The sequence below is a fragment of the Pseudophaeobacter sp. TrK17 genome (assembly GCF_042192375.1).
Classification (GTDB): Bacteria; Pseudomonadota; Alphaproteobacteria; order Rhodobacterales; family Rhodobacteraceae; genus Pseudophaeobacter.
The window spans coordinates 2,288,396-2,402,249 of sequence record NZ_CP071700.1 but is presented as its reverse complement, the minus strand read 5'-3'; the positions used below and the strand labels follow the sequence as shown (position 1 = coordinate 2,402,249).

Annotated in this window: 99 protein-coding genes, 2 tRNA genes and 3 pseudogenes (1 of these 104 only partly in view); 51 read left to right on the top strand and 53 right to left on the bottom strand. The window is 58.9% G+C overall.

Annotation, left to right across the window (positions count from 1 at the left end; all coding sequences use genetic code 11):
* Positions 1-216: 216 nt before the first annotated feature.
* Positions 217-1,473 carry a tyrosine--tRNA ligase gene (gene tyrS / locus JZI28_RS11255; protein WP_375697656.1) on the bottom strand — a complete coding sequence of 419 codons (1,257 nt, stop codon included), beginning with the start codon at positions 1,471-1,473 and terminating at the stop codon, positions 217-219.
* A gap of 197 nt (positions 1,474-1,670) precedes the next feature.
* On the opposite strand from tyrS, the gene JZI28_RS11250 reads away from it, so the two are divergent.
* Positions 1,671-2,783 carry an anhydro-N-acetylmuramic acid kinase gene (locus JZI28_RS11250; protein ID WP_375697655.1) on the top strand — a complete coding sequence of 371 codons (1,113 nt, stop codon included), beginning with the start codon at positions 1,671-1,673 and terminating at the stop codon, positions 2,781-2,783.
* 461 nt (positions 2,784-3,244) lie between these two features.
* Here JZI28_RS11250 and JZI28_RS11245 read toward each other — a convergent pair whose 3' ends face one another.
* A complete protein-coding gene (locus JZI28_RS11245; RefSeq protein WP_375700094.1) occupies positions 3,245-3,664 on the bottom strand; it encodes a cupin domain-containing protein in 420 nt (139 codons plus the stop codon).
* 53 nt (positions 3,665-3,717) lie between these two features.
* On the opposite strand from JZI28_RS11245, the gene JZI28_RS11240 reads away from it, so the two are divergent.
* On the top strand, positions 3,718-5,136 hold the full coding sequence (locus tag JZI28_RS11240) for a YdiU family protein (protein WP_375697654.1): 1,419 nt from the start codon (positions 3,718-3,720) through the stop codon (positions 5,134-5,136).
* Between the two features lie 403 nt (positions 5,137-5,539).
* Here the strand turns inward: JZI28_RS11240 and JZI28_RS11235 are convergent, their stop codons facing one another.
* Positions 5,540-6,865, bottom strand: a complete 1,326-nt coding sequence (locus JZI28_RS11235) for a DEAD/DEAH box helicase (protein WP_375697653.1) — start codon at positions 6,863-6,865, stop codon at positions 5,540-5,542.
* Between the two features lie 360 nt (positions 6,866-7,225).
* Here JZI28_RS11235 and JZI28_RS11230 point away from each other — a divergent pair, with 360 nt between their 5' ends.
* From JZI28_RS11230 to eno, 3 genes are all read left to right on the top strand, one after another.
* Entirely contained in the window at positions 7,226-7,645 is a 420-nt protein-coding gene (locus JZI28_RS11230) for a Fur family transcriptional regulator (protein WP_348151097.1), read from the top strand.
* Positions 7,646-7,882: 237 nt separating this feature from the next.
* Positions 7,883-8,821 (top strand): DMT family transporter, encoded by a 939-nt coding sequence (locus JZI28_RS11225; protein ID WP_375697652.1) that lies wholly within the window; start codon positions 7,883-7,885, stop codon positions 8,819-8,821.
* A gap of 181 nt (positions 8,822-9,002) precedes the next feature.
* Positions 9,003-10,280 (top strand): phosphopyruvate hydratase, encoded by a 1,278-nt coding sequence (eno, locus tag JZI28_RS11220; RefSeq protein ID WP_297341458.1) that lies wholly within the window; start codon positions 9,003-9,005, stop codon positions 10,278-10,280.
* Positions 10,281-10,384: 104 nt separating this feature from the next.
* On the opposite strand, the gene JZI28_RS11215 is transcribed toward eno, so the two are convergent.
* The 4 genes from JZI28_RS11215 to mazG all read right to left on the bottom strand — a co-directional run bounded on the left by JZI28_RS11215 (position 10,385) and on the right by mazG (position 13,284).
* The gene (locus JZI28_RS11215) at positions 10,385-10,648 is read right to left on the bottom strand and encodes a DUF2798 domain-containing protein (protein ID WP_295454478.1); all 264 of its coding nucleotides are present in this window, start codon (positions 10,646-10,648) and stop codon (positions 10,385-10,387) included.
* A 291-nt stretch (positions 10,649-10,939) separates the two neighbouring features.
* Entirely contained in the window at positions 10,940-11,389 is a 450-nt protein-coding gene (locus tag JZI28_RS11210; RefSeq protein WP_375697651.1) for a GNAT family N-acetyltransferase, read from the bottom strand.
* Positions 11,386-12,327: a nucleoside hydrolase gene (locus JZI28_RS11205; protein WP_375697650.1), complete on the bottom strand. Its 942-nt coding sequence runs from the start codon at positions 12,325-12,327 to the stop codon at positions 11,386-11,388. Before JZI28_RS11205 ends, JZI28_RS11210 begins: the two co-directional genes overlap by 4 nt.
* Positions 12,328-12,438: 111 nt before the next feature.
* Positions 12,439-13,284, bottom strand: a complete 846-nt coding sequence (gene mazG / locus JZI28_RS11200; RefSeq protein WP_375697649.1) for a nucleoside triphosphate pyrophosphohydrolase — start codon at positions 13,282-13,284, stop codon at positions 12,439-12,441.
* A 63-nt stretch (positions 13,285-13,347) separates the two neighbouring features.
* Here mazG and JZI28_RS11195 point away from each other — a divergent pair, with 63 nt between their 5' ends.
* From JZI28_RS11195 to JZI28_RS11180, 4 genes are all read left to right on the top strand, one after another.
* Positions 13,348-14,523 carry a M20 aminoacylase family protein gene (locus JZI28_RS11195; RefSeq protein WP_295454485.1) on the top strand — a complete coding sequence of 392 codons (1,176 nt, stop codon included), beginning with the start codon at positions 13,348-13,350 and terminating at the stop codon, positions 14,521-14,523.
* A 189-nt stretch (positions 14,524-14,712) separates the two neighbouring features.
* Positions 14,713-15,681 (top strand): agmatinase, encoded by a 969-nt coding sequence (gene speB / locus JZI28_RS11190; protein ID WP_375697647.1) that lies wholly within the window; start codon positions 14,713-14,715, stop codon positions 15,679-15,681.
* Positions 15,674-16,621: an agmatinase gene (gene speB / locus JZI28_RS11185; protein WP_295454489.1), complete on the top strand. Its 948-nt coding sequence runs from the start codon at positions 15,674-15,676 to the stop codon at positions 16,619-16,621. The genes speB (JZI28_RS11190) and speB (JZI28_RS11185) overlap by 8 nt, the downstream gene beginning before the upstream one ends.
* A 59-nt stretch (positions 16,622-16,680) precedes the next feature.
* Entirely contained in the window at positions 16,681-17,103 is a 423-nt protein-coding gene (locus JZI28_RS11180) for a DUF1499 domain-containing protein (RefSeq protein WP_375697645.1), read from the top strand.
* Between the two features lie 66 nt (positions 17,104-17,169).
* Here the strand turns inward: JZI28_RS11180 and JZI28_RS11175 are convergent, their stop codons facing one another.
* Positions 17,170-17,490 carry a hypothetical protein gene (locus tag JZI28_RS11175; RefSeq protein WP_375697644.1) on the bottom strand — a complete coding sequence of 107 codons (321 nt, stop codon included), beginning with the start codon at positions 17,488-17,490 and terminating at the stop codon, positions 17,170-17,172.
* 73 nt (positions 17,491-17,563) lie between these two features.
* Between JZI28_RS11175 and prfA the strand changes: the two genes are divergently transcribed.
* From prfA to JZI28_RS11160, 3 genes are all read left to right on the top strand, one after another.
* A complete protein-coding gene (gene prfA / locus JZI28_RS11170; protein ID WP_295454494.1) occupies positions 17,564-18,619 on the top strand; it encodes a peptide chain release factor 1 in 1,056 nt (351 codons plus the stop codon).
* 17 nt (positions 18,620-18,636) lie between these two features.
* Positions 18,637-19,488 (top strand): peptide chain release factor N(5)-glutamine methyltransferase, encoded by an 852-nt coding sequence (gene prmC / locus JZI28_RS11165; RefSeq protein ID WP_375697642.1) that lies wholly within the window; start codon positions 18,637-18,639, stop codon positions 19,486-19,488.
* A gap of 226 nt (positions 19,489-19,714) precedes the next feature.
* Positions 19,715-20,518: a DUF4167 domain-containing protein gene (locus JZI28_RS11160; protein WP_375697640.1), complete on the top strand. Its 804-nt coding sequence runs from the start codon at positions 19,715-19,717 to the stop codon at positions 20,516-20,518.
* A gap of 121 nt (positions 20,519-20,639) precedes the next feature.
* Here the strand turns inward: JZI28_RS11160 and rsmA are convergent, their stop codons facing one another.
* The 6 genes from rsmA to lptF form a co-directional block, all read right to left on the bottom strand.
* The gene (gene rsmA, locus JZI28_RS11155) at positions 20,640-21,485 is read right to left on the bottom strand and encodes a 16S rRNA (adenine(1518)-N(6)/adenine(1519)-N(6))-dimethyltransferase RsmA (RefSeq protein ID WP_295454499.1); all 846 of its coding nucleotides are present in this window, start codon (positions 21,483-21,485) and stop codon (positions 20,640-20,642) included.
* A gap of 103 nt (positions 21,486-21,588) precedes the next feature.
* Entirely contained in the window at positions 21,589-22,584 is a 996-nt protein-coding gene (gene pdxA / locus JZI28_RS11150; RefSeq protein ID WP_375697638.1) for a 4-hydroxythreonine-4-phosphate dehydrogenase PdxA, read from the bottom strand.
* Positions 22,581-23,840, bottom strand: coding sequence for a peptidylprolyl isomerase (locus JZI28_RS11145; RefSeq protein ID WP_375697637.1), 1,260 nt, complete (start codon positions 23,838-23,840; stop codon positions 22,581-22,583). Before JZI28_RS11145 ends, pdxA begins: the two co-directional genes overlap by 4 nt.
* The gene (locus JZI28_RS11140; RefSeq protein WP_375697635.1) at positions 23,825-25,987 is read right to left on the bottom strand and encodes an LPS-assembly protein LptD; all 2,163 of its coding nucleotides are present in this window, start codon (positions 25,985-25,987) and stop codon (positions 23,825-23,827) included. Before JZI28_RS11140 ends, JZI28_RS11145 begins: the two co-directional genes overlap by 16 nt.
* A 1-nt stretch (position 25,988) precedes the next feature.
* Entirely contained in the window at positions 25,989-27,092 is a 1,104-nt protein-coding gene (gene lptG / locus JZI28_RS11135) for an LPS export ABC transporter permease LptG (protein ID WP_348151053.1), read from the bottom strand.
* Positions 27,089-28,249: an LPS export ABC transporter permease LptF gene (lptF, locus tag JZI28_RS11130; RefSeq protein WP_375697634.1), complete on the bottom strand. Its 1,161-nt coding sequence runs from the start codon at positions 28,247-28,249 to the stop codon at positions 27,089-27,091. The genes lptG and lptF overlap by 4 nt, the downstream gene beginning before the upstream one ends.
* Before the next feature lie 246 nt (positions 28,250-28,495).
* Between lptF and JZI28_RS11125 the strand changes: the two genes are divergently transcribed.
* Both JZI28_RS11125 and JZI28_RS11120 read left to right on the top strand, forming a co-directional pair.
* Positions 28,496-29,971 carry a leucyl aminopeptidase gene (locus JZI28_RS11125; RefSeq protein WP_375697633.1) on the top strand — a complete coding sequence of 492 codons (1,476 nt, stop codon included), beginning with the start codon at positions 28,496-28,498 and terminating at the stop codon, positions 29,969-29,971.
* Between the two features lie 7 nt (positions 29,972-29,978).
* Complete coding sequence (locus tag JZI28_RS11120; protein WP_375697632.1) at positions 29,979-30,437, top strand: DNA polymerase III subunit chi; 459 nt, start codon at positions 29,979-29,981, stop codon at positions 30,435-30,437.
* Positions 30,438-30,467: 30 nt separating this feature from the next.
* Here the strand turns inward: JZI28_RS11120 and JZI28_RS11115 are convergent, their stop codons facing one another.
* Genes JZI28_RS11115 through JZI28_RS11105 form a run of 3 tightly spaced genes read right to left on the bottom strand, consistent with a single transcriptional unit; the run spans position 30,468 to position 33,571 of the window.
* Positions 30,468-31,049 (bottom strand): TIGR02281 family clan AA aspartic protease, encoded by a 582-nt coding sequence (locus JZI28_RS11115; RefSeq protein WP_295454513.1) that lies wholly within the window; start codon positions 31,047-31,049, stop codon positions 30,468-30,470.
* A 39-nt stretch (positions 31,050-31,088) separates the two neighbouring features.
* Entirely contained in the window at positions 31,089-31,712 is a 624-nt protein-coding gene (locus JZI28_RS11110; protein ID WP_295454515.1) for a MarC family protein, read from the bottom strand.
* Positions 31,709-33,571, bottom strand: coding sequence for an ABC-F family ATP-binding cassette domain-containing protein (locus JZI28_RS11105; RefSeq protein WP_375697631.1), 1,863 nt, complete (start codon positions 33,569-33,571; stop codon positions 31,709-31,711). The genes JZI28_RS11110 and JZI28_RS11105 overlap by 4 nt, the downstream gene beginning before the upstream one ends.
* A 270-nt stretch (positions 33,572-33,841) precedes the next feature.
* Between JZI28_RS11105 and JZI28_RS11100 the strand changes: the two genes are divergently transcribed.
* Both JZI28_RS11100 and ndk read left to right on the top strand, forming a co-directional pair.
* Complete coding sequence (locus tag JZI28_RS11100) at positions 33,842-35,044, top strand: multidrug effflux MFS transporter (RefSeq protein WP_375697629.1); 1,203 nt, start codon at positions 33,842-33,844, stop codon at positions 35,042-35,044.
* Positions 35,045-35,168: 124 nt separating this feature from the next.
* On the top strand, positions 35,169-35,591 hold the full coding sequence (gene ndk / locus JZI28_RS11095) for a nucleoside-diphosphate kinase (protein WP_009812004.1): 423 nt from the start codon (positions 35,169-35,171) through the stop codon (positions 35,589-35,591).
* A gap of 119 nt (positions 35,592-35,710) precedes the next feature.
* Here ndk and JZI28_RS11090 read toward each other — a convergent pair whose 3' ends face one another.
* Positions 35,711-36,049 carry a TfoX/Sxy family protein gene (locus JZI28_RS11090; protein ID WP_375697628.1) on the bottom strand — a complete coding sequence of 113 codons (339 nt, stop codon included), beginning with the start codon at positions 36,047-36,049 and terminating at the stop codon, positions 35,711-35,713.
* 161 nt (positions 36,050-36,210) lie between these two features.
* Here JZI28_RS11090 and JZI28_RS11085 point away from each other — a divergent pair, with 161 nt between their 5' ends.
* On the top strand, positions 36,211-37,428 hold the full coding sequence (locus JZI28_RS11085) for a cytochrome P450 (RefSeq protein WP_375697627.1): 1,218 nt from the start codon (positions 36,211-36,213) through the stop codon (positions 37,426-37,428).
* 76 nt (positions 37,429-37,504) lie between these two features.
* On the opposite strand, the gene JZI28_RS11080 is transcribed toward JZI28_RS11085, so the two are convergent.
* Entirely contained in the window at positions 37,505-38,119 is a 615-nt protein-coding gene (locus JZI28_RS11080) for a response regulator transcription factor (protein WP_295454522.1), read from the bottom strand.
* Between the two features lie 427 nt (positions 38,120-38,546).
* Here JZI28_RS11080 and JZI28_RS11075 point away from each other — a divergent pair, with 427 nt between their 5' ends.
* Together JZI28_RS11075 and JZI28_RS11070 are read left to right on the top strand one after the other, a co-directional pair.
* Positions 38,547-39,122 (top strand): molybdopterin-dependent oxidoreductase, encoded by a 576-nt coding sequence (locus JZI28_RS11075; RefSeq protein ID WP_375697625.1) that lies wholly within the window; start codon positions 38,547-38,549, stop codon positions 39,120-39,122.
* A gap of 116 nt (positions 39,123-39,238) precedes the next feature.
* Positions 39,239-39,700, top strand: coding sequence for a hypothetical protein (locus tag JZI28_RS11070; protein WP_375697623.1), 462 nt, complete (start codon positions 39,239-39,241; stop codon positions 39,698-39,700).
* Here JZI28_RS11070 and JZI28_RS11065 read toward each other — a convergent pair.
* Positions 39,590-40,975, bottom strand: a complete 1,386-nt coding sequence (locus tag JZI28_RS11065) for an IS1182 family transposase (RefSeq protein WP_375697622.1) — start codon at positions 40,973-40,975, stop codon at positions 39,590-39,592. The genes JZI28_RS11070 and JZI28_RS11065 overlap by 111 nt on opposite strands.
* A gap of 121 nt (positions 40,976-41,096) precedes the next feature.
* On the opposite strand from JZI28_RS11065, the gene JZI28_RS11060 reads away from it, so the two are divergent.
* Positions 41,097-43,256, top strand: coding sequence for an ATP-binding protein (locus JZI28_RS11060; protein WP_375697621.1), 2,160 nt, complete (start codon positions 41,097-41,099; stop codon positions 43,254-43,256).
* Between the two features lie 104 nt (positions 43,257-43,360).
* On the opposite strand, the gene JZI28_RS11055 is transcribed toward JZI28_RS11060, so the two are convergent.
* Positions 43,361-44,017 carry a GntR family transcriptional regulator gene (locus JZI28_RS11055; protein ID WP_375697620.1) on the bottom strand — a complete coding sequence of 219 codons (657 nt, stop codon included), beginning with the start codon at positions 44,015-44,017 and terminating at the stop codon, positions 43,361-43,363.
* A 139-nt stretch (positions 44,018-44,156) separates the two neighbouring features.
* On the opposite strand from JZI28_RS11055, the gene dctP reads away from it, so the two are divergent.
* The 5 genes from dctP (at position 44,157) to JZI28_RS11030 (ending at position 49,857) form a co-directional block, all read left to right on the top strand.
* Positions 44,157-45,143, top strand: coding sequence for a TRAP transporter substrate-binding protein DctP (dctP, locus tag JZI28_RS11050; protein ID WP_348151021.1), 987 nt, complete (start codon positions 44,157-44,159; stop codon positions 45,141-45,143).
* A gap of 74 nt (positions 45,144-45,217) precedes the next feature.
* The gene (locus JZI28_RS11045) at positions 45,218-45,766 is read left to right on the top strand and encodes a TRAP transporter small permease (protein ID WP_353400043.1); all 549 of its coding nucleotides are present in this window, start codon (positions 45,218-45,220) and stop codon (positions 45,764-45,766) included.
* The gene (locus JZI28_RS11040) at positions 45,766-47,082 is read left to right on the top strand and encodes a TRAP transporter large permease (protein WP_375697619.1); all 1,317 of its coding nucleotides are present in this window, start codon (positions 45,766-45,768) and stop codon (positions 47,080-47,082) included. Before JZI28_RS11045 ends, JZI28_RS11040 begins: the two co-directional genes overlap by 1 nt.
* A complete protein-coding gene (locus tag JZI28_RS11035; RefSeq protein ID WP_375697618.1) occupies positions 47,079-48,338 on the top strand; it encodes a malonyl-CoA decarboxylase in 1,260 nt (419 codons plus the stop codon). Before JZI28_RS11040 ends, JZI28_RS11035 begins: the two co-directional genes overlap by 4 nt.
* 4 nt (positions 48,339-48,342) lie before the next feature.
* Positions 48,343-49,857 (top strand): malonyl-CoA synthase, encoded by a 1,515-nt coding sequence (locus tag JZI28_RS11030; RefSeq protein ID WP_375697617.1) that lies wholly within the window; start codon positions 48,343-48,345, stop codon positions 49,855-49,857.
* Positions 49,858-50,075: 218 nt separating this feature from the next.
* Here the strand turns inward: JZI28_RS11030 and JZI28_RS11025 are convergent, their stop codons facing one another.
* Positions 50,076-50,354 (bottom strand): hypothetical protein, encoded by a 279-nt coding sequence (locus JZI28_RS11025; RefSeq protein WP_375697616.1) that lies wholly within the window; start codon positions 50,352-50,354, stop codon positions 50,076-50,078.
* Positions 50,351-50,587, bottom strand: coding sequence for a hypothetical protein (locus tag JZI28_RS11020; RefSeq protein WP_375697615.1), 237 nt, complete (start codon positions 50,585-50,587; stop codon positions 50,351-50,353). The genes JZI28_RS11025 and JZI28_RS11020 overlap by 4 nt, the downstream gene beginning before the upstream one ends.
* Positions 50,588-51,566: 979 nt before the next feature.
* On the opposite strand from JZI28_RS11020, the gene JZI28_RS11015 reads away from it, so the two are divergent.
* The 3 genes from JZI28_RS11015 to JZI28_RS11005 all read left to right on the top strand — a co-directional run bounded on the left by JZI28_RS11015 (position 51,567) and on the right by JZI28_RS11005 (position 56,738).
* Complete coding sequence (locus JZI28_RS11015) at positions 51,567-53,906, top strand: ATP-dependent RecD-like DNA helicase (protein ID WP_375697614.1); 2,340 nt, start codon at positions 51,567-51,569, stop codon at positions 53,904-53,906.
* Positions 53,903-55,804 (top strand): DUF7017 domain-containing protein, encoded by a 1,902-nt coding sequence (locus JZI28_RS11010; protein ID WP_375697613.1) that lies wholly within the window; start codon positions 53,903-53,905, stop codon positions 55,802-55,804. The genes JZI28_RS11015 and JZI28_RS11010 overlap by 4 nt, the downstream gene beginning before the upstream one ends.
* Before the next feature lie 310 nt (positions 55,805-56,114).
* A complete protein-coding gene (locus JZI28_RS11005; protein ID WP_375697612.1) occupies positions 56,115-56,738 on the top strand; it encodes a hypothetical protein in 624 nt (207 codons plus the stop codon).
* 703 nt (positions 56,739-57,441) lie between these two features.
* Here the strand turns inward: JZI28_RS11005 and istB are convergent.
* The 14 genes and pseudogenes from istB to JZI28_RS10935 all read right to left on the bottom strand — a co-directional run bounded on the left by istB (position 57,442) and on the right by JZI28_RS10935 (position 69,760).
* Positions 57,442-58,206 (bottom strand): IS21-like element helper ATPase IstB, encoded by a 765-nt coding sequence (istB, locus tag JZI28_RS11000; protein ID WP_375697611.1) that lies wholly within the window; start codon positions 58,204-58,206, stop codon positions 57,442-57,444.
* Positions 58,203-59,648, bottom strand: a complete 1,446-nt coding sequence (gene istA, locus JZI28_RS10995; protein WP_375700093.1) for an IS21 family transposase — start codon at positions 59,646-59,648, stop codon at positions 58,203-58,205. Before istA ends, istB begins: the two co-directional genes overlap by 4 nt.
* Positions 59,649-59,961: 313 nt before the next feature.
* Positions 59,962-60,627, bottom strand: coding sequence for an RES family NAD+ phosphorylase (locus tag JZI28_RS10990; protein WP_375697610.1), 666 nt, complete (start codon positions 60,625-60,627; stop codon positions 59,962-59,964).
* Complete coding sequence (locus tag JZI28_RS10985) at positions 60,624-61,133, bottom strand: MbcA/ParS/Xre antitoxin family protein (RefSeq protein WP_375697609.1); 510 nt, start codon at positions 61,131-61,133, stop codon at positions 60,624-60,626. Before JZI28_RS10985 ends, JZI28_RS10990 begins: the two co-directional genes overlap by 4 nt.
* Positions 61,134-61,327: 194 nt before the next feature.
* Positions 61,328-61,942 (bottom strand): hypothetical protein, encoded by a 615-nt coding sequence (locus tag JZI28_RS10980; RefSeq protein ID WP_375697608.1) that lies wholly within the window; start codon positions 61,940-61,942, stop codon positions 61,328-61,330.
* Positions 61,943-62,082: 140 nt separating this feature from the next.
* Positions 62,083-62,406 carry a hypothetical protein gene (locus tag JZI28_RS10975; protein ID WP_375697607.1) on the bottom strand — a complete coding sequence of 108 codons (324 nt, stop codon included), beginning with the start codon at positions 62,404-62,406 and terminating at the stop codon, positions 62,083-62,085.
* An 858-nt stretch (positions 62,407-63,264) separates the two neighbouring features.
* Positions 63,265-63,600, bottom strand: a complete 336-nt coding sequence (locus JZI28_RS10970) for a hypothetical protein (protein WP_375697606.1) — start codon at positions 63,598-63,600, stop codon at positions 63,265-63,267.
* An 821-nt stretch (positions 63,601-64,421) separates the two neighbouring features.
* On the bottom strand, positions 64,422-65,174 hold the full coding sequence (locus JZI28_RS10965) for a M48 family metallopeptidase (RefSeq protein ID WP_375697605.1): 753 nt from the start codon (positions 65,172-65,174) through the stop codon (positions 64,422-64,424).
* Positions 65,164-66,624: a hypothetical protein gene (locus tag JZI28_RS10960; protein ID WP_375700092.1), complete on the bottom strand. Its 1,461-nt coding sequence runs from the start codon at positions 66,622-66,624 to the stop codon at positions 65,164-65,166. Before JZI28_RS10960 ends, JZI28_RS10965 begins: the two co-directional genes overlap by 11 nt.
* Positions 66,596-67,102: pseudogene (locus tag JZI28_RS10955) on the bottom strand (IS21 family transposase); the annotation flags it as partial. The pseudogene JZI28_RS10955 and the gene JZI28_RS10960, both read right to left, overlap by 29 nt.
* A gap of 78 nt (positions 67,103-67,180) precedes the next feature.
* Positions 67,181-67,708, bottom strand: a complete 528-nt coding sequence (locus tag JZI28_RS10950; RefSeq protein ID WP_375697604.1) for a hypothetical protein — start codon at positions 67,706-67,708, stop codon at positions 67,181-67,183.
* Positions 67,709-67,711: 3 nt separating this feature from the next.
* Positions 67,712-67,909: a hypothetical protein gene (locus JZI28_RS10945; protein ID WP_375697603.1), complete on the bottom strand. Its 198-nt coding sequence runs from the start codon at positions 67,907-67,909 to the stop codon at positions 67,712-67,714.
* Positions 67,903-68,130, bottom strand: a complete 228-nt coding sequence (locus tag JZI28_RS10940) for a hypothetical protein (protein ID WP_375697602.1) — start codon at positions 68,128-68,130, stop codon at positions 67,903-67,905. Before JZI28_RS10940 ends, JZI28_RS10945 begins: the two co-directional genes overlap by 7 nt.
* A gap of 61 nt (positions 68,131-68,191) precedes the next feature.
* A complete protein-coding gene (locus JZI28_RS10935) occupies positions 68,192-69,760 on the bottom strand; it encodes an ADP-ribosylglycohydrolase family protein (RefSeq protein ID WP_375697601.1) in 1,569 nt (522 codons plus the stop codon).
* A 249-nt stretch (positions 69,761-70,009) separates the two neighbouring features.
* On the opposite strand from JZI28_RS10935, the gene JZI28_RS10930 reads away from it, so the two are divergent.
* Genes JZI28_RS10930 through JZI28_RS10920 form a run of 3 tightly spaced genes read left to right on the top strand, consistent with a single transcriptional unit; the run spans position 70,010 to position 76,859 of the window.
* Positions 70,010-72,691 (top strand): PD-(D/E)XK nuclease family protein, encoded by a 2,682-nt coding sequence (locus JZI28_RS10930; protein ID WP_375697600.1) that lies wholly within the window; start codon positions 70,010-70,012, stop codon positions 72,689-72,691.
* Positions 72,684-75,848 carry a UvrD-helicase domain-containing protein gene (locus tag JZI28_RS10925; RefSeq protein ID WP_375697599.1) on the top strand — a complete coding sequence of 1,055 codons (3,165 nt, stop codon included), beginning with the start codon at positions 72,684-72,686 and terminating at the stop codon, positions 75,846-75,848. Before JZI28_RS10930 ends, JZI28_RS10925 begins: the two co-directional genes overlap by 8 nt.
* A 42-nt stretch (positions 75,849-75,890) precedes the next feature.
* On the top strand, positions 75,891-76,859 hold the full coding sequence (locus JZI28_RS10920; protein ID WP_375697598.1) for a metallophosphoesterase: 969 nt from the start codon (positions 75,891-75,893) through the stop codon (positions 76,857-76,859).
* 53 nt (positions 76,860-76,912) lie between these two features.
* On the opposite strand, the gene JZI28_RS10915 is transcribed toward JZI28_RS10920, so the two are convergent.
* Positions 76,913-77,902: a helix-turn-helix transcriptional regulator gene (locus JZI28_RS10915; RefSeq protein WP_375697597.1), complete on the bottom strand. Its 990-nt coding sequence runs from the start codon at positions 77,900-77,902 to the stop codon at positions 76,913-76,915.
* 100 nt (positions 77,903-78,002) lie between these two features.
* Positions 78,003-80,039, bottom strand: a complete 2,037-nt coding sequence (locus JZI28_RS10910; protein WP_375697596.1) for an AAA family ATPase — start codon at positions 80,037-80,039, stop codon at positions 78,003-78,005.
* 118 nt (positions 80,040-80,157) lie between these two features.
* Here JZI28_RS10910 and JZI28_RS10905 point away from each other — a divergent pair, with 118 nt between their 5' ends.
* Genes JZI28_RS10905 through JZI28_RS10895 form a run of 3 tightly spaced genes read left to right on the top strand, consistent with a single transcriptional unit; the run spans position 80,158 to position 82,677 of the window.
* On the top strand, positions 80,158-81,564 hold the full coding sequence (locus JZI28_RS10905; RefSeq protein WP_375697595.1) for an exonuclease domain-containing protein: 1,407 nt from the start codon (positions 80,158-80,160) through the stop codon (positions 81,562-81,564).
* Complete coding sequence (locus JZI28_RS10900) at positions 81,548-82,003, top strand: hypothetical protein (protein WP_375697594.1); 456 nt, start codon at positions 81,548-81,550, stop codon at positions 82,001-82,003. The genes JZI28_RS10905 and JZI28_RS10900 overlap by 17 nt, the downstream gene beginning before the upstream one ends.
* A gap of 5 nt (positions 82,004-82,008) precedes the next feature.
* Entirely contained in the window at positions 82,009-82,677 is a 669-nt protein-coding gene (locus JZI28_RS10895) for a hypothetical protein (protein ID WP_375697593.1), read from the top strand.
* 569 nt (positions 82,678-83,246) lie between these two features.
* Here the strand turns inward: JZI28_RS10895 and JZI28_RS10890 are convergent.
* From JZI28_RS10890 to JZI28_RS10875, 4 genes are all read right to left on the bottom strand, one after another.
* The gene (locus tag JZI28_RS10890; RefSeq protein ID WP_375697592.1) at positions 83,247-85,304 is read right to left on the bottom strand and encodes a DUF262 domain-containing protein; all 2,058 of its coding nucleotides are present in this window, start codon (positions 85,302-85,304) and stop codon (positions 83,247-83,249) included.
* Between the two features lie 493 nt (positions 85,305-85,797).
* Positions 85,798-87,537, bottom strand: coding sequence for a hypothetical protein (locus JZI28_RS10885; protein ID WP_375697591.1), 1,740 nt, complete (start codon positions 87,535-87,537; stop codon positions 85,798-85,800).
* A gap of 288 nt (positions 87,538-87,825) precedes the next feature.
* Positions 87,826-87,900, bottom strand: a tRNA-Asn gene (locus JZI28_RS10880).
* A gap of 69 nt (positions 87,901-87,969) precedes the next feature.
* Positions 87,970-88,884 carry an MBL fold metallo-hydrolase gene (locus tag JZI28_RS10875; protein ID WP_375697590.1) on the bottom strand — a complete coding sequence of 305 codons (915 nt, stop codon included), beginning with the start codon at positions 88,882-88,884 and terminating at the stop codon, positions 87,970-87,972.
* 127 nt (positions 88,885-89,011) lie between these two features.
* Here JZI28_RS10875 and JZI28_RS10870 point away from each other — a divergent pair, with 127 nt between their 5' ends.
* Positions 89,012-90,331 carry an ATP-binding protein gene (locus JZI28_RS10870; protein ID WP_375697589.1) on the top strand — a complete coding sequence of 440 codons (1,320 nt, stop codon included), beginning with the start codon at positions 89,012-89,014 and terminating at the stop codon, positions 90,329-90,331.
* A 38-nt stretch (positions 90,332-90,369) separates the two neighbouring features.
* Here the strand turns inward: JZI28_RS10870 and speB (JZI28_RS10865) are convergent, their stop codons facing one another.
* A complete protein-coding gene (gene speB, locus JZI28_RS10865) occupies positions 90,370-91,353 on the bottom strand; it encodes an agmatinase (protein ID WP_375697588.1) in 984 nt (327 codons plus the stop codon).
* A 308-nt stretch (positions 91,354-91,661) separates the two neighbouring features.
* On the opposite strand from speB (JZI28_RS10865), the gene JZI28_RS10860 reads away from it, so the two are divergent.
* The 5 genes and pseudogenes from JZI28_RS10860 (at position 91,662) to JZI28_RS10840 (ending at position 96,479) form a co-directional block, all read left to right on the top strand.
* Positions 91,662-92,099: an ester cyclase gene (locus JZI28_RS10860; protein WP_297339695.1), complete on the top strand. Its 438-nt coding sequence runs from the start codon at positions 91,662-91,664 to the stop codon at positions 92,097-92,099.
* Positions 92,100-92,367: 268 nt separating this feature from the next.
* The gene (locus tag JZI28_RS10855; protein WP_375697587.1) at positions 92,368-93,186 is read left to right on the top strand and encodes a PstS family phosphate ABC transporter substrate-binding protein; all 819 of its coding nucleotides are present in this window, start codon (positions 92,368-92,370) and stop codon (positions 93,184-93,186) included.
* Between the two features lie 40 nt (positions 93,187-93,226).
* Entirely contained in the window at positions 93,227-94,483 is a 1,257-nt protein-coding gene (locus JZI28_RS10850) for a putative bifunctional diguanylate cyclase/phosphodiesterase (protein WP_375697586.1), read from the top strand.
* Between the two features lie 23 nt (positions 94,484-94,506).
* Positions 94,507-95,819, top strand: a pseudogene (locus tag JZI28_RS10845) (IS256 family transposase); the annotation flags it as partial.
* A gap of 33 nt (positions 95,820-95,852) precedes the next feature.
* Positions 95,853-96,479, top strand: coding sequence for an EAL domain-containing protein (locus JZI28_RS10840; protein ID WP_375697585.1), 627 nt, complete (start codon positions 95,853-95,855; stop codon positions 96,477-96,479).
* Between the two features lie 99 nt (positions 96,480-96,578).
* On the opposite strand, the gene JZI28_RS10835 is transcribed toward JZI28_RS10840, so the two are convergent.
* A tRNA-Ile gene (locus JZI28_RS10835) sits at positions 96,579-96,654 on the bottom strand.
* 36 nt (positions 96,655-96,690) lie between these two features.
* Positions 96,691-97,626 carry a LysR family transcriptional regulator gene (locus JZI28_RS10830; RefSeq protein ID WP_375697584.1) on the bottom strand — a complete coding sequence of 312 codons (936 nt, stop codon included), beginning with the start codon at positions 97,624-97,626 and terminating at the stop codon, positions 96,691-96,693.
* A gap of 117 nt (positions 97,627-97,743) precedes the next feature.
* Between JZI28_RS10830 and JZI28_RS10825 the strand changes: the two genes are divergently transcribed.
* From JZI28_RS10825 to rnd, 4 genes are all read left to right on the top strand, one after another.
* Complete coding sequence (locus JZI28_RS10825; protein WP_375697583.1) at positions 97,744-98,739, top strand: MBL fold metallo-hydrolase; 996 nt, start codon at positions 97,744-97,746, stop codon at positions 98,737-98,739.
* Between the two features lie 117 nt (positions 98,740-98,856).
* Positions 98,857-99,918, top strand: a complete 1,062-nt coding sequence (purM, locus tag JZI28_RS10820; RefSeq protein WP_375697582.1) for a phosphoribosylformylglycinamidine cyclo-ligase — start codon at positions 98,857-98,859, stop codon at positions 99,916-99,918.
* Between the two features lie 47 nt (positions 99,919-99,965).
* Positions 99,966-100,517: a phosphoribosylglycinamide formyltransferase gene (gene purN / locus JZI28_RS10815; RefSeq protein ID WP_375700091.1), complete on the top strand. Its 552-nt coding sequence runs from the start codon at positions 99,966-99,968 to the stop codon at positions 100,515-100,517.
* A gap of 82 nt (positions 100,518-100,599) precedes the next feature.
* Entirely contained in the window at positions 100,600-101,757 is a 1,158-nt protein-coding gene (rnd, locus tag JZI28_RS10810; RefSeq protein WP_348150621.1) for a ribonuclease D, read from the top strand.
* Between the two features lie 184 nt (positions 101,758-101,941).
* Here rnd and JZI28_RS10805 read toward each other — a convergent pair whose 3' ends face one another.
* Complete coding sequence (locus JZI28_RS10805) at positions 101,942-102,460, bottom strand: hypothetical protein (RefSeq protein WP_375697581.1); 519 nt, start codon at positions 102,458-102,460, stop codon at positions 101,942-101,944.
* 138 nt (positions 102,461-102,598) lie between these two features.
* Between JZI28_RS10805 and JZI28_RS10800 the strand changes: the two genes are divergently transcribed.
* A complete protein-coding gene (locus tag JZI28_RS10800) occupies positions 102,599-103,009 on the top strand; it encodes a SufE family protein (protein ID WP_353401038.1) in 411 nt (136 codons plus the stop codon).
* Here the strand turns inward: JZI28_RS10800 and JZI28_RS10795 are convergent.
* Positions 103,006-103,740, bottom strand: coding sequence for a YafY family protein (locus tag JZI28_RS10795; protein WP_348150612.1), 735 nt, complete (start codon positions 103,738-103,740; stop codon positions 103,006-103,008). The genes JZI28_RS10800 and JZI28_RS10795 overlap by 4 nt on opposite strands.
* Positions 103,741-103,898: 158 nt before the next feature.
* Between JZI28_RS10795 and JZI28_RS10790 the strand changes: the two genes are divergently transcribed.
* Positions 103,899-104,465 (top strand): glutathione S-transferase family protein, encoded by a 567-nt coding sequence (locus JZI28_RS10790; protein WP_375697580.1) that lies wholly within the window; start codon positions 103,899-103,901, stop codon positions 104,463-104,465.
* 97 nt (positions 104,466-104,562) lie between these two features.
* On the opposite strand, the gene JZI28_RS10785 is transcribed toward JZI28_RS10790, so the two are convergent.
* Both JZI28_RS10785 and JZI28_RS10780 read right to left on the bottom strand, forming a co-directional pair.
* Positions 104,563-105,282: a DUF1638 domain-containing protein gene (locus JZI28_RS10785; protein WP_375697579.1), complete on the bottom strand. Its 720-nt coding sequence runs from the start codon at positions 105,280-105,282 to the stop codon at positions 104,563-104,565.
* A gap of 1 nt (position 105,283) precedes the next feature.
* A complete protein-coding gene (locus JZI28_RS10780) occupies positions 105,284-105,982 on the bottom strand; it encodes a corrinoid protein (protein ID WP_295451662.1) in 699 nt (232 codons plus the stop codon).
* A gap of 223 nt (positions 105,983-106,205) precedes the next feature.
* On the opposite strand from JZI28_RS10780, the gene JZI28_RS10775 reads away from it, so the two are divergent.
* On the top strand, positions 106,206-107,285 hold the full coding sequence (locus tag JZI28_RS10775; protein ID WP_375697578.1) for a PA0069 family radical SAM protein: 1,080 nt from the start codon (positions 106,206-106,208) through the stop codon (positions 107,283-107,285).
* Between the two features lie 101 nt (positions 107,286-107,386).
* Here JZI28_RS10775 and JZI28_RS10770 read toward each other — a convergent pair.
* From JZI28_RS10770 to JZI28_RS10760, 3 genes and pseudogenes are all read right to left on the bottom strand, one after another.
* Positions 107,387-107,641 (bottom strand): annotated as a pseudogene (locus tag JZI28_RS10770) (IS5/IS1182 family transposase); the annotation flags it as partial.
* Between the two features lie 417 nt (positions 107,642-108,058).
* Positions 108,059-109,084 carry a betaine--homocysteine S-methyltransferase gene (gene bmt / locus JZI28_RS10765; RefSeq protein ID WP_295451657.1) on the bottom strand — a complete coding sequence of 342 codons (1,026 nt, stop codon included), beginning with the start codon at positions 109,082-109,084 and terminating at the stop codon, positions 108,059-108,061.
* 167 nt (positions 109,085-109,251) lie between these two features.
* Positions 109,252-111,201: a phosphatidylglycerol lysyltransferase domain-containing protein gene (locus JZI28_RS10760; RefSeq protein ID WP_375697577.1), complete on the bottom strand. Its 1,950-nt coding sequence runs from the start codon at positions 111,199-111,201 to the stop codon at positions 109,252-109,254.
* A gap of 386 nt (positions 111,202-111,587) precedes the next feature.
* Between JZI28_RS10760 and purC the strand changes: the two genes are divergently transcribed.
* The 4 genes from purC to JZI28_RS10740 all read left to right on the top strand — a co-directional run.
* Positions 111,588-112,349, top strand: coding sequence for a phosphoribosylaminoimidazolesuccinocarboxamide synthase (gene purC / locus JZI28_RS10755; RefSeq protein ID WP_027240575.1), 762 nt, complete (start codon positions 111,588-111,590; stop codon positions 112,347-112,349).
* Between the two features lie 111 nt (positions 112,350-112,460).
* Entirely contained in the window at positions 112,461-112,691 is a 231-nt protein-coding gene (gene purS / locus JZI28_RS10750; RefSeq protein WP_027240574.1) for a phosphoribosylformylglycinamidine synthase subunit PurS, read from the top strand.
* Positions 112,691-113,359 (top strand): phosphoribosylformylglycinamidine synthase subunit PurQ, encoded by a 669-nt coding sequence (gene purQ / locus JZI28_RS10745; protein WP_295451648.1) that lies wholly within the window; start codon positions 112,691-112,693, stop codon positions 113,357-113,359. The genes purS and purQ overlap by 1 nt, the downstream gene beginning before the upstream one ends.
* A gap of 36 nt (positions 113,360-113,395) precedes the next feature.
* Positions 113,396-113,854, top strand: the 5' portion of a protein-coding gene (locus JZI28_RS10740; protein ID WP_297340534.1) for an ATP-binding protein. Its footprint extends 1,314 nt past the window's final position; only the first 459 of its 1,773 coding nucleotides appear in the window; it begins with the start codon at positions 113,396-113,398; its stop codon lies off the right edge, out of view.

Sequence of the window (113,854 nt, the reverse complement as noted above, 5' to 3'; positions counted from 1 at the left end):
ACCGGGCCAGTTTCAACGGGCGGGTATAAATCAGGTTTTTTTCGTGAGGCTCTGCCTCACACTCCGAGGTATTTCTGGAAAGATGAAAAGAGGTCGGCTGGGAGTGGGCTGCGCCATGGCGTCTTTGGGATGGCCCGGGCTGGGCGCGGGCCTTAAAGGGGCGGGCCGGTGGTAAAGGGGCCGCTGAGCCCCTTTGAGTGTTTATGAACCCGCTGATCAGTCTGCCAGTTGCACCAGGGCGTGGCGCTTTTTGCCGGCGCTGAGCTTGATGGGGCTGGACAGCGCCGCGGCGTCGATCATCAGGCCGGCGTCGCTGAGCGGTTTGTCGTCCAGTTTGGCGCCATTTTCACTGATCAGTCGTTTGGCGTCTTTGCCCGATTTTGCCAGGCCGGATTTGACAATCAGCTGAACGATGGAGATGCCATCGCCAAGCTCTGCCCCGGTCAGGGTCAAGGTTGGCAGATCATCACCGACGCCGCCCTTTTCAAAGACGTCTCGGGCGGTGGCCTCGGCGGTGGCCGCGGCGTCGGCGCCGTGCAGCAGTTTGGTCACCTCATTGGCAAGGATGACTTTGGCGGCGTTCACCTCAGACCCTGCCAGGGCGCCGAGGCGTTCACATTCATCCACCGGCAGTTCGGTGTAGAGTTTAAGGAAGCGGCCCACGTCGGCATCGGTGGTGTTGCGCCAGAACTGCCAGAACTCATAAGGAGAGCGCATTTCTGCGTTGAGCCAGACAGCGCCGTCCTGGCTTTTGCCCATCTTTTTGCCGTCTGAGGTGGTCAGCAGCGGCGTGGTCAGCCCGTAGATGGAATTGTCCAGTACTCGGCGGGTCAGATCGATACCATTGACGATATTGCCCCATTGATCCGATCCGCCCATCTGCAGAATGCAGCCGTAGCGGCGGTTCAGCTCCAGGAAGTCATAGGCCTGCAGGATCATGTAGTTGAATTCGAGGAAGGACAGTGACTGTTCTCGGTCCAGCCGCGATTTGACCGATTCAAAGGCCAACATGCGGTTGACCGAGAAATGGCGGCCAATGTCGCGCAGGAACTCAAGGTAGTTGAGCCCGTCCAGCCATTCGGCATTGTTCAGCATCAGCGCCTTGTTGGGCGCGTCACTGTCGTAGTCGATATAGGCCGAGAACACCTTTTTGATGCCGGCGATATTGTCGTCGATCTGGGCGTCATTCAGCAGCGGGCGCTCATCTGCGCGAAACGAAGGGTCGCCCACCTTGGTGGTGCCGCCGCCCATCAGGGTGATCGGCTGGTGGCCGGTTTTCTGGAACCAGCGCAGCATCATGATCTGGATCAGCGAGCCCACATGCAAGGATTTTGCTGTAGCGTCAAAACCGATATAGGCAGGCTTAACACCCTGCATCAGGGCCTCATCAAGGCCTTGATAATCGGTGCAATCAGCAAGGAACCCGCGTTCCATCATGACAGCGACAAAGTCCGATTTTGGGTGATAGGTCATAACATGCCTCGGTGTTTGGTTTGCGACGTGCTGTATAAGGCGCAAATTGTCCACATGGAACCTGTTTTGCCGACAAAATTTCAGCTGCGCGCTAAGGCAGTTCCCTGTGCCAGAGCAGACTGCTATGCAGGGGCAAAGGCTCCGGGCGATTGCCGCGGGTATCGGGGCGCCTTTGGCACAATGAGATGAGACGGTAGATGAGAAAAGCAATCGCCAAAACCGGCGTGGTACGGGCCCTGGGCGCGATGAGTGGCACCTCGCTGGATGGGGTGGATGTTGCGGTGGTTGAGACAGATGGCCTAACAATTGCGGGCTTTGGCCCCAGTGGCTACCAGGCTTACTCGGATGTCGAGAGAGGGGTGCTGCGCGCAGGTCTTGGACATTGGCTCGGCGCCGAGGTTGAGGCAGCCGCCGAGGTGGTTGAGGCCAAGCATATTGCGGCGCTTGGCGGGTTTGAAGATATCGATCTGATTGGGTTTCATGGCCAGACATTGGCCCATGCCCCGCGCCAGCAAGGCACCCTGCAGGTCGGCAACGGCGCGGCTCTGGCCGAGGCGTTGGACCTGCCGGTTGTGTGGGACTTTCGCAGCGATGATGTTTCCATGGGCGGCGAAGGCGCGCCGCTGGCGCCGTTTTTCCACTTTGCCTGCGCCAAATATATCAAGGCCACCGGCCCGATTTGTTTCCTGAACCTCGGCGGGGTTGGCAATCTTACCTATGTGGATCCGCGTTTGGACAGTCCGGAAGCTTCCGGTGCGCTTTTGGCCTTTGATACCGGGCCGGCCAATGCGCCGATCAATGACCTGTTGCAGGCACGGCTGGGGCTGGCGTTTGACAAGGACGGGGGCGTCGCCAGCAGCGGAGAGGTTGAGACCGGCGCGCTGGAGCTGTTTCTGGCTGAGCCCTATTTTTCCCGTATGCCGCCCAAGTCACTGGACCGGAATGATTTTGCGGAGATGATTGATCTGGTGACAGAGCTGAGTGACGCAGACGCCACCGCCACTCTGACGGCCATGTGCGCGGCCTCGGTGGCGCAGGGGATGGAACACTGCCCGGAGCCGCCTGCGGTGGTTCTGGTGACTGGCGGTGGGCGGCACAATCCGGTGCTGATGCAGATGTTGGCGGTCTCATTGGACTGTCCTGTCAAACCGGTTGAGGCGGTCGGGCTGGATGGTGACATGCTGGAGGCCCAGGCTTTTGGCTTTCTGGCGGTGCGGGTGGCCCGTGGCCTGGCGACCTCCTGTCCGGGCACCACAGGTGTGCGGGCCTGCGTCGGCGGCGGGGTGATCAGTGTGCCGGGAACTGACTAGGGGTACGGGCTATGACGCCCATTTCAATGGTTGCGCTAATGGTTCTGGCTAATGGTTCCGGAAGGTCAGAATCCGCGTGGTCTGCGCGTAACACGCGCCTGCCTTGAGTGCAGGTCGTGGGGACAAAGCGGTGCAGAGTCTGCATGACGGGGATCAAAACATCTGCGGGCTCGGCCAGAGTGAGGTCGTGCTGAAAACAGTTTGCCTGTCGTTTGCCATCCTGTGCCGGGATGGCCTCCAATTGATGGTTGCCGAGGGCAATTACCCGGTCCCGATGCCAGGGGAGACCCCGATCTGATGCCATGGGACACCCCAATTTGACCCTGACGGGTTAAAGGAGAGGAAGCGAACGGGCCGCATTTTTGGCCAATAGGGATTACCCTATTGTTGCAGGATGAACGTGCGACTGCCTGACACAGGGCTGCGCGCTTGCTCCGGCGGTCCCTTGGGCGCAACTGGCGTTATTTTTTTGGGATATCAAAGCCAGGTGCGGCCAGCTCAAAACCCTCAAACTGGAAACCCGGCGACACGGTGCAGCTGATCAGAGTGTAGTCGCCAGTGCTGCGGGCGGCCTGCCAGTGGCCTTCGGGGACGATGATTTGGGGCTGCCCTACAGTGAGATCCGGGGTGAGCAGATGTTCTGCGGCGGGGCCCGCGTCGGTTGCGGAGAGCGACAGGATTAGCGGCGCTCCGGAATGGTAGAGCCAGATTTCACTGGCATCGACCCGGTGCCAGTGGCTTGCTTCATCGCCACGAAGCAGGAAATAGATGCAGGTACCGCTGGGGCGGCCCTCATTTTCGGCCACCCAGGTTTGACGATACCAACCGCCTTCGGGGTGGCGGGAAAGTTGCAGTTTTGTAATGATTTCATCCGCAGTCATCGTGGCAGCACCTTCACACTGGTATTCTTGTATCTGAGACATATCTTGAGGTCATGGTTTTGCACATCCCCTTTGAAAATACATATGCCCAGCTGGGGCCCGGCTTCTATAGCAGGCAGCAGCCCACGCCAGTGGCCGCACCGCAGCTGATTGCTTTTAACCAGACCCTGGCTGACCTGTTGCAGGTTCAGGCCGACGATCTTGCTCAGATGGCTGAGGTCTTTGCCGGCAATCAAATGCCAGCAGGGGCGGATCCCCTGGCGCAGGCCTATGCAGGCCACCAGTTTGGCAATTTCAACCCTCAGCTTGGGGATGGTCGTGCGGTGCTGCTGGGCGAAGTGGTTGGCGCGGAGGGCAGGCGCTATGATCTGCAACTCAAAGGCGCGGGGCGTACACCCTTTTCCCGTCAGGGGGATGGCCGGGCCTGGTTGGGGCCGGTGCTGCGCGAATATGTGGTCTCGGAGGCGATGCATGCCTTGGGCATTCCCACTACCCGCGCCTTGGCGGCTGTCGCCACAGGTGAGACCGTGTGGCGCGAAGGCGGGATGCCCGGCGCGGTACTGACACGCGTTGCCGCCAGCCATTTGCGGGTGGGGACCTTTCAGTTCTTTGCAGCGCGGGGGGAGACCACAGCGCTGCGGCAGCTGACGGAGTATACCATCAAGCGCCATTATCCGCAGGCCGAGGGGCCGCTGGGGCTTTTGCGCGCGGTGCGGGATGCCCAGGCCGAGCTGATTGCCGCCTGGATGTCGGTTGGCTTTATTCACGGGGTGATGAACACCGACAACTGCAGCATTTCAGGTGAGACCATCGACTATGGCCCCTGTGCCTTCATGGATACCTACCGGGCCGAGCAAGTGTTTTCCTCGATCGACCGGGGGGGGCGCTACGCCTATGCCAACCAGCCAAGTATCGCAGTCTGGAACCTGGCACAGCTGGCCACCGCCCTGATCCAGCAACTGGACGACCCGCAAGAGGCGGTGGAAGAGGCCACAGCGATTATTCACGCCATGCCCTCCTTGATCGAAGTCGCGTGGCTGCGCTTGTTCCGGCGCAAAATTGGTCTTGAGACCGTAGCGCCGCAGGATCTGGAACTGATTTCGGACCTGTTGCAGCTGATGGAAGAAGGCCAAGCGGATTTTACCAATACCTTCCGTGCTTTGGCTGAGGGAACCGCGGCAGATCACTTTCGTGATCCCAAGGCGTTTGCCCCTTGGCAGGCCCGCTGGATGCAGCGGCGGGAACAGGAACAAGATCCGCAGGCCATAATGCGGGCCAGTAACCCGGTCTATATCCCGCGCAATCACCGGATCGAAGAAATGATCACTGCTGCGGTGGCAGGGGACTTTACCCTGTTTGAGCGCTTGGGGACAGTGCTGCAGCAGCCATTCACAGAGCAATCAGGGGCAGAGGATCTGCGCGGGCCTCCCGAAGCGCATGAGGTGGTCACAGCCACCTTTTGCGGCACCTGATAGCAGCTGCGCCACCTCGCTTAGGGGCCTTGCTGGGCAGAGGTCAAAGTTCAGGCCAAGGTAGTTCTCCCGCCCGTCGTCGAGCTTATGAATAAGCTCTCCTCCCGTTGGGGGTGGCGCCGTGCCAAAGGCACGGCGCCACCCCCAACTGCTCCTGTTGCATCTTGATGCAATGGGAGTGGGCGGGAGCATTTGGAGTCCGGGGACTTGCGCGGACCTCGCGCTTGCATAAACCGCGCGCTGACATCAAAGGGGCGGAGAAGGGCTCACCATTGCGGGTGCAGATTGCTGTCAAAAAGAAATGGCGCCCTGCGGGAAGCAGAGCGCCATTGGCGATATGAAATTGGCTGTGCAGGGCCCGTCTGGGCTTTCGCAACCTGAACTGACCGCAGGATGAGGCTTCTTAGCGGGCCTGACGGCGTCGGTTACCTGCACCACCACCTGCGCTTGCGCCGGACCCGTTGGCGGCCCCACCGGGTTTACCGCCGCCCTGGGACTGGCCGCGACCACCACCGCCACGGCGACGGTTGCCGCCGGGCTTGCCGCCTGGTTTGCCACCGGGACGGCCACCACGCGCGGGGCTGGCGCCGGGAACTGGCTCCCATGGGCTGCCGGAGGCGGTTGGAATGGTGATTTTCATCACCTTCTGGATCGCTTTCAGCTCTTCCATCTCATCGGGGGCACAGAAAGCAACGGCCTGGCCGTCCTTGCCAGCGCGCGCTGTCCGGCCGATCCGGTGCACATAGGCATCCGCTACATTGGGCAGCTCGTAGTTGTAGACATATTTGACATCGGGGATGTCCAGGCCACGGGCCGCAACATCCGTTGCAACCAAGACCTTGATCTGGCCTGATTTAAAGGCTGCCAAGGCACGCTCGCGCTGGCCCTGGCTTTTGTTGCCATGGATGGCGGCTGCGGCAAAGCCGGATTTCTCCAGCACTTTCATCAGCTTTTCCATACCGTGCTTGGTGCGGCCAAAGACCAGCGTGCGCTCATCCTTGTGCTCGGTCAGCAATTCCTTGAGCAGGCTCAGCTTTTCCGCCTTGGCGATGAAATGCACCGATTGCGTCACCTTGGCTGCGGGCTTGCCCGGAGGGGAGACTTCGATGCGCACAGGACGGTTGAGATAGGAGTTGGCAATCTCGTTCATCTGCTTGGGCATGGTGGCCGAAAACAGCATGGTCTGGCGCTCTTCGGGCAGCAGGGCAGAAATTTTGCGGAGCGCATGGATAAAGCCGAGGTCCAGCATCTGGTCGGCCTCGTCCAGCACCAGGAAATCGCAGGAGCCAAGATCCAGCGCCTTGCGGTCCAGGATATCGAGCAGGCGGCCAGGGGTGGCCACCAGAATGTCGGTCCCGCGGGAGATCCTCTGGATCTGCGGGTTGATCGAAACACCGCCCACCACCAGGCCGATTTTCATCGGGGTGCCTTCGGTCAGGTCTTTCAGGGTGGCGGCAATCTGGTTGGCCAGTTCGCGGGTGGGCGCCAGCACCAGGCCGCGCACGGTATGGGCGGCAGGCTTGCGGCCATAGTCCAGCATGCGGGCGATCAAGGGCACGCCAAAGGCAGCAGTTTTACCGGTGCCGGTCTGGGCCAGACCCAGCACGTCTTCGCCGTTCAGGGCGTGGGGAATGGCGCGGGCCTGGATCGGGGTTGGCTCTTTCAGACCCATATCGGCCAGACGGGCCAGAACAAGATCGGGCAGGCCCATTGTCGAAAATTCAGTCACGTATCGTCCTTTCGCGGCTCAATGCCCATGGCACGAACCGTGTCGACCAGTCGCAGAATGCGCTGGCTTTTGGTGGGGCAAAGCCCTCAAACGGGCGCAGACGAATGCCTGGCCGCTGGGATTTGCAAGTGCCCCACGCGTGATTTTGGGAACCTTGGCACTTCACTAGACACCGGGTTTGTCGCACATATGTTGCGCGTCCGGGCTGTCTCTGCTCACGCGGCAGGGAAGGATGCCTTTGCATCACATGGGCGGTTATGTGGATAAAGTCAATGGCGCGTTCTGATGGAAATTGGTTTTCGTCGGCGCACGGATTGACTACATAGAGAACCCAGACCAGTGGACGGAAAGCAAAACGTGATGACAATTATCGCTCGATGTGAGGCCAAGGGCCTGCGGATGACCGGCCAGCGTCGGGTGATTGCCCGTGCTCTGCAGGACAGTGCCGACCACCCGGATGTCGAAGCGCTTTATGCCCGGGCCAGCGCGCTGGACAGCGGGATTTCTCTTGCCACAGTCTATCGCACTGTCAAACTGTTCGAGGAAGCCGGGATTCTGGACCGGTTGGAGTTTGGCGATGGCCGTGCCCGCTACGAGGATGCAGACCGGGAGCATCACGACCATCTGATTGATATCAATACCGGTGAAGTGATCGAATTCTGTGATCCCGACATCGAAGCGCTGCAGGAACGCATCGCGGCCAAACTGGGATATCAGCTCAAAGGTCACAAGCTGGAGCTCTATGGGGTGCCTCTGAAGAAAGCCGCACCCTCTGAGTGATCCTCAAGAAGGTGGGCCTTCAAGGGGAGACCTCAAGGGAAGCGGTATCGACCTGGCGGGACGTGATTTTCACTTAACCTATCAACGATTGTGAAGTCTAAACCCACAAACTGTTGTGTTTCATGTCGTAAATTGACTTGCGATGGGGCGGGTTGACCACCATTCCCTGACCAGGTGCTGCATTGGTCCGGTGACAAACGGCAGGCAAAGCAGCGCCCATTTTTCGGAGGGCCTGGCGTGAACAATCTAAACGGAATTCTCTTTATCATTGCGGCCATGGCCGCCTTCACCCTGGAAGATATGTTCATCAAGCGGCTATCGGGGGACGTTCCTGTGGGGCAGATCCTGATGTTGCTGGGCCTTGGTTCCGGCACGGTCTTTGCGGCGGCGGCTGTGTACCGGGGCGACAATCTTTTTGCGCCTGCGGCCTGGCGCGGGGCGGCAATCCTACGCACCCTCTCAGAGGCCGTGGGCGCCGTGGCCTTTGCCACTGCGCTGTCTTTGGTCGATATTTCCACGGTTGCTGCGGTGTTTCAGGCGCTGCCCCTGGTTATCACCATGGGGGCTGCGTTGTTCCTGGGGGAGCAGGTTGGCTGGCGGCGCTGGAGCGCGATCTGTGTGGGCTTTGTCGGGGTCTTGATGATTGTACGCCCTGGGCTGGCAGGATTTAACCCTTCGGTGATTCTGGTGCTGGTGGCGGTTCTGGCTATTGCTGCAAGGGATCTGCTGACCCGTATGGTCGATAGCTCTGTCTCGTCGGCGGTTGTCAGCTTTCAGGCCTTTGCCTCGGTGATCGTGGCCGGTGGGCTGTTGCTGGTCTCTACCGGCGCAGAGCCAACCGCGCTGGATGGGCGTGAGGTGGGGATGATGCTGGGGGGGATCGTCTTTGGCGTTGCCGGCTATTACGCCATCGTAACCGCAACCCGCATTGGGGATGCATCCGCCATCACGCCATTTCGCTACAGCAGGCTGTTGTTTTCCATACTGGTTGGGGTGCTGGTCTTTGGTGAGCGTCCTGATGCCATGACCCTGGGCGGGGCTGCGCTGATCATTGTTTCTGGTCTTTATACCTTTGTGCGGGAACGGCGCTTGGCTCGCGAACAGGTCCGGGAGCAGGCGCGCCTGCACCGTGCGGGCTCTGTGGTGTCAGCAACACCCGGATCAACCGGCGTCTAGTCCTCGCATCAGGCCAAAGTCTGCAGGCGCCAGAAACGACATCGATACCGGTGGCGCAAACAGAGATATGTTAGCCCTAACCTCGTGAAATAAACGCCGTTAGCGATAACGATCTCTGTTTACATTTGCCCCTTGGCTGCTATGACGCAGGCATCTTTTGTTGCAGTCAAGGACCGTCCAAATGAGCACAATTATCGACATTCACGCCCGCGAAATCCTCGACAGCCGGGGCAACCCCACGGTTGAGGTCGATGTGATCCTGGAAGACGGCACCATGGGCCGCGCCGCCGTGCCCTCGGGCGCCTCTACCGGTGCTCACGAGGCGGTGGAACGGCGCGACGGCGACAAGGACCGCTACCTTGGCAAAGGCGTGCTGGAAGCGGTTGCCGCCGTCAACGGTGAAATCGCCGAAGAACTGGTTGGCTTTGACGCCACCGAGCAGGTAGCGGTTGACGGGGCGATGATCGAGCTGGACGGGACGCCAAACAAGGCGCGTCTGGGGGCCAATGCGATCCTCGGTGTTTCCATGGCTGTGGCCAAGGCCGCCGCTGATTTCACCACCCAGCCGCTGTTTCGCTATGTGGGGGGCACCTCTGCCCGTGTTCTGCCGGTGCCGATGATGAACATCATCAATGGTGGGGAACATGCCGACAACCCCATCGACATTCAGGAATTCATGATCATGCCAGTGGCCGCGGACAATATCCGCGAGGCCGTGCGCATGGGCGCCGAGGTGTTCCACACCCTGAAGAAAGAGCTGTCCGCTGCGGGTCTGTCCACTGGAATCGGGGATGAGGGTGGCTTTGCCCCCAACATTGCTTCCACCCGTGAGGCGCTTGATTTTGTTCTGAAATCCATCGAAAAAGCAGGCTACCGCCCCGGCGAGGAAATCTATCTGGCGCTGGATTGCGCCGCCACTGAATACTATAAGGACGGCAAATACGTGTTGTCCGGTGAGGGCAAGGTTCTGTCCTCAGCCGAGAACGTCGACTATCTGGCGGCGCTGGTGAATGACTACCCGATCATCTCGATCGAGGATGGCATGGGCGAAGACGACTGGGACGGCTGGAAGGCCCTCACCGACGCCATCGGCGACAAGGTGCAGCTGGTTGGCGACGATCTTTTTGTCACCAACCCGGCGCGTCTGGCCGAAGGCATCCAGCGCGGTAGTGCCAACTCCATGCTGGTCAAAGTGAACCAGATCGGCACCCTGACCGAGACGCTGAAGGCTGTAGATATGGCCCACCGTGCGGGCTTCACCAATGTGATGTCCCACCGCTCGGGCGAGACCGAGGACGCCACCATTGCAGACCTCGCGGTTGCCACTAACTGTGGCCAGATCAAAACCGGCTCGCTGGCGCGTTCTGACCGGCTGGCGAAATACAACCAGCTGATCCGCATTGAGGAAGTGCTGGGCGAAGTTGCAGAATACGCAGGCCGCTCGATCCTGAAGGGGTGATTATTCTACGATCCGGCTAAAGCTTTCTGCATAGCTCGGCTGAGTTCAACGAAAATAGCCAAGCCCTGTGTCTCGTGACACAGGGCTTTTTAGTTGAGAAAGCTTCACGAAACTCGCCGCAGGTATTGGTGCGTTATGGCCGACATTTTGAATGCCAGGGGGCCGACGGCTAAGGATAAAACAAAGGCGATAGGCATTGCGGTCATGAATCGGTTCATCCAGAGCCCTATCCATCCAGAGGTAAAGTGCATTGGAAAGGCCGTGAAAATTCCGGTCATTAGGAGCGCCATCATAAAGGCGATAAAGAACTGCGCCAAAACTATGACGGACTTGGATTGGGGAGGCTGGGGTGATTGAAGTTGGCTCATGCTTGGCATTCCTGTTTTCTGTATAAAGCGGGATGCAACGGGATGGCCTTGGCGCAGTTCCGCAGCACCCCGAAGAGGGAGCTGCTGCGGGTTTGGGCCTATGGCCCAACTAACTCTGACATTGTTGGCCCTGTATAGACCCTATCAATGCAAGGGCTGGGATAACCGAACCAGCCACACGTTTTTCAGCCTGAGCTCGGTAACACTGGTCAAACGTCGGGATCAACATACAATTCGTTTATGATTACAAGCACTTCCTGAGGGATTCTGCTCTGACATATTTGCGCAGGGTCATAAGACCTTGGTCATCAACATGTATCTGTCACGGGGCTGGAACCGGGTGCGCTGGTACAGTCTCTGGGCCTGCTCATTCTCCCGGTCCACCTCCAGGTGCAACGCCTTGATCCCGGCCTTGGCCAGGGTCTTGGGCAGTTCGATCAGCACCTCAGAGGCGAGCCCCCGGCCGCGCACCGGCGGGCGGATATAGATCTCATCGACAAATCCATCCATGCCGCCAAACTCCACCGACCAGCCAAAGGTGACTACGATATAGCCGATGGGGGCACGGGTGGGGCCGATGATATAAACCGCACCATAGGGGATGCCCTCCAGCAGCGGTTCAATACCGGCACGGCGCTGTTCTGGGCTGGTGTCCAGGCCTTCTTCCACATGGAAGGCCTCCACCATGGTGAGCAGCTTTTCCAGATGCTCAGGGCGGGCCAGATGCAGGGCGGCGCTCACAACCGGCCCAGACGGTCAGTGATGAGGGTAAAGAACCCTTCGGCGTCCAGATCACCGATGAACAGCGCATTGGGCGGGCGCGTGGTGACGCCCCACCAGTCGGCGACGGTCATACCAAGAGTGAGCTCTGACTGGGTTTCAATCTCGACGTTGACCTGGCGGCCTGAGAACAGCGCGGGCTGGATCAGATAGGCAATCACGCAGGGGTCATGCAGCGGCCCACCGTCTGAGCCATATTTCTCCATGTCGAACCGTTCAAAGAAATCGAGCATTTCTGCAGTGAAAGACCCGGCACGATTACCCAGGGCCCGCAGCGCCTCAATACGGGGGCGGGTGGTCAGGGCCTTGTGGGTGACATCCAGTGGCATCATGGTGATTTGAATGCCGGATTTCAGCACGATGTCAGCAGCTTCCGGGTCGACATAGATGTTGAACTCAGCCGCTGGCGTGACATTGCCGACCTCAAAATAGGCGCCCCCCATCAGCACTACTTCTTGCACGCGCTCCATGATATCCGGCGCGGCCTGAAAGGCGGCGGCAATATTGCTGAGCGGTCCCAGCGGACAAAGCGTTACCGAGCCAGCCGGTTCACGTCTCAGGGTGTCGATGATGAACGCCACGCCATCCTGATCCTGCAGCGGCAGTGTTGGTTCAAACAGTTCGGGGCCATCCAGCCCTGTTTTGCCATGCACCTCTTCGGCGGTGACCAGGGGGCGCGACAGCGGCGCCGCACGACCGGCAAAGACCGGGACATCGGTGCGGCCTGCGACCTCGCAGATGATGCGGGCGTTTTTATGGGTCAGCGGCAGCGGCACATTGCCGGCAACGCAGGTAATTCCCAGCACATTAATGTCATCAGGGCTGGCCAGGGCCAGCAGCAGCGCGACGGCATCGTCCTGTCCGGGGTCGGTGTCGATTATTACTTTGCGGGCAGTCATATGCGGGGTCCTGTGGTAAAAGGTGAGCGTTGCAGTGGCGACTGGAAATGTCCAGCCGCGCGCAGGTGAGGCGCGCGGATTTTGATTGTTTTGGGAAAGATGACGCGGCGGTCAGTCTGACGTTTTCTCGTCAGCCTTTACGGCATCCCACAGCGCATCCATTTCCGCCAGGTCGCTGTCTTCGGGGCGTTTTCCCAGTAGGGCCAGTTTGGCCTCGACACCTTCAAAGCGGCGGATGAATTTGGCATTGGCTTTGCGCAGGGCTGCTTCGGGCTCGACACCCAGGTGGCGGCCAAGATTGGCCATGACAAACATCAGATCGCCAAATTCCTCTTCGACCTCCACCTGGCTCAACTCGGAGCGGGCCTCAGCCAGTTCGCCGCTTTCCTCGGCGATTTTGGCGATGACCTGGTCAACCGCGGGCCAGTCAAAGCCAACGCGGGCCGCGCGCTTTTGCAACTTGTAGGCCCGTAGCAGGGCCGGCAGCCCCACGGCGACACCGTCCAAAGTGCCGGTTTCCTGCTTGCCTGCCCGTTCGGCCGCCTTGATGGCCTCCCAGTCGGCAGTTTGTTGGTCTGCGCTTTTGTCGCGGGTTTCATTGCCAAAAACATGCGGGTGCCGCGAAACCATCTTGTTGGACATGGTGGTGACCACATCCTGGAAGGTAAAATGCCCGGCCTCAGTAGCCATTTGGGCGTGAAAGACGGATTGGAACAACAAATCGCCCAACTCGCCCTTCAGCTCATCCCAGGCCTGGCGTTCAATTGCGTCGGCGACCTCGTAGGCTTCCTCGATGGTATAGGGGGCGATGGAGGCAAAATCCTGCTCCAGATCCCAGGGGCAGCCGTGGCTGGGGTCGCGCAGGGCCTGCATGATTGCAAGCAGCCGCTCGATCCCAGCGGTTTTGTTTTGTATCAATGCCATGTCGAAAGGCGGTGGTGGCGGTGTTTCGGGCATTGCAGCCTCTCTTGTTCCTGTGTCAGATGCATCAATCCCGATCCTCGCACAGGAGTCCACCCCATGGCCGTCGTGAACCGCATTGCTGATTTTGCCCCCGAGATGAAGACCTGGCGTCAGCATCTGCATCAGATCCCCGAATTGGCGTTGGATCTGCCCAAGACAGCCGCCTATGTGGCGGAGCGTCTGCGCGAGATTGGCGTGGATGAGCTGCACGAAGGTATTGCCACCTCTGGCATGGTGGCCATCATCAATGGCCAGGGCAACACGGCGGGGCAGGGGCCGACAATTGGATTGCGCGCCGATATGGACGCGCTGCCCATCCCCGAAGAAACCGGCGTTGACTATGCTTCGCAGCATGCGGGCAACATGCATGCCTGTGGCCATGACGGTCATACAACCATGCTGCTGGGGGCGGCCAAATATCTGGCGGAGACGCGCAACTTCTCTGGCCGGGTGGCGTTGATTTTTCAACCCGCCGAAGAGGCCATTGGCGGCGCCCGGATCATGGTCGAGGAAGGCATCATGGAGCGCTTTGATATTGGCGAAGTCTATGCGCTGCACAATGCGCCGGGATTGCCTGTGGGCAGCTTTGTGACCACGCCCGGTGCGCTGATGGCGGCCGTGGATACGTTTCACATTCATATTCAAGGCGTTGGTGGCCATGGGGCGATGCCGCATGAGACCCGTGATCCGGTGATGGCGGCCTGTGGCATTGCCCAGGCGCTGCAAACCATCATCAGCCGCAACCATCACACGCTTGAGGATCTGGTGGTCTCGGTGACGCAAATTCACACCGGAACCGTGGACAATGTGATCCCGGATACGGCCTATATCAATGGCACGGTGCGCACTTTCAATCCGCAGGTGCAGGCCATGGTCATGCGCCGCATGGAGGAGATCGTTGCGGGGCAAGCGGCGAGCTATGGTGTGACAGCTGAATTGAACTATGAGGTCGGATATCCGGCGACCATCAATGACGCCGCCAAGGCGGGGTTTGCAGCCGAAGTCGCGGGCGAGGTATCAGGGCCAGAAAATGTCGAGGCTGATGGCGGCCGCGAAATGGGCGCAGAGGATTTCTCATATATGTTGAACGCGCGTCCCGGTGCCTATCTCTTCCTGGGCCAGGGCGAAAGCGCAGGCCTGCATCACCCGAAGTACAATTTCAACGACGATATCGCCCCAATTGGCGCCTCCTTCTTTGCACGTGTGGTGGAGCGGGCGCAGCCCCTGGGATAGGCGCAAGGCCGGTCCGCAGTCGGCTGGAGCCAGGCTTTGCGGCCGCCGGAGCAGGTGCTGAGGTGACAGGAGCTCTAAAAATGGCTATCCCGGCTTTGCAATATGATCAAAATTGACCGTTCTGGTCTTGGCGCCTCGGTTTCACTTGCTTGGCGCCGCCGGGGCGGGAAATGCAAAGGGGGTGGGTAAATGGCACTGGAAGATGCAAAAACACAGGTCGATCAGGCCTTCACGCGCGAGGAGCTGACCGGGCTTAGCTTTGAGAATACCTTTGGCGGGGCGCTGTCTTTTGCGCGTCGTCGCTATAGCAAAGACCTGAGTGTTGCGGATATCGCGGTAACCGGTGTGCCCTTTGATCAGGCCGTCACCAACCGCCCGGGCACCCGTTTAGGGCCACGGGCAATCCGCGAGGCGTCGGCATTGCAAAGCCCGGATGCCCCCTATGGCTGGGGCTATGATCCGCTGAGTGAACTGGCCATTGTCGACTATGGCGATCTGGCCTTTGACTATGCGAATGTGGCGGCTTTCCCGGATACGCTGCGCGATCACATGCGCGGTATTCTTGCGAGCGATACCGCCTCAGTGACGCTGGGGGGAGATCACTACATCAGTTTTCCGATCCTCAAGGCCTATGCCGAGAAATACGGCCCGATCTCGCTGTTGCAGTTTGATGCCCATACGGACACCTGGCCGGATGATGATTTTACCCGCGTCGATCATGGCACCATGTTCTACAAGGCGGTGAAATCAGGCATCGTTGATCCGGCCACCTCGGTGCAGGTGGGCATCCGCACCACCAACGAGGACAGTCTGGGGGTCAATATCATTGATGCGGCAACCGTGCATGAAATTGGCCCGGTTGAAACCGCGGCCCGGATCAAAACCATCCTCGGGGATCGGCCCTGTTACCTCAGCTTTGATATCGACGGCTTGGACCCTGCCTATGCACCGGGCACTGGCACCCCTGTCTGGGGCGGTCTTACCTCTGCGCAGGCGGCTCGCATCTTGCGCGAGATCGCCGGGATCAATATCAAAGGCGGTGACGTGGTGGAGGTCTCGCCTCCGTTTGACACCACCGGGGCGACTGCAATTGCCGGGGCCCATGTTGCAATGGAAATTATCTGCCTCCTGGGCTGGAATATGAGAGAAAATGGCTGAGTTTAATCAACCGATTAGTGGCAATGATCTGGCGCGGTTTTCCGGGCCAAGCACCTTTATGCGCCTGCCGCAGGCAACCTCGCTCGAAGGTTTGGACGTTGCCTTTCTGGGGGTGCCGATGGATATCGGAACCTCCTGGCGGTCCGGCACCCGTTTTGGCCCCAAACAAATTCGCAGCGAGAGCGCCATGCTGCGTCCCTATAACATGGCCACGGGGGCTGCACCCTTTGACAGCCTGAATGCGGGGGACATTGGCGATCTGGCGATCAATACCTTCTCGCTGAAAGAATCCCTGCGCATCATCGAGGAAAGCTATCAGGCGATCCTGTCGGGCAGTGTGATTCCGATGGCGATGGGCGGCGATCATTCGATCACCCTGCCAATTCTGCGGGCGATTGCCGCCAAATATGGTCCTGTCGCGCTGGTCCATGTGGATGCCCATGCGGATGTGAACGATGATATGTTTGGCGAACGCGAAACCCACGGCACGGTGTTTCGTCGTGCCTATGAGGAAGGCTTGATCGTCGCAGACAAGACCTACCAGATTGGCATTCGTGGCACCGGCTACGGCGCGAATGACTTCACCGAGGCACAGGGCTGGGGCTTTCAACAGTTTCCCGCCCAGGAGCTCTGGGGGCGGCAACTGCACAATATGGGTGCCGAGATCCGCCGCGATATTGGCGCCCGCCCGGTTTATATCACCTATGACATCGACAGTCTGGACCCAGCCTATGCGCCTGGAACCGGCACACCGGAAATCGGCGGCTTGACCACTCCGCAGGCGCTGGAGCTGATCCGCGCCATGAAGGGGTTGAACATCGTGGGCTGTGATCTGGTGGAGGTTTCGCCGCCCTATGACACCTCAGGCAATACAGCCCTGACTGCGGCTAATTTGCTTTACGAGATGATGTGCGTTCTTCCAGGGGTCAAGTCGCGCTAAGCTCTTCTCTGACGATCTCTCACTTTGGGGGTAGGCGCAAAGAAGAGGGCGGGGCGACCATGGGAAAGATAATGATGTTGATTTGGATTGTGCTGGCAGCTGCCGTGGTGGTTGTCGGCTTTATCCGATTGGCACCGGTTGATCCCTTTGATTGGAACACCCAGCCGGAACTGTCAGAGGACAAGGAGTTTCGGGGCGGCGTCTTTAAGGTTGTGCGCACCGGGCCTGAGGGCCTGCACGACTTTGACCGCATCGCTAGCGCAGCCCCGCGGACAAAACTTTTGACAGGATCTGTCGAAGAAGGGATGGCCACCTATGTGACCCGCACCAAGGTCATTGGATTTCCCGACTACACCACCGCCCGTCAGGACGGCGATTTGCTAAAGGTCTACGCGCGCTTGCGGTTTGGTCGCTCTGATCTTGGCGCCAATAAGTCACGCATTGATGGCTGGTTATCGCTGATGCCCAGAGCCCAGGACTAGCCCACCACGACAGCGACGCCAGGGGCCATGCAAACGATCATAGTGGGGCATGTCGCCAGTGCTGGATCAGAGATCAGGCAGCTGGGCCTGTGCCAGGGAATAGGACGTGGGTAAAGGCCTTTTCTGGTCAGGCTGCTGTAGTTTGGCTGACAGGCAATTGGCCTGCACTTCCCGCCACATCGGCACGTTGAGCGACATTTGGCACTGGGCCAGAAACTGCCGCCCATCGACATCCAGGCAGCGCATTTCACCCAGATCGACCCGCGCGCCGCTTTTGTCGGTGCAATAACAGTCGATCACCTTGCCACCGGGACCAACCACATCTGCCAGTCCCGGGCTTGTCGCCAGGATCAGTGCGAAAGTGATAAGGGCTCTGGCATGTTGCATGGAGCTAGCATATCACAGAAAAAACAGGCTGCCAAAGCGGCAGCACAGCACCCCGAATGAGAATGAGGCACGGATGATCCCCGAAGAGCGGCTAGAGCAGATTCTGCAACGGTTTCAGTATCTTGAAGCCGCAATGGCAGAGGGTGTCAGCGGTGCTGAGATCGCAGATCTGGCGCGTGAGTATTCCGAGATCAAACCGGTTGCAGAACAAATTACCGCCTATCGCCAGCTGCTGACAGATCTGGATGATGCTGAGGCCATGCTGTCAGACCCGGATATGAAGGAGCTGGCGGAGGATGAAATCCCCCAGCTCAAGGCGGCTCTGCCCGTTGCGGAGGAGGCCTTGCAACTGGCGCTCCTGCCCAAAGATGCCGCAGATGCGCGCCCTGCGATGCTGGAGATCCGTCCCGGCACCGGCGGCGATGAGGCGGCGCTTTTTGCGGGCGACCTGCTGCGCATGTATCAGCGCTATGCCGAGGCGCGCGGGTGGAAGTTCGAGATCATCGAAGAACAGGCCACCGAGCTGGGCGGGATCAAAGAGGTCGTGGCGCATATCAAGGGCGAAAACGTCTTTGCGCGGATGAAATATGAAAGCGGCGTGCACCGGGTGCAACGTGTCCCCGTGACCGAAAGCGGTGGTCGCATCCACACCTCTGCGGCGACGGTGGCTGTGCTGCCGGAAGCGCAGGAGGTCGATGTGCAGATCGACCCCGGCGATATCCGCATTGATACCATGCGGGCCTCTGGTGCCGGTGGGCAGCACGTCAACACCACCGATTCCGCCGTGCGCATCACCCATATTCCCACCGGGGTCATGGTGGTCAGCGCCGAAAAATCGCAGCACCGAAACCGCGAGATTGCCATGCAGGTGCTGCGGGCGCGGCTTTATGATCTGGAACGTCAGCGCATTGATGGCGAACGCTCTGCGGATCGCGCCAGCCAGGTGGGGTCGGGGGATCGCTCAGAACGGATCCGCACCTATAATTTCCCACAGGGACGCATGTCTGACCACCGCATCAACCTGACGCTTTATAAGCTGGATCAAATCCTGCAGGGCGACTTGGATGAAATCATCGACGCGCTTACCGCTGATAATCAGGCGCGTCTATTGGCTGAAATGGGACAGTGAATGAGCAGGCCAGTTCAATGAGTTCGGTTCAGATCCTGACGGCGGCTCAGGCCATGGCCTCTGCCGCTGCCCGGTTGCGGGCTGCCGGGGTCGATGATCCGGCCCGGGATGCGCGCCTTCTGCTGGCCCACGCCGCCCGGATCGAAGCCAGCCGGGTGACACTGATTGCCCCTGAAGAACTCGATCCCGATGTGGCAGAACGCTACGAGCAGCTTATAGCGCTGCGGGCGGTCCGGGTGCCGGTGTCGCATTTACTGGGCGAGCGGGAGTTCTACGGCCGCCGCTTCAAAGTCTCAAAGGATGTGCTGGACCCGCGCCCGGAAACCGAAACCCTGATCGAGGTCGCTCTGGCGCAGCCTTTTGAGCGGGTGCTGGATCTGGGGCTTGGCTCTGGCTGTATTCTGGTGACGCTGCTGGCAGAGACCCCGCAGGCCACCGGGCTGGGGGTAGACCTGAGCGAGGCCGCCTGCCTGCAGGCCAGTGCCAATGCGCTTCTGCACCGGGTCGAGGCCCGCATCGACATCCAGCAATCGGACTGGTTTTCAAATGTCACCGGCAGCTTTGATTTGATCGTCTCGAACCCGCCCTATATCGCGCAGCATGAGATGGCAGATCTGTCGCCAGAGGTGCGCGAGCATGAGCCGGACCTTGCCCTGACGGATGGCGGTGACGGCTTGGCAGCCTACCGCGCGCTTGCCGCTGGGGTGGGGGCACATCTGCGCCCCGGCGGGCGGTTGTGTTTGGAAATTGGCCCAACACAGGGGCGGGCCGTCGCCGCAATGCTGCAGCAAGCCGGATTGACACATATCGCAATTCTCCCGGATCTTGACGGACGCGACCGGGTTGTTTTTGCCCGAAACGGAGCCTGATCCGGCTTTTTTGTGCGAAAATTTGTGTTTTTGAAAGAAACTTCACGAAATATGAGGTGCGCCCCTTGTCTGGGGCCATAGAAAGTGGTTACTCAAAGTGTCGCTCAAAAACGGTGAGGTTACTCTACCTCCCAGCGACACCAAGCCCAAAATAGTCGATCATCCGGCGTAATGAAGCGCTGAAGTAGATCCAGGACACATGTAATTTAAGGCTGACGTTAGGCATATGAGATCGTCAAAATCACGTTCGCGTTCCAAGTCGAACCGGAACCGCCCCAATGGGGTCAATGTTGTAAATCGCGTCTTCGACAGCTCCGGCCCAGAGGGCAAGGTGCGCGGGACTCCGCAGCAGATCATTGATAAATACAACCAGCTGACACGCGATGCGCAGCTCAGCAATGACCGGGTCGCCGCTGAGAACTTTCAGCAGCATGCGGAACATTACCTGCGTCTTCTGAACGAAGCTCAGCGCGAAATTGATGCCCGCCGGGAAGATCAGGAACGCCAGAACCGCGAACGGCAAGCCGATCGTGACCGCGAGCGGGCTGAACGGCTTGAGCGTCAGGAGCGGGAAGCAACCGCCAATCAGGCGCAACAGCAGCCCCAATCCCAGCCCCAGTCTGCGCGTCATCAACAGCCTCAATCTGGTCAGCCCAGTGCTGAGAACCAGAGCGATGCCGCTGCACGGCAGGATGCGCCCCGTCAGGATCCGGCCAATGCGCCGCAGCCTGATGTGATTGACCCGCGTGATGCGGGCGCAGGCAGCGGTCAGGACAGCGGCCTGGTGGACACACCAGAAAGCAAAGGGCAGTCGCCTGCTGACGCGCCGAAAAAACCAGCGCCCCGCAAACCGCGCGGACGCAAACCAGCGGCTGCAAAACCCAGCGGTGATGCAACGGCAGCTCCAGCCGCAGCTGAGGGCGAGGCCCCTGCTGCAGCAGAGACTGACAAGGAAGCCAAACCAAAGCGTGCACCCCGGGCCAGAAAGCCCAAGCCAAAACCCGAGGATGCACCGGAAGCGGCCGAATAATTCCGGTTAATATTCTTGACCATGGGATCGAAGTAGAAAACCGGCCTTCATCTGAAGGCCGGTTTTTTTGCGAGCTATAAGAGCAGCTGTGGGGCAGTGGCCGCGCCGGTCAGTCCAGCGGTCAGTCCAGCGGTTTGATGCTGCGGGCCAGGGCGCAGAACTCTTCCAGGCTGACCTGTTCGGCCCGTTCGGTTGGGGCAATACCTGCGGCTTTCAGGTGGTCCTCAATTCCCGGTGCCACGCTTTTGAGGCTGGCGCGCAGCATTTTACGGCGCTGATTAAAGCCCGCTGCGACCACCCGGGACAGGGTGGCGGCATCCGCAGGAAAGCGCGGCTGCTCCAGCGCGGTGAGATGCACTACCGCGCTATGGACCTTGGGAGGCGGGCTGAAGGCTTCGGGGGGCAGTGAGAGGACAATCTGCGCATCCGCGCGCCACTGCGCCAAGAGGGCCAGACGGCCATAGGCCTTGGTGCCGGGTTGGGCGACGATACGTTCGGCGACCTCGCGTTGAAACATCAGGGTGAGGCTTTGCCAGAAGGGCGGCCAGTCCTTGGGGGTGAGCCAGCGCACCAGCAGTTCGGTACCGACATTATAGGGAAGATTGGCTGCAATCCGAACCGGCGGGGTGAGATGCGCCAGCGGATCCACGTCAAGTGCGTCACCATTGATCAGCTCCAGCCTGCCGGGATAGGCCTCGGCAATTTCTGCCAGGGCAGGCATGCAACGGCTGTCTTTTTCCACCGCAAGAACCCGGCGCGCCCCTTCGGCAAGCAACCCACGGGTCAAGCCACCGGGACCGGGGCCAATCTCCAGCACGTCACATTCGCTGAGATCGCCGGCTTGGCGGGCGATTTTTGAGGTGAGGTTGAGATCCAGCAGAAAGTTCTGCCCCAGCGATTTACGCGCCAGCAGCTGATGGGTGTCGATGACCTCACGCAGGGGAGGCAGGGAGTCGATGGCGCTCATTGCGGTATGTCCAGGGCGCGCGGCCTTGCGGGGCGCCAGTCAAAGAAAGGGTGGGGGAGGGATAGGCAGTCGGCTGAGAGCCGTCAAGGGGATGACGCCTCTGTCACCCCTGTTGGGTGCTGCGCTGCGCCATGCTCTGAGCCAGTTTCAGCGCCTCGATGAGACTGGATGGATTAGCCTGGCCCGTGCCTGCAATATCAAAGGCGGTGCCATGATCTGGTGAGGTACGGATAAAAGGCAGGCCCAGGGTGACATTGACGCCGCGATCAAAATCCAGCGTTTTGATCGGGATCAGCGCCTGATCGTGATACATGCAGATGGCCGCATCATAGCGGGCGCGGGCGCGGGCATGAAACAGGGTATCCGCCGGATGTGGCCCGGTAAGCGTAAGCTGATCCGTGTTCAATTCGCTGACAAGATCATTGATCCACACCAGCTCTTCCTGGCCCATGGCGCCACCTTCACCCGCATGGGGGTTCAACCCCGCAACCGCAATACGCGGATGGGCAATGCCAAATTGGGTTTGCAGGCCTTGGGCAGTGATGGCGATTACCTCACGCAGCAGCTCTGGGGTGAGGGTGCGCGGGACCGCGCTCAGGGCGATATGGATGGTGGCGGGAACCACCCGCAGGGCGGGGCTGGCCAGCATCATCACCACGCGGCTGCGGACTGCCAGATGAGCCAGAAACTCGGTATGGCCGGGAAAGGCAAACTGCGCCCCATCAATCAGCGCCTTTTTGTGTATCGGCGCGGTACACAGCGCTGAGGCCGCACCCGATTGAACCAGTTCAACACCGCGTTCAATAGACTGCACCACCCCTGGCGCATTTTTGGGATCAGCTTCGCCCTTGATGGCGGATCCTGCAAACTGCAAAGGCAAAACCGGTAGCGCCTGTGCGCAAAGGTCCAGGGCCTCACCAGGCGTTTTGATCAGCGCAACAGGGGTGTCCTGTGGCAGGTGGCGTGGGTCCCCAATCCAAAAAAACGGGCAGCTCTTTTTCAAGAGCTGCCAGGCTTTAACGGTGATCTCAGGACCAATCCCGGCGGGTTCCCCGCAGCTGAGTGCGATGGGACGCAGGGGGCGACCGGAGCAGATCATTTTTCGATGATCAGGGCGTCCGCCCGAAGCTGTTCCAGAAAGCTGTCCGCCAAAGAGGTCAGCCGTTGGTGCGTCAGGGCGTTGGCGACGGTTTCACGAGATTCGCCTTCGCCCAGCTGTGCAGTGCGACCGCAAAGCATCAACAAAACCAGTGTTTGGCCCTGGTTGCGGGTGAGAGACAGGGAAATCTCATTTGGGTCCAGTTTGGCCAGCTCAATGCCGATATCCTGAGGAATTTCTGCGGGCACCAGGCTTTGGCGGTCCAGAACGCTCGGGTCCTGGTCCTTTGCGACGCCGTAAAGGTCCTCACAGGTGTCGAGGCTATCCGCAATCTTCTGGGCCTGGGCCAGGGTTTCGGCGCTGCGGCCACCGGGGATGTAATAGCTGGCGTAGTCGATCGCAGAATAGGTTTGGCGACTGCCGGTCACTTCGCGGACGCCGCGCATCTGGAACATTGCCACGGCCCCCTGCAACGGCAGGGGCTCAGTGATTTCGCCGGGGTCAAGCGCAAGAACAACGGGTTGCAGCTGCGGTGGCAGTTTGGTCAAGTTCATCCAGGGCAAGCGGCCGCCATTGTTCCGGCTGTCTGAGGCCGAATATTGGGTAGCGGCCGAAGAAAAGGCCGCAAAACTGGTTATTTCCCCAACCTGATCGGTCAGGTTTTGGACCTGCTCCGCATTCTGTTCGTTGATTGGCACGATCAATTCGGACAGCAGAACCTGCACCCCACCTGACCCGGCCTGGCCCATCGCACGGTCAATCTCCACCTCTGTGGGGCGTGCCCGGGATAGGAACCGTCCGCCCACATATTCGCGCCAGCCTATGCCCACTTTGGTAAAATCGCGTACCGTTTCTGGCTCAATCCCGGATTGTTTGAGAACGGTCAGGAATTCATTGAGTGACAAATTAGCCCGCCCGGCAAGCTCAGTCATGCCTGCGGTAATGTCTTCCTCTGATGGAGAAATGCCAACCCGGTCAAGTTCAGCCATCTTGAGCCGGTCTTTGATAAGCTCTTCGCGGGCCATGATCTCTGGGTTGCCAGGAGTCCGCAAAACGCCCATGAACAACGCGCGCTGTTGCAATTCGTACTGCGTAATCACTGCGCTGTCGACGGTCACTGCGGGCGAAAATAGCCCCTGGGCAGCCACTGGGGCCGCTGTTGAAGAGAGTGCCAAGCTTAAGGTAAGAGCCACCGTCGCTTTGGAAAGGCTTCGGATCAAGGACGCCGAGAAGGCCTGGGTCAAGATTGTCTGCATGATCGCCTGTACTGTTTGCTACTGTTATTGACTGAGAATCCGTTCATGGAAATTGAAAACCCAAAATCCGTTGAGGGATCTACGCTTGTTGTCGAGGTATAGCGACGGTTTACCGAAAGGTCGACCGTTACGCATTCGTTGCTGTAGGCTAGGCCAAGTCCTGCCCGCGTGGCCCGTGCATCGGAAATATCATAGCGCAGGCTGGCACTGGCTTTCCAGCTGGTCGAGACCTCGTAAGAGCCATCAAACCAGATCTCAGAGGTTTCGGTAATCCGGTTTTCATTTGGGTCGCTGCCAAGCCAGAGATAGCTGCCAGAAACGGCCAGCGCATCGCGGTACCAATCCCCACGCAGCTCCGCTTTGGAAAAGTTCAGGGAATCATTCAGCAAGCCACGCGCCGTGAGGGCGATGCCGTCGTTGAATTTCAATTGCCCCGCCAACAGCAGGTCCGAGGTGGTGCCCCCCAGGCCAGAGGTTTTGGTAAAACGGGTGTCAGCATCCTGGCGGATGACTTGGCCCACTGTTGCATAGGCCTGCCAGCCACTGGTGGCAAAGCGCGCCCAGTTGAAGCCATAGGCGAGAGCCAGCCCGTCTTCGCGCGCGTCTGAGGCCGGGAACCGCGACAGGGACAACAGATTGGCCTGGTCAAATTCAACATAGTTGCTTTCGTCCTGGGCAACGCTGTCACCAATCACATTGCTCCAGCCCAGTTGCACAATGGGTTCAAAGAACTGGGCGGCGCCGCTGGAGTCGGTTTTGGACATGGGCAGGCGCAGGGTGAGCGCGGATCTGGGGGTAAGGCGCGAACTGTGTTCGGAAAAGTAGGAATCGTCATAGGTGGTAAACCCTTCAATTGCCGATCCGATCTCCCATTCCAGCAATACCCCACCGGCCAATTGCCAACTGCGGCGCCAATCGAGGTCTGCGGTGACACGTCCGTGGTCGCGCCCGTTGGTGGTGGTCAGGTTGCCTTCCTGATCTGAGGTTCGGTTGTGACCGTGGGCTTCGAGTGTGAGCCGGGTTTCACCGCCAATGGAGGTCGGGAAATAGCGCTTTTGAAAATAAACCTCGCCGATGGACGACGGGATGAGATCCTGATCTTCGCTGTCGCGCAGGGTCTTGAAGTTGGTCAGCGCCGCGTGCAGCAGGCTGTCCCGGGTGGATCGCGTCAGGGTGACTTCGGAGCGCAGGCGGTCAAGGTCGGGCAGGCTGTAATCCGCAATATAGGCGTCATCCGAAACCGTCTTGAGGTCAAACTCCAGCTGGAAATCCCGTGGCAGCTCAAACAGGCCCGTCGCAAAAAAATACCCGCGGTCTTCGCCTCGCTGCAGGTCATCGCGGGTATAGGCCCCTTCGAGCTCTATAGTGCCATGTCGAAAGGCCTGCCGATAGCGGGCCTCCAGGGTTCTGGTGCTGCCGGAAAGATAGGGCGACAGGGTCAGATCTCGGCTGTCGCCCAGCGTGAAGAAATAAGGAACTTTGATCCCGGTCCCGAGGTTCGAGGTGGTCCGGGTTGAGGGCACCAGAAAACCGCTGGTGCGCTTTAGGTTGGGATCCGGCAGACGCACGGCGGGGAAGTAAAACACCGGAACATCCAGAATTCTGACCTGGGCGTTTTCAAAATAGAGCTGCTGTTCAACCTGGTCATGGATGACCCGTCCGGCGCGGATCTGCCAAAGCGGCGGCTTGCCATCTTCGCAGACATGGCACGAGGTCACCGAGGTTTTGTAGAGCTGCGTATAGCGACCGCCCACGCGGGTCATTTGCAGGGATGCCAGCTGCAACTGCTGCTTAAAGATCATCCGCGCCCCGGTCAAAAGCCCGTCGCGCAGGCTTCGGTCCAGTTCGGCGGCATTGGCGAGAATGGTCACATCGCCGCCCTGATCGATGCGGATCGGGCCTTCGATTTGCAGGGTGCCAGAGCTTTCTTCAAAGATGACCCGTTGCGCCTGTAGTCGGACATCGCCTTGGAACGCCTCGACATTTCCTTTTGCGATCAATTGCCGATCGGGGGTGATAAACAATTGATCCGCAACCAGTATGGCAGGCTGCGCCGCCGCAGGCGCAGCTCCGTTTTGCTGCGCTGCCGCAGGAGAAGTGATCGCCAGCCAGGGCAAGACCACCGAGAGCAATAGGGCGCGGCGCATATTATCCGTCCTCAGCATGTAATAGTAGTCCCATCGTCAGCAGTATCGAGGCAACCGGCGGAGCCCAGGCGGCCAGGGCCACCGGAATCTGGCCATTCTCACCCAGAATTTGCGCAAAATTTCGTATAAAGTACAGTCCAAAGCCTAATAACACAGCAGTGAGCACGGCAAGGCCGGTTCCGCCAAACCGGGTGTGGCGCATGGTAAAGGCGGCACCAACCAGCACCATGGCAATCAGGAATAGGGGCCGGGCCAGTTCTACCTGGTACCAGACCTGATAGCGTTTGGTGGCAAAGCCAGCTTCGGCGAGATCGCGAATGGTGGTTGGCAGATCATAGACCGAAATCCCATCCGCCGATCCCAGCGTGTCGCGAATGCGGTCCTGCGTCAACGAGGTTGGTATCCGCAGGGTGTCATGGTTGGCGGCAGATCTTTCAGGGTTGAGACCTGCCGTCATATGCCAGGCCTTGGCCTTGTGCAGCAGCCATTCATCTCCGTCCAGCCGGGCGGTTTCGGCAATGATTTGCCGGATTGGGCCACCACGGGGCGCATAGGCAAGGATGGTGACATCATAGAGCACAATGTCGTCGCGCCCGCCGCCGTAAGAGCTGGCATGGATTACGGACTGACCGTTGGCACCCCCCTGGCGCAGCCACAGCCCTTCTCCGGAGAGTGACAGGGCCGAGGGGCCGCCGGTGCGATAGGTGTCGGCCAGGCTTTTGGATAGGTTGGTGGTCGCCGCAACAATCGGGTTAAGGGTGCTCACCGCCAGTAGCCCCAGCAACCCGGCCACCAGAACCGGCGCCGCCAGCGCACGAATGCCTGAACGGCCAATCGCCCGTGTCACCACTAACTCGCTGCTGCGGGCAAGACCGACAAACAACACAATGGTGGTCAGGATCATAATCAGCGGCAGGAACTCGCTGAGCGCTGCAGGGGCATTGAGAAGCGTAAGGCCGACAATTTTTCCAGCGCTCACATCATAGGCATCAAACCGGCGGATTTGTTCATTCAGGTCGATGAGAATAACCAGGGTCATCAACACGCCACAGATCACTGCAAACCATTGCAAGAACCGTCGGGCATAATACAGATCCAGCTTCATGATCCGGTCTCCTGGCGGCCAGTTTGTAGGGGCGCGACGGTCCGGCGCGCCCGGCGACGCGGGGCCAGTGGATGCGCTGCCAGTTGCAGAAAGCCAACTGCAATCACCAGGCCAATCAGGGCAGGCAGGTAAATGAGCGGCCACAGATCGGGATTCGTTCGCACCGGCTCCGACACAACTCCCCGCAGGCCTTCGACGATGATCAACAACAAAAAGGCCAGCAGCGCCTGCCGCCAAACGCCAAACCGGGAGTGTGACCCGATCATCAGCGCAGAGAATCCAATCAGTGCCACCGCAATACAGATCAATGCGCGGGCAAAGCGCAGGTGGAATTCCTCTGCCAGCGCGCCCAGGCTGTAGCCATCAGAGAGGTTGATGTCCTCCCGGTTTCGCAGCAGTTCCCAACTGGAAATCTCGCGGATATTGCGCTGTGTTATTGTGCTTTTGTTGACCAGGGAGCTGATGTCATAGGAGAAGTCAGAAAAATTGGTGGTGGACATCTGCTTTGTTCGATTGTCGAGGCGCTGCGCCATTCCGTTGACCATGATCAGGTGGGTTTTGCCCTCGTCACGCACCAGAAAAGCACGCGCACCGGTATAGGTCATGCTTTGATTTGGATCGCGGCGGTCAGACAGAAAGACGTCATTGAGTGTCCCATTGGAATCGATCTGCCGGATGTAGAAGGTAACGCCCTTGGTCGGATGAAGAAAATGCCCCTCAGTCAATAGTTTGGCGGTAACATTTCGCGAAATCTCCTGCTCACGCAGCGCCAGTTGGCCGATCGAGCTGGGCAGCAGGAAATGGGTCAGAACAGACATCATCAGCGCTGTGATCAACCCAAAACCCAGGGCCGGCCGTGCCATTTGCCAGGGGCTTGTGCCGGTGGCCTGCAGGACGGTCAGCTCACTTTCGCTTTGCAGCCGGTTGGTCACCCAGACCGCAGCGGCAAAGACCGCCACAGGCAGCACCATGCGGATCAGGTTGGGCAGGGTGAGGGCGGTGAATTCCAAAAAGACAATTGCCGTCTGGCCGTCACCAATCAGCCGGTCAAACAGCACAACGGCCCGGTTGACCCAGAAGACCGCAACAAGAATGAGCGCAAAAAAGCTGAAAAACAGCAGGTATTGCGACAGGACATATCTGTCAAAGCGTGACATTTGATCCCCCCAGACCCTGCCAGTATCGTTTTGCGGAACCTTAGAGGAATTGTTTCACGGGGAAAACTGCTAACTGCGTAATTTTGCCGGCCTATCATCGGTTGGCGGAGGTTTGCAAAGCCGGGTGGCTGGGGTTTCCCTTTCGGCTGGCCCGGTCGGCCGCTTGGGGGCTGGCTATTGCACAGAGCCGCGGTTACGTATTGTCTCATCAAAACAAGACCACATTCCGACAGGAGCCCCAAGATTATGCGCACATTGCCCGCTATCCGTTTTGCCGATTATGACCCAAAGGCCCTTTCAGGGATGACCGGCCATGTTGTGGTTCTGGTCACCCCCGAAGGGGTGATGGATCAGGCCGCGCGCAGTGCCAACCGCCTGACCAAAGGCGCCCTCGCACGGCTGATCGCGGCGCCGGAGTTTGAAAGCCACAAATCGGGCAAGGTGATTTCCCTGGCCTGGCCGACAGGCATGGCGGCAGAAGCACTGCTTGTTCTGGTCCTGCCGCGGCGCATCACCCCAATCGAGGCGCGCCAGGCCGGCGCCAAGCTGATCGTTGCGGCGCCACAGAAAACCATGACGGTGATGGCAGGTTCGATTCCAAAGGCCGCCGAGCTGGCGATGGGGATGGCGCTGCGCAGCTATGGATTTGACCGGCACAAAGCCGCGCAAGAGCCAAAACCCGCCCCCGAGATCATCATTGCGCACAAGGCCCATGACGAAATGGCAGCCGCCTATGCGCCATTGGCCGCAGTCGCGGAGGGCGTTCACATGACCCGCGATCTGGTCAATGAGCCTGCCAATGTGCTGACCACCAGCGAATTCGCCCGCCGGATCGAAGACATGTCTGAGATTGGGCTTGAGGTCGAAATCCTGGATGAATCGCAGCTGCAAGAGCTTGGCATGGGGGCACTGCTGTGTGTCGGGCAGGGCTCGGACAGCCCCTCCAAGGTTGCAATCATGAACTGGAAAGGCGGGGCCAAAGGCGATGCTCCACTGGCCTTGGTCGGGAAGGGCGTGGTGTTTGACACTGGTGGAATCTCGCTCAAGCCCGCCGCAGGCATGGAAGACATGACCATGGACATGGGCGGCGCCGGTGTGGTTGTCGGCACCATGAAGGCGCTGGCCCTGCGCAAGGCCCGCGCCAATGTGGTGGGGCTGGTTGGTCTGGTGGAAAACATGCCTTCGGGCAATGCCACCCGTCCCGGCGATGTGGTGAAATCCATGAAGGGCGACACCGTAGAGGTGATCAATACCGATGCCGAGGGGCGCTTGGTGCTCTGTGATGTGCTGTGGTACGCGCAGGAGCGGTTCAAACCCTGTGGCGTCATTGATCTGGCCACCCTGACCGGCGCGGTGATCATTGGCTTGGGCCATGAAAACGCGGGTGTTTTTTCAAATGACGATCCCCTGTGCAATGGCTTCCTCAAGGCGGCCAAAGCCAGTGATGAAGGCGCTTGGCGCCTGCCGCTTGGGCAGGGCTATGACGATCAGCTGAAATCGCGGATTGCCGATATGAAAAACGTGGGTGGCCGCCCTGCAGGCTCGATCACTGCGGCGCAGTTCCTCAAACGCTTTATCAAGGACGATATGCCCTGGATTCACTTGGATATTGCCGGTGTCGCCTCGGTGACATCTGCGACAAGCTACGCGCCCAAAGGTGCCACCGGCTGGGGTGTCATGGCCTTGGACCGTTTGGTGCATGATAAGTTCGAAGCGGAATAGGCCGACCATGGGCGCTGCCTATTTCTATCACCTGACCCGCCGCCCCTTGCAGGAAACCCTTCCGGTTTTGCTGCAAAAGGCGCGCGGTGCAGGCTGGCGCATCGCGGTACGGGGCCAGCAGGCAGACCGGATGAGCTGGCTGGATGACACCCTCTGGCAGGGCAGTGCCGATAGTTTTCTGGCGCACGGCCTGGCGGGCGGCCCCCATGATGCGCTGCAGCCCATTTTGCTGACCACCACAACCGAGAGCGCCAATGCGCCGGACTGTTTGATGACCGTCGATGGCGCGGCGGTGACTCCGGAGGAGGTTCAGGCGCTGGAGCGTGTCTGCATTCTGTTTGACGGCACCGACCCGGATGCGGTTCAGCAGGCGCGCGGACAATGGAAGAACCTGACAGGCGCGGGCTGTTCTGCCCAATATTGGTCCGAAGGATCAGGGCGTTGGGAAAAGAAAGCAGAGGCTTGAGGCGGCAAGTGTCACCAGCCCTGCGGCGGATCAGCGGGTAAGCACCAGCGCCCCATTGCGGATCTCAATGCTGGACCATCGCTGTAAATAGGTCATACCCAGCAGGGATTTATCCATTTCCCCCCGGGTAACAGAGACCCGCAGATTGCGATCTCGGATCTCGCCCAGGGCCAGCTCATCAACCCGAACAGATGCGGTCTGCACAATGCCATTTGCCGTACTGGCGCGCCCCAAATAGGCCAGCTTTTCTGGATCAAACCCAGCGCGGCGCGCGTCCTGGGTGCTGAGCACAACTTCGCTTGCGCCGGTATCCACCAGAAACTCCACCCTGGCCCCGTTCACCATCAGCGTGAGATAGTAATGACCATCCTGAGAACGCGGCACGGTGACGCGTCCGGCCTCGCTCATCACCGATTGTTGCGGCCGTACGGTTTGGCGAATGTCGTCCCACAGCCCGTAACCGGCGATAACCCCCAGAAAGATAAAGACCCAAATCGCCATCTGTTGCAGCGTTGTACTGAGGTTTTGCCGCGTTTGCACAAAGACCCAGGAGCCAACCGCACAGAGCAGTAACAAAAGATAGAGCAGGCGCCCATAATCTAGGTCTTCCATGGATCTCGTGTGCCTTTCTTTTGTGGTGCAAACGTCGGTCTAGCTGGCAAAGCCAAAATCACGCAGACCATCCAGCACAAACTGCACCGACAGGGCAGCGAGTAGCATCCCCAGCAGCCGGGTCACCACATTGATGCCGGTCTTGCCAAGGGCACGCTCAAACAGGCCAGAGGCCAGAAACATGGTCAACATCACGGTCAGCACTGCAAAGACCACAGCCATCACCAGGGCAAAGCCTTCAAGCCCCGGTTTTTGCCCGGCCAGCAGGATCACCGTTGCGATGGATCCAGGGCCCGCGATCAGCGGGATCGACAGGGGGAAAACGGAGGGATCATCGGCCTCAACAGCCTCTTCACCCTGATTTTCCCGCCGTTTGGTGCGGCGCTCGAACAACATGTCCAACGCGGTAAGAAACAGCAAAACGCCGCCAGCCACCCGGAATGCAGCCATGGAAATGCCTGCAAACCCCAAGACCGCCTCGCCAAAGGCGGTAAAGAGCGCCAGCAGGCACATCGCCGTCAGGGCGGCGCGCAGCGCAATGGAGCGCCGCTCGTGCGGGGTTGCCCCCTGGGTAAGTGCCAAAAAGATCGGGGTGAGCCCAATAGGATCAATGATCACAAAGAGCGTCACAAAAGAGGTGATCAAAAAGGCAGTGTCGATCATAGAGCCTCAGCTTTTTCCAGTTTTTCCAGGGCGCGCATCCATAGCAGCTCCGCCCGTTCCAGCGCGGTGATGACCTCGGCATGTTTACCCTGCCAAACCCGAGCCTCGTCTTTTTTCTCGGGTTCGTAAAGCTCTGGGTCTGCCAGCTTGGTATCCAGCTTGTCTTTCATCTGGGTCAGCTTGGTGACACGCTCTTCGGATTTGCGCGCTTCCTTGCGCAGCGCCAGGATTGCATCCCGCGAGGGGCGTGCTGGCTTTGGCTTTTCCTTCTTGACCGGCTTGTCCTTGGGGGCTGGCTTGTCTTTTTCCAGCAACAAAGACCGATAAGAGGCGAGATCGCCCTCATAGGGTTTCACTGTACCCTTTGACACCAACCACAGCCGGTCTGCTACCAGGCTGAGCAGGTGCATGTCGTGGCTGACCAGGATCACCGCACCGGTATAGGCGGTTAGTGCCTCAACCAGGGCCTCGCGGCTTTCGATATCCAGGTGGTTGGTCGGCTCATCGAGGATCAACAGATGTGGGGCATCCAGTGTCGCCAACAGCAAGGACAGACGCGCCTTTTGCCCCCCAGACAGGCGGCCCACAGCGGTGTCAGCCTGATCGGCGCCCAGCCCGAATCCGGCCAGCCGCGCCCGCAGACGTGGTTGGCCCTCAGTGGGGCGCTCGCGGATCAGGTGCTGCAACGGTGTCTCATCAATATAGAGCTCATCCACCTGATGCTGAGCAAAAAAGCCGATGCGCAATTTGCTCGATTGCGCCATCTTGCCGCCCATAGGGGACAGCCGCGCCGAGAGCATTTTGGACAGGGTGGATTTGCCCTCACCGTTCTTGCCAAGCAGGGCAATGCGGTCGTCCTGATCGATGCGCAGGTCCAGCTTGCTCAGGATTGCCTTGCCGTCATAGCCAACCGAGACGCCTTCGGTGGCAATAATGGGCGGCGACAGTTCTTCTGGCGTCGGGAAAGTGAAAACAGTGCGGGCGGCATCTTCGGGCGCGCGGATGGTCTCCATCTTTTCCAGCATTTTTACCCGGCTCTGCGCCTGTTTGGCCTTGCTGGCCTTGGCCTTGAAGCGATCGACAAAGCTTTGCAGGTGGGCGCGTCGTGCGTCTTGTTTTTTGGCCTGGGCCGCCTGATTGGCCCGGTTGGCGGCACGCTGGCGGGCGAACTGGTCGTAGTTGCCGCCGTAATAGGTCAGCTGGCGATCCTCCAGATGCAGAATGCCGCCCACCGACCGGTTCAGCAGCTCACGGTCGTGGCTGATGATGATCACGGTATGGGGATATTTGACCAGATAGGCCTCAAGCCACAGCGCCCCCTCCAGGTCAAGATAGTTGGTGGGCTCATCCAGCAGCAACAGATCAGGCTCGGAAAACAGCACCGCCGCCAGGGCGACCCGCATGCGCCAGCCGCCCGAAAAATCAGAGCAGGGCCGCTGCTGCGCCTCTTCGTCAAAACCCAGACCTTTGAGGATCGAGGCGGCGCGGGCCTCGGCGGACCAGGCGTCGATATCGGCCAGCCGGGTCTGCACCTCGGCAATGCGTGTCGGATCGGTGGCCGTCTCGGCCTCGGCCATCAGTGCGGCGCGTTCGGTAGCGGCTGCCAGCACGGTGTCGATCAGCGACACATTGGAAGAGGGCGCCTCTTGGGCGATGCCGCCAATCTGCGCCTTTGACGGCAGGGTTATGGCACCGGTTTCAAGCGCCAACTCGCCGCGAATAAGGCGAAACAGGGTTGTTTTGCCGGTGCCGTTGCGCCCCACAAGACCAACTTTATGGCCATTGGGAATGGTGGCACTGGCCTCTTCGAACAGAGGGCGGCCTTCAACCGAATAGGTGATATCGCGAATACGTAGCATGGGCTCATCCACTGTCGCAGTCACCGCGCCTTGTCAATGCGTATCCGTGCTGTTGTGGGCCATCTCAGAGGCGGCGATTTGGCGCCTACAGCAGATCAGCCCTCTAAGCGCCCCGCGTGTCAAACATTCGTCGCCGGTATATGGGAGTGGGCAAGTGCGCTTTGTATCTGGTGTTTTACCCAGGAATGCTGGAAGTTTCGATGCAGACCATTTGCGCAGAAGCCGTTATTGGCTATTTCTCAGTCTAAACTACAGTATTCAGGTGATTTTATGCGGGCCGCAGAGAAAGATCCCCATCTCATAACATTGATTTTTGCCACCGCCCTGGCGGTATTGTCACTGAACATGTTTCTGCCCTCGCTGGCGCGGATCACTGAGGATTTTGACAGCAGCTACGGCGTGGTGAACCTGGCCCTGGCTGGTTATCTGGGCATCTCCGCGGTTCTGCAGCTGCTGATGGGGCCGCTGTCTGATCGTTTTGGGCGACGTCCCATTTTGCTGGGCTCGATGTTGATTTTTACGCTGGCCTCGATTGGCTGCGTGCTGGCGCAATCTGTTTGGGTGTTTCTTGGGTTTCGTATGATACAGGGCGCGGTGGTTGCCGGGCAGGTTTTGTCACGCGCCACCATTCGCGATATGCATTCCACATCCGAGGCCGCCAGCAAGCTTGGCTATGTCACCATGGCCATGGCCTTGGCGCCGATGCTGGGCCCGATGCTGGGCGGGGCGTTGGACATGCTGTTTGGCTGGCGCTCCAGTTTTGTGCTTTATGCTATTTTGGGGTTTGGCGTGTTGGCGCTTAGCTGGGGCGATTGGGGGGAGACCAACCATCAGCGCTCCACCACCTTTGGTGCCCAGATGCGCAGCTACCCAGAGCTTTTGGCCTCGCGCCGCTTTTGGGGATATAGCTTCTGCCTCGCCTTCTCCATCGGTGGTTTTTACGCCTTTATCACCGGCGCCCCCCTGGTGGCAGCGGCCTGGTTTGATCTGAACCCGGCACAGTTGGGGCTGGGTATCGGTATCATCACCGGGGGCTTCATGGTCGGAAATTTTGTCACCGGCGCGTTGGCCAACCGGGTGCCGTTGATCACATTGGTGCTGGCGGGGCGGTTTGCAGCCGTAATCGGACCACTGATTGGGCTGGCCCTGTTTCTGACGGGGCTGGGGACGATCCCGGTGTTTTTTGGCGCCGCCATTGCGGTTGGATTTGGCAACGGGCTGACAGTGGCCAATGCCAGTGCCGGATTGATGTCGGTGCGGCCTCACCTGGCGGGCAGTGCTTCTGGCCTGTCGGGGGCCATTACGGTGGGGCTGGGGGCGGTGATGACAACCGTGACAGGCGTTCTGGTGACGCCGTCGAACGCGCCCTTCATGGTGCTGTCGATCATTTTACTGTCGAGTATCTGCGCTTTGGCCGCAGGGCTTTATGTGCGGTGGCTCGATATTCACGAGCCACTGGCCGAGGCCCCCTGAAATCCGGCTGCAATTTGGTGTTCGGCGTAACTCACCTCTTCCCATAGGTCCGCTGGCGTGTTAGGCGGCGCGCAATAATACGGCGCATATTTTTGCCGCCAATCTTTCAAATGGAGAACGCCCAATGGCTCTGCAACGCACTTTCTCGATCATCAAACCCGATGCCACTCGTCGCAACCTGACCGGTGCGATCAACGCCAAATTCGAAGAAGCTGGCCTGCGCATCGTTGCACAAAAGCGCATCCACCTGACTAAAGCTCAGGCTGGCAAGTTCTATGAAGTGCACGCTGAGCGTCCTTTCTACGACGAGCTGTGCGAATTCATGTCCTCCGAGCCAATCGTTTGCCAGGTCCTGGAAGGCGAAAACGCTATCGCGAAAAACCGCGAAATCATGGGCGCAACCAACCCAGCCGACGCCGCAGCCGGCACCATCCGCGCTGAGTTTGCTGAATCGGTTGGCGAAAACTCGGTTCACGGTTCCGACGCTCCTGAAACAGCAGCTGTTGAAATCGCTTACTTCTTCTCCGGTCTTGAGCTGGTTGGCTAAGCCACCTCTCTGATCAGAGAATGAGATTTTGGGGCCGCTGCGGAGAAATCCACGGCGGCCTTTTTCTATGAGAGTTGCGGCTGAGGGGGCTCCAGCGGCTGTGGCAGGGGGAGGCGGCGCTACCGGCGCGCTGATCTGTCGATAACGCCAATCTGGTCGAGAATCCTCTCAAACTCACCAAGATCGTTGTCATAGCTCTGGGTCTTGATGGCGTCGAACCGCTTGCGAAGGGCTTTCTTTTCCGCGCCTTTGCAATCATTCCAGGGGCGTCCCTGCAGGGCCATGACCAGGACGTAATACGCGATGAAATGGGGTTTGCTGCCACTGGCCAGCAGGCGCCCATAGGCAGCATCCGCCCCGAGGGCGCGCAACTCTTCTGCACTGTGAATACCCGCGCGTTTACAGGAGTCTTCGTAGGCGGGGCCAAGGTTGCGAATGGTGGAAATAGCGGTGGACATATGGCGAACATAGGCAGAATTTTTGCCCCTGTCACCCGTCCTTTTGCACCAAAAGGCAGGCGGCGCGCATGATCCCATGTTATTGACAGCATGGCGCTTTCATCGGATCCTGAGAGCAAATTTCAGGAGTAAAACATTTGTCAGCCCCCGCTGCATCGCCGATGGTAGATATTCAACATTTTGATTTGACCAACCCGCCCGCTGGGTTTGTTGAAGATCCCTTTCCCATTTATGATGCGCTGCTGTCGCGGGCCCCAGTATTGCCGCAGCCGGATGGGTCCTTTCTCATCAGTCGGTATGGGGATCTGGATCGTATCTACCGGGACACCGCGTTGTATTCTTCCGACAAAAAGGCGGTCTTTTCCCCCAAATTTGGCCCGGATTCGCCGCTGTTTGAACATCACACCACCTCGCTGGTGTTTTCGGATCCGCCGCTGCACACGCGGGTGCGCCGGATTATGAGTTCGGCGCTGACGCCGCGGGCGATTGCCCGCATGGAACCAGGATTGATCGCCACCGTTGATGATCTGCTGGACGGGCTTCAGGGGAAGCCTTCGGTGGATCTGATCGCGGATTTTGCCTCCTGTATTCCCATTCAGGTCATCGGCAACCTGCTGGATGTCCCGCTGGAGGAGCGCGGCCCCTTGCGGGACTGGTCGCTGGCAATCTTGGGGGCGCTGGAGCCGTCTTTGACCGAGGCGGAGCTGGCCTTGGGGCATCGGGCGGTCGAAGAGTTCAAGGCCTACCTGCAGGATCTTATTGCCCGGCGCAGGGCAACGCCGGGGGATCCGGAAACCGATGTCCTGACCCGGCTCATTGGCGATGAAAAAAGCGAGGCCGCGGGCGAGCGGTTAAGCGAGATCGAGCTGATCCAAAACTGTATTTTCATTTTGAATGCGGGGCATGAGACCACCACAAACTTGATTGGCAACGCCCTGGCACTGCTGCATGATTTCCCGGAACAACGCATCCGGCTTCTGGCGCAGCCGGATCTAATCAAGACGACCATAGAGGAGGTACTGCGCTTTCGCTCGCCCAATCAGCTGGGCAACCGCGAAACCACGGCCATGGTTGAAATCGGTGGTGTCGTCATTCCACGTGGCAGCAATCTGCATCTTCTGATTGGTGCGGCCAATCGCGACCCAGAGATCTTTGCCGATCCGCAGGTGTTTGACATTGGGCGTAAACCCAACCGTCACCTTGCCTTTGCTGGCGGTCCACATGTTTGTGTGGGGCTGACCCTGGCGCGGCTGGAAGGAAAAATCGCCCTCGAGCGGTTTTTGGCGCGCTTTCCCACCTATCAGATCCTAGCGGGGCGACGGGATGGTGGGCGTATGCGTTTTCGCGGCTACGCGGCCTTGCCTGCCAAGGTGTCGTAGGGCACCGGCAGAGGGTCTGTAAAACTGCCGCGACTGGTTTGGCTTCTTTGGGCCTGCGCGGGCTTTGGAAATGCGTTTAGTACAGGCCTGCTTCTTTCGCGATCATTGCAGCCTGGGTGCGGTTTTTTGCGTCCAGCTTGCGGCACAGCGTCCGGACATGCAGCTTGATCGTGACTTCCTGCAGATCAAGGTCACGCGCGATCTCTTTGTTGGATTGGCCTTTGCACAGCCCGGAGAGGACCTCATTTTCGCGCGGGCTGAGCTTTTCCGCCAGAGGATGTGCAGGGGCTGCGGGTTCTGGGCGCATCAGGTCTACGGGAACGTAGATCTCTCCGGCGGCCATAAAGCGGACCGCATTGAGCAGCGACTGGGCGCCCATGGTTTTGGGAATAAAGCCAATCGCCCCCAGTTTGAGCGCGTCCTGGGCGGTTTGCGCCGGGGCATTGCCGGACAGAATTGCAACGCCCTTGCCGCCATTGGCAGCGATCGCCTGGGTCAGCCCCGCAAGCCCATGCATGCCGGGCATTTGGTAATCCAACAAGACAAGATCAAAGGGGCCATCCCTGTTGATTTGGTCCAGAGCACCAGCCAGATCTGTCGCCAAAAACACGGCGGCATCGCCTTTACTTTCGAGGTAGGCAGAGATGGTTTCACGGACCATATCGTGATCGTCTGCTAACAAAATACGCATGAAAACCTTAACCAAGTTCGAGTTGTCTTAGGTAAGCTTACAATTGGAAGTGTTTCAAATCCATCAAGATTTTGGATCAATTTGAGAGAAGAATTTCCAGCGCGCCGGCGCCGATGTTGCGAATGAGCATATTTTGCTGGCTGGCGCCCCAAGGCCCAGAAGGAACGGTTCTTATAGATGAAAAAGGCTCAATAATGCGGCGTTTGCCGGCTGCTCTTTTGCCCTGAATAGGGCCACCAATGGCTGGGATTCTAGACCCTTGGATATCCCACCTATACGGAAGGATAGGGCACTATCCGCAGGCGTAGATAGTCCCAAGGCGGAGATATGTTAGGCTTTTTTCAATCGCAGATAGCGTAGACAGCACAGAGGGTGCTGACTGTTGGGAAACCCCAGAACGCATTTTGTACCGGTATTGGAGAGATAGATGATGATAGGCGGTAAGAAGTTGTTGTCCCTGGCCTTTAGTGGGGCGCTTGCAGCACTTGTGGGCCTGTTTGGGGCTGGTACAGTCTTGGCAGGTACGGCAACCGAAGATGCGGCCCCAGCGCATCAGGGTGAGGTTTTGCTCACCGTGTTGATCGAAGGCGACGGGTCGCGGGACGGGGCGCGGGAAGAGCACCTGACACTGCAAGACTTGCAGGCCTTTACCGCAGAGCACTTTGAAACCTCCACCATCTGGACAACTGGAACCCAAAGCTTCACCGGTGTGTCGCTGGCGGATCTGCTGGCGCATTTCGATGTGACGGCGCAGACAGCGGGTGCCACCATCGAGGCGCGCGCCGTCAATGACTATATGGTTGAGGTGCCGCTTTCTGATGCTGTCGCTGGCGGGCCAATTGTTGCCTATCTGCGCAATGGCAAAACCATGTCGCTGCGGGGCAAGGGGCCGCTGTGGCTGATTTACCCCTATGACCAGAACCTGTCCTACCGCACCGAGGCAGTTTATTCGCGCAGCATTTGGCAGCTGAGCCACCTGACCCTGGGGCAAAAATCTGAATGACACAGACAGCCGGGCAGATCCGAAACCAAAAGAACGTACGTCCCAAGGCCGCCTTCCCCAGGCAGGCGGCTGGAGCGTTCTATTGGGGCAGGCTTGGCCCCGGAAACTGGCCGCGGGTGACAAAGATCCTGCTCCTCATGGCGCTGATGGTGCTGCCGCTGCTGACCCTGCAGTCGATGCGTCTTGGCCATGAGGTTGTGCAGCGCCTGGAGGGGCTGTCGACGGCGGCAACCGACAATATGCAGTGGGTCCTGTCCCAGGCCGAAGTCGACCATCTGAAGCTGGAGGCGGCCCTTGACGCGGCGGAAGAACCCGGAGGTATCACCGCTCTGCGGCGTCAATTCGACGTCTATTACAGTCGCATAGCCACCTTTGTTGAAGGTCCGCTTTTTGCTGATTCTGTTGAAAAACAACGTGCTGCGAGCGCAGAAATTGGTGTTTTGATCTGCGCGCGAGTGCCTTTCTTATCAGGCTTTTCTCGTTTGCTGCGGTGCAGGAAAGATCTTGGCCAGTTTTCTGAGGTTCTGGGCGGTAGCGGCGAGGAGGAATTCGTCATTTGCGCCGCAAGGCCCGCGTAATCGTAGTCGTCCCAGCCCGAGAATGCGTTTGAGGTGGGCGAAGAGCATTTCGACCTTCTTTCTGAGCTTCATCGCGATCTGGTATTCTTCGGTCTTGGCCAGATCCCTGGCGACCTGACGCGCATCTTCGTGCTCTTCGCGGGTGATCTTGCGAGCATCAGCGTTAGGGCAGCATTTTTGCTTGGACGGGCAGACCTGGCAGACTTCTTTCAAGGCGCGATAGCGGGCTGTGCCCTTGCCCGTCGGTCCCCGGTTCGGATCAGAGTAATTCCGGCGGAACTGCTTGAGCGCGCGACCCTCGGGGCAGATGTATTGATTATTCTCTGCATCCCAATCGAAATCTGTGCGTGTCCATGTCCCATCGGGGCGTCCGGCCTTGTCAATCACAGGGATGTAAGGATCGATCTTGCGCTCCACGAGCCAGCCGAGCATTGGGCCTGAACCATAGGCTGTGTCGGCGATCATCCAGTCAGGGACCAAGCCGAACTTTTCTTTCACCCGCGTCAGCATGGTTTTTGTCGATCCGACCTCGGCTTGCCGGATGGAGCGTGTGGGTTCCACATCCAAGATGACACCGTGATCCGTGTCGATGAGATAATTGTCGGAATAGCTAAAGAATGCAGGGCCTTTGCGGGCTGCTGTCCACTGACTGGCGGGATCGGAATGCGAGGTGAACTTGGGTTGGACATCGCTCGCCGCTCCAAACGCGGCCTCGTCGAGCGTGTCGAGATACTCTCGGACTGCGCGGGGTGCATCTACGGCATCGATGGACGACGCATCCCATTCTTCCTTCGGTGTTGAGTTTTGCTTGTTCGCATCGGCTTCGATCAAACTGGCATCGACTGCCATGCGCTGACCGCTGGCGAGACCTTCCTCGATACAGCGGGCGACGGTCGTCTCGAACAGGTGTCGCAGAAGTTCGCTGTCGCGAAAACGCCCATGCCGGTTCTTGGAAAACGTTGAATGATCGGGAACGCGATCGCTTAGGTCGAGGCGGCAGAACCAACGATACGCGAGGTTCAGATGAACCTCTTCACAGAGCCGCCGCTCGGACCGGATGCCAAAGCAATAGCCAACCAACAGCATCCGGATCAGCAGTTCAGGATCGACGGAAGGGCGGCCCGTGTGGCTGTAGAAATCTGCCAGATAGGCGCGAGCGCTGCTCAGGTCGACGAAACGATCAATGGATCGCAGCAGGTGATCTTGTGGGACATGATCTTCCAGCGAAAACTCGTAAAACAGTGCCGCCTGCGCTTCTTGCCTCGGTCCCAACATCGCCAAATCCCCCACAATATGGGAATTGAATCAGTAGTTCAGGTCGCAATCAAGGAAGAGTTTTTCAACAAAATATGCTGATCTGCGCAATTCGCCAGCAGGTGGTAAGCTGCTCGGCCGGTTGCAGGGACGCCTGGAGTCCCTTGTCGAGTTGATTGACGTGCCAGATCAGCAGCTGATGCAGAACCGCCATCTGATCGCGATGCACCTGCTACACAATGGCGATGACGTGCGCGAACTGGCGCTTTTTGGCGTGGTCATCCAGGTCGAAGATACCGAAAGCAAGCGTTTGCAGTTGTTTGCGATCATGTGGCGGTTGGCGGTGGTGCTTTTGGCCCTGATCATAGCGTTGGCGGTCACTGCCTTGCTGTCTGGGTGGATGTATCGCCGGGGGCGCAGACTGGCGGAAGAGCGCAGTAAGGCCTCGTCTCGTATGGAGGCGATGATTTCGTCTTCGCTTGATGCCATTTTGATGATTGACCAAGAGAGCCGCATCCTTGCCTTTAACGGTGCCGCCGAAGCGATTTTTGGCTACCGGCGCGAGGAGGTCATGGGGGCGAAAATGGATGAGTTGATCATTCCTCCACATCTGCGCGAGGTCCATCGCGTGGGAATGAAACGTTTGGAAAAAAAACTCAGTCCCCGGGTGGCGGGTCGGGGGCGGGTCCAGCTGCAGGCGCAAAGAAAGTCAGGCGAGATCTTCCCGATGGAGATGTCGCTTTCCGTCAGTCGCAGCGAAACCGACCAAGCCTATGTTGGCTATATTCGTGATATTTCCGATCGCATCGCTGTGGAGGAAGAGCTGCGCCGGGCCCGTGATGATGCCCTGGCGGGAGAGCGTGCCAAGGCCAATTTGCTGACGGTGATGAGCCATGAAATGCGCACGCCCCTGACCGGGATCCTGAGTTCCATTGAACTGCTGAAGCAAATGGAGCCAGACAGCGAGCAACGCCGCTACCTGGATGCGATGTTGGTGTCCGGTGAGTTGCTGCTTCATCACGTCAATGATGTCTTGCAGTTGTCGAGCCTGGAAGCCGGTATTGAAACCGAAAATGAGAGCGTCTTTAATCTGCGCGAATTGGTGGAAGGTCTGGTGGAAAGCCAAAAGGCCCCAGCGCGTTCAAACGGCAATGATTTGACCCTGAGCTATGGCATCGACGACGGGGCGGAAATGGTTACGGGGCGGCCGCGGGCGCTGCAACAGGCTCTGCTTAATCTGATTGGTAATGCGATCAAATTCACGCGTGATGGTGGGGTTATGATTGATGTCCATCCCAACGCCACAGCAGGCCAGATCGAGTTTCACGTTGCTGATACCGGCGAGGGCATTGCCAAGAATAACCTCAACCGGATTTTTGAAGACTTTATCACCTTGGATTCCAGTTATCAGCGTAGCAGCGAAGGCACTGGCCTGGGCTTGGCAATCACCCGCCGTATCGTCGAGGCAATGGGGGGGACCATCACCTGTGAAAGCGAATTGGGCGAGGGCAGTTTGTTTTCTCTCGTCCTGCCGCTGCCCACAGCCCAGTCGCTGCCCGTCGCCGATCCCGCCATCGAACAGGCCCAGGAGCATTCTGCCAAGATCTTGGTGGTGGAAGACAATGACATCAATCGCGAGCTGTTTCAGCGGATGCTTGAGAAACAGGGGCATCAGGTCACGGTCGCGTCAGGCGGGGCTGCTGCGGTAGAAACATGTCGGCAGCAGCGGTTTGACCTTGTTTTGATGGATATCAGCATGCCCGAGGTGGATGGCATTGAAGCAATCCGCCGGATACGCGGTGAAAACCTTGCTCAGGATGTGGAGATTGTCGCCCTGACCGCCCATACGGCCCCGGAAGACCATGCGCGCATTCTCAAGGCGGGCTTTGCCGAAGTGGCGACAAAACCGGTCAGCAATAAGGATCTCTCAGTTCTGGTTGCGCGATATACAGCCCCGGCCCAAGCTGGCGAAGCCGATCAAGACCAATCCGATATCGCGCAATTCTTTGACGCCCTGGGGGCTGAGCGGGCAACGGGTTTTCTGAATACCTTCATCGCAGAGGTCGACAGCTTTTTGGATGTGCTGGCTGGCGCGGCTCAATTGCTTGATGCCCATCGCAAAGAGGCCCATCGCCTGGCTGGATCAGCCGCGGTTCTAGGTCAGCTGGATCTGCGCGGGGCTCTGATTGAAATTGAGGTGCAGCACACCGATGAAAAACCGCCGCTGGCCAAGCTGCAGCAGACCTGGGGCAGGGTGAAAACCGGCCTGGAGGGTCATCTTAAACAATCTGAGCAGGTGTGAACCGCTGCGATGTGTCATTTCCTGTTGATCTGATCGCTAGGGAAAAGTTTTGCTGTAGTAGACAAAGGGCAGTGGGGCACCAGGATGGGGCGCTCCCCAAGCCGTCATGGGGCGGAGTTTTTGAGGGTTGCCATCAGACTGTGAAATTTCTCTCCCTGGATCGCCACATGACCACGCAGCGCGTCAGCTGCTGTCTCAGAGTCGCCCTGTTCCAAGGCTTCCAGGATGATCTTGTGCTCGCTCATGGATTGCACCATGCGGCCGCGTAGTCTCAGCTGTTGACGCCGGAAGGGCTGGAGGCGTCGGTGCAGAAGTCCAGTCTCGGATTCCAGGAAGCCGTTGCCTGACTCCCGGTAAATAATTTTATGGAATCGCTCGTTCTCGCTGTAGTAGGTGTCGGGGTCTTGTGCCTCAACGGCCGCTTGGCACCTGTCATTTGCATCATGTAAATCTGCCAGAGCTTCGTCAGAAATGCGCTTTGCAGCAAGGCGCCCACAAACAGCTTCGACTTCCGCCATGACTTCAAACATTTCCAAGAGTTCAACCGGGCCAGGCTGACGAACGAAAGCGCCGCGCCGGGGAACCAATTCTACCAACCCAGAGCGTGCAAGCCGTTGTAATGCTTCCCTCAAAGGTGTTCTGGACACGCCGAACTGTTCGGCAATACGAACTTCGTCCAGCCGATCTCCGTCCGTATAGGTTCCATCAAAAATGCGCTCTTCGAGCTGCTCTGCGATGATATCGGCACGACGTTTTTCCATATAATTGCATTACCAAACATGAAATTGAAGCTCAAGATTGTTATTATTGTATACAAGATACTTGACTTAAAAAACACACCCCACCTATCGTTAGGGCCAACCTGGTGTATTCCGGGTTGGATTCTTGGAGGAGGATAACATGAAACCCATTCTGAACACCGCTGTCGCCGCTCTGGCGCTTGCTTCCATGGGCACATTGGCAGGAGCAACTGAGCTTCGCCTGTCGCACCAATGGTCAAGCAAAGACATTCGCCATCAGGTCGCGCAGATCGTCGCCGATGAGGTCGCGGCAGCCGGGGTCGATCTCGAAATCAAAATCTTCGGGTCTAAATCGCTGTTCAAGCCGCGCGAACAGTACAAGCCGCTCAGCCGAGGCCAGTTGGACATGACTGTTCTGCCGCTGTCCTACGCCGGTGGTCAACAGCCCGCCTACAATTTGACCCTGATGCCCGGCTTGGTGAAAAACCATGATCATGCAGCGCGTCTGTCGCATTCTCCCTTTATGGAAGCGCTGGAAGCCAAGATGGCGGAAGATGACGTGATGGTTTTGGTTCACGGTTATCTGGCAGGTGGCTTTGCCGGCAAGGACAAGTGCATCACCAAACCCGAAGACGTCAAAGGCCTGCAGACCCGCGCGGCTGGCAAGTCGTTTGAACAAATGTTAGCCGGTGCCGATGCATCCATCGCGTCGATGGCGTCGTCCGAGATCTACAATGCGATGCAGACGGGTGTTCTGCAGGCTGCAAACACCTCTTCGTCGTCTTTCGTCAGCTACCGCATCTACGAGCAGGTCAGCTGTTACACGCCGGCGGGCGATGTTGCGCTTTGGTTCATGTATCAGCCACTCTTGATGAATAAGCGCACGTTTGATGGCCTGAGCGAAGCGCAACAAAACGCGCTGGTCGCCGCCGCCGAAAAGGCTGAGGCCTTCTACATGGAAGAGGCCAAGAGCCAGGATGCTGCCTCGGCCAAGGTCTTCCGCGAGGCCGGCGTCGAGATTGCCGAGATGAGTGTCGAGGATTTTGATGCCTGGCGTGCGCTTGCGATGGAAACCTCCTACGCAAAATTCGTCGAAGAAGTCGCGGATGGGCAGGCATTGCTCGACCTGGCACTGGCTGTCGAATGACCGCCACTCGGGGTGGATGAAAATCCGCCCCGCTTTTCATTTATTTACCGTTCCAATAACATCAGGAGGTGCACATGGCTGGTCATGGCTCCGCCGTTGCTTCCCATACGGGGAACAATCTTTTCCTTCGCGTCGTCGCGGCGCTTTCAACATTGGCTGGCTGGTGTTCGGCGGGCATGATCGTCTCTGCCGTCGCCATCACCTGCCAAATGATCATCGTGCGCTTTGTTCTGAACGGGTCGACCATATGGCAAACCGAAGCCGTTATTTATCTGGTCATCGCCGCAACATTGGTCGGTCTGCCCTATGTGCAGCGTTTGCGCGGACACGTGAATGTCGACCTTATTCCGCTCGCGCTGCCGCCGCGCCCACGGTTTTTCATGGCCATTCTCACGTCGGTCCTGTCGATCAGCATCGTCTCGATCATGCTGTTTTACGGCTATGATTACTGGCACTTCGCCTGGGACCGTGGCTGGCGTTCCGACACTGTCTGGGGCGTGCGCCTGTGGATCCCCTACCTGGCGCTGCCTGTGGGCTTTGGTCTGCTGCTTTTGCAATTGATCGCTGACCTAGTGGCGGTTTTGACCGGCATCGACAAACCCTTTGGACTGGAGGACACCTAATGGATCCGCTTTTGCTTGGGGCAATCGTGGCGATTGTCACCATCCTCGTACTTTTCTCTGGCGTGTCCGTTGCCATTGGCCTGCTGATCGTCTCCGCTGGCTTCCTGCTGGTCTTTGATGGCGCGCGCTCTCTCGAACTGATGCCCGAACTGTTGTTTGGCAAACTTGACAACTTTGCGCTGCTGTCGATCCCCATGTTCATCATCATGGGGGCGTCCATCGCATCGACCCGCGCTGGGGCCGATTTGTACGAAGCACTGGAGCGCTGGCTGACCCGTGTCCCCGGCGGCCTGGTTGTATCGAACCTGGGGGCCTGTGCGTTGTTTGCTGCCATGTCCGGCTCTTCGCCTGCGACCTGTGCCGCTATCGGCAAGATGGGCATCCCGGAAATGCGCAAGCGCGGCTATCCTGATGGCGTCGCGGCGGGCTCGATCGCAGCGGGGGGCACGCTGGGCATTCTCATCCCCCCTTCGGTCACGATGATCGTCTACGGTATTGCCACCGAAACCTCGATTGGCCGCCTGTTCCTGGCCGGTGTGATCCCCGGTCTGTTGCTTGTGACCTTGTTCATGGCCTGGTCGCTTTACTCCACCTGGAAATCCGGCGAGGCATCGCGCCTGGGCGCAGGCAGCTACACCTGGGCCGAACGGTTCGAGATCCTGCCCCGTGTTCTGCCGTTCCTCGGCATCATTATCGGCGTGCTCTATGCCATGTATGGCGGCATCGCAACGCCATCGGAAACCGCCGCCGTTGGCGCGCTGCTTTGCCTGCTGATCGCCATGATCATCTATAAGCTTTGGAACCCCAAAGATCTTTGGGTTGTGCTGCGGGACAGCACCAAGGAAAGCGTGATGATCCTCTTTATCATCGCGGCTGCTGGTGTGTTCTCCTACATGCTCAGCTCACTTTTTATCACCCAGTCGATCGCCGAATGGATCGGCACACTGGATGTGAACCGTTGGGTTCTGATGGGGGTCGTGAATGTATTCCTGCTAATTGCTGGATTTTTCCTGCCCCCGGTTGCTGTCATTCTGATGGCTGCCCCAATCTTGCTGCCGATTATTGACACCGCAGGTTTTGACCCGATCTGGTTCGCGGTTGTGCTGACGATCAACATGGAAATCGGCCTGATCTCGCCGCCTGTTGGTCTGAACCTTTATGTGATCAACGGCATCGCACCTGATATTTCGCTTAAGACCATCCTGACCGGTTCGCTGCCTTTTGTGGCCTGCATGGTCCTGGCAATCATCCTGCTGTGCCTGTTCCCGGGTCTCGCAACCTGGTTGCCGAACGTAGTCATGGGAGCTGCGCTATGAGCCTTCTTGCCGATCTTCTGTCCACGGTCTTTGAGCGGCGCTATCGCCGCGAAGCGCCGGGGGCAACCGAGGACGGTCGCCCGCTGACCGAAATGGCCACTGCGCTGGTCGGATCTGCGGGCGAGACCTCGGGGCTGGCACTGGCCCGGGAAATTCTGTCGCGGTTTGCCGAGCTGGAGGACGCGGACAAGCTCGCGTTCTTTCAGGATATCGCATCCACGATGAACATTGACCCGGAAGCGGTCCGCAGCACGCTCGACGACTACGAGCGAAGCCCATCGAAGGCCAGCTATCAGGCCTTTGCCGACGCTGCCGAACCTGCCCGCCAGGAATTCGTCCGCCGCCTGAACCGGGTGCCGGGGGCCACAGGGGCCCTGGTGAAGATGCGCGCTGATCTGTTGCGGCTGGGGGGCAAACAGCCGGAACTGCAGGCGCTGGATCTGGATTTTCGCCATCTCTTTGCCTCCTGGTTCAATCGCGGGTTCCTTGTCTTGCGCCCGATCAGCTGGGAAAGCCCTGCCCATATCCTGCAAAAGATCATTGCCTATGAGGCGGTGCACGCCATCCACAGCTGGGACGATCTGCGCCGCCGGCTGGAACCAACGGACCGTCGCTGTTTTGCGTTCTTCCACCCGTCGATGCCGGATGAGCCGCTGATTTTTGTCGAGGTCGCCCTGACCAAGGGCACTCCCGGGTCGGTGCAGGCACTTTTGGTTGAAGACCGAACTGCATTGCCTGCGGAAGAGGCGGACACTGCCGTGTTCTACTCGATCTCCAACTGCCAGGCCGGGCTCGCCAGCATTTCCTTTGGAAATTCGCTGATCAAACAGGTCGCAGCAGACTTGTCGGCGGAGCTGTCCGGTCTTGACACCTTTGTCACCCTGTCGCCCATTCCCGGCCTGACCAAATGGCTGAAACAGGTGGGGCTGACCTGGACCACCGACGATCCGGAAAACATGCAGGCGTTGGCCGCGCACTACCTGTTGAACGCAAAATCCAGTAGAGGGCTGCCGTTTGATCCGGTGGCTCGGTTCCATCTTGGCAACGGGGCGATTGTTCACGCGGTGCATGCCGATGGCGATGTTTCGGACAAAGGCCGGGCCCAGTCGGGCGGCACAATGGTGAACTATCTCTACGACCTGGCTCGGGTCGCGCAGAACCATGAAAACTTTGCCAACACACGCGAAGTCGTAGCAACGGCCGAGGTCCAAGCTTTGGCCGGACCAGTCGCACTTCCCAAGACCGAAGAAAGGTAACCCCATGGCAAATCCTCTCTATGACGGTCTTTTCGGTATCCACGCCGGAAAGACCACGCCCTTCCTGCGTCTGCTCGACGGTCAGGTGATCACCCACCAGGACTTCCTTGCGACCAGCGCTCAGATTGCCAATGTGATGGCTCAAATTGGGCTGAAGCCCGGAGACCGAGTCGCCGTTCAGGTCGAGAAATCCCCGCAAGCACTGGCGCTATATGCCGCTTGTGCACAGGCTGGGCTGGTCTTTCTGCCACTCAACACGGCGTATACGGTCGATGAACTTAGCTACTTCATCGAAAACAGCGGTGCGGCGCTGATTGTCTGCGACGGTAGAAACGAAGACCAGTTGGGTGTGGTGGCCGATCGGCTCAGTGCGCAGATCGAAACCCTGAATGCCGATGGCGGCGGAACCCTGATGGCGCAGGCGCAGGTCATGCCAATGAGTTTTGCCCCCGTTGAGCGCAGCGGGGATGACTTGGCAGCCTTCCTCTACACCTCCGGTACGACCGGTCGTTCCAAGGGTGCAATGCTGACACAGGAAAATCTGCTTTCGAATGCCCGCACCCTGGTCAGCGAGTGGCGTTTCACCTCGGATGATGTCCTCTTGCATGCTCTACCGATTTTTCACACACACGGGCTGTTTGTGGCCACCAATGTCACGCTTGCTGCGGGCAGCAGTATGGTTTTCATGCCGAAGTTCGATCTGGACCTGATCATTGCCAGCATGCCTGAGGCCACCACCATGATGGGGGTTCCTACCTTCTACACGCGTCTGTTGGACGATGAGCGCTTCACAAAAGACCTGGCAGCCCATATGCGCCTGTTTGTGTCCGGCTCGGCGCCGCTTTTGGCCGAAACCCATTCCCAGTTCGAAGAGCGCACAGGCCACCGGATCCTAGAGCGCTACGGCATGACCGAAACAAACATGAATACCTCCAACCCCTATGACGGCGAACGCCGCGCGGGGACAGTGGGCTTTCCCTTGCCTGGGGTCGAGCTCAAGATTACCAACCCTGACACTGGTGCCTCCCTTGCAATAGGCGAGGTGGGCCAGATCGAAGTGCGTGGGCCGAATATCTTTAAAGGCTACTGGCAGATGCCGGAAAAGACGGCTGCGGAACTGCGCCAAGACGGCTTCTTCCTCACCGGGGACTTGGGCAAGATCGACGACGATGGCTATGTCCACATTGTTGGTCGCAACAAGGATCTGATCATCTCGGGGGGCTACAACATCTACCCCAAGGAAATTGAACTGGTTCTGGACGACCAGCCTGGCGTTCTCGAAAGCGCGGTGGTTGGCGTGCCCCATCCTGATTTTGGCGAAACGGTGTTGGGGGTGATCGTCCCAGAAAAAGGCGCCACGCCGGATACGGATGCAATGATGGAGGCCGTGCATCACTCTCTGGCCCGGTTCAAACACCCCCGCAAACTGGTCGTTCTTGCAGAATTGCCGCGCAACACGATGGGCAAGGTTCAAAAGAACATCCTGCGGGAGCAGTTCCAGGACATGTTCGCTTTCTGACGACCTTCGCTGGCGGGCGCGTGTCTCCCCTGACGCCCGCCCGCAACCCCGTGGCCATTGACGTTATGCGCCCCTTGCAAGCCTTTGACGCGGGCGGACGCGCGCGCTGCGGCTGGCATCATTCAAGCGCCAGCAATGGCAAAAGAAGCGGGCGTGGACCCGTCGCAAGCATTGGCGCTGGTTGATTGGGATTTAGTGCCCCCCATCCGGGGGGGGGGCTATGAGATTTTGTCGTTGGCGGCATACCATTCATCGGAAGTTGCTTTTAGCTCATCCAATGCAAAGCTGGTGGAAATTCGGGAAATATTCTCAAGTACTTCGGCTATCGCCTCCGGCTCAAGTGGCTCTGCACCTGCTGCAATGTCCTCTTCGGTCAGCGGTTCCGTAATATCGTATCGAAGGCCGTCAGCCAGAGAACATACTTCAGCCAGTTTTTTCAGAGCATCTCGAAGGTACCAGCCCTCCATCGGTCTTTTGATCGGATCATCCATGCTCATCGGATTACCCCGACCCAGCTTTGGTAGACTTTGGGAATGTCGGCCTCTTCCATGCGCGCGATGCGATAGTAGATTGGTTGATCGGCCTGCGGATCCAGCACTCCTTCGCTCAGAATCCCCTCCACGCGTCCTTCTCCAACTTTGTCGCAGCCATCAGGTAGGCCGAGCACCTTCTCGACTTTAACGAGGTTCTCTCGGGCGGCATCCGAGAACATCAACAAAACAATCTTCATTCCTATCTCCTTAATGCAATTACCACGGCAACCATGCAGCAAGACCAACCTGCCCGCAAATCAGACTTGGGCAATCAGATGAATCACGTCAGGCGCAAACAGCTGTTGGGAACAAACCTAACACATAGAGGTTTGTTCCCCCGGCGTTCCCCAATAGAAAAAGGGCCTAGAGGATCAAACCTCTAAGCCCTTGAAATCTTTGGCTCCGGCGGTAGGGAACGGACCTAAGTTTTCCCTCTCGCCGTAACGCACTGAAAAGAAACGACTGTGTTCCTGTCTCATGGAGGTCGGAACCGCCATTTTGTGAAACGTTTGTGACAAGAAAGTGTAAGTAGTGGGGCCGCATGATGCAAGACCCGCATCAGTTCAATGTCGAAAATTAAATTCGGCGACACCCAGTAGTTGCGTAATCCGTTCCGGTCGTGATGACCCGGTGTCATCAGCTTATTCAGTTCCGATGTCTCGTTTAGACCCCTTTGCACCGCGCCATGCGGTGTCTTTGCGGGCCCCTATGGCCCGCTTTGCCGCCCCGGCGGCCCCCCTGTGCTCTGTACAATTGCTGGAGAACAATGATCTCATGAAAGTACGACTTCAAACTGGTCCCAGAGTGGATGGCGCGGAAGCATCGCCGCGCCGCAGCATTCGACAGGCAGGGCGGATAGCAGTCGTTCGCGGTGCTTCGCATGAATGACCGCGATGCGACATCGAGCCTACGCTCGGCGTGGGCGCGGCGGCCGGACGAGAGCCGATCAGACCGGCCCATAGTTGCCTCCCAGAACAGCAGATCACCGCAGTGCCGTTTTTTCGGAGGCGGTCCTTCGTGCGGAGCGCAGCATTCGCATCTATATCGCCGTTCTGAGCTATTACACCCCGGTGGGCATATCCGGCTCCGAGACACTCGGAGAAGTCGCCCAAGGATAAAGGGGGGGCGGTGGCCAGCCAAAGTTCGACAAAGTAGGGTTGATGCCTAACTGACTTCATGATTGTCTACCGGTTGGAGTCACTTGCGCGCCATACCGTTTTTTTCGGAAAGGCCTTTAACACGTCTGGAGGGGCATCTGCCCGAAAAATTTTGGATGCCAATTTTCTTGCCCGTGACGGCTTGACAACGACAGCAAAGTATCTTTTTAACCTGCTCCGCGATTTTGATCTGACGCCGGGCCAGACTGAGGTTGTTATCCATCTTGGAAACTTCCTCGAAAGCAATAGTCACGACGTTTTCCTTCTCAAGGGGCATGCGGGCACCGGCAAGACTTTTTTGATCGATGCCCTCGTAAAGTTGCTGCAGGCTCAGCGCCGGACATACGCGCTCTCAGCTCCTACGGGACGGGCAGCCAAAGTCATCCAGGAAAAAACCCAGGCCGACGCTTCAACCATCCACGGAATGATCTACGACTTCGACAAGATCGAAGAGCATAAGACCGAGGGGGTGGAAGGTTCCGAGACATACAAGCTCATCGTCAGCATGTCTGTGAACGATGCACCAGCGGACACCGTTTTCATCACGGATGAAGCCTCCCTGATCTCCGATCAATACTCAGAAGCGGAGTTTTTTCAATTCGGCTCAGGCCACGTCCTGCGCGACCTGATGTATTTCGTCAACTTCGACAACAACGAGCATCGCAAGAAACTGATCCTGATTGGTGACGATGCTCAGTTGCCGCCTGTTGGTATGTCGTTCTCACCAGCCTTGTCGACTGACTACCTCGTGGAGAATTTCGGCGTTCGGGTATTCGAATACGAACTTTCCGATGTCGTTCGCCAGAAGGCCGACAGCGGCATTCTCAAGAATGTACAGCCCTTGCGGGAAAGCCTGAAACGCGGTGTCTTCAATAAGCTGGCATTCGACACCAGGCTGACGGACGTCGATCGTGTCTGTATGGAACAGGTCGTCTCGACATTCCTTGAGGCGTCCGGAAACCGTGTTAACAACTCTTCGGTCGTCATCACCCGATCGAACGCCGAGGCCGGCATGTTCAACCGGTCCATACGTGAACGGTTGTTTCTAAATCAGCCCGAAGCGGCGCCGGGTGACAAACTCATGGTGGTGAAGAACACCAAGGTCTCGGGCATACGTATCGCAAACGGGGACTTCGCTTTTGTCCGGTCAATCTCAGATGATCGAAAGATTCGCCGGGTCACGCTTCGTCGAAAGAACGAGGAAACCGGGGCCGTAGAAGAGGTCCCCGTAGAGCTTTCTTTCAGGGAGGCAGATCTCGGGTTGCGTTTGGTCGATGGATCGGTGGTCTTTGTTACCACGAACATCCTTGAGAACCTTCTCTACGAGGACCGACCTCAACTCAGCTCTGACGAGAACAAAGCACTCTACGTTGATTTTTGTCAGAGGTATGCCGCGCTCCGGAAGGACCCACAGGCGTTTCGCCAAGCGTTGATGGATGACCCATTCTTCAATGCGCTGCGGGTCAAATTCGGATACGCCATCACCTGCCACAAGGCGCAGGGCAGCGAGTGGGACACAGCCATCGTCAGCTGCAACTCGTTGGGCAATCCGCTGGCGGCCGACAATTTCCGTTGGCTCTACACGGCATGCACGCGCGCGAAATCGCACCTCTTCCTCCTTGATCCACCAAGAATCGAGGTAGGCTCTGGGATCAAACCCGCAGGCCTCGCTCCAAGCCTTCTCGGCGCATCGAACCCTTCCGCGAATTTCGAGGCGACCCCGGCACCAAAGCGCCTCGCAACGGTCGACCTCGAGAGGACCGTGTCGGTCGCTCCAGACCTGGCGACGCCGGTTGATTTTCGCGAAGTCATCCGCCAGCGGGTCGAAGCCTTGCTGGACGGAGCAGCCATCGAGATCGAAGGCATCGAACATAACCAATATCAGGAGGCCTATTTCTTTCGCCACGGCGAAGGCCAGGCGAGGATCAACATCTGCTACAACGGCAAGCTCAAAATCACCCGCGTCATCGCTGCGCAATCGGGTGGGCTGACGGATCTGCTGATGGCAAATCTTTCCGGCATGGTCGGCGAAAGCTGCGCAGCACTTCCGGCCTCAATGCCAGGCGGCGCTCCTGCCAACGGCATTCAGGGACCGAATTTTACACATCAGTTCCTGGCGGAGTTTCACCAAAAGCTTTCAAGCCGAATGCATGCTCACGCGATCAAAATCGTTGGTCTCGAGCAGAAACAGTGGTTCCAGCGCTACAGTTTTCAGCGCTTTGGAGAGCATGCTGCGGTCGACATCTACTACAACGGCAAGCATGTCTTCACTAAGTGTCAGCCGGTCGGACATGTTCGCGAACCATCTGTGCTCCTGTGCGAACTGATCGAAATCCTGACCGTCGAGATGAGCACATGAGCGACACTAAGGAGATCTTCCGTCTCCGCAAGGCGGGGGAACTGGACCGAGCTTACGCGCTGGCAAAAGAGGCGATGGCGAGTCCCCATGCCGATGACTGGGATGTGCGGGCACTAAGCTGGTGTCTTGTCGATCTGCTCAAAGGTGCCGCCCGCCAGAACGACAGGGCGCGCCTTTCGTCGTTTGCCGGCGAACTCGAGGCGCTGCCTGTGCCAGAGGGGGACGATATCCTCGAAAATCAGCGTCGGTTCGCGCTCTCTCTTGCGGAGAAAGGACGTCACGAGATCCTTTCCGCCCGTAACCATAGCAAGGCAGGACGCCATGAGCAAGCCTGCCGCGTCTACCACGACTTTCTTGCGAAGGATGGGCTCTACCCAACCGATCATCTGGGCTACGGCTGGGACCTCTATCGCTGGACCAAAGAAATCCTGTCGACGTCCGACACCCCGGCGCTTGCTGCAATCGGGCAAGCCCGTCGCAATCTTAACACGTACATGAAGCTCAGCGTCGATCGACCCTCGCCCCTTCACAGCTGCATGCTGCAAATCGCCTGGCAACTCGCTTCCGGGAATCATCTCGACCTGCCGGCATTTGTGGGTTTGTGGGGGCTCGAGAACTTTCTCGCTGACGACTACGACCGCTTCACGACTGCCGAGGGAAAGACCCTACCAGCGCTTGCCGAAAAGGTTGTGCAGCGAGCAAGCAAGGATGCCGCAGCGGCGGGAAATATGCGAGCCATCGCTGGGTTACAGCCTCATCTTGAAGCGATGATGACGCGCTATCCCGATAACGTCTGGTTTCGCCAGAACATGGTCAAGTTTCTCGCTTCGCTTGGCCGCCAGGATGAGGCGCGTGAGCAGGCGATCCTGTTTGCCCGGGAGAAGTCGCAGGAATTTTGGGCATGGGACCTGCTTGGCGACCTTCAGGTCGACCCGAACCTCCGTGTTGCATGCTACTGCAAGGGCTTGCTGTGTCCCTCTGAAGAGGATTTCGTGGGGCGCTTGCGTCTCAAGCTTGCGCGAGAATTGAGCATCCAAGGTTATCTGGCCGAGGCACGAGGCGAAATCGATACGGTTCTCGCGCATCGTGCGAAAACAGGGTACCGCGTTCCCCGTGAGGCTGAAGAGCTGATGGCGGCGTCGTGGTATTTGGGAACTGCGGCCACTCCTCCAAGCAAGAAATTCTACCTCCGGTTTTCAGGTCGCGCAGAGGAGATTCTTTTCGAAGACATCGATTGGATTGACGCGTGTGTCGGCGACAGCTTCTCGATTGATGGCGAAAAGCGAAAAACTCTCCGCCGACTATATATCGCGGACAACCCGGTGGCGCGAGAGATCACCGTTCCCGAACGCGCGTTGGGTCTGAAAAACCTACAGTCCGGTCAGCCAATCCGGATCAAGGCTGATCTCGGAATATCGATCAACGACCGCATAAAGATCTATTCGGCCGCTTTACGCGATGACGGTGTATTTCATGACACCTTCCATGAGATCGTGGGCGTGGTAGATCACGTGAACACGGCGAAAGGGCTTCTACATGTCATTGCTGGCCGGGAGATAGACAGCGTGATTTCCCTTTCGGACATCAATGCTTCGATAGGTGATCACATCGCCTTGCGGATGGCCCGCTACAGCACGCGAAAAGGGGTACGCTCTCGTGTCGTGACCGCCACTCCCACCGATGCAGAGGTGGGAGACACCGTTTGCCGACGTTTCCGGAGCGCCGTGCGGATCAGCAATGGCATGGGTTTCACCGATGATGGGATATTCATTCCGCCTGACATCGTTCGCTGCCATGACCTTCAGGATGGCGAACTTGTGTCAGGCCGGGCCGTTATCAACTTTAACAAGAAAAAAAGCAGTTGGGGCTGGAAGGCTATGACGATTGAAGTCCTTTGAGGCAATGGAGCAGCATGGATACAAGGAACATCCGTACTTGCAAGTCATTGACGCAGTGACAGTTATTTGACCGCAGGGAGCGCAAGCGTTGTACAAAAGATTGGCTGAGGGCCACGCTACGAAGTTCATCCAGGATCGTCCAGATCTGAGCGTGATAACAGACTGGTTGAACTCGCCGCGGTGCAAAGCTGCACTGTCCGCATTTAATAAATCCGTTCCCTCCAAGAAACCGGGTCGCGTTATCGAGCGCGTATCCAAGAATGTGCGCCCTGCGTTTGGCGGCGCCCATTTGGCCCAATGGGACAAAGTAATGAAGGCTGTATTTTCCGTTCGGATGGCGTCTGCCCGTGAAACTGATGTCTTTGCATTGACCGGCGAAGAGGGGGTGGCTTTTTCTGAACGATCAGTCATTCTTGCCGATTTTTTGTGTATCGCGAGCGCCGGAGAGAGTAATTCGCACATAAATATCGCCGCCAATATCTCGCACCATGCCATTTCCAGGTTGATGGAACGCGGAGCTTCGACCCCCGAGACACTGAACGCCGATGTCCTCCAGGTCCTTCAGAAGGCGCGTTCCCTTCGAGCCATGTTGGCTTCGGGGCTCGAGCACAATCTGACCAAGCTGAAGGACGACATGACGTACGACATGCTCATGCCGCACGGTGACGGGGCACTCGTCTTGCGCACGCTGCGCGTGAATGCTGCGGCTAAATCATTTTTTCCAGACCCCATGCCGGTCTTTTCGATCCGAACATACTTAGAAGGATCGATGCTGGGAACTCGCGATCTTGAGCGCATGGCAGGGTTCCGCATCTCTCGCGATGCAACGGTTTCGGTAGAAGACTCTCGGCATATCCTTGCATGGATTCAAGGAAATGCTGAGGAAACGGATCCGCGGCGAAGGTTATCAATCGAACAAGAGGCCGGCTTTTAGGCGGCGAGAACAGAAAGGCGGTTGGTGGGAGATAATCGCCGAATATGCTTGGTATTCTCGGCTTTGGTCACTCACTGCTCAGGCGCTCTGGAGCAGTTAGTAGCATTGGAGGCATAAGCTCGGCCTTTGCCGACATGCATTCTCTTCCTGCGAACTGCCGACGTCGACCCCCCGCAGATGCTGCGCGTTCGACGAGTGGCCGGTTTGGTGTGAAGCTGCACCGCTGCGATCAGCCAGGGACTGAACGGCAGGTGAGGGCCGTTCCCGACTGCGAGCGGGAATGGTTGGTCTCGCTCGTTCCCATGGCCACCTTGCCAGCTCTTGGCCGGACCGGACGGTCCGGGCTGTCTCTATCACCAGGGCGAGCTTGTCCGCCCCGGGCGGGGTCTCGTCCTCCTCGGCGGGCTGGAAGCGCATGCTCTTGCCGCTCGTCCGGAGCAGATCGAAGACGTCGGCGCTGCGCTCGCCCACCACATCGCGGACGTTCGCCCGTCTCGCGGACCGGTTCACGTGGATCAGCCGGTTCCGGGGCCCCGTTGTCAACGGCGGAGTAAAATCCGGCCATTGGGCGACGCAAAACCCGGCCACTTTGGATTTGGGCCTGACGTGCGCCACGTGGCGGCGGCCAGTCGACCGCGCTCCCCAAATAGCTGGCGGTTGACTGGCCGCCTTGGCCCGTGAGGGCCAAGTCATGGATTTTCGATCAGGTGGTTTTGGTGGCTTTTCGCGCTTGGCTTTGTGCCAGGCGATAGCTTTCGCCGTTCATCTCGAGGATGTTGACGTGATGGGTCAGCCTGTCGAGAAGGGCGCCGGTCAGGCGTTCCGTGCCGAAGGTTTCCGTCCATTCGTCGAATGGCAGGTTGCTGGTGATCATGGTGGCGCCGCGCTCATAGCGCTGCGAGATCAGCTCGAACAGCAGCTCGGCCCCGGTCTTGGAGAGCGGCACGAAGCCCAGCTCGTCGATGATGAGCAGCTTGACGCTGGCCATCTGTTTTTGCAGGCGCAGCAGACGGCGCTCGTCGCGGGCCTCCATTAGCTCATTGACCAGCGCGCTGGCGGTGATGAAACGGACGGGTAGCCCCTTCTGGCAAGCCGCCAGGCCGAGGCCTAGGGCAATGTGCGTCTTGCCGGTGCCGCTTGGCCCGAGGGCGATGACATTCTCGCGCCGCTCGATCCATTCGCAGCGGGCAAGTTCCAGCACCTGCATCTTGTTGAGCTTTGGGATTGCCTTGAAGTCAAAGCTGTCGAGGCTTTTGGCGGCCGGGAACTTCGCCGCCTTAATGCGGCGCTCGACCATCCGTCGTTCGCGATCGATCATCTCCATCTCGACCAAGCGCGCCAGGAACTGGACGTGATCCAGCCCTTCGGTGGCGCATTGGCGGGCCTGCTTCTCGTATTCCCGTAGGAACGTGGGCAGCTTCAGTGTCTTCAGGTGATGGGCGAGCAGGATCTGCGGGGCCTCCGTCATTCCGCCGCCTCCGCCATCAGGGCCATATAGCTCGCGGTCGAGGTCGTCTCGACGTCAGCACGCGGCAGGTAGGGATAGCTGGACATGTCGAGCTTGGGCGGTCGTTTCTCGATCCGACAGAGCAAAAGGTGCTTGACCGCATCGAAGCCTGTCGCGCGCAGGCGCAGCGCATCCTTGACCGCCGCGTGCAGGTCATCGAGCCCGAATGTCTCCAGCAGACGCAAAACCTGCACATACTCACGCCGCCCCATCTTCAGCATGTGTGCCTCCATGAGGCGACGCAGGGTCTGGAACTCTTCGGGCAGGTCCCACTCCGCCAAAGGCGCAGCCTGATCCAAAGCGTTGATCTTGCGCTCGATCAGCGGAAGGTAGTGGATCGGGTCGAAGACCACATCCTCACGCGCGTAGCACCGCGGATGCCGTGCGATCACGTCTCCCCGGCAGCCGATCACGACCTGATCGACATAGCCCCGAACCCAGACATCCTGATGGCCATAGGCGACAGGCACCGAGTAATCGTTGGTCTCATAGCGCACGAGACACTGCGAACTGACCCGACCGCTGGCCTGGGCACAAGCTTCGAACGGTGCCCCGGGCAGTGGCTTCATCGCCGCCAGATCGCGCTGCAATCGATCGCCGATCGTTTCCTTGTGGCCGCGCAGGGTGTCGTTCTGGCGTTGGCGGCATTGAGCCTCCAGGTCTGCGTTGAACGCTTCCCAGCTGGCGAAACGTGGAATCGGCACCATGAAGTTCCGGCGAGCGTAACCAACGATGCCCTCGACCTTACCCTTGTCGTTGCCCTTGCCCGGACGCCCGTAGCGATCCCGAACCAGGTAATGCGATTGCAGGGCACTGAACAGCGTGGCGCGCTTACGCGTCCCGTCCGCCAGGATCTTCGAAACCAGACAGCGGTCGTTGTCATAGAGCACCGACTGCGGCACGCCGCCGAAGAAGGCAAAGGCGTGGACATGGCCGTCCATCCACGCCTCCGCCGTTGCCGCGGGATATGCCCGCACGAAGCAGGCGTCGCTGTGCGGCAGATCCAGGACGAAGAAATGGGCCTTCTGCTCGACGCCATCAATGATCACCACGGCTTCGCCGAAATCTGCCTGGGCATCCCCGGGCGGGTGGGCGAGCGGCACGAACACCTCACGTCCACGTCGCTCGCGCTCCCGGATATAGTCCTTGATGATCGTGTAGCCGCCGGTGAAACCGTGCTCCTCGCGCAACCGGTCATAAACGCGCTTGGCGGTATGGCGCTGCTTGCGGTGGGTCTCACGATCCCCGTCTAGCCACGCGTCGATGATCTCGGTGAACCCGTCCAGCTTCGGGCGCTTGATCGGCTTCTGACGCCGATAACCAGGCGGCACTGAAAACGCCAACATCTTCGCTACGCTGTCGCGCGAAATGTTGAAATGACGCGCTGCCTCTCGCTGGCTCATCCCCTCGCCACACGCCAGGCGAACCTTCAAATACAAATCCACGGTGTAAATCTCCCCGCCCTCCTTGCTGTCACAAGATGGGCAAAAGTGGGCGACTTTTACGCCGCCCGCACCGCCAACATGGCGGCGCTACCGTGGTCTAATTTTGCACCGCCGTTCTCACCCGTCGCCACGAGCCGGCGCCGGGCGTCCTCGAGGAGGCCGGAGAGGGGTCGGAGGCGGCGTGGTCTGCCATGAGGGTCACCTGTGGGGTTCAGCGGAGCGGCTCGGGCTCTGTCAGTAGCGTCGCGTGGCGGGGGCGGTCCGGGATCGTTCAGGGCGGCCCCAGCTGCTCCAAGAGGACCTTTCCGGAGCGGGGGACGACGACCCGGAAATGCCGGGCCTGGAGCACGTCGATGATCTGGGTCGGCCGGTAGGAGACCCAGTTGACCCCGCCTGGGTGCCGCACGCTGTCATAGACGATCCCGTCATGCGGGCCGGTCCGGACGGACCGGCCGAAAACCTGGGTAGCGGGGTAGGTCGCGGGGTCCGGGTCGTGCAGGTCCGGGCGCGCGCCGCGGATGTCGACGAACTCCCCCTCGAGGTGAGCGGTGTACTCGCGCAGCTCCTCCGTCTTCTGCTGGAGCGCGCTCAGGGCGATCTCTCGGCGGATCCCATTGACCAGTTCAAGGACGGCGGTCTCGAGCGCGCTCGCGGCGTACCAAGCGCCGAGGTCCGGGCCGGCGAACCGGCTCCCCTGTGGCGCCCCTTGCAGGAACGCGGCCATGACGACGCTGGCGTTGGGGCGGCCGTAGACCCAGTCGGACCTCGCAAGCCGCCGGAGCCGGGGCGCCACGAGCCGGTCGTTAGTCCAGCCCTCGAGCTCGAAGACCGGGGCGAGATCCTCGGGGGCTGCCACTGTCTCGAACGCGGCGATCGGGGGGAAGCGGGACGGGATCAGGCGATGTGTGCGCTCGGGCGCCCGGGCGAGGCGCGTCACGTGAAGACGAGGTCCGTCGGGCGCACCGGCTCGATATCGGCCCCGTCGCTCGGTCCTCCGCGCAGCCCGCCGCGCCAGCCGTCGAGGTAGCGGCGCACCGTTAGGATCCCGTCAAGGCCGCCTCCGATCATCACCTCCAGCGGGGCCTGGCCCCCGAAGACCTCGCCGCGATGCGGGCCCTTGAGCCAGGTCATCGCTTCCGCCTCGATCGGGAAGAGGACGCCGAGCGCCTTGTGAACGCCGAGGATCCCCGAGATGCGGGTGAGCGTATCGAGCGGCAGGGACAGGGGCGCCGCGGCGCGGGCCTTCCTGACCCACTCGTGATAGGTCGAGTTCGACGGCTCACCGAGGAGCGCGATCCGGTCCCGCGTGGGGATCCCGTAGAGATCAGCGATAGCGAGGAAGGTGCGCAGGCCCGGACCGCTGACGCGGCGGCGCGCATCCGCGTCGATCTCCTGCGGGACGGGCTCCGACCCGGCCTGTTCGGGCAGCTGAAGAATGATCATGTGGGGCCTCCTTCGATTCCGAACACATAGTCCAAATCCGGACAACTCTCAAGGGGCGGGGTGGTGTTCATGATGCATTCCCCGTCCGTTCCAAGGTCGCAAAAGCTGCCCCTCGATGTCTCGCCGCGCCACCACCTTGGCTCAGACAGTTTGAGGTGCGGTATGCGCGACATGTATTTCAGTTTGTTCCACGCTCAGAAGCTGGGTTCAGGCCCGTCGGACGGGGTATCGCTTTCTGCTGAATACCGATCGTCAATCAGTTCGTCATTCGGCCTGTTTTCAGGGTGGGGTTGAACCGCTTTCGGTAGGCCCTCGGGTGCGAGCAGGGACAACTCAATGGCTCTTGTGATAGTTCCATCTGGCAGCACACAGGTCATGTCGGGACATGTCGTGATCACATCGTTCAGGATGGACGCGAGCTTCAGGTCGCGCGCTTGCAAGCGTTCCTCCGCTTGTGAACCGATTACTAGAACACGCGGATGGTTTTCCTGAAGCGTGGGGCCATCCCCTATTTGACACACAGGCCCCGCGACCAGCGCGCCTTCGATCGCCCCATGAAGAAGTTCAACCAGTTCACTGACGGGATCGAGGTCGAGCCCCAGACACATCAATCGTACCGGAGGCGGTTTCTTCTTCGAGAGATGTCCTTTTGATGGGGCAGTTCCGCAGAGCGTCATCCCCGGTGTCAGCGGTAGATTAGGATCAAGAATGCTCTCTAGCACATCATGGCGTTCAAAATCCGACGCATAAGCTGATGTGAAAAGGCGCGCGTCTTTCGAAGACAAATCACCAGCCTCACGCAGGGTCACTCTGCCCGGCATCACGTCAATCGCGCTCTTATCCCTGAACCTCAACCGCAAACTTCGGGCCACAATATCGAGGCTATGTCTGAACCCCGGAGTGACCCGGCCCGCGATTTTCAACACGCGCGCAACCCAGCCGAGTAGCGTTAATCCACCTCGCTGTTTAGCACTGTGTCCAGGCGATCCAGTATTTCGGCCATGGTGTCGGATTTTTCCTTGATCATCAGGACCGCCTCTTTGACGTCCGCCACCTCGGCCTCGATCGCTTCGTGCCTGGTTTTCATGTCCGTTATCATCTTGATCAGACGAACCGCTGCCGTCCCGCCCGGGCCTGAGGCGTCCGGGTCCTCCAGCAGGTCCAAGAGGGGATGCAAGATCTGCACGTCTCCCCTGATCGTTTTCAACCTGGCGGTTAATTTTTCCATCTCGTCCGGGATCTGGTGCACCGGTTTTTCGGTCTTCGGCGGCATCTGGCGGGTTTCCTCTCAAAGAATGTCTGTGGTCTGATTTTTCATGTTCGGCATGGTCCAAGGCTTTCAGGATCTCGGGTGTGTTTAGGAGGACAGCCATGTCTAAGTTGAGCCGCGCTCGCGTGAGCCGTCCCGCCCAGTCGATCCTTTTCTTCAGGTTTACGGGAAAGAAGGCGTCACCCAACGCACTCGGTCGAATCCGGCGCGCCATGCGCTCGCAGACGAGGCTCGGATGACCATACACGTTGACGTCTTCACTTATCTGATAAGGGCTCGCCAAGGCTGACAGCGCATCGTTCAAGGCGTCCAGGTTTTCCGGCCATTTCGTAAGACCCGCATTGAGGTCATCTGCCAAACGCTGATATTCTGGGTCTCGGTTCAACCGCCTCAAGGGGACGTTGCCGTAAATGCGGGGTGGGGCTGTCGATGAGAAATATTCTGGTATCGGAAAACCCAGACGCTCGGCCAGCAGCTGGTGAGTTTCCGATGTATGCGCTTTTGACCGGATCGGCCTGATTTCGCGACACTCGAAGGACTCGAGAGCTACAAAAGCGTGGACGTGGTCACCGGGAGTGTCGGTATGGCGCGCCATGACCCAAGGTGTCAGTCCAGCGGGGAACTGGTGACGGTTCAACACAAATCGTGCCGAGTCGAGCCATGTTTCTCTATCAAGCCAAATCCCCTCCGGCGCTGACAGCGTGATATGAACAAAACCGCAAGCGCCAAATTGCTCGAAACACTCGCGCAACTTTGATGCGGACCGCGCTATCACGGTCCCGCCGAGTACCTCACTGCCTTTCCGTAGATCATATCGCGCCAGCTCGACGGCGGTGTAGTGCGTGGTGAAATGGGGGCGCATTACCTTTTCCTTAACTCGGCGATCAACGCGTCGCACAGACCTTCCCACGTCCGGACCATGATCTTCACTTGATCAGGGGAAATCGGTGAGTTTTCTGCGTGGGCTGCCGCGCGGATGTCATGCAGGACTTCTGCGGCTTCGCCCATCCGGGCGGCAACCTTACTGACGTCATGCGTCCCATGTTGACGCAGCGCCTGTGCCGCGAGGGCATTCACACTGCGAAACCCGAGTTCATTTGCTTTGCGCTCCATCCCTGGGAATTCCTCGTCGTGGATCCTGAATTTGATTTCGCGTTTTCCGCCGCGCCCACTGAGTGGTGTCAGTTCGATCGCCAACCTTACCGTTCCCCCGTCTATTTAGTGCTGAGACGCCGGGTCAAAACCATCGACCACAGGCTGCTCTCGTCATTGTCTAGTATATGCCGAGGGTGCTTCGATCCGAAGTCAAAGGGACCTTAATTAGGGGGTTTATCCCCATAAAAAAATCCGGATGCGTTTCTGCACGGATGGTCGTTCATAGAGAGTTTGGGCCCAAACCCTATAGGTTCTCGTATGCGCGCACGCGCGTACGAGCAAATGGGACCGCCCCGCTCAGAAGCATAGTCTCCCGACTAGACCCTTCGGTTTTTCATGGGTTCCGGCGATCTGCGTAGAAGAAACGGAGAACGCGATGACCACTGGCAGTACCGATACATCTCTTCCGGGCTCCCTGACACAGGAGGGTCGACAGGAGGATTGTAACCTGTTCGCCGACATCAAGGCGGCCGACTGGCTCGGCGAGCTGGTCGGGAGGCATACGAACGACGTGGATCTCAAGCTAGAGTCGAGTGGATCGCGCTTGCTCGATGATATCCGGGCCATGGATGTCGTAAACATGGTGCTGGCAGCGGCAGACGAGCCGCTTGATCAGATGGCTGATCCGATATCCCTGAAGTGGGTGAAGAGCGTCGAATGGGTCCGGTCCGGAACACCGGTGCTCGTGCAAGGGAAAGCCATGAGGTTTGCGCCTCCCACCGAACAGCCGAGGACCCTATCAGATCGGGCATGCCTGAGCGTGGGGTCGTTCGCTGTATCCACCACAGTCTATGCGCGATGGATGCGTCCACAAGGTCGGGGGCCTCCAGTCTGTAAGGCGCACCGGTCGTATCGGGTCACCCCTAAATTTCTGAACAACGATCACGCGTCAGTTGCGAGGCAACTGGCGCGCTCAGGGGAAGTCTGTTCAAATCAGAGCGTACTTGACGCCACCCCGGCATGTGTCTGTCGAGCACGGCCACGAAAACGTCGTCATGCCGACGCGACACGAAATGCGCCATTTCATGGAGGATAACGTAGTCGAGACAAACCAGCGGCTTCTTGACCAGATCAAGGTTAACCCAGAGACGCCCGGTATCCGGATTGCACGATCCCCATTTCGTACGCATCGCGCGGATGCCCCACGCGGGTTCCGCAACGTCAAGACGGGCCGCCCATTTCGATACCCTGGGGGCGGCTTTTTCCCGGAGTTCTCTACGATACCATGCGGACATCCACCGAGCTTTATCGGACCGGCTGGCGTCATGGGGGACCACCATGGTGATCCGGTCGGCGCTGTCGACACTGATCTGCCCGGCGCGAACCTGAGCCTGGCGGACCCCTAGTCGCAATGGACGCCCGAAATAGTAATGTGTCTCGCCCGATACGTAGAGCCGCTCCGGTTCCCGAGCCTGTTCTGCAAACTGGCGCTGCTTGTTCTTGATCCAGCCCAGCCGAGTAACAATCGCCACCCGGATCGCGTCTTCGCTGATAGCCGGAGGGGCCGCGACCCGGACCCGGCCGGCAGGAGGGTAGACCCCGATATGCAGGTTTTTGATCGGCTTCCGGACCAGTTCAACCGACAGACCCGCGACCTCGATCTGCTCAGTATTCATGATGGGACCGGATAATCTCGATAATCTGTTCGACGGCTTCTTCGTCTTCAAGAACCTCCGACAGCTTGCGCCGGAGCATCCGCTCCTTCATCTTGTTTCCGCGCCACCCGGTCTGGGCGGTTTCACGGATCGCCTGGTCGACCGATTGTGTCAGCGCCTCGTCCTGTCCGAGGTTATCGTACAGGGCTTTTCGCCCCGCCGTGTCCATGCTCGGCGGATAATCACTGCCGTGACCAGCTTTGACCGACCGGACCAGGTCCGCGATCTTTTCCAGATAGTCAGCGTAGGCGAGCGCGTCGTCTTTCCGTTTTTTGACGAGGTCCGTCAGCAGTTCTGACATGCGTTCATAGAATTTTGGGTTCACCGGCGTTTCATCGATGATGAGCTTGCGGACGTTGTTTTCGATCGCCTCAGCCACGTTTTCCCGCTTCGCCTTCAATGAGGCAGGCAGCTCTTCTTCGACCGACGCTCCCTTGCTGGCGACCAAGTCGATCAGGCTGATGTCATCGAGATGCGAGATCACTTCAGGCCCGTCCGCCTTGATATAGGTGTCAATCAGGTGCCGCATGGCGGGCTCGAATTGTTTCATGTCGACCCCGTCGCCGCTGTGAAGGCGCACAGCGTCCCGGAGCGCAAGCGCGCGATCCACTTCCCCCCGGTACTGGGCTATCTGAAGATCGTTCACCCCGGACGCCGCTGGGTCTTCCGCAACAGATGCAAAGGTCCGGGCATAGGCTCCGGCCAGCTTGTAAAGCGCCTGGCGGCGGCGGGCTTTCTCATCCGCCTCAGGATCAACCTCCCAGCCGCCTGGGCTTGAAAAATATTTGAGTGCCTCGGCATCCCCTTTCGGCTGTTCAACCGGGTCCAGCAGGCCGAACCATGCGTCGCGCGCGGTGGTCAGATCGACGCCAGCCTGCTCGGCACGCGAAGATATCAGGCCGTCCACGTCTGCAGCGTCGAATGCATCAAACGCACCTGAGGTATAATCATCGACGGCTGTCTCGATGTTCTTGAACAGGTCCTTGTAGTCGATCACATACCCGAAATCTTTGTCGTCCCCGTCCAGACGGTTCACTCGGCAGATCGCCTGGAAAAGCCCGTGATCGCGCATCTGTTTGTCGATATAGATGTAGGTCGCCGTGGGGGCATCAAAGCCGGTAAGAAGGCGGCTGACCACGATAAGCAGCTTCATCTGTGCCGGTTCCTTGCGGAACTTCCGCAGGGCCTCGATCTCGTAGGCCTCTTCGTCAGTCGCAAGGTCCGTCATCAGCCGGTCATACACACGATAGACGTATTGTTTTTCCGTCTCGCCCATCCCGGCCTCTTCCCCGGTCAGCTCCGAAGCGTTGCGGGTGTAGGATGTGACGATCGCGCATTTCCCGGCCAGATCAGAACCGGAGTTGCGGAAGATCTCGAACAGCCGACAGGCCTCGGGGATAGGCCCGCACATAGCATGCATCGCTGTAGGGCAGGTCAAAGGCAAAAAAGTGGATCTTCTGTTCCACGCCCCCCAGGATGACAACGGCCTCACCGAAATCGGCCTGCCCGTGACCCGGAGGATGGGCGAGTGGAATGAACATCTCCCGCGCTTTTTGACGATGCCCCCGAACATAGTCCTTCACGGTCGTATAACCGCCGGTAAAGCCTTCTTCCTCACGGAGCCGTTCAAAGATCCGCTTCGCCGTATGGCGTTGCTTCTTCGGACGGTTCTGATCCTCCAGAAGCCATTGGTCAATTGTATCGGTGAAGGCTTCCAACTTCGGGCGCCGAACTTTCTGGCTCCGGCGGTAACCAGGGGGAGACGAATACGCGCACATCTTGTCGACCGTTCCACGGGCAAGGCCAAAATCACGGGCGATCGAACGTTTGCTGCGCCCCTCATCGAAATGCGCGCGGCGCACGGCTAAATATACTTCCACGGTGAAAATCCTCCGGCCCTCCCTGCAAAGACAGTGAGAGCAAAAGTGGACGACTTTTGCGCCGCCCGCCCCGGCAAAATACCGGCGCTACCGTGGCCTAATTTGCAACCGCCCTATACACAGGATGCGAAACGCTATTACTTGCGGATCTGATCTGTCCGTCCGGTCATAAATAAATTCTTCACCCACAAGCATGTCGTCGATCCTTTGGTCTAACCAAGAGGGGGTCTGAAACTGCAGTCGCGCTTGTTCTTTTCTGTCTTCGGCTTCCAATGCCTTGCGGGCTCGGCTTGCCAGGATTTCCCGCAGCTCAGCTTCTTCGCCTTGCCGCAATTTTTCCTTAACCCACGCACAAGTATCATCGTTGTTCGCATCAGGGCCCACCTTGAACGGCGTGAACCCGAGTTGCGCTCGCAGCGTGTTTGTCTTCCCCACGTGGTCAGCATTCATGGGAGTTACGCCTCTTTGGCGATCTTTGGCTTCGGAGATACTGTCGTACAAATGGTCATACTCTTCGGGGAAGAGTGCAGCGTGTAATTCTCGTCCTCGCTGCTGTCGAGCTTCGTCTTCGCCCTTTTGAGATCCCGATGAACTTGGTTTTCCGTTCTTTTCCATGCCTCAATCCTTATTTGTTGGAGCGTTGATTTTCTGTGCAGGTTCTCGGGCTTTGTACAGCTGGCAATCGGTGATCGCTGAAATCAGGGGCATCCGCGGCCGTGCGTTAATCCGGTGTTCCGGATGTGTGCCGCGGACACCCAGGCCGATACCAATGGCCCAGTGAAGATAGCTGCAACCTTTGCAGTCTGCGATCAGCATTTTTGATCTCCATTGACGGGCGCCTGCCGCAGTTCGAAGTGGTCGAAGCTGTTGGGGCCTTCCTGCTCTCGTGCCTTGTTGAGCGCGCGCAATGCCTTGTCGTAAGGCATGGGGTCGGACACGATCGCGGGTTCATCAAAGCTGTAGGTGTCTATGTACACCAGAACCCATTTTTTTGCTGCTCGCTCCTCTTCATAGCGCCGTTTACGTCCTTTGCTCATGCGTGTTGGATCACTCCTCTATCAGTTGAAAAATTCATGTGCAGAGGGCATGGCTTGCCGCTCATGCCCCGGGGTAGGCCCGAGCCAGCTGCTCCGCGCCGTCATGCTCATGTTCGAGCCGTAGGTAATCGCGCACCAGACGGGTGATGGCGTCGGCGCCCTCGATAATCGGAGCCCAGCGATGTTTCAGAGCAGCTAGCGGATCAATCAGGCCCATCATGTTGCCGGCAATTGCGCCGGTCGAGTCGCTGTCGCCGCTGTGCAGGACGGCGATCTGAAGCGCGTCATCAAATGTCTTTCCAGCAAGGCAGGCGTAGAGCGCGATCGACAGCGCTTCTTCGGCGGTCCAACCCCCTCCGAGGCTTTCGACCGTCTCGGGGGATCCATCCCGCGGGGCATCGAGCGCCTTGTGGATAGCGCGTGCGGTTTCGGAGCCGTTCTCGAGTCGCTCGTATTCCCCGGCCGTTGCAGCGGCGGCTTCGTCCAGCTTTGCCCCAGTCGCAACATCGGCAAGCATCTCGGCCCAGGCTGCAGCAGCCAACTGGCCGGTGGGATGTCCATGCGTCAGCGCAGAGGTATCGATCGCAATGGATCGCACCTGATCTCGCGGCACCATCAGGGCCACCGGGGCCACGCGCATGATCGTGCCGCACCCCTTGCTGTCATTTTTTGCCAGCGCTCCGAGGCTGTGGGCGTCACAGAGGGACGACAGGCAGGTCAATCCAGGCGCGCGGCGCGCCCAGAGCCGCCGATCGGAGATCAAGCCCACGTCGTCTGTTTCAACGCGCGGCTTGCCGCCTTGCGTACGATACCAGCGCAGGAGAGCATGATGAACCACTGAGGGTGGATGACAAATCCCCTTGAGTGAACCGCGAACATGGGCCCGAATGAGACCCTCGGCGGTAAACAGCGTCATCTGGGTGTCGTCGGTGATTGCACCCCGCAGGCCCTGATGCGGTGGGAGATCCGAAATCCCCTCCGGGAATTTGCGCCGGATCGCATCAAGCGACAAGAACTCGATCTCGGCACCTAGACTGTCGCCCAAGGCACCACCGAGAAGGCATGAATGGAGCCGGATGCATGGTAGGTCATAGTGGCGGGCACGACGGGTCACCCAAAGTTCCTGTTTTTTGGTTTCAACCGCGCCCGGACGAACGGCACGCACATCGCTGATGGCCTGGGAGGCGGACCAACCGCGTTCCGTCAGCATCAAAGCAGCGATCGTGCCGGCGCGGCCGAGGCCACCGCGGCAATGCACGACAACGCGGCCACCACGCTCCAAGGTGCCATGCAACTGAGCGGAAAGGGCGGCCCACTTCTCCATGGCGTCGTCCGTGGGAGTGTCCAGATCCTGGACCGGAAAGTGGAACCAGTCGATACCCTGCGCCTTCACGGCCTCGCCGAGCTTGGGCACGCCCAGCATCTCGAATTCGTGGTCTTCCATAAGGCTCAAGACGGCGCTGGCACCCCATCCTTTGATCGCGTCCATGTCGAGATCAAGGTCTCGATCCCACGCGGCACCAAAGACACTCTCGCCTTTCTTACCGGGACAAAACGTGATGCCCAGTCGCCCGTTTCCAAGGGCCAGGTCATCAATGCGCAGGGGGTGGGTGATGCTCGTTCGAACCAATCGCGTCTCCTTCTCGTCTCGATTCGTTTTGATACTAGACCATGGGTGCGTCAGTTTCGGACGTATTGCTCTGTGGGGTGGGTTGTAACTTGTACGTATTCCATAAAGATTACGTTTGAGCAGGGGTTAAAGGACTACGTCTCGTTTCGATTCGCTGAACAGTCTGACGCCTTGGCTGCATGCGCCATTCCTAAGTGTGGCGAAACAAAGCGGGTGTAGGTCGATGCAAGTCTCGGCGAGGAGGTGCGGATGAATGGTCTTGAGCCACTGGTGACGGTGCATTCCGGCACGGGCGCGTTTCGGGCCATAACGCCTGACCTTCTGGCGGAAACCTATCTCGCGCCGCGCCCTCCGGCGGTTGATCTGAACTCAGTGCTGACAGTTGGGGCGTTCCCATGGTCCGCGAGCATGGCCGTTGCGCCGATTGAAACGGCTGCCGCGGTTTCAGCGGCATTTCGTAGCCTCGCGGTGGCGACCCAAGGCTTGAACCCGGATGAGGTCGACCTCGGGTCGCTCGATCGCGACAGCCGCCTTTACAAACACCTCGCCGCGCTCTGTGACCTCTGGCGTAATGCCCCAAGTGGGCTGCCGGAGGATCTGCAAGTTTATGCCCATGTGCTGGCCTGTGCATCTGGCGATGCGCTTGAGCCGCTTCCGTTGGTGGCAGCTGATCCATGCGGCTTCGCGACCCCTATCGAGCGCCGACTGCATGCGCATTTGCTGGATCATCACCAACTCGCCGATGCAACGTTCCGGAAAGAATGGGCAGCGCGCCGCGCGCCGCTGGCAACCGGCGCGGCCGAGGGTACAAGCTTGTGGCGGGCGCAGCAGGGTTTGACGGGCGCGTCCATCCCGTCTGGTCCGCTCGACGACAGCTTGGCGTTCTTCGCCCTCCGTGATGACGCGGAGGAGGCCGATTTTGCAGCGGCGCGGGCGCAGCGCTTGATCGACCAAGGCGTATCGGCCCATGAGATCGGTCTGTTGGTGCCAGACGAGACGGGCTATGTCGCGCAGCTTCGTCGTGCATTCGATGCTGCTGGTGTTCCGATTTCGGGCTTGCCCGTGCAGCCCGACCGCCGAGACATAGCCGGTGAAACGCTCCTTCAGCTCCTGTTGTGTTTTCAGGCGCCAGCGCCCGCCATGGCGCTCGCCAGTCTTTACATATCCCCGCTGATGCCATGGTCGTCCGAGACAGGGCTACAACTCTCACGTGAGGTGATGCAGGGCCGCTTTGAGCCCTTTGCGGCTCGGTCGCTGACCGGGCGCGCGCAGCGCTTTTATCAGCTGGTGCGGAGCAATATTGCTCAGACACCACAAGGCATCCTGCAAGCCCTAGAACAGGCTGCCCAGCTCTTGAGTGGTGCAGCCGAGCGGCGAGAGGCTGTTGCTGCATTCCGCGCGAAGATGGGAACGATGCGGGCCACGCTGACTCAGAACCGTTCTCTGGATTGGACTGCCCTCTACCGTGTCGCGACACCCGCCACGCCCAAGCCTTCCCCCTCGGAAGCTTTTGTCGAGGGCGTGAGCGTGTTCACGGAAGGTTCTATGCCGTGGCGCCCGGCGCGACACCTTATTGCCATGGGCATGAGCGGCAATCGCTGGCCGCGTGCAGTTTCTGCGTCGCCGCTCTTTCTCGACGGCGAGCTCAGGATTCTGCGCGAAATGACCGGACTTCATGTCGAAACGCGCGGCGATGCCCTGGCGCGGCGTCTCGAAAAGCTTCGCCGCCAGTTCCTCTGCGCCTCGGAATCATTAACCCTCTTGCGCCCCGTCTTCGCGCCGAATGGTAGCCGTCAAGCTCCCGCGGCTGCCCTGTCGCTTGTGGCGCGCACCGTCGGGAATGGCGAAAAGGGGACCGAGGATGCTGAGGCGTTGATCCACGATCTGCGTGCTCTCCCGCGCGAGCGCTGGCCATTTGCCCATCGGGTTGTCGAGGCATCGACAGATCCGCAACCTAGCGCCGTGCCGGAAGATGGCATCTTGCGCTTGGATCGCGATCTGCTCCGCCGCCGCCTTGCCGATGATGGGCGGATGCGCCCGCAGTCGCCCAGCCGGTTGGAAACGCTCATGGTCAGCCCGCTTGCCTGGAGCCTGTCCGAGTTCGGCGCGGAACCGGTGACCTGGGCCCCTGATGGGCTTAACGTCATGGTTGCGGGCACCATCGCGCATGATGTGCTGGAGTTTCTGTTTCCCAAGGATGCGCCGTTGCCAGATCATGACCAGATCGAGGCCGCGGTGCCGGAGTTGCTTTCCTCGGCCATCCGCAAATATGCGCCGTTCTTGCAGCGGTCGATCTGGGCTGTCGAACGAGAGGGTCTTCTTCGCGATGTCCGAACGGCGGCCCATGCCTGGCGAAATACACTTGAAGGCCTTGGTGCCCGGGTGATCGACAATGAGATCGGTCTTCAGGGCGAGGCACTCGGCATCTTGCTACGCGGACGCGCAGACTGCCTTCTTCAACTGGAAGATGGCAGCCTTCTGGTCGTCGATCACAAGAAAAGCGGCACGCCCAAACGCCGCGCACGCCTTGAATCGGGCTGGGATCTGCAGCTCGGCCTTTACCGCGAAATGCTCAAACGGCCTGAACGAACTGGCGAAGTTCTGGAGGTTGCATTGGCTGGCAGCCCAAGGATCGGGGTCGCCTACCACCTGATCAACGACCAGGGCGTTCTGCTCGAAGGGCTGGAGCCACCTCAAGGCGTCGTTACCGTCGTGGAAGGCGGGATATCCGCGCAGGCTATGGACCTTCTGATCACGCGGCTTGCTGAGGTGGGCTCAGGGCAGATCCGCCTCAACACCGAAGATGACCGCAAGTTCTTTGACAAAACGGCAAACCTCGCACCCTATGCGCTCAATGCCTCGCCACTCATCGCTCGTTTCATGATGCCTGGTGCAGAGGCCGCTGCCAGCATGGAGAACATCGATGACTGAGATGCTGACCATCGTTCCAGCTGGGGCGGGCTCGGGGAAGACCTTTCGAATAAAGTCGGATCTGACCAAATGGGTGAAGGGCAAGCTCGTTGCGCCAGATCGCATTTTGGCGGTGACATTCACCGAAGCGGCGGCCGCGGAGTTGCGCGGGCGGATCCGAGCAAGCCTTTTGGCCGAGGGTATGGTTGAGGAAGCACTGGCTGTCGAACAGGCCTATGTCTCGACCATTCACGGTCTCGGTCTGCGCATCCTGTCGGAACACGCGTTCGCTGCGGGCGCCTCGCCCCAGCCGCGCGCTTTGGCCGAGGCGGAACGTGACCTCCTGATCCGCCAGGCCATGGCTCACGCGCAGTCGCTTGAGGCTGTGAAAGCCGACCTGCCCCGTTTTGGGTACCGATCGAGCTTCTTTTCGAACGCGAGCCAGGAGGACAGTTTTCGCGGCCGGATCCTGACCACGATCGATCTGCTCAGGGGCCTTGGCGACAACGGGAATGACCCCCGACTGGCTGACGCTGCGGTCTCGCGCCTTCGGGACATCTATGGTCGGGTAGAGCCCAACGGGGCGCCCCTGGAGGCGCGGCTCATGGCGGCGATCAATGCCCTTCTGACTGCATTCCCGAATGACCTCACCGCCCATGCGACCTCGGCAGCTGCGCGCACGGCCTTTGGAAAAGACTTCCGAAACATGAAGCGCGCGCAGCGCCCTGGAGAGTTGCGCCGGGATTGGGGGCTCTGGAAGGCCCTGAGCGAGGTGCGTCAATCGAAACGGGGGGCACCAACGCCGGATGGATACGATGCTCTGTCTGATGAAGTGATTGCAGCGGCCGTCGATATTGCGGTCCACCCTGGCCCCTTGGAAGATGCATGCGCGCATCTGATGGCACTTGTGCATGGTGCCCAGGAGGTGATGTCAAAATACGCCGACATGAAGCGCGAGGCGGGCGTAATCGACTACGCGGATATGATCTGTGATGCCGAGCGCCTGCTCCGGACACGTCCGGAAATCCTTGAGGCGCTTTTGTCCGAGGTTGATTGCGTCATCATCGACGAGTTCCAGGACACGAACCCGGTACAGTTCGCGCTGCTGTGGCGCATCGCACAATCCGCCAAGCGCGTGTTGATCGTGGGCGACACCAAGCAGTCGATCATGGGCTTCCAAGGGGCGGACCCGCGCCTGAGCGAGGCGCTCGAACGGCAGCACCCGGACGCGGCCTCGCCCCTCACGGGCAACTGGCGGTCCGATCCGCGGCTGATGCACATGGTGAACGCGATTTCGGCGGGTCTATTCAAAGACGCTTATGTTCCCCTAGAGCCGCAGCGGCCCGAAACTGGCGAGACTTTCGCCGAGATCCTGCGCATTCCAGAAGGGCGCCGATCGAAGAAGTCCCGCCCAGAGGAGCATGTTGCAGCGCGCATCGCGGCGATCCTCGAAGAGGCCGGGCCGGTGGTGGAGCGGGAGGGCGATCCAAAGGCGCCAACATTCAGGACAGTCGAGCCGCGCGACATTGCCATCTTGGCACCGACGCATTCGATGGCAGGGCGCTATGCCAGCGCGCTGAAGCTGCAAGGCGTGCCTGTTCGGATTAGTGCTGCCGGCTGGCTGGACTCGCCTGCCGTTATGGCGGCGCGCAACGCGCTGGCCTTCGCGGTTGATCCGACCGACCGCCATGCGGCCCTTGCATTCCTGACTCTCGGGCCATCTTCAATGCCTCTTCAGCAGGCCATGACCCTGCTCGCCGATGGGGCGTTGGAAGACTGCGCACAGCTCGCCGAGCTGCGCGCGCTGGCCGCGACCGCCCCGGCCATGCCGTTGGAAACTCTGCTCCCGCAGGTGCTCAGCGCCGCTGGCATTCTCGATTGGGCGGCGCGCATGCCGGAGGCGGCGCAAGCCCATGCGGACCTCATGCGGCTCTCCGCGGAGGTCAGCGAATTCGTTTCGGCCCACCGTGACTTCAAGGCCGCAGCTGGCTTCCATGGTGCGAGCGCGCAGGTTTTTCTGGGATGGCTCGAGGCGCGTCGCGAGGAACGCGATTTCGACCGCCACCCTGACCCTGGCCAAAGCGCTGGACAGGGCGTTGAGATTGTCACTTGGCATGCCTCTAAAGGGCGGGAATGGCCGATCACCTTGGTTGTCGGCCTCGACAAGAAGATCGGCGAAAAGCCTGGGACATTGCGCGCCGAGTTCACGGATTTCAGCGATCTGAGCGCCATTCTTGAGCGGGCCCTCCTGATCTGGACACCGGACCTGCCGATCAAGGAAAAGAAGGAGGCCTTCATTGCCGATCGCCGCGCAGCGTCAGAGGCTGATGCGCGGCGCCTGCTTTACGTGGCGCTGACCCGAGGGCGCGATCGACTGATCCTGGAGTGGCCAGACTTTGCGCTGAAGAAACTCGGCGAAAGTGATGGGCCCGCAAACCACGCCGAAATGCTGGTGCTGGAGGCGGGCATGCAGCCGGAGGCCGGCAGTGTGAAAGTCTGTGGTGTCAGTTTCCCCGCACGCACCTTGATGTGCAGCGCTGAGGCCCTAGGTATGCTGGACGCTTCTGGCATCGAAGATGTTTCGGAGAGATTGGCCTTTGGTGAATTGCGACCCACCCTGCAGACCTCTCAGACCGCGTGGCGTGTTCGTCCCTCATTGATCGTGCAGGATCCACTGCCTGAGGTTCAGACGCGCATCGTGCCGTTGGACCTATCGCAAGAGGCCGCAGTGCTCGCGGCGACTGCTGCTGAACGAGGGACTGCGCTGCACAAGGCGATGCGTGTTCTGCTGTTACGTCCGGATCTGCGTCCGCGTCTCTCTGCGGCCACGGGCTTTGACGAGGCTACCTTGGACATGCTGCACGCGCAGGCGGACAGCCTTAAACAATGGCTGACGACCGAAGGCTATACGCAGATCGAATGCGAGGTCCCGATCCAGAGGCGCGAAGCCTCCGGCGCAGAATTCAACGGGATCATCGACCTTCTGGCGACGGGCGACGGGAAGCGACTGATTGTCGATCACAAGAGCGGTGCTGGAAGCTTTGCCGGCTATTTTGCGCAGCTTGATGCCTATCGAGGCGTTCTCGAGGAGCAGGTTCGGGAAGTCAAACCTGACGTGGCAATCCACTGGATCGACAGGGCCGAGTTAGAGGTCTTCGTCGACGGCAAAGCAGAATGAATAGCGGAACACCACGGCGGCAGGCCTCTGATTGCATAGCCAGTGCCGTGGGTTGCTTTACAAAATAAGGAGTGCAGGGCCCTGAGCATCACTGACATAATTCCCGACATCCACGGTCAGGCCGAGAAGCTGCGTATTGCTCTCAAAAACCTTGGTTGGCGGAGGAACGGCACGACGTGGCTTCATTCCGAGCCTGATCGTCAGATCGTCTTCTTGGGTGACTTTATCGATCGTGGTCCCGAAAACGCTGCCGTCATCAGGATCGTGCGCGAACTGATGGATGCGGGGCGCGCCCAAGCCATCATGGGCAACCACGAATTGAATGCCATCCACTTCCATACGGATGATCCTGATACGGGGGCGCCTCTGCGCCCACATGACACCGATAACCTCTTCCAGCACGGCAGTTTTCTTAAGGAGTTCCCACTTGGTGCGTCGCACACCAAGGACGTGCTGGATTGGATGACGAGTCTGCCGTTGTTTATCGAAACTGACGAATTTCGCGCGGTTCATGCGGCATGGATCCATTCAGCAATCGATGACCTAAGGCGACAGACTGGAGCCGGCGTCCTATCAAAGGACCAGCTGATCCGGGCCGGTCGAAAAGGCGATACGTTCCACGATCTCGCTGAAGCAGTGGCAAAGGGGCCGGAGGCACGTTTGCCTCATCAACATTCCTTTGAAGACAAGGGTGGGAAGGTTCGCCACCATGTCAGAGTGAAATGGTGGAACGGCGACGCCCGGACTTGGCGTCAGGTTGCAATGTCAGTGCCAGACATCAATCAGCTTCCAGACACGCCCCTGCCTGATGATTTGTTGACGACCATTTATCCAGATGGGGATTTGCCCGTTTTTTTCGGGCACTACTGGATGTCGGGTGCACCTGAGCTTCAGAGCGCAAACGCGCTTTGCCTCGATTATTCAGCAGGTACCGATGGCCCTCTTGTGACGTATTCGCATTTTGCCGGTTCGCGTGATCTCAGTGTGGAAAATGTAGAGATTCACCGATAGGGGCTGTCTCGGGTAGGACTGAATGCTGACGAATTCGCTGTCGCCAATACTCGTCACGGGTATCGGCGCCGCGCTTCATCCGCTTGGGTGACCATTGCGGCACGCAACTCAGGTGGCGACAAAATCTCGACTTGATCGCCCCACCTGAACAGGTGCCAGCACATTTCGCGCAGCCCACCTGCGCGGAAGGACACCATCAAACTCCCATCGGTCTCATCGGTCATGACCTGTGTGGGGTGGAACAAATAGAGGCGCGCGTCGGGCGCCGCTTCGGGTTTAAAGCGCCAAACGACATCGTACACGTCTTCCTGCCAGATCCCAAAGGATCGGTCCATCCAGGTACCAAGGTTGAAATCGGCCGGCCGCTCAAAAATATCCTTCGTCAACTCGATCCGCTCAAAACCTGCCAAGGCAAAGAGGCGCACATCCTGCGCGTAGTCGCTGAACGCAACAAGATACTGGCGCCCCTCACCGAGCAGCAATGCAAGAGGGCCGATGCGCGCGTTGCGGCTCAAAAGCCCAGTTGCGCGCGTGCGATGATCGACAGTGATCCAGGCACCAGCAAGGATCGCTTCGCGGAGCGTATTCAGCGTTTCGTCTGGAATGCGCTCGCGTGGACCCGGGCGAAGGGCGACGCCATCTGCTTCCAGCAGCGCTGCTATGTCGGGCTCAAGCCGGGCTCGTTTCGGCCCCGGCAGGCGCGCACGAAGACGATCGGAGAGCGCATCTAGGTGATCCGCCGTGACGAGGTCGCCAGACTGTCGCGCGAGTTCGGCGCCGCGATGAAGGGCTGCGATATCGTCAACATTCGGGTCAGCAAGGCGGCCTGCTGTACCTGGCGGCAGTCGCCATCGCTTCCGCCCTCCAGGTTCAACAAGTTCCTCGGTTTGTGGAAAGGCGTCGCGGATCGCATCGCGCATCCGCTCCGCTGTCCTGCGCGACACCTCAAAGGTATCACCGATGTCGTCGAGGGACAGACCATCGGCGCGGCCCTGCATCTGCATGGCCAGCCGTACAAGATCTGCCAAACGACCATAACGCATTGGCGCTCCTCCATTTCCCTCAGAGTGACGGAAACGCGTCATGGATTCAAGCTGAGGACGGTCTGTAAATGTCCGTGCCGCATGAGATGGATCCCTTCGATCAGCTTTCCGCACGAAACCCGATCGGGTTTCTCGTGTTGGGCTTTGCGGCTTGCTCGCGGCGCAGTTCACCGAGGAGCGCGTCGGGCTGAGTGATGCCCAACAGCTTCGATCGCTTGGCAACCACCGCGAAATCCCCGGGCGTCAGTTGGTCGAGGGCCCAAAGCCCAAAGGGCGGATCGGACTTGAAGAAGCGACGGAAGCACGCCTCACGCTGCTGGGCGCTCAGGGGCAGAAACCCGATCTTGAGGCTGAAGCGCCGGGCAGTGGCGGGATCCAGCTGTTCGACTAGGTTGGTGGTGCAAGCGAAGGGCAGGGGGTGGTTTTCCATCCAGGTGAGCATTTCATTCACCTGTGAGATTTCCCATCGATGCGTTGCGCCGTCGCGTGCGCCGAGGAGCGAGTCTGCCTCGTCGAACACAAGAAACGCGCTGGTGTCGCGTGCTTCGGCGAAGGCATTGGCGATATTGCGCTCGCTGCCGCCGACATAGCGATCGAGGAGGTCGGAGGCGCGGCGCTCTAGGACAGGCATATTCATGCGTTCGGCGAGATATCGGGCAAAAGCGCTCTTTCCGGTGCCGGGGGGGCCGCTGAGGCACAGTCCGCCTGTATTGGCCGGTCCACAGGCCAAAAAGTGCTCGGTAATCAGTGCCAGGTCATGGTCTGCATTGGCCAGTTCAGGCTCGAACTGGATGCTGCTGCGACCTGCGAGAGGCGTGTGGCCGCCGCGCACGGCACGCGAAATCGCCGCAGCAGCAAGCTTCACGTCGTCGGCCCCGCCGCGCGTGATCCGTGCCGCACGAAGTGCGCTATCCGCAAGTGCGGGGGCATCCTCCATGCTATGAGCGAGTTCGAGACAGACCTCTTTGGGCAGGCGGACTTGGTGGTGCCCTGCCAGATTTTCCCAGATCCTGCTGCGCACCGAAGCCGGTGGTGTTCTGAGTTCCAGCGTGAACGAAATCCGGCGCAGGAATGCCGGGTCACAGTCGCTGAGATCATTCGTGGTCCAGAGGGTCGGGACCGGGTTGTTTTCAAGTAGCCGATTGATATGCACCTTGGAACCGGCGCGGCGCGTGGAAAGCCCGAAGAGCCCATTGTCGAGACCTGGAAACAGGTCCTCCATCTCGTCGAAGAGGATCAGGCTGTTGCCTTGGTCGCTGAGCAGCCGCTGGCCGAGGCGGAGCTGCTGCAGGCGCTCAAAACGTGACGGCTCGTCCCCATCGTCATCTGCCTCGCCGACAGCATGAAGGCCGGCGCCCAGCCGGTCCGCAAGCGCCTTGCAGAACTCTGTCTTGCCGGTGCCCGGAACCCCATGGAGCAAGATGTTCACGCCCTTTTCGCGCCGTTCAAGCGCACCGCGCAACAGTCGGAACGTAAAGTCACGCCCAGCGCCAAGATGCTCGAATTCTTCCCAATCGACGGACGCGGCCCCGACATGAGCAAAAAGCTTGCCCAGAATGTCAGCAAGGCTGCGGGAGGGTGGATCCAGCGCCACAAGAAGGCGGTCGGAGGGAAAGAGGCCGAGGCCACTCAGGGGCGGCTTGTCGAACTGCACAAGACCGGAAACCACCAAGCGCCCAGTCGGTGCAAGGGCACGCCGCACGCTGGCGGCGGGCAGTCCGGAAAGCTGTGTGACCGCATCCTGCACCGGGATCCGTGCATCATCGACCAGGGAATTGCACAAAGACTTCACGGGTCCAGACCGCCCTGCGCGAACCGCTAGCTCGAAGATGGCGCGCTCATCCGCGTTCAGCCCGACATGGTCCGCCAGGAGGGTTACATTTTCCGTCAAGACATCTGGTTTCGGCTGCGCAGTCGATGCCACGCGCTCCGCGAGCCGCTTCCGCAGGTTGGCCCACACAGGAGCAGGGACACCTTTCTTCCTGAAACTGTCGATCTCCGGATCCCAGTCGAACCCCAGATCTTGATCCTCGGCCCAGCTTGAAAGCTCCTGGGCCACGACACTGCGGGCGGGAAAACTGTTGGCAATCCGGAACGCCAGATCAATCAAGAATCGCTGCTCGTATTTGTGCGTCATGCAACCTCCATGGTGACGAATGGAATGTAGTGGGCGCATGCGTCAGAATCGGGCGTATCTGTGGCGGCGGCGGTGTATATCTGCGTGACCTATTCACTGAAACTGCCTATACAAACTTATGAACTTTGCATTTTTCGATCTCGAGACCACCGGCACGTCACCTGCCTTCGACCATCCCCTGCAATTCGCAGCGATCCTCACGGATGCCGAGTTCAAGGAGATCGAGCGGGTGAACCTGCGTTGCCGCCTGGCACCCCATGTCATCCCGTCGCCGCAGGCCTTGGCGGTCACGGGGGTGCGGCCGCATCAGCTTGTCGCTCCCGAGCTGCCGAGCCTGTTCGAGTTTGCCCAAGAGTTGACCACGCTGGTGTCGCGTTGGGCGCCCGCGATCTGGACCGGGTTCAACAGCATCCGCTTTGATGAAGAGATGCTACGCCAGATGTTCTATCAGAACCTGCAGCCCGAGATTTTTGCCACGCAGTTCAACGGCAATGCGCGCTTCGACATCATGACGGCCGTGTTTGCGGTGTTTCAGCGCCGCCCCGATCTGCTCCACTGGCCCGTCGATGAGACCGGCCGCGTCCGCTTCAAGCTCGATCGTCTTGCCCCTGAAAATGGCTTTGAGGGGCACAATGCCCATGATGCCTTGGGGGACGTCGAAGCGACGATCCACCTTGCGCGGCTGATTGCCAAACGTGCGCCGGACCTCTGGCAACAACTTCTAGCCAATCGCGATAAGTCGCATGTCCAGGCGCTGCTGGACCGGTTCGAGCCGCTTGAGCTGATTGGGCGCTTTGCGGGCGGCCCTCCGAATGCGATCACAGGGTGCCTCTGCGGCTATGCGGCAAAGAACCAGAATCAGGCCTATCTTTTTGATCTCGATGCGATGGACCCGGAAGAGTTGATCACGGCGTCCGATGCAGATCTGATGGCTGCCACGGAAGCTGAGCCGCGTCCGCTGCGTTCGATCTCGATCAACAAGGTGCCGATGCTATTGCCGCCCACGACCGTGACGGATGAACAGCGGCGGCGTGCTCAGGCGCTCGCAGAGGCCCCCAAGTTGCGGCAACGGCTGATCGCGGCGATGGCCGCCCATTATCCGGCCGACCCTGACACAGCGCCGCAGCATGTCGAGCAGCAGATTTTTAACGGCTTCTACGGCTGGAATGACAAGGCTCGGCTGAAGGAGTTTCAGGGGGCGGATTGGCCGCGTCGGCAAGAAATCGTGGCGACATTCGAAGATGCCCGGTTGCGCCAGCTTGGTTCCCGGCTCGTTGCATTCTACGCGCCCAACCTGCTGTCAGCCAGTGGGCGTCGCCGGTACATCGCGTGGCGCCGCGAGCGCTTGAATGCGCCGTTGGACGCCGAGGTTGAGTGGATGACTAGCGATAAGGCGCGCCGGACAATTTTCGACATTCAAGCCTCAGGAGTTTTTGACCCCGCTTTACTAGAACAGATCGAGCGTTTCGTGGACACGCTTGAGAGTGAGAAAAAAACTGGAGTTGCTAATGTCAGATTTACATAAGGACCCTGATTTCCGCGGCGGTCTCTTGACGCTTGACGATAAGTTGACGATGGACCAGATCAGGTTTGTCGGGTCTCGACTTAGAGGCTTAATTCAATGCTACGAGATCGCCTCTCGAGATGAACGGCTAAGGCCTATCGAATGGTCGGAATGGTCCGCCTTTATCGACGCAACCTACGCATGTGGATTTGTCTGTGGCGATGCGGGTGAAGATATGGGCGATCGAGAGCAGACTCCCGTTTATCAGTTTATCAGACAGCTCGAAGGTGACATCGGGCGTGTCGATATTCTCAGCCTGCGCGACCTGCGTCGGATCCTGCATTACATCATGAGAAGCGAGCGCTGGGGCGATGGCGGTGCGGGTACGGGTGGCGGTGCCGTCTGGGGGCTGATCACGTCGCGACTTGGCGATGCAATTGCGCGTAGATTGGGAGCGTGAGGACGATGGCAGATGTGTCGAACGAATTTGATTACTTGCGTGACAAGCACCGTCAGCTGCGCGAGCACAATTCCCCTGAGCTGAACCTGCGCACGCACAGATCGATCAGCTGGATTGCTCGGGCGGCCGCATTAATCGACGACGATCCCGATGCCGCGTTCATCTTCAGCTGGATTGCCTTCAACGCCGCCTATGCGAAGGACATGGGGGATGACCCAGGGTCATTCGCGAGGGCAGATTTTCAGAACTTCTTCGATTCCCTTGTGAATTGCGATCCTAAGGGCCGCATAGCCCATGAGATCTGGTATCAGTTCGAGGGCGTGGTGGCCGAGCTTCTGGACAACAAATACATCTTCAGGCCGTTCTGGAAATTCCACAATGGCGATGCTCAGTATGACAACTGGGAACTGCGCTTCGAGAACGCCAAGAAGGCTGCGCAGTATGCGATCGAGGGGCAGGAAACCGGGAAGCTGCTGAGCATCCTCTTCGACAGGCTCTATGTCCTGCGCAACCAACTTGTGCACGGTGGCGCGACTTGGAACAGCCAAGTGAACCGCAAGCAGGTGCGTGATGGGGTAGAGCTGCTTCTGAGCTTGCTGCCCGTCTTTGTCGATACGATGATTTCGAACCCGAGCGAAGATTGGGGTGCGCCTTATTATCCGGTCGTGGATTGATTGGGTCACCGAATATCGGAGACTGCCGTGGGACCCGCCAAGCCGAGATCTGCGCTGGATAGAGCCCGCGCTTGCGGCAGCATTCGCCCAGATCGACCTCGTTCAGCGCAGCGGTTTCCAGCACCGCCGCGAACTTGTCGCGCGAGGACCAGCCCTCGGGGCCAGCGTCTGCGTCGGGCGGCATCTGCCCCTTGCCGCGCGCCTCGGCCCGCCACCTGTGCAACGTCGCCTCAGAGATCCCTTCCTCCTGCGACAGCTGCCTGATGGCCATGGTGTTCGGCGGCAGCATTCCTTTCAGCACAGCCGCCTTGCGTTCCGGTGGGTATCCCAAATCATCGTCCTATCCCGCCCACCTGAGAAATAGAGGAAAAGTAGAGCGGCGGACAACTACGCTGACACAGGGGGGATCAGTCATACACAAAAGGTCGGATACTCTCCTTCTGCGCCGTCTTCATCCTCCAGCAGTCGAACTGCTCCGCTCATCTTAATAAGGCAGCAAGGTAAAGGTAATTTTTCGAGGTGCCCATATGCGATCCCTCTGCTAGAAAACCATGAACCTAAATGCGACGTTAATCCCAATATACTGGCTCCATAGCCAGACAAAGGATTTCCTGCCTCGCCTCCAGTCGTGCGGCAGCAGACTTTTTGTTCACAGCCTTGGCACCCTTGATGCTGAGAACATAGTTTTCGCGAGCTTTGATGCTGACATGTTCCTTGTCGACCTGAAAGGCTTCACCCTCGAAAGGCAACGAAAACATCCCCTCGAAAGCATGTCCCGATCCAGCCTCACCGGGAATCCGCCATGCCTCCAGGGCGAAACGGATCATCTGCTCTTCACGCAGATCGCACAGGGTCCGAACACGCACGATATCCCAATTGGCTTCAAGCGTCGGGGTGTTGAATCGTCGCTTTTTATCGCCAAATTTTTCATCTTTTCGACTTGAAAGGTGCACGCAGAATTCTTTCGCCTTACGCGCAGCCTCCTTGGCATGTTTGTTTTGTTGCAGAAGACTTACCTTGGCCGCCGCAGACTGCCGTTCCTTTATCTCTAGGTCACCATTACCCAGTTGGACGTTGAGCCTGTGCGGAAGCAACATAAGGTTGCCAAGGCGACGGATCTGCTGACCGTCTTTGTTCTCGGCAACCATCTTTTTATCCGCATTCTGAGGCCAGATATGCTCGATGGTTAGTGGATCGTTCGTACGCATACCTTGTCCGACGCGGAGACGCAGCCTAGAAAAATCGAAACTTTGGCTGTCGAGGAGATGTTCTTCAAAACGAGCAAGAAAATAACGCAACCAAGGCCATGAATAGTAATCGTAGTTTTCACCATCATCTAGTGTCAGATGTTTGACGATCTCCGCGATGCCATCCTTCTGTGCCTTCGTCACGAGGGCCTTGAGGTCAGCGACAACATCATCATCCGATTTACTCCCACAAAAGTAGTCGTGAGCCAGCCTGTGCAACGTGACGTTGTGGCTGTCCGACCGAGCCGATGCCCCGGGAAGCCCGTAGAGCCGGAAGTTCGCAATTTCAATCGACTCCAGGACCTGTGCCTTCTGTGTGCTTGCGTCTTTGTCCTCACGGCGGAACTGGCGCGCGAAAATCAAGGGCAGCACGCCGCTAACCACGTCATGGTGGTTCAGGAAAGTCAGCGCCCGTGTGACAGGCGTTTTGGGGTCTGAATTATTCGCTAGCCGCATTTCCGCGTGTGTACGGAAGCTGGACTCAAGAAACCACAAAAACGTTTTGAACGTCTCGTAGTCTGCGGTATCGACGCCAAGGTTTCGAAGGACGACGGCATAGTCGGATTCGCCGCCTTTGCGCCGACCAGGCTTGAATTGGGCTGTCACCACCGCGCGCAAGACCGTGTCAACATCGCCATCAACAAATTGCGTGGACGCAGAGAGATGATTTATCCGCCGCCAGACTTCATTAACGTCTGGCAGTTTCCATCCTTTAGCCGAAGCTAGGTAAATGAGATGATTCTTTACAAGGTCCATCTGCGACAACGGTTTGCCACGATTGTTAATAGTCTCAAAAACCTTGGCCACCTCCAAGTCATCGTGGAGCACAAAGAAGATAAAGTGGAGTCGGTGCTCTATATGCTCGAGAATCTGCGTGACCCTATCGATGTCGTCACCAACCCACTTCTTTATCTCGTCTGCCGCCTTCAAATATTTCTCTTGCGCTAGGGTAGACGTCTTTCCAGGCGTATCGCCCTGCATGAGGCTTGTAAAAACATTGGCATCGCCCTTTTGTGGAGTGAAGAGTAATGCGCCTTCTGGGCAGAGAAATGTACGCACACCAATTTTGCTCGATAGCTTCGCATGGAGAAGGGCAAGAGTAGTCAGTCGCTGCTGCCCGTCGACTACTGCATATTTCACACTTTGCGGCTGCTGAAGGGGAGTGCAAATAATAGTCCCGCAGAAATGACTCACGTTTCTGCCAGTAGCGACTAATCGGTCAAGTCTCTCTATATCGCGAAAGAGGTCTTTGAGTTGATCCTCTCCCCAATCATATGCCCTCTGAAAATCGGGAACCTCAAAGCTACGGCTCTCTCCGAATAGTTGTTTAAACGTCGTGTAAGTAGCTCCAGGAATTTCCTGTAAATGTGATGTGGTCATTCGTACCAATCTTTTGCTGCCATGCGAACCACGAACAGGGTCCTTTCTGCCACGTGAATTTTAGCTATGGACATAATTTTGTCTAGGGGATACCTCGAAAGATAGCACATATGCCCCTGCATTCCCGAGTAACCTGCTGATTTCGCTGTCTCGATCTTGGCGTTGTCGTTACAACTCAGGATGTTGATCCCACGTTTTTCACCGGATCTACCGTGTAGGGGCGTCGTGAGGCCTGATCCGGGTTATATCGCTGCGGCACCTATATGGGGAACGGCTCGCGTGGCAAGAGCTCTTTCAAGTTGATGTGCAGTAAAATTCGCGCTTGACTTATGGATGTTCTGATTAATGCTTTTGGCTGCGCCGGTCTATCGGTTTGGTCGCTTGGGGGGCTGTGTTGCATTACCTTTGAGGCGTGATTACCCCTTAGCCTGCTGACGTCACGCCACGCGGACGGTTTTGGTGGTGATGAGGGCGTTAATGCGTTCGAACTGGTTTAACGCGGCAACGATGTTATCCCTTTGAGTGTCGGCAGGCGATCGATCGCGGCTTTGAGTGCGCGAATGGGAGACTGGTCCCCATACACCGAGTCATGCACATCCTTACCTTCGTGACCCATGATGTCGCGCGCGACTTTGGCGGGGACCTCCTTGTCGAGATCGAGGACGTGCTGGACGTAATGTCGGGCGCTCTGGAGTGACAAACCGGTGCCTGCGTCGCCCCATATATCCGTGACAAATTTTTCGACCTTGCGACCGACCTTGCGGCCCATGATGTTGGAGGCCGGTTCCTTGAGGTCAGGGAAAAGACGAACATAACCAGCTTTCCGCGCATCGCGAACAAACTCCAGCAGACCCAGATGGATCAGGTCGTCGTGAAGTGGGACCTTTCGCCTCGAAGATGAGTTCTTGATCCGACGGTCGGTGGTGGTGATCACATCAAAATAGGTGATCCCACCCTCTTCCCTAACGTAGTCCACGCCGATGCCAGCGATTTCCTCGCGTCGCAGGCCGCTATACGCCGCGATCAGGGGAACCCAGTACAGTCCGCTCCTGCGTCGTTCGGCGAGAGGAGGTAGCCAAGGCCCCGGTTCGGGATCGCTCCAATATCGGTGCCGAAAGAAGGTTTCGAGTTCTTCTCGAGTGAAGGTCCGCTTCTTGTCGCGCGCACGCCCCTTCTCCTTGCGCCGCAGGAGGCCGGGATCAAGCCGTGGGTGTAGTTCGAAACCCTCAGACTTGGCCGCCGAAATCAGGGCGCTTGCGTGGTCCACGTATCTGTTAACCGTGCCGACCGCCAAGCCGACCTTTTCCTTCGGGAGACCTTCGGCCTTGGCGAGGACCGATTCTATCGGGAGGGTGTGATCTGACGGCGATTTGCCGAAGGATTTCGGCAACTGAAGAAGGACAGACCTAAGTTTCACGAAATCCGCTTGGAGAAGGGACCGGACATCAGTCTTGCCTGTAACCCGTTGAATAAGGGTCCCAAAAGCGCGGTACTGGCGTGCCGTCTTTTCTTCCAGTCCTTCATCCGCGTGTTTTTTGAACTGGATCATCCTCTCGATGACTGCGGTGATCGACGGGTCGAGATCGGAAGAGTCTGGTTCATCCGGCACGATCTCTTGGACCACGACGGGGGTGTAGTATGGCTGAACATCGGTCACGGCCGAAGCGGCGACTGGATCGGGCGAACGGGGGGATTCTGGTTGCTCAGCGTCTTGCGGGAACGTGCCTTGTACCGGATCGAACCGGTCCATCACGTCAGACGCGAGTGCACGTGCAGGCGGGGTTGTCACCACGGCGTTGGCTGCTCGCTTGCCCTCAATGAAAAGCTCGAGCAGCTGGATGGCTTCCCGGTCTCCGTTGATCCGACGACCGGTGACCTTCTCGAATTCGGCGGCCCTGCGATCTGCGCCGATGTGACCCTGCAACATGGGCCGGTAGTGTCCGTCAAGGACCAGCCGGAGCATGGCCACCTCGGCGCGACTGCGGCCTGCGGCGATCATCTCCTGCTCAACCTGGTCGGATATTGTCGCGCCGATCCCTCGCTCCGCCAGAATGTCCCAGGCGTCTTTCATGCCGAAGGTGATCTGCCGTTCCATCTCACAGGGCGGTGCCCCGTAGCGGAACCGAAGGTCTTGTCGCAAATCATGCTCAGCGGTCACATGGGTTCTTACCACGTGTTGCAGGTATTTCCTGGCTTCGTCTAGGGTGATCCGATCCTGTTCAAGGGACGCCATGAGTGGTTCGCTCTCCGCGCTAAGTACACGGGATAGTATAGTCGCTCGACCCCGGTCTGTGGTGCGCAACGAGACCCTGAGGTCGACGATTCTTGTGGATTGCGGGCGGACCTTGCGCCGCCAGTAATAGACGCCGTCTCGGCAAGTGAGATGGGGGAGAGCGGTCATTTTCGGGCTCCAGATAGGAGACCGACCCAAAAACACCGCCGCAGCGGTGTCACAGTCTGGTGTCACAGTAACGGACCCCCTAAGGGGAAAGTTACTGAGATCAGACACTTACGTGAAAATTGGCTCCGGCGGTAGGGATCGAACCTACGACCAATTGATTAACAGTCAACTGCTCTACCGCTGAGCTACGCCGGAACGGTCCGTGCGATATAGCGGGGGCTCTGGGGGAGGTCCAGAGGGGAAATTCGTTTTCTTGAAAAAAACTCAGGCCAGAATTTGAAAGCTGCCCGTTTCCGTAAAGGCGCCGCAGGGTTCAACTATTGACCGGCCCGCCAGATCGACAAGATGGGCAAAGACATTGCGCTCCGCTGCTGGCAACAGGGCGGCGGGTGTTTCCTGGTAGATCGCCCGCGCCAGTTCGGCCGGGGTGGCCGGGGCCTGGGCGAGACAGGCCAGAATTTCGGCTTCGCGGCCCTTGCGATGGTGGATCAGCCAGTCCAGCCGCTCTTGCGGGGCTGTCACTGCAGCGCCGTGGCCCGGGTAGAACACCCGCCAATCGCGGGCGCGCAGGCGGGTGCAGGAGGCCATAAAGTCGGTCAAATCCCCGTCGGGCGGCGAGACCAGCGAACTGGCCCAGCCCATCACGTGATCTGCGGTGAAACAGGCGTCGCCCAGGGCAAGGGCAATGTGGTTGCCCAGATGGCCGGGGGTGTGGATGACCTCAAGCTGCCAGCCTGCAGCGGACAGAATTTCACCGTCCGCAACGGTGATATCTGGCCTGAAATCACTGTCGATGCCTTCACCGCCGCTTGTCATCCCTGCGCGGACAAGGTCTTGCATGATCGCGCTGCGCCGAGCCTCGGGGCCGCCAAAGCCATAGACCGGGGCGCCACAGCTGGCAGAGAGCGCGCGGGCCAGGGGTGAGTGATCCAGGTGGCTGTGGGTGACAATGATATGGCTGATCCGCTGGCCGGGCAGGACGCAGGCCAGAATCGCCTCCAAATGAACCGGCATATCCGGGCCAGGGTCGATGACAGCCAGTTCGGTGGTTCCAACCAGATAGGTATTCGTGCCCCGGTAAGTCATCGGTGAGGGGTTCGGGGCCAACAGGCGCCGCACACCGGGTTGCAGCTCTTCGGGATGGCCGGGGGCCGGATTGAAATCGTCAGGAGCTTGCATGCGTTTTGCCTCGTCTTAGGGCTGCGTTTGGCGCGGCCTTTGGTATCTTTATCGGTAGAGGTCCGGCCAAATTTTAGCAGGGCCAACCTGTCTTCACACTTGTGGTTTGCGACGTTAGTATTAGCCTATGTTCTTCCAATGGCTCAAACAATATCTGCCGCGCAGTCTTTATGCCCGTGCGGCATTGATCCTGATCATGCCTGTCGTTGCCCTGCAACTGCTGGTCACAATTGTCTTTATTAAACGCGATCTTGAAGATGTGACAACGCAGATGACCACAACGGTTCTGCGCGAAGTTTCCCTGCTGCGGCAACAGGCGGGCGAGACTGCGGACCGGGATCTCTATCTGCACCGGCTTGAGCCCTTTCTGGCCCCTTTGACTATGACAGCCCGGTTTGTGGAACAGGATGCGCCACGGCCACAGGATGAGCTTGGCTGGGATGAATTTTCTGGCCGGGTGGTGCGGGATAAATTGCGGAATGAACTGGAGGGGTTTGTTGCGGTCAAATTTCCCGCATCCCGTGAGTTTCTGCTGTATCTTGACACCCCGGCAGGGATCCTGGAGCTGGGGGTGGATCGGCGTCGCCTAACCGCTGCTGCACCGCATCAGTTGATCGTGACCATGGTGTTCTTTGGGTTTTTGATGACGGTGATCTCTTTTGTTTACATGCGTAATCAGTTGCGCCCTATCAAGAAACTGGCCGATGTCGCCCAGGCCTTTGGCCGCGGGCGCAATCTGCCGTATTCGCCGCGCGGGGCCACCGAAGTCCGGGTGGCGGGCAGTGCCTTTCTGGATATGCGGGGGCGTATTGAGCGCCAGATCGAACAGCGCACGCTGATGCTGTCCGGGGTGAGCCATGATCTGCGCACGCCGTTGACGCGGCTCAAGCTCAGCCTGGCGATGATTGACGAGGATGAGGCAGAACCCATGCTGCGTGATGTCAGCGAAATGCAGGCGCTGCTCGATGCTTTCCTGGATTTCTCGCGTGGCGCCTCCACCGGGGAGCCAGAGCCGGTGGATCCGCAAAAACTGGCGGCTTCTGTGGTGGAAGATTGGCGGCGTCAGAACAAGGACGTGATGCTGGGAGAGTTGAGCGGCGCGGGTACGGTGCCGCTGCGGGCGCAGTCGATGCGCCGGGCCTTGGAAAATCTGATCTCAAATGCGGTACGCTATGGCACCAGGGCGCGGGTTTCTGTCACCCTGACAGAGAAATCCATGCGCCTGCGGGTCGAGGATGACGGCCCCGGCATTCCAGCGGCTCAGCGGGGCGATGCGGTGCGCCCCTTTGCCCGGCTGGATCCGGCGCGTAACCAGGATCTGGGCTCGGGGGTAGGGCTGGGCCTTGCCATTGTTGCCGATATTGCCCGCGCCCATGGCGGCATGCTGCGGCTGGGCAAAAGCAAAGAGCTTGGTGGTTTGCAGGCTGATATTGTCATCGGGCGCTAGCTGGCCGTTGATCGCGACGCCACAACTGGCGAGGAGTGTCAGCTTGGCTCGCTGTGCTCCTTGCGGGCATGGAAAATGAAACCGATGAAGTTGAGCAGCAGCTGCGCCGCCAGGATCTGAGTGCTTTCGCTGGGGTCATAGGCCGGCGCCACCTCGACCAGATCAATGCCCACCACATCGCCGCGTTGGGCCAGGCCCTGCAGTATCTCCAGCACATCGTAATAGAGAAAGCCGCCGTGGCTGGGGGTGCCCGTGCCAGGCGCGATGGAGGGGCAGAAGGCATCAATGTCGATGGTCACATAGTAACGCGCGCCCTTCGGCAGGCGCTCCAGCACGGCTTGGGTGCCCAGTTTGCGGACTTGGCGCACCGACAGGATGTCAGAGCCACGCGCCCGTGCATTGTCATAGCCGTCCTTGGCGGTCGACGAGACATTGCGGATGCCAAGCTGGGTCATGCCCGCGACGTAGTCTTTCTCGATGGCGCGGCGCATTGGGTTGCCATGGCCAATGGTGACGCCGTGCCTGGTATCAACAAAATCCAGATGTGCATCGATCTGCACCACATGAATCGGGCCATGTGCCGCGCAGTCCTCGGCAAAGGCATTGATACAGGGGATATTGATCGAATGGTCGCCACCGATGGTAACGGGCAGGGCGCCCGCGTTAAGGATGTTGCGGACGCCAAATTCGATATTGGCGTGGCTTTCTTCGGTTTTGGTATGGATGATATCTGCGTCGCCAATATCGACCATCCTGACATCGGCGCCCAGGTAGGTGGCGTCATCTTCGTGGTCATAGGCGCCGGCATGGCCAAAGCTGAACAGGGTCGACGCCTCGCGTACTGCCCGGGGACCAAAACGTGCGCCGGGGCGCCATTGGGTGCCAAAATCAAAGGGGGCGCCCAGAATGGCGACTTCCGCATCAATCGCGGTCCAGTCGGCAACATAGGGGGATTTCCCAAAGGTGGAGATCCCCACAAAGGGAAGGTTCAACCGGCCTGCCTCATATCCATGGTCTGACACGCGTATCTCCTGTTGTTTTGTCCAATGTCACCAAGGATCATGATAGACTTTATGTCCCGCGACCAGCCATCTTGGAACAGATGTGTTTACCCCGTGTCAGGCCGCAAAAAGAGTGTTGGTCGCGCCACAGTCCAGGCGGGAATGCTGGCGTGTTACCCGTTCTTATTTATGAGGAAGATTGTTGTCTCTTAAGGTTTCAGTCATTGCTATTTAGCAAAATTGCCGTTGCGAATTAGAGCTTGGGGGCGTTGCCAAATACGTGTCCTTCTGCGAACGGTGCGAGAACTAGACTGGAATGCGATTACACTATGACTATGACCAAACGGGATGTCGTTGGACGGTGGTTTTCAGAGATTTGGGACGCTGGAAACCTATCCGCTTTGGACAAGCTGCTTGCCCCCTCTTTGGGAGAGGATGATCCGATTTATTGCGGCCTGGCGCTCCGCAAAGATCTGCCATTTCTGGCAGAGATGTTTGGTCGCCTGATGGGGCCGATGAAAACCGAAATCCTTGTTTATCTGGAAGACGGGGACTGGGTCAGCGTCTATTACAGAACCGTTGCTTCCGGCCCGGATGGCGACACCCCGATCAAGATTGAGAGCCTGTTGATGTTTCGCTTTGAGCAGGGGTTGATCGCTGAGTTGATCTCCAAAATTGACAGCCTGGCCCTGTTTGAGCAACTGGGGCAGATGCCGCCCGATACCTTGTTGGGGTGCTTTTCCGGACAATGTCTGACCTGGAAATAACCGCAGTTCAGGGGAGGGAAGGGCTTTGTCCTCAGGGGGGCTTTGCCGCGCTGCCCGCCGCCATTGGCCTATTGGAATGCTGATTTAGGGTTGGACGAAGCGCGTCGCCGTGAATAAGCGGGCGCGATTTCGCCATTCCCCCCAGAAGGACAAGAATTGAAACAACTTAAGCGTAAACAGGAGTCGCAGAGTTTCTGGTTGTTAACTGGTGTTTGGTCAAAATCTCCGGGTTTAATGGTGCTCAGGAGGTCTCATGCGGGTGTTAGGCGTGACAAGAACGGTAGGCGCAACTCTGGCCACTCTTGTGGTGGTGCTCGCGGGGGCGGTAACTGTAGCCAGTGCGGAGACCATTCGCATTGGCGGAACCGGTGTCGCCTTGGGCGGAATGCGGATCCTGGGCACGGCATTCGAACAGCAAAATGCGGGTACAACCGTCGAAGTTCTTCCCAGCCTTGGCAGCAGTGGCGGCGTCAGGGCGCTGTTGGCCGGTGCGGTGGATCTGTCCGTTGCCTCACGGGCGCTGAAGGACAAAGAAACGGACAAGGGCGCCGTTGCGCGCCTTTATGCAACCACTCCGCTTGCGCTTGTCACCTCCGAGGGGGCGCAGGTCGACAGGGTTACGACAGAAGAGCTAGCGGAAATCTATTCCGGCGCCAGACAGACTTGGCCATCGGGGGAAACAATACGGGTTGTATTGCGCCCGATTTCGGAAACTGACACCAAGATCCTGCGGGTTTTGTCCGCAGAGATGGCACAGGCCGTAGATGCCGCGTTTGAGCGACAGGGGCTTGTTTCCGCAAGCAATGATCAGGAGAATGCAGAGACGCTGGAGCGGCTTCCTGGTGCCCTCGGGGTCGTGGCCATCGGACAGATTGCAACCGAAGCACGCCGGTTGAAGGTTCTGAGGCTGGATGGCAGCCTGCCAAATGCCGAGGGGTCTTATGCGCAACACCCTGAGTTTGTAAAAAGCCTGTATCTGGTTACGACCGGCTCAGCATCGCCAGTGGCGCGCGCATTTGTCGACTACGTTCTGTCGGAGGAAGGCCAGGCCATTCTCGCCTCTTATGACCACATTCCGGTAAGGTAGGCGGACCATGCTGTCGCAGATCTCCAAAGGGCCGTTGGCCATGCCATCGTTTGAGCGGCTGACAGTGGTTTTGGCCCTTGTCGCCTCGATCATGGTTGCCGTTGTTCCCCCGGCGCTCCATTTTCACTTTGGGATGCGATATGCCGAAGGCCGTATTGAGGCCGAGGCCAAGGCCAACGCAAGAACGTTGTCCCGGATGGTCGGACGTAACCCGCAGATGTGGAGCTTTGAGGTGCTGCGGATCAACGAGCTGATCTCTTTTGACGAGGTTGATGAATTCAAAGTGGTTCTGAACGCCGAGGGCGACGTGGTCACCGGTCTGGGGCAGCAGGATCTTGCGAGACCGATCGTGCAAATCGCCTATCCGATTTTTGATTCAGGCGTGGTGGCCGGCCAGGTCGTGATCCGCAAAAGCCTGTACGGACTTGCGAAAATCACGTTTCTTATTTTCCTGTTGTCCAGCGTTGTTGCAGCAGGTGCATTCATTGCCCTGAAGCTGCTGCCGTTGAAATTGCTGCGCAAGGCCGTGGAACACGCGGCTTTTCTGGCCAGCCATGATCCCTTGACCGAACTGCCAAACCGATCGCTGTTCAATGAATGGCTGACCCATTCAGTGGCTGATGTGGAGCGTCAGCGCGATACGCTGGCCGTTCTCTGCCTTGACCTGGACCACTTCAAGGAGGTGAATGATATCCTTGGCCATGCGGCGGGGGATGAGCTGTTGCGCCAGGCGACCGACCGGATGAAAGCCTCGTTGCGGCGCAGCGACATTCTTGCTCGTATGGGGGGGGATGAATTTGCTATTATTCAAAAACATGCCAGCCAGCCCAATGGGGCTTCCGAACTGGCTGAGCGCCTGCTGACAGAACTGACAAAACCCTTTGATCTGAATGGCAATGAAGTGCTGATAGGGGCCAGCATCGGCATTGCCCTGCACGATGACCCCGAAGACACCGACGGGCAGGCGTTGCTCAGACAAGCAGATCTGGCGTTGTACCGCTCCAAGCACGAAGGCCGTGGGACGTTCCGCTACTTTGTAGACGAAATGAATGACAAGCTGCTTGAACGTAAACGGGTAGAGCGGGAGCTGCGGCAAGCGATCTCGCGCAATGAGCTGGAGCTGCATTATCAGCCCCAGATCGACCTGGGCGCCAACAAAATCAAGGGAGTGGAAGCTCTGTTGCGGTGGAACCACCCCACTCAGGGGCTGATTTCCCCCGAAACTTTCATCCCGCTTGCCGAGGAGTGCGGACTGATCGTGCCAATGAGCTATGCGGGAGTTTGGGTGATGGCGTGATTTGAAGGGCGGCGTATTGTGGCGGTGTAAAAGCCAGCCAGAACCTCACAAGGAGCAATACGCCATGAAGAACGATACAGACATTCTGCCATTTCGCCAATCGGATTCGATCACAGATCCATTGACCGAGCTTGCGCGGGAAGGGGCGCGGCGCATGCTGGCGGAGGCATTGAAAGCCGAAGCTGATGCTTTTGTCGCCAGTTTCGCCGATGACCGACTGGAGGATGGCCGCCAACGGATTGTGCGGCATGGATTTGGACCAGAACGTCAGATCCAGACGGGGATTGGCGCACTGGATGTGCAGCGACCGAAGGTGCGCGACCGGAAGGCGACCCCTGATGCAGCCTCAAAAGTCCGCTTCACGTCGAACATATTGCCCAAATGGGCGCGCCGCTCGGTCAGTCTGGATGCGCTTTTGCCGGTGCTTTACCTGAAAGGTATCTCAACCGGCGATTTCCAGGAGGCGCTGTCAGCCATTTTAGGGGCTGATGCACCCAACCTGTCGCCCAGCGTACTGGCCCGCCTGACAGCGGGTTGGCAGACAGATTATGACAGCTGGGCGCAGCGAGATCTATCGGCTCGTCACTACGTCTACATCTGGGCGGATGGTGTCTATCTTCAGGCGCGGATGGAAGAAAATGCCGAGTGTATGTTGGTGATCATTGGCGCGACACCGGAGGGTAAGAAGGAACTGCTCGGCTTTCAGGTCGGCCTTCGAGAGAGCACGCAGAGCTGGCACGAGTTGCTGACTGACATCAAGAAGCGCGGACTGTCCGTCGCGCCCGAGATCGCGGTTGGCGATGGGGCCATGGGCTTCTGGAACGCGCTGGATAAGGCGTTTCCAAGCACAAAACACCAGAGATGCTGGGTACATAAGGTGAAAAATGTGCTGAACTATTTTCCCAAGCAAATGGGACCCGGCGTGAAGTCGGATCTGGACAACATTCAGCACGCCGACACCCGTGCTGCCGCAATATTTGCCTTGGATACTTTCAAAGACAAATATGGCGTGAAATACGAAAAAGGTGTGGCCTGTCTGATCAAGGACAAGGACGCGATGCTGGCATTCTTCGACTTCCCGGCCGAGCATTGGGGCCATCTGCGCACCTCGAATCCCATCGAGAGCGTCTTCGCAACGGTGCGGCATAGAACGGTGCGCACCAAAGGCGCACTCTCGCAAAAGACCGCAAAACTGATGGTCTTCACCCTCATCCAGTCCGCATCGAAAACATGGCTGCGCCTCAAAGGCAGAAATCAGTTGCCAAAAGTCATCGAAGGAATCAAATTCAACGACGGCGTCGAAGTGAAGAATGACGCCAAAAACCGCGCCGCCTGATGACGCGCGTCACCCAAATTCAAGCATAGCTCCGTGCCAATCGGTGACTGGGTTATACGCGAGGCTTGCCGACAGGCCAAAGACTGGCCGGAGCTGTCGTTTGCAGTGAATGTCTCTCCTATTCAGTTCCGGCAGGGGAATCTGGTCGCCACAGTCAAGACTGCCCTGCAGCAAGAGGGGGTCGAACCCCACCGTCTTGAGATAGAAATCACCGAAGGCGTGCTTCTCAGCCATACGGAGGCGACGATCTCCACGCTGAAGGAGTTACAGGGAATGGGGATCAGAATTGCGATGGATGACTTTGGTACTGGATATTCCAGCCTCAGCTATCTGCGCAGATTCCCGTTCGACAAGATCAAGATCGACAAGTCTTTCACCTCTGATCTTGGTGACTGTCACGATGCCGACAGTATCATCAAAGCCGTTATCAAGCTGGGCGCTTCAATGGGGATGAAATCCAATGCCGAAGGGGTGGAAACGGTAGAGCAGGCAAATCTGCTGCGGGAGCAGGGCTGTGACGAGGTACAGGGGTTCTATTTTAGTCACCCGATGCCATCTGGTTCCATCGGCGAATTGCTGGCGGACTGGGAGTGGAACAAGGTGAATGGGCCGGGTGGTCAGGACGGCCAGAACGGTCAAGACGCAAAGACGGCCGTCTAGGCCAGCTTTTGCGTCTATGCGGCCAAAGGTACAGCACTACACACGTCCTGTGTGAAATGAGCTGTTAAGTCTAAGTCACAGTGTCTTGGCAGGGGAGTGTGGTAGGCCCGGCAGGATTTGAACCCGCAACCAAAGCGTTATGAGCGCTCTGCTCTAACCGTTGAGCTACAGGCCCGCCTGGGGACGTGGTTAGAAAATGCCCGCAGGAAGGTCAAGCCATGATTGCAGTCGCCGGGCAACGTCGGGCAATGGAATCTTGTTGTAGGGCCTCAATCCGCTCCAATAGCGCCGTGACCACAACCTCGTGGCGTTTGTCATAGCTATGGCGCGAGGGGTAAACGGCATAGATGTCTTTGGGCTGGGGCTGATATGCGGGCAGAACTTCCTCAAACCGCCCCTCCAGCAAGGCCTCATCGAGAAACAGCTGTGGGGCGCGGGCATATCCGGTGTGGTTCGCCACCGCGCGGATGATCAAATCAGGGTCATCGGCGGTGAACCCCACATGGACCGGCGCCTGATACTCCACGCCGTCCAGGGTCAGCGGGAAAAAGCCGCCGGTCTGATCTTCGTGATGCTGAATGAACTTCAGCCGCTTCAGGTCTTCTGGCGCGTTGGGGCGTCCGACCTGATCCAGATAACTGGGGGTGGCAAAAAGCACGGTTTCCATCTGGGCGATCTTACGGGCGGCGCCATCGCTGTCGCCCAGCGTTCCAGAGCGGATCGCCAGATCCACATTTTCGCGCAGGACATCGACCAACCGGTCTTCCAGTTTCATCACGATATTCAGGTCGGGGTATGTCTGATTGACCTCCAGCAGCACAGGCCCCAGGATAATGCGGCCAAAAAAGGTACTGGTGTTGACCCGAAAAGTGCCGGAGAGACTCTCTTTCAGCGCGCTCAGCTCGGCGCACATCAGGTCATAGCCGGACAGTAGACCCTGGGCCTGGGTATAGACCAGCTCGCCAGGGCGAGTCGGTTTTACCCCTGTTGAGGTGCGATGCAGCAACTCATGGCCCAACAGGGTTTCGAGCTGCTTGATTTGGAGGCTCATGGCGGGCTGGCTGATGCCACGGCGCTGCGCTGCGCGGTTCAAGCTGCCTTCGTCCAGGGCGATGATAAAGCTTTCCAGCAATCCCAGTCGATCCATTTTGCTATAAGTCCTGCTTATAAGGGGGATAGGCAATTTATGCCTACATAGGCCTGTTTCGGCAAACTAAGTCGGGGGTGAGGCCAAGACTAGGTCTAAATCATATTGGAGAACCTTATGACGATCAATCGTAGAACCCTACTGGGCGCCCTTACAGCGGCGCCTGCTGCTGCCTTGGTTTCGGGTCAGGCCCTGGCTCAGGATACGGCTCAAGCCACTACACAAGCCACCGCGCCGGTGACAGGGTTGCCTCCCGTTCTGCACCAGTTTTCCATTGGGGAGGCTCGTGTGACAGTGTTGCTGGATGGGCATTTGCCCTTGGGGACGCAGCTTTTTGCCAATTTTGATGCAGAGAAAGCCAATGCAGCCCTGGCCAGGGGGTTACATCAAATGACCCCTGCGGGGCTACAGATCCCGGTGCAGGCCTATCTGGTGGAGCTTGGCGACAAAAAAATCCTGATTGATGCAGGCACCGCGGATCTGATGGGGCCAAATTTGGGCGCAATGGGCGCCGGATTGGCCGCCATGGGGGTGAACCCCAGCGAGATTTCGACGGTTTTGCTGACCCATATGCATCCGGACCACGCAGGCGGGTTGGTTGCAGCAGACGGCACGGCAGTGTTTGCAAATGCAGAGCTGGTGGTGTCACAGGTGGAATGGGAGTTCTGGCATGACGATGCCATCATGGCCTCGGTTCCGGAAAACAACCGTGGATTTTTCCAGATGGCACGCATGACGGTTGCCCCCTATCAGAACCGGCTGCGGCTTATTGCGGGCGAAGCCTCTGTTTTGTCAGGTTTCACCGCCCTGCCGTTGCCGGGGCATACCCCTGGACATACGGGCTATATGCTGGACAGTGGCGGGCAGCAGCTGTTGTTCTGGGGCGACATCATCCACAGTACTGCGCTGCAATTTGCCTATCCGGATTGGACCATCGCCTTTGACACCGACCCAGAGCTGACGGCGGCGACCCGTCACCAGATGCTGGATCGCGCCGCCGCCGATGGGCTGTTGCTGACCGGCAGCCACATCGACTTCCCGGGTCTTGGCCGGGTGCTGCGCCAGACGGAAGGCTACGCATATCAACCGGCACCGTGGCAATTTGGTCTCTGATCTCACGGCTGATTTGGCCGCGCCACCGTGCGACAGGTCGCGCACGGTGGATTCCCTTGTTTCTTTCCGGTGAGCCTTGCGATAAAGGCTGCGCAACCAGTTTTAAGGAGCCAAGAGATGACCAGCGGCAAGAACGGTTTGACCTATGCGGATGCAGGTGTGGATATTGACGCGGGCAATGCCCTGGTGGATCGCATCAAGCCCGCCGCCAAGCGCACCAATCGCTCCGGCGTGATGAGCGGCCTTGGTGGCTTTGGCGCGCTGTTTGACCTCAAGGATGCGGGCTATAGCGATCCCATCCTGGTTGGTGCCACTGATGGGGTCGGCACCAAACTGCGTATCGCCATCGACACCGGTGTGGTCGACGGCGTCGGCATTGATCTGGTCGCCATGTGTGTCAACGATCTGGTTTGTCAGGGCGCTGAACCACTGTTTTTCCTAGACTATTTTGCCACCGGCAAGCTGGAAACAGAAACCGCTGCGCGGATCATCGAAGGCATCGCCGAGGGCTGTGTGCGCTCTGGCTGCGCGCTGATTGGCGGTGAAACCGCTGAAATGCCGGGCATGTATCCCGAGGGAGATTTTGATCTCGCGGGCTTTGCCGTGGGCGCGATGGAGCGCGGCACCGCCTTGCCTGCGGGCGTGGTGGAGGGCGACGTGCTCTTGGGGCTGGCCTCGGATGGGGTGCATTCCAATGGCTATTCGCTGGTGCGCAAGATTGTTGAATTGTCCGGCCTGGGCTGGGAGGCGGATTCGCCCTTTAGCGACGGCACCCTGGGCGAGGCGCTGCTGACGCCGACGCGTTTGTATGTGAAACAAAGCCTGGCCGCAGTGCGGGCAGGGGGGGTGCACGCGCTGGCCCATATCACCGGCGGTGGTCTCACTGAAAACCTGCCACGGGTGCTGCCCGAAGATCTGGGCGCCGATATCGACCTGGACAGCTGGGAGCTGCCCGGTGTGTTCAAATGGATGGCCGAGGTAGGCGGTATCGCTGAGGCTGAGATGCTAAAGACCTTTAACTGCGGCATTGGCATGATCCTGTCGGTTTCCGCGGATCGCGCCGATGAGCTGGTCGATATTCTGCAGGACGAAGGCGAAACCGTCAGCCGCCTTGGCACAGTGACGGCTGGTGCTGGCATGCGCTACACAGGAAAGCTGCACACGGGCAAGCTGCTGTGAGCGACAAGAAAAAGGTGGCCATTCTGGTCTCGGGCGGCGGCTCCAACATGGTGGCGCTGATCGAGAGCATGACGGGCGACCATCCGGCCCGCCCCTGTCTGGTAATGTCAAACGACGCCGAGGCTGGCGGGCTGAAAAAGGCCGCCGCTGCGGGCATTGCCACGGCGGCGGTGGACCACCGCCCGTTCAAGGGCGATCGCGCCGCCTTTGAGGCTGAGCTGGTAAAGCCCATTCTTGAGGCTGGCGCAGATATTGTTTGCCTGGCCGGGTTCATGCGGGTTCTGACCGCGGGCTTTGTGGCACATTTTCAGGGCCGCATGCTGAATATTCACCCGTCCTTGCTACCCAAATACAAGGGCCTGCACACCCATGCGCGCGCCCTGGAAGCGGGCGATGCAGAGCATGGTTGCACGGTGCACGAGGTCACCCCGGCGCTGGATGACGGGCCCATTTTGGGCCAGGCGCGGGTGCCTGTCTTGCCCGGAGATACCCCCGAGGATCTGGCGGCGCGGGTGCTGGTGCAGGAGCATCGACTCTACCCGGCGGTACTGCGACGCTTTGCGGCGGGGGACCGTAGCCCGGTGCTGCTGCAGGGCTGATCTGGCGGTTTGCATTGTTGGCATCAAAGGCGTATCACCATGGCCATTCCTTTGGACCAGAACACCAGAAAAGTCGTGATATATGAAAACTCTGACCACCACCGACGAGCTGCAGGCCTTTTGTGAAGAGGCGGCAAACTATCCCTACGTGACGGTGGATACCGAGTTTCTGCGCGAACGCACTTATTACTCCAAGCTTTGCCTGATCCAGATTGCCTTTTCCGGTGACGGGGAAAACGATGCAGTGTTGGTCGACCCACTGTCCGACGGTCTGTCGCTGGAGCCGCTTTATACGCTGTTTCGCGATGAATCTGTGGTCAAGGTGTTCCACGCTGCCCGGCAAGATCTGGAGATTTTCTGGGTCGATGCCAGTGTTTTTCCCAAGCCGCTGTTTGATACCCAGGTTGCGGCCATGGTTTGCGGTTTTGGCGATCAGGTCGGCTATGAAACTCTGGTGCGCAAGATCGTCAAGGAAGGCGTCGACAAAAGCTCGCGCTTTACCGATTGGTCGCGGCGCCCTTTGAGCGAAGCCCAGCAGACCTATGCGCTGGCGGATGTGACCCATTTGCGGCGGGTTTATGAATTTCTCGCCGCCGATCTGGAGCGCAGCGGCCGCTCGCACTGGGTTGCCGAAGAATTGCAGGTGCTGACCGATCCTGCGACCTATGACATCCAGCCACAAGAGGCCTGGCGCCGGGTCAAAACCCGCACCTCCTCGGGTAAGTTCCTGGCTGTGGTGCGGGAACTGGCGGCCTTTCGTGAAGACTACGCCCAAACTAACAATGTTCCGCGCAACCGGGTGTTCAAGGATGACGCACTGGTTGAGCTGGCCTCGACCAAGCCACGCACCGGTGCCGATTTGGGCGGTTCCCGCCTGTTGCTGCGTGAGGCCCGCAAAGGGGCCATTGCCGAAGGTATTTTGCAGGCTGTCGCCAAGGGCATTAACTGCCCGGCTGACAAACACCCCAGGGCAGATCGCAGCCGGGAAAAGATGCAGGTAAACCCGGCGCTGTCGGATCTGCTGCGGGTCTTGCTGAAGGCCAAGACCGAATCCGCCGGCGTCGCCGCCAAGCTGATTGCCCCCAGCGCCGACCTGGATGCCATCGCCGCAGGGGAGCGCGACGTTGCCGCCCTGACGGGCTGGCGGCATGAGGTCTTTGGCGAGGATGCCCTGCGCCTGTGCAATGGCGAAATTGCCCTGGCTGCCAAGGGGCAATCGGTGAAAGTGGTGGCGCTGTAGTCTCTGGCGTCCTGCGCTCTTTCTTGGGGCGCGCGGGGGCCTTATCGCAGGGGGGGCTGCTGGTTGGCTTTCTTGCTGAATGGCCCTGCAGCTGGAAATAATAAAGCCCGGAGTATTATACCTCCGGGCTTCTTCAATACGGTGCTTTGCTAAACAGCCGCTTGTTCTAAGCGAGCTTGGCAGTTCAGCGGCGGCGGGTTTCGCGGGCGTTTTCGGCACCGCTGACCCGGATTGTGCGAATGCCACGCAGGTCTTGTGTTGAAACGGTCACCGCTGCCTGAATGGTGCGGCTGTGCTCGCTTCCCGCCGGGGTTGGGTCCACAGGGTACAAAACGTGCAGGGTGTATTCCAGCGTGTTATCCGCAGCATCGGCAACCGGCCGCAACTCCACCTCATAGGCCCCCTGTCGAGAGGCAATGCCACTGGCATAGATGATCGCGCCGTTGGGAGTCGGTTCCACCCGCAACGCGCTGATTTTGGCCACGGGCACACTCAAATCTTCTTTTTCAGCGCGGGCAAAGATGCTCTTGCGCCCTTCCTCGGCAAGCAGGGGATTGGTGGGTTCGCTTTCGGTGGCCACAGCAACGGGTGCGGACCGTGATTTGCCGAACCAGTTTCCTGGATTAATACGTGACTCACGCCAGCCGCCACAGCCCGAAAGTATCAGCGTGCCCGCCAAGATGAGTGCCAAGGATTTACGCATGTCGTCCCGCCCGTCTTTTAAGTCTGGTTGATTGTGGTTACCCGATTGCGCGGCGCTTGAAAAGCTGTTGAAAAGCATGGACAGGCGGCTTAGGTGCTGCATTGCTGATTTCCGTCACAAACGAGGGGACGCCCGGACATGGCCAGCGCCGCATTTGAAGAGATTGTCGAAGATTTTGAATTCCTGGAAGACTGGGAAGATCGCTATCGCCATGTGATCGAACAGGGCAAGGCAATGGAGCCTTTGGAAGAAGCACTGAAGGTGCCTGCCACCAAGGTCGACGGCTGTGCCAGTCAGGTCTGGCTGCATCCAACAATCAGTGACGGACGGTTTCATTTTGACGGCGAAAGCGATGCGCTGATTGTACGCGGTTTGATTGCGGTGCTGCGCAGCCTCTATAATGGCCTCACCCTGGCTGAAGTGGTGGCGGTGGATGCCCGGGCCGAGCTGGAGCGTTTGGGTCTGAACGAACATCTGTCGGCGCAGCGCTCCAATGGGGTGCGGGCAATGATCGAGCGCATTCGCGACACGGCGGCGGCACAGCTCTAACGCGGCGGGGTCTTGTCTGGATCGCAAGTGAGGGCCTGCCTGGTTTTGCCGCGCGCTTGCAGCTGCGCAATATAGTCTCGCAGCAGCGATACCCGACGGGGGCGAAAGCTTTCGCCGGTTTTGGCATAGCCATCAATGCGGGTAACATGAAACATGCGAAAATCCGCGCGTTTGCAGCACCAGGCCAGCAACATCACCGCATGGTCATGGTAGGACAGGGCAAGCGGATAGATGCGCCGTCGGGTCTGGGCGTCTTTTAGATCCCGGTAGCCAATTTCCAGCGCCTCTTCGGCCCACATGGCCTCGCGCAGCAGCGTCATGTCGATGGTGGGGGTTTGCGGCGCCGTAAAGCGATGCGCCAGATTGACCGCATGCATTGCCTGGCGCTGCTGCCGTTCGGGCAGGGTCGCCAGAATTTTCACCAGCGCATCACTGGCGGCCTGCGCCAGATCGCTGTCACCACGCTGCCCCACCTCCGCCAGACCCAGCGTCAGCGCTTCGATTTCGATTTGGGTAAAGGTCTGCGGCGGCAGGGCGGGGTCCTCGACCATGGTGTAGCCCAGGCCTGCTTCGCCCTCGATCCTGGCACCAGCGGCGCGCAGGCTGTCGATGTCGCGATAGATCGTGCGCTCTGAGACCTCCATCGCGGCAGCCAGCCGGGCGGCGGTCACCGGCGGCGTGAGCCCTCGGATAAGATGCAGCAGACGAAACAGACGATCAGATTTGGCCATGGGGTAAGCTAAGCAATCGCTCCTGACAGAATTTGGCAGGAGGATAGCGCCATATAGCCCGCATCGACAACCAAAACCTGAAAGGTTCTTTTCTGATGCCAAAGTTATATCATTCTCCCAACACCCGTTCTTCCCGTGTCATCTCCCAGCTTATGCTGATGGGAAAGCTCGACTCGGTGGAGGTTATCTGCGTCGATATTGTCAAAAATGATGGCACGGGACGGCGGGACCCGATGAATGCCCACCCCGAAGGCAAGGTGCCGTATCTGATCACCGATGAGGGCGAGACCATTCGCGAGAGTGGCGCCATCATGATGTATCTGGATGAGCTGTTTGGCCAACCCTTGAGCCCCAAGATCGGCGCTCCGGGGCGGGGCAGCTACCTGAGCTGGATGTGTTACTATGGCGGAGTGCTGGAGCCTGCGCTGGTGGCGCAGTTTGCTGAGGTGAACCACCCGGCGCTGGTGGGGACATTTCGCACCCTGACCGAGGTCGGGGCGCAGCTGGAAACGGGGTTGCGGGACGGCCCGTTTCTGCTGGGCAATGACCTGACCGTGGCCGATCTCATCATGGCCTCAGCCTTTCTTTGGGCGCCGCATTTGATGCCCGACAGTACTGTGGTGAAAGCCTGGGTGGCCCGGGTGGCAGCGGCGCAGGACAGCACCGCGATGGAGGCGTTTGAAGCAGAGGCGATACAAAGCCTGGAGGTCAAAGCCTCAGCCTAACCCGCCTGAACCGGGACCTGGGCCGGGGGCCTGTACCTGCACCTGAACCAGGGCCTGCACCTGCACCTGGGCCTGAGGGAGGGGGAAATCCCTTCCCTCAGGCTTTGGACTTGCCCCAGTGCAGCACCGCGTCTTGCAGCTCGCCATAGCCTGTGTGCCGGTGTTCAAAGGCCAGCCCCATGCGGGTAGCGCAGTCTTGCGCCTTTGCCAGCAGCGCCGGATCGCTGAGCTGCGACTGGTAGACCAGCTTGGTGTAGTTGCCGAAAATCATGTCGCGCAGCTCGGGGTTCTTGTCCAGCCCCATGGGTTTCCAGATGAAGGCATCAAACTGTTTCACCAGAAAATCCGTGAGATAGAATGCGGTGATTTCGCCAGCCTCGGTATGTTGTGCAAACTGTTCGTTGCCCTCAAAGAAGGAATAGCAATGGGGCCCGGGCACCATCTCCACGCCCAGCTCGTCGCATTTTTGCTTGAGCTCTCCACCGGTGCCGCAATCTGCATAGACAACACAGATCTTGTCGTAGGTACCGCGATGTTTCAAAACCGCGCCTTCAACCGCAATGGTGATCTGATCGGGGTAAAGATGCAATTTGGCGGGCAGGCAGGTGAGGTCGATGTGATCCAGCCCGTTGATGTCGGTGATGGCGAGGATTTCGCGCGCCAGGGCGCCGCAGGCGATCAGCAGGATACGGCCGTGTTTCTTTTCAGGGGCAGCGAGACCCTGTTCTGTGAGGGAGCTTTCCTCGAGCGTGCGCCCTGTGGGGGGGCGAAATGCAGCCCGCTCGGTTAAGCGGACTGCACGTCCTTTGCGTGCCAAATCAGGCGCTCATCTGGTTGTGCTTGCGCGCAACAAAGTCCTTGGCCATTTCCACTGCAACGGCGGCATCCCGGCAATAGCCGTCAGCGCCGATGGCCTTGCCAAATTCTTCGTTCAGCGGCGCTCCGCCAACCAGAACAACATAGTCATCGCGCTTGCCTTGTTCGATCATCGTGTCGATCACCACTTTCATGTAGGGCATGGTGGTGGTCAGCAGGGCGGACATGCCCAGGATGTCGGGGTTATGCTCTTCCAGCGCTTCCAGGTAGTTTTCGACCGGGTTGTTGATGCCCAGGTCGACCACCTCAAAACCAGCGCCTTCCATCATCATCGAGACAAGGTTTTTGCCGATGTCGTGGATGTCGCCTTTGACGGTGCCAATCACCATCGAGCCCATACGTGGCGCGCCAGTTGCCGCCAGCAGAGGTTTCAGGATCGCCATGCCGCCCTTCATCGCGTTTGCCGCCAGCAGAACTTCTGGAACAAACAGGATGCCATCGCGGAAGTCGGCGCCAACAATGGTCATGCCGCCAACCAGCGCTTCTGTCAGCACCTTATAGGGCTCCCAGTCGCGCGACAGAAGGATCTGAACACCTTCTTCGATTTCTTCCTTCATACCGTCATAAAGGTCATCAAACATCTGTTGGACAAGTTCTTCGTCGTCCAGTTCCGCCAGGATGATTTCTTCTTCTTCTGACATGCGCCTATTCCTTGAGTGGGCGGGGAGTCCCCGGCGTGGCATCGTTGTGCCGACTATTGGGCCATATTGCCGCGTCGAGACTGCATTATTTGCGACATTGCCATTGTCTGGACCGACCTATAGGGCCAAAATATACAGATTGATAATGAAGAATTCGCAAGGAAATCTTCGATTTTGCGGGTTTGTTCTTCATTTGTTCCAAAATCACTGCCACAATGGGTGAATGGAACAGATGATTCACTCCCCCGCGCTGCGTCGCAAAGCCCGCGCCAGCCTCAGCAATGCGTCAAGCCGCTTTGATTTGGGCCGCGAGTCCGTTGACGATGGCTGGGAACAAGAGCAGCCGCCTGGGGTGATTCCCACCGAGATTCGGCTCGAACAGGTCCGCAGCGCCATTTCATACAACCGCTCACCGGATCTGCCCTTTGATCGCTCGGTCAATCCGTACCGGGGCTGTGAACATGGCTGCATCTATTGTTTTGCCCGCCCCAGTCACGCCTATCTTGGCCTGTCGCCGGGGTTGGATTTTGAAACCCGTCTGATTGCCCGTCCCAATGTGGCGCAGGTGCTGCGACAGGAGCTGTCAAAGCCGCGCTACAAGGTGGCAACCCTGGCCATGGGCACCAATACCGACCCCTACCAGCCTTGCGAGCGTGACCACGGCCTGGCGCGGGCCTGCCTGGAGGTGCTGCGGGACTTCAACCATCCGATTGCCATTGTCACCAAGGGCAGTCTGATAGAGCGCGATCTTGATATTCTGTCGGATATGGCAACCAAGGGCCTGGTGCGGGTCGGGATCTCTGTCACCACCCTGGACCCGGAGCTGTCGCGGCGGATGGAGCCGCGTGCACCGACACCTGCGCGCAGGCTGGCGGTGATCAACCGTCTGTCTGATGCAGGCGTGCCGGTTCGTCTGATGGCCTCACCGGTGGTGCCGGGGCTGACGGATCACGAGCTGGAGGCCCTCTTGGCTGCTGGTGCTTCTGCGGGCGCGGATGCGGCCAGCTGGATCATGCTGCGGTTGCCGCGCGAAGTGTCGGAGCTGTGGCAGGGCTGGCTGGCGGAACATGAACCCGGTCGTGCGGCAAAGGTGATGGCACGGCTGCGAGAAATGCATGGCGGGCGTGACTATGATCCGCGCTGGGGGCAACGTATGCGCGGCGAGGGGGAATACGCCGCCATGATCGGGCGCCGTTTCAATGCAGCCTGTCGGCGGTTGGGGCTTGCGGAGCGTCAGCCAGATCTCACAACGGATCTGTTTGAACGGCCTCCCCAACCGGGGGATCAGCTCGGGCTGTTTTGATTTGTCTTTAGCTGTGCCGATGGCGCTTTCGTGGGCGGAAGTGGCTTTGTTGCGCAAATCCTCTGAAGGACAGCCTCCCCCTTTCCCGGACGGAGTTAGAGTTATCCTGCGGGCTCTGTTACAGGTTTGCCAAGAGCGGTGTAGCGGTTCAATACGGCGATCCGGATTTGGATCTCAGCGACCTGTCGGTCGAAGTCTCGGGCCATCAAGGATTGGCCCAATTGCTTCACACAGTGCATATTGGTCTCGACGCGGCTCCTGCGGTGATACCCGCTCCATCGCTTCCAAATGGTTCGACCGAGGTAGCGCGAGGCATCCACTGCATCGTTCCGAGCGATGGCTCCGGCTGTGGTGGGTTACTGAAACTCTGTTGTCGCCCGGGCTTACTATTCGGCGGCGGAACCCAGACCATCTCGGGGGCGAACCAAATGGACATCGATCCGCGCTGCTTCAACGCCGTGTTATACGACGGCCAGATCTTGGTCTTGTATTTTGTGGGTGACCAACTGCTCATTCCCGCCAGCTATCATGCTGGATTCACGCAGTGAATCCCTGAAGCGATTTGTGCAACAAAGCCTCTGGGGGGGGCAGAAAAGGATGCGTCTGCTGCTTTGTCAGCCCCACATCCAACGCTGTCACTGTCGCCAAATTGGCAGGTCGTGTCGCGACACGCGCGGGTATTTCACAGGCCTGGATCCGGCGGGAAAAGTCGCTTTGGCGGTATCGTTGCCACCAGAAGCGATGGCAACGATGTCGAATTTCATTTTAAGGCTTTAGCTGCGACGGCGGCTTCCGCGACGGGAGCGGCGTTCGCTGGCGGCCTTTTCCTCTTCACCAGTGCCATCGCTGGCAGAGGTAAAGGGACCTAGCACCTCGACAATTTTCTCCAGGCTTGGGCGGTCTCCACGGGGGCGGGTGTCCAGGGCCTGGCGCATGGCCCGCAGGTGTTCCGGCATGGTGCCACAGCAGCCACCGATGATTTTAGCACCAGAATCCCGCGCCATGACGGCATACTCGCCCATCAGTTCGGGGGTGCCATCGTAGTGGATGTGCCCATCAACGTATTTTGGAATACCGGCATTGCCCTTGGAAATAATCGGTCGTTCCGTGCCCTGTGCGGCAAAGCCCAGCACGGTGCGCAGGATATCTGACGACCCGGTGCCGCAGTTGGCGCCAAAGGCCAGCGGTGGATTGGGCAGATCCTCAACCAGCTGCGCCAGATCGGCAGAGGTGACGCCCATCATGGTGCGCCCGGCGGTGTCAAAGCTCATGGTGCCACACCAGGGCATATCTGCCAGGGCAAAGGCCTCGGCGGCGGCGCGAAATTCTTCGGGGGCTGAAATGGTCTCAACCCAGAGCACGTCAACACCGCCTTCTTTCAGGGCTTCGGCTTGCTCGTGGAACATTTCGACAGCCAGTTCGTGGCTCAACTCACCCACAGGCAACATGATTTCACCAGTGGGGCCAACCGAGCCTGCAACAGCGATCTTGCGATTGGCCTTATCGGCAACTTCGCGACCCAGTTCTGCAGCGGCGCGGTTGAGCTCCCGCACTCGCCCCTGAGCGTCGTGCAGTTTCAAACGGGCAGCGGTGCCACCAAAGCTGTTGGTCAGGAACAGGTCACTGCCTGCATCCACCGAGCCCTGGTACAGCGCCATGATCTTTTTGGGTTCATCCGTATTCCACAGCTCAGGCGCATCCCCGGACTGCAACCCCATGTTAAAGAGATTGGTGCCCGTGGCGCCATCGGCCAGAAGGACGTCTTTTTCCATTAGGAATTCGGCAAAAAAATTGGTCATCGGTATGTCCTGTAAAAGGAGAGGCAAGTGTCGGCTGTTCTTCGGTCTGCTTGGCTGTCGGTTGCACTATTTGTCACAGATCTACGCCAGAAACCATAGGCCGCCAAGGATTAGACGTGCTGTGTCATGGCAGAGCCGGGAGCGCAAATGCATAATCCTCAACTAGATCATGAGGCACGCGCAGCAGAATGCGCTGATCCTGGCTGACCCTCCTGTGCGCTCCGCCAGGCTAGTGCTTCGGCGTCTCGGTCTGTGCCCGGGTTGCCGTTTTGCCTGCGCAGCAGCGCCAGGCTGGCGGGGTGAACCGGGCCAGGGCGATGGATCAGGCGGAAAAGTTCAAATCCGGCGATTGCCATATCAGCCCAGGTTGGGCAGGCCATGTAGCGGGGCTGCCAGTCCGGTGCAAAGCAGGCTTTGAACCTGCGCAGGCCCTGGTCCATGCGGGGGGCTAAGCGGTGATCGGGGACGGCTGCCAGTGACAGGCGCGGAATCTCGTCTTCCCGTGCGGCAGCAATGGCTGCACGCAGCATGATATGGCCCGTCCCATCGGGGGCATTTGGGCAGATGCGGATCAGATCAAGGCACCATTCTGTTTCAGCAGTGTGCAGGCTGACAAAACCGATAATGCGCTCCTCCTGCCACGCGAGAAAGACCCGCTGCATGGTCAGGTAATTGGCCTCAAACCGGCCCATGGTGGTGCCATGGGCACTGCCGTGGCGATCCTGCCAGACTTGATCCAGGGCTGCCATTTGGTCCAAAGGCAGGTTGGGTGGTGCGGGGCGGACGCTAATGCCGGCTTTTTCCGCATGGCGCAGTTTGCGCCGCAATTGGCGATGGTTGGATCCGGATTCGCTGAAATGTATCGGCGAGACCACGGCTTCGGCGGCGATCCGCAACACCGCCCAGCCGGCTTGCCGCGCCGCCAAGGCGTTGCGGGCTGAACATTTGTAAAAACAGGGTGCCGTATTGCGCTGACGTGCATATCGCTGCAACGGCGTGAGAGTTTCTTTGAGATTGCCGATCATCGGGTCAAACAGCGCCACAGAGATTTGCGGACTGTCCAACAGTGCCAGCTGGTTAAACCCAAAGGCCTGAATATGGCCGCCATTTTGGCGGATTACGCCACTTTCTGCCCGCAGCCGGTGGTGGGGCAGGGTCTCGGCTGAGCGTTGCTGTGCCCCCAACAGATCCGGATCCGTGAGCGGCGCGCGGGTGGATTTGAGCCGCTCTGGAACAACCATCACGACGCAGGCAATGGCTGCGGGCAGGGCGTAGTAGACCAGCCGAAACGCCAGCAGTGCAGCGAGCAGGCCAGCGCTGTCATGTGCGGGCAGTAGGGAAAAGACCATCAGTTCCAAAGGGCCAGTGCCGCCAGGCGCAGAGGACAGGATCGCGGCGCCCAGGGCGATGGCATAGACCACCAGCAAAGTGGCCCAAGAAATGTCAAGCGAGGCGGGCAGCAACATCCAGAGTGCCGTGCCAGCGGCCGTGACATCAATGAGCGCCCAGACCAAAAGCGCCGCCATGGACGTCAGCGAGGGCCAACGCAATGACACAGACCCGAGGTCTAGTCGGGGGGCCACAAAGCTGAGCAGACTGGCGGCGAGGGCGGCGGTGATCAGCAGGGCGCCTATGGGGGGGAACCAGGCAAAGACCGGAAACAGGACCATGGCAATGCCGCAAATCACTGTCAGTGCGGCCAGAAAAGTCAGCCCGACAAGGCCAGTCAGCTGCGCCGCCTGCACCGCGGTCAATCCCGGCACCAATCGCCAGCGGGCGTAGGCCCCGGTCAGCAACCCAAAGCCGACCAATTGCGAAAAGGCAATCGCGGCCATCCCGGCGCGGCGCGCCTGTGGACCATCCAGGCCAGTTTGCAGATGCCGGTGGGCCACGGAATCATAGCGCCCCAAGGCCCAAAAACTGACTGTTGTTGCACCACAGGCCGCCAGCCATTGCCACATTTGTAACCCGCCAAGCAGACCGCCGAGATCCGCAAGGGAGGGCAGCTCAATGCGGGTGAAAATCGCCCAAAGGCAGAGGCCTGCCATCGCAAAGGGCACTGTCATGCGCAGGACGTGAAGAGGCAGTCCTGCCGAGGGGGATTTGAGGCTCTGCATTTTGGTCTTTCTGCGAGGCCCGGAAGGGGCAGAAAAGCCAATTTAACAAGCTCAGGTTTGTGTGACGTTAACTGCGCTTGCCCAGAGGCACCTGTTTTATCAAACGCAGCGGCCCTATAGGGGCAGCATATTCTGGCGGGGCTTTGCTGGTTTTTAATCAAGCGGGGCTGGAAACGTCTTGGTGAGAACCCCTTTGGGGGTGGTCAAAACCGCTGGCGTTTTACGCGCGATCTGCTGTCGCCGCGGGTTTGCCTGCGACAATAGATGTAAAACCGGGTCTATTCGACTGGTTTGCGCCACCATACTTGCAGCATTTCACCCCTTGCCCTATGAGAGCGGCAAGAAACCGGGCCGGGATTCCTGGCCTTTACCTCGAAAGGTTCCTCATGGCACGTCGCAAAAAGATCTACGAAGGCAAAGCCAAAACACTGTATGAAGGTCCGGAACCCGGCACCATCGTGCAGTATTTCAAGGATGATGCCACTGCTTTCAACGCCGAAAAGAAAGACGTGATCGAAGGCAAGGGGGTTCTGAACAACCTGCTGAGCGAATATTTCATGAAGGGGTTGGGCCAGATTGGTGTTCCAACGCATTTCCTGAAACGGTTGAATATGCGCGAACAATTGGTGCGCTCTTGCGAGATCATTCCGCTGGAAGTGATCGTGCGCAACTATGCGGCGGGCAGCATGTCCAAACGGCTGGGCATTGACGAGGGCACGCAGCTGCCACGGCCCATTGTGGAATATTGCTACAAGGACGACGCCCTGGGGGATCCGCTGGTCACCGAAGAGCACATTGCCGCATTTGGCTGGGCCAGCCAGCAGGACATGGATGATATTCTCAGCCTGGCGCTGCGGGTGAATGACTTTATGTCCGGGGTGATGCTGGCCGTGGGTATTCGTCTGGTGGATTTCAAAATCGAGATTGGCCGCGTCTATGACGGTGATTTTCAGCGTCTGGTGGTGGCCGATGAAATCAGCCCCGACAGCTGCCGCCTGTGGGATATCGAGACAGGCCAGAAGCTGGACAAAGACGTGTTCCGGCGCGATCTGGGCAGCCTGACCGATGCCTATAGTGAAGTGGCACGTCGCCTTGGCGTGATGCCGAACAACCCGCCAGCCCCCAGCAAGCCAACGCTGGTGAACTGATCTGGTGAGGTGAAATTCCCCACTCCCGCCAATCGGATCGGGGCTGGGTCCTACTTTTCTGCAAAGGGCGCGACCAGGGGTCCGCTCCCATCGAAGCTGAGGAACGACACGATGAAGGCACGGGTGCATGTTATGCTGAAGAACGGGGTTCTGGATCCACAGGGTGAGGCTGTGCGCCACGCGCTTGGGGCTCTGGGCTTTGACAAGGTTGAAGGTGTGCGGCAGGGCAAGGTGATTGATCTTGATCTCACCGCAGGCGCCACTGAGGCCGATGTCACCGAGATGTGCGAAAAGCTGCTCGCCAATACCGTGATCGAATCCTACAGCATCGAGATGAAGTGATGAAAGCAGCCGTCGTCGTATTTCCCGGATCCAATTGCGACCGCGATCTTGCGGTTGCCTTTGAACAGGCCGGTTTTGATGTCTCCATGGTCTGGCACAAGGACAGCGTCCTGCCTGAAGGTATTGATATCGTAGGCGTTCCCGGTGGTTTCTCCTATGGGGATTACCTGCGCTGTGGCGCCATTGCGGCGCAATCGCCAATCTGCCGGGCGGTTGTCGAACATGCCGATCGTGGCGGCTATGCCATGGGTGTTTGCAATGGCTTTCAGATCCTCACAGAGACCGGCGTTTTGCCGGGGGCACTGCTGCGCAATGCCGGGCTGAAATACATCTGCCGCACCGTTGATCTGCAGGTCGCCACCGAGCAGAGCGTCTTTACCCAGGGCTATGCCAAAGGCGATGTGATTGGCATCCCGATCGCGCATCACGATGGCAACTACTTTGCCGATGCCGAGACCCTTGCGGCGCTGAAGGATCAGGACCGTATCGCCTTTACCTATGCCGACAACCCTAATGGGTCGGTGGACGATATCGCCGGCATCCTGTCGGAAAACCGTCGTGTGCTTGGCATGATGCCGCATCCGGAACGCGCCGCCGACGAAGGCCACGGTGGCACCGATGGAACGGCAGTCTTTCGCGCATTGGCCGGTATTGTCGCCGCTGCGTGACTTGAGCTCCTGCGGCGCCAGGAATAGGATTGTCCTATGAATGCGCCGCAGACACCCAAAACACCCCCAGAAAAAGAGACCGGATCGCGTACCATTCCCTGGGGCGCGCGGCTGGCGCTGTTGCTGTTCATGGGGGTTGCTGCTGTCACTGTCTGGGTGACAAACCAGCAGTTGACTCATCGCTTTACCGACAGCACCCGCAACCGCGGCGAGCTGCGGCTGGCGCTGTATTCTGGCAACCTGGTCAGCGAGTTGCGCCGCCATGCCATCGTGCCGCAGCTGTTGGCGCGGGATCAGACGCTGATCGCGGCGTTGCAAAGCCAGGATTTCTCGCTGTCAACGCAGCGCTTGCTTTCATTTATTGATGAGATCGGCGCAAATTCGATCATGCTGATGGCCAGCGATGGCCGCACGGTTGCGGCGACCAATCGCAATCGCTTGGGCGAAAATCACCGCAATGAAGCCTATTTTGTTGATGCTGCCCGCGCCAGATCC

What these genes read in the sequence shown, in the direction of transcription:
- istB (WP_375697611.1), bottom strand. Translation starts at nt 58,206, where the DNA reads ATGACGGAGGCCCCGCAGATCCTGCTCGCCCATCACCTGAAGACACTG.
- speB (WP_375697647.1), top strand. Translation starts at nt 14,713, where the DNA reads ATGGCACTGGAAGATGCAAAAACACAGGTCGATCAGGCCTTCACGCGC.
- JZI28_RS10825 (WP_375697583.1), top strand. Translation starts at nt 97,744, where the DNA reads ATGACGATCAATCGTAGAACCCTACTGGGCGCCCTTACAGCGGCGCCT.
- purC (WP_027240575.1), top strand. Translation starts at nt 111,588, where the DNA reads ATGGCACGTCGCAAAAAGATCTACGAAGGCAAAGCCAAAACACTGTAT.
- JZI28_RS11025 (WP_375697616.1), bottom strand. Translation starts at nt 50,354, where the DNA reads ATGAGCATGGATGATCCGATCAAAAGACCGATGGAGGGCTGGTACCTT.
- JZI28_RS11145 (WP_375697637.1), bottom strand. Translation starts at nt 23,840, where the DNA reads ATGCAGACAATCTTGACCCAGGCCTTCTCGGCGTCCTTGATCCGAAGC.
- ndk (WP_009812004.1), top strand. Translation starts at nt 35,169, where the DNA reads ATGGCTCTGCAACGCACTTTCTCGATCATCAAACCCGATGCCACTCGT.
- JZI28_RS11065 (WP_375697622.1), bottom strand. Translation starts at nt 40,975, where the DNA reads ATGTTGGGACCGAGGCAAGAAGCGCAGGCGGCACTGTTTTACGAGTTT.
- JZI28_RS10800 (WP_353401038.1), top strand. Translation starts at nt 102,599, where the DNA reads ATGGCCAGCGCCGCATTTGAAGAGATTGTCGAAGATTTTGAATTCCTG.
- lptF (WP_375697634.1), bottom strand. Translation starts at nt 28,249, where the DNA reads ATGTCACGCTTTGACAGATATGTCCTGTCGCAATACCTGCTGTTTTTC.
- JZI28_RS10780 (WP_295451662.1), bottom strand. Translation starts at nt 105,982, where the DNA reads ATGTCAGAAGAAGAAGAAATCATCCTGGCGGAACTGGACGACGAAGAA.
- JZI28_RS11075 (WP_375697625.1), top strand. Translation starts at nt 38,547, where the DNA reads ATGATGATAGGCGGTAAGAAGTTGTTGTCCCTGGCCTTTAGTGGGGCG.
- JZI28_RS11005 (WP_375697612.1), top strand. Translation starts at nt 56,115, where the DNA reads ATGAAGGCTGTATTTTCCGTTCGGATGGCGTCTGCCCGTGAAACTGAT.
- JZI28_RS10885 (WP_375697591.1), bottom strand. Translation starts at nt 87,537, where the DNA reads ATGGCGTCCCTTGAACAGGATCGGATCACCCTAGACGAAGCCAGGAAA.
- JZI28_RS10890 (WP_375697592.1), bottom strand. Translation starts at nt 85,304, where the DNA reads ATGACCACATCACATTTACAGGAAATTCCTGGAGCTACTTACACGACG.
- rsmA (WP_295454499.1), bottom strand. Translation starts at nt 21,485, where the DNA reads ATGAGCGCCATCGACTCCCTGCCTCCCCTGCGTGAGGTCATCGACACC.
- JZI28_RS11115 (WP_295454513.1), bottom strand. Translation starts at nt 31,049, where the DNA reads ATGGAAGACCTAGATTATGGGCGCCTGCTCTATCTTTTGTTACTGCTC.
- mazG (WP_375697649.1), bottom strand. Translation starts at nt 13,284, where the DNA reads ATGCCCGAAACACCGCCACCACCGCCTTTCGACATGGCATTGATACAA.
- JZI28_RS11045 (WP_353400043.1), top strand. Translation starts at nt 45,218, where the DNA reads ATGGCTGGTCATGGCTCCGCCGTTGCTTCCCATACGGGGAACAATCTT.
- JZI28_RS10895 (WP_375697593.1), top strand. Translation starts at nt 82,009, where the DNA reads ATGGCAGATGTGTCGAACGAATTTGATTACTTGCGTGACAAGCACCGT.
- JZI28_RS10875 (WP_375697590.1), bottom strand. Translation starts at nt 88,884, where the DNA reads ATGCAAGCTCCTGACGATTTCAATCCGGCCCCCGGCCATCCCGAAGAG.
- JZI28_RS10805 (WP_375697581.1), bottom strand. Translation starts at nt 102,460, where the DNA reads ATGCGTAAATCCTTGGCACTCATCTTGGCGGGCACGCTGATACTTTCG.
- JZI28_RS10795 (WP_348150612.1), bottom strand. Translation starts at nt 103,740, where the DNA reads ATGGCCAAATCTGATCGTCTGTTTCGTCTGCTGCATCTTATCCGAGGG.
- dctP (WP_348151021.1), top strand. Translation starts at nt 44,157, where the DNA reads ATGAAACCCATTCTGAACACCGCTGTCGCCGCTCTGGCGCTTGCTTCC.
- JZI28_RS11245 (WP_375700094.1), bottom strand. Translation starts at nt 3,664, where the DNA reads ATGACTGCGGATGAAATCATTACAAAACTGCAACTTTCCCGCCACCCC.
- purQ (WP_295451648.1), top strand. Translation starts at nt 112,691, where the DNA reads ATGAAAGCAGCCGTCGTCGTATTTCCCGGATCCAATTGCGACCGCGAT.
- JZI28_RS10945 (WP_375697603.1), bottom strand. Translation starts at nt 67,909, where the DNA reads ATGCTGATCGCAGACTGCAAAGGTTGCAGCTATCTTCACTGGGCCATT.
- rnd (WP_348150621.1), top strand. Translation starts at nt 100,600, where the DNA reads ATGAAAACTCTGACCACCACCGACGAGCTGCAGGCCTTTTGTGAAGAG.
- eno (WP_297341458.1), top strand. Translation starts at nt 9,003, where the DNA reads ATGAGCACAATTATCGACATTCACGCCCGCGAAATCCTCGACAGCCGG.
- JZI28_RS10930 (WP_375697600.1), top strand. Translation starts at nt 70,010, where the DNA reads ATGAATGGTCTTGAGCCACTGGTGACGGTGCATTCCGGCACGGGCGCG.
- JZI28_RS11100 (WP_375697629.1), top strand. Translation starts at nt 33,842, where the DNA reads ATGCGGGCCGCAGAGAAAGATCCCCATCTCATAACATTGATTTTTGCC.
- JZI28_RS11120 (WP_375697632.1), top strand. Translation starts at nt 29,979, where the DNA reads ATGGGCGCTGCCTATTTCTATCACCTGACCCGCCGCCCCTTGCAGGAA.
- bmt (WP_295451657.1), bottom strand. Translation starts at nt 109,084, where the DNA reads ATGACCAATTTTTTTGCCGAATTCCTAATGGAAAAAGACGTCCTTCTG.
- JZI28_RS11250 (WP_375697655.1), top strand. Translation starts at nt 1,671, where the DNA reads ATGAGAAAAGCAATCGCCAAAACCGGCGTGGTACGGGCCCTGGGCGCG.
- JZI28_RS11175 (WP_375697644.1), bottom strand. Translation starts at nt 17,490, where the DNA reads ATGCAACATGCCAGAGCCCTTATCACTTTCGCACTGATCCTGGCGACA.
- JZI28_RS11140 (WP_375697635.1), bottom strand. Translation starts at nt 25,987, where the DNA reads ATGCGCCGCGCCCTATTGCTCTCGGTGGTCTTGCCCTGGCTGGCGATC.
- JZI28_RS10900 (WP_375697594.1), top strand. Translation starts at nt 81,548, where the DNA reads ATGTCAGATTTACATAAGGACCCTGATTTCCGCGGCGGTCTCTTGACG.
- prfA (WP_295454494.1), top strand. Translation starts at nt 17,564, where the DNA reads ATGATCCCCGAAGAGCGGCTAGAGCAGATTCTGCAACGGTTTCAGTAT.
- JZI28_RS10940 (WP_375697602.1), bottom strand. Translation starts at nt 68,130, where the DNA reads ATGAGCAAAGGACGTAAACGGCGCTATGAAGAGGAGCGAGCAGCAAAA.
- JZI28_RS11110 (WP_295454515.1), bottom strand. Translation starts at nt 31,712, where the DNA reads ATGATCGACACTGCCTTTTTGATCACCTCTTTTGTGACGCTCTTTGTG.
- speB (WP_295454489.1), top strand. Translation starts at nt 15,674, where the DNA reads ATGGCTGAGTTTAATCAACCGATTAGTGGCAATGATCTGGCGCGGTTT.
- JZI28_RS10860 (WP_297339695.1), top strand. Translation starts at nt 91,662, where the DNA reads ATGACTATGACCAAACGGGATGTCGTTGGACGGTGGTTTTCAGAGATT.
- JZI28_RS10830 (WP_375697584.1), bottom strand. Translation starts at nt 97,626, where the DNA reads ATGGATCGACTGGGATTGCTGGAAAGCTTTATCATCGCCCTGGACGAA.
- JZI28_RS11015 (WP_375697614.1), top strand. Translation starts at nt 51,567, where the DNA reads ATGATTGTCTACCGGTTGGAGTCACTTGCGCGCCATACCGTTTTTTTC.
- lptG (WP_348151053.1), bottom strand. Translation starts at nt 27,092, where the DNA reads ATGAAGCTGGATCTGTATTATGCCCGACGGTTCTTGCAATGGTTTGCA.
- JZI28_RS10850 (WP_375697586.1), top strand. Translation starts at nt 93,227, where the DNA reads ATGCCATCGTTTGAGCGGCTGACAGTGGTTTTGGCCCTTGTCGCCTCG.
- JZI28_RS11085 (WP_375697627.1), top strand. Translation starts at nt 36,211, where the DNA reads ATGGTAGATATTCAACATTTTGATTTGACCAACCCGCCCGCTGGGTTT.
- JZI28_RS10910 (WP_375697596.1), bottom strand. Translation starts at nt 80,039, where the DNA reads ATGACGCACAAATACGAGCAGCGATTCTTGATTGATCTGGCGTTCCGG.
- JZI28_RS10960 (WP_375700092.1), bottom strand. Translation starts at nt 66,624, where the DNA reads ATGTGCGGGCCTATCCCCGAGGCCTGTCGGCTGTTCGAGATCTTCCGC.
- JZI28_RS10915 (WP_375697597.1), bottom strand. Translation starts at nt 77,902, where the DNA reads ATGCGTTATGGTCGTTTGGCAGATCTTGTACGGCTGGCCATGCAGATG.
- JZI28_RS10965 (WP_375697605.1), bottom strand. Translation starts at nt 65,174, where the DNA reads ATGAATACTGAGCAGATCGAGGTCGCGGGTCTGTCGGTTGAACTGGTC.
- JZI28_RS11160 (WP_375697640.1), top strand. Translation starts at nt 19,715, where the DNA reads ATGAGATCGTCAAAATCACGTTCGCGTTCCAAGTCGAACCGGAACCGC.
- JZI28_RS11180 (WP_375697645.1), top strand. Translation starts at nt 16,681, where the DNA reads ATGGGAAAGATAATGATGTTGATTTGGATTGTGCTGGCAGCTGCCGTG.
- JZI28_RS11240 (WP_375697654.1), top strand. Translation starts at nt 3,718, where the DNA reads ATGGTTTTGCACATCCCCTTTGAAAATACATATGCCCAGCTGGGGCCC.
- JZI28_RS11205 (WP_375697650.1), bottom strand. Translation starts at nt 12,327, where the DNA reads ATGACTGCCCGCAAAGTAATAATCGACACCGACCCCGGACAGGACGAT.
- tyrS (WP_375697656.1), bottom strand. Translation starts at nt 1,473, where the DNA reads ATGACCTATCACCCAAAATCGGACTTTGTCGCTGTCATGATGGAACGC.
- JZI28_RS11215 (WP_295454478.1), bottom strand. Translation starts at nt 10,648, where the DNA reads ATGAGCCAACTTCAATCACCCCAGCCTCCCCAATCCAAGTCCGTCATA.
- JZI28_RS10790 (WP_375697580.1), top strand. Translation starts at nt 103,899, where the DNA reads ATGGGAAAGCTCGACTCGGTGGAGGTTATCTGCGTCGATATTGTCAAA.
- JZI28_RS11055 (WP_375697620.1), bottom strand. Translation starts at nt 44,017, where the DNA reads ATGGAAAAACGTCGTGCCGATATCATCGCAGAGCAGCTCGAAGAGCGC.
- JZI28_RS10870 (WP_375697589.1), top strand. Translation starts at nt 89,012, where the DNA reads ATGTTCTTCCAATGGCTCAAACAATATCTGCCGCGCAGTCTTTATGCC.
- JZI28_RS11035 (WP_375697618.1), top strand. Translation starts at nt 47,079, where the DNA reads ATGAGCCTTCTTGCCGATCTTCTGTCCACGGTCTTTGAGCGGCGCTAT.
- JZI28_RS11040 (WP_375697619.1), top strand. Translation starts at nt 45,766, where the DNA reads ATGGATCCGCTTTTGCTTGGGGCAATCGTGGCGATTGTCACCATCCTC.
- JZI28_RS11125 (WP_375697633.1), top strand. Translation starts at nt 28,496, where the DNA reads ATGCGCACATTGCCCGCTATCCGTTTTGCCGATTATGACCCAAAGGCC.
- prmC (WP_375697642.1), top strand. Translation starts at nt 18,637, where the DNA reads ATGAGTTCGGTTCAGATCCTGACGGCGGCTCAGGCCATGGCCTCTGCC.
- JZI28_RS11030 (WP_375697617.1), top strand. Translation starts at nt 48,343, where the DNA reads ATGGCAAATCCTCTCTATGACGGTCTTTTCGGTATCCACGCCGGAAAG.
- JZI28_RS11020 (WP_375697615.1), bottom strand. Translation starts at nt 50,587, where the DNA reads ATGAAGATTGTTTTGTTGATGTTCTCGGATGCCGCCCGAGAGAACCTC.
- JZI28_RS10760 (WP_375697577.1), bottom strand. Translation starts at nt 111,201, where the DNA reads ATGCAGAGCCTCAAATCCCCCTCGGCAGGACTGCCTCTTCACGTCCTG.
- JZI28_RS10950 (WP_375697604.1), bottom strand. Translation starts at nt 67,708, where the DNA reads ATGGAAAAGAACGGAAAACCAAGTTCATCGGGATCTCAAAAGGGCGAA.
- JZI28_RS11105 (WP_375697631.1), bottom strand. Translation starts at nt 33,571, where the DNA reads ATGCTACGTATTCGCGATATCACCTATTCGGTTGAAGGCCGCCCTCTG.
- JZI28_RS10985 (WP_375697609.1), bottom strand. Translation starts at nt 61,133, where the DNA reads ATGATCATTCTTCAGCTGCCCGAACAGGCCGGGTCGGAGCCCGTCCCG.
- JZI28_RS11090 (WP_375697628.1), bottom strand. Translation starts at nt 36,049, where the DNA reads ATGTCCACCGCTATTTCCACCATTCGCAACCTTGGCCCCGCCTACGAA.
- JZI28_RS11230 (WP_348151097.1), top strand. Translation starts at nt 7,226, where the DNA reads ATGACAATTATCGCTCGATGTGAGGCCAAGGGCCTGCGGATGACCGGC.
- JZI28_RS10925 (WP_375697599.1), top strand. Translation starts at nt 72,684, where the DNA reads ATGACTGAGATGCTGACCATCGTTCCAGCTGGGGCGGGCTCGGGGAAG.
- JZI28_RS10775 (WP_375697578.1), top strand. Translation starts at nt 106,206, where the DNA reads ATGGAACAGATGATTCACTCCCCCGCGCTGCGTCGCAAAGCCCGCGCC.
- JZI28_RS10905 (WP_375697595.1), top strand. Translation starts at nt 80,158, where the DNA reads ATGAACTTTGCATTTTTCGATCTCGAGACCACCGGCACGTCACCTGCC.
- JZI28_RS10975 (WP_375697607.1), bottom strand. Translation starts at nt 62,406, where the DNA reads ATGCCGCCGAAGACCGAAAAACCGGTGCACCAGATCCCGGACGAGATG.
- purS (WP_027240574.1), top strand. Translation starts at nt 112,461, where the DNA reads ATGAAGGCACGGGTGCATGTTATGCTGAAGAACGGGGTTCTGGATCCA.
- purN (WP_375700091.1), top strand. Translation starts at nt 99,966, where the DNA reads ATGGTGGCGCTGATCGAGAGCATGACGGGCGACCATCCGGCCCGCCCC.
- JZI28_RS11195 (WP_295454485.1), top strand. Translation starts at nt 13,348, where the DNA reads ATGGCCGTCGTGAACCGCATTGCTGATTTTGCCCCCGAGATGAAGACC.
- purM (WP_375697582.1), top strand. Translation starts at nt 98,857, where the DNA reads ATGACCAGCGGCAAGAACGGTTTGACCTATGCGGATGCAGGTGTGGAT.
- istA (WP_375700093.1), bottom strand. Translation starts at nt 59,648, where the DNA reads ATGAGCCAGCGAGAGGCAGCGCGTCATTTCAACATTTCGCGCGACAGC.
- pdxA (WP_375697638.1), bottom strand. Translation starts at nt 22,584, where the DNA reads ATGATCTGCTCCGGTCGCCCCCTGCGTCCCATCGCACTCAGCTGCGGG.
- JZI28_RS11080 (WP_295454522.1), bottom strand. Translation starts at nt 38,119, where the DNA reads ATGCGTATTTTGTTAGCAGACGATCACGATATGGTCCGTGAAACCATC.
- JZI28_RS11010 (WP_375697613.1), top strand. Translation starts at nt 53,903, where the DNA reads ATGAGCGACACTAAGGAGATCTTCCGTCTCCGCAAGGCGGGGGAACTG.